Annotated in this window: 81 protein-coding genes and 2 pseudogenes (2 of these 83 only partly in view); 37 read left to right on the forward strand and 46 right to left on the reverse strand. The window is 55.8% G+C overall.

The features are described from left to right. Nucleotides 1–970 carry the 5' portion of an FAD:protein FMN transferase gene (locus Mal52_RS08290; RefSeq protein WP_197534750.1) on the reverse strand. The gene continues 23 nt to the left of window position 1, outside the view, so 970 of the gene's 993 nt are visible here — the first part of the coding sequence; it begins with the start codon at nt 968–970; the stop codon falls past the left edge of the window. Nucleotides 971–1,119: 149 nt separating this feature from the next. Between Mal52_RS08290 and Mal52_RS08295 the strand changes: the two genes are divergently transcribed. Then, nucleotides 1,120–2,181: a formylglycine-generating enzyme family protein gene (locus tag Mal52_RS08295; RefSeq protein ID WP_145380579.1), complete on the forward strand. Its 1,062-nt coding sequence runs from the start codon at nt 1,120–1,122 to the stop codon at nt 2,179–2,181. A gap of 145 nt (nt 2,182–2,326) precedes the next feature. Beyond that, a complete protein-coding gene (locus Mal52_RS08300) occupies nt 2,327–3,682 on the forward strand; it encodes a Gfo/Idh/MocA family oxidoreductase (protein WP_145375403.1) in 1,356 nt (451 codons plus the stop codon). Nucleotides 3,683–3,742: 60 nt separating this feature from the next. Here Mal52_RS08300 and Mal52_RS08305 read toward each other — a convergent pair whose 3' ends face one another. From Mal52_RS08305 to Mal52_RS08315, 3 genes are all read right to left on the reverse strand, one after another. Further along, nucleotides 3,743–7,270, reverse strand: a complete 3,528-nt coding sequence (locus tag Mal52_RS08305) for a PVC-type heme-binding CxxCH protein (protein WP_145375404.1) — start codon at nt 7,268–7,270, stop codon at nt 3,743–3,745. 100 nt (nt 7,271–7,370) lie between these two features. Then, nucleotides 7,371–8,201: a type II and III secretion system protein family protein gene (locus Mal52_RS08310; RefSeq protein WP_197534751.1), complete on the reverse strand. Its 831-nt coding sequence runs from the start codon at nt 8,199–8,201 to the stop codon at nt 7,371–7,373. A 386-nt stretch (nt 8,202–8,587) separates the two neighbouring features. Beyond that, complete coding sequence (locus tag Mal52_RS08315) at nt 8,588–8,857, reverse strand: hypothetical protein (protein ID WP_145375406.1); 270 nt, start codon at nt 8,855–8,857, stop codon at nt 8,588–8,590. A 309-nt stretch (nt 8,858–9,166) separates the two neighbouring features. Between Mal52_RS08315 and Mal52_RS08320 the strand changes: the two genes are divergently transcribed. Then, complete coding sequence (locus Mal52_RS08320) at nt 9,167–10,630, forward strand: hypothetical protein (protein WP_145375407.1); 1,464 nt, start codon at nt 9,167–9,169, stop codon at nt 10,628–10,630. Nucleotides 10,631–10,746: 116 nt separating this feature from the next. Here Mal52_RS08320 and Mal52_RS08325 read toward each other — a convergent pair whose 3' ends face one another. Together Mal52_RS08325 and Mal52_RS08330 are read right to left on the reverse strand one after the other, a co-directional pair. Beyond that, entirely contained in the window at nt 10,747–11,172 is a 426-nt protein-coding gene (locus Mal52_RS08325; protein ID WP_145375408.1) for a hypothetical protein, read from the reverse strand. 133 nt (nt 11,173–11,305) lie between these two features. Then, nucleotides 11,306–12,088: a M90 family metallopeptidase gene (locus Mal52_RS08330; RefSeq protein ID WP_145375409.1), complete on the reverse strand. Its 783-nt coding sequence runs from the start codon at nt 12,086–12,088 to the stop codon at nt 11,306–11,308. 267 nt (nt 12,089–12,355) lie between these two features. On the opposite strand from Mal52_RS08330, the gene Mal52_RS08335 reads away from it, so the two are divergent. Beyond that, nucleotides 12,356–13,483 carry an LptF/LptG family permease gene (locus Mal52_RS08335; RefSeq protein ID WP_145375410.1) on the forward strand — a complete coding sequence of 376 codons (1,128 nt, stop codon included), beginning with the start codon at nt 12,356–12,358 and terminating at the stop codon, nt 13,481–13,483. A 270-nt stretch (nt 13,484–13,753) separates the two neighbouring features. Further along, on the forward strand, nt 13,754–14,410 hold the full coding sequence (locus tag Mal52_RS08340) for a GntR family transcriptional regulator (protein WP_145375411.1): 657 nt from the start codon (nt 13,754–13,756) through the stop codon (nt 14,408–14,410). A gap of 57 nt (nt 14,411–14,467) precedes the next feature. Here Mal52_RS08340 and Mal52_RS08345 read toward each other — a convergent pair whose 3' ends face one another. Beyond that, the gene (locus tag Mal52_RS08345; RefSeq protein ID WP_145375412.1) at nt 14,468–15,232 is read right to left on the reverse strand and encodes a hypothetical protein; all 765 of its coding nucleotides are present in this window, start codon (nt 15,230–15,232) and stop codon (nt 14,468–14,470) included. Between the two features lie 428 nt (nt 15,233–15,660). Here Mal52_RS08345 and Mal52_RS08350 point away from each other — a divergent pair, with 428 nt between their 5' ends. Further along, nucleotides 15,661–16,059 (forward strand): VanZ family protein, encoded by a 399-nt coding sequence (locus Mal52_RS08350; protein WP_145375413.1) that lies wholly within the window; start codon nt 15,661–15,663, stop codon nt 16,057–16,059. A gap of 25 nt (nt 16,060–16,084) precedes the next feature. On the opposite strand, the gene Mal52_RS08355 is transcribed toward Mal52_RS08350, so the two are convergent. From Mal52_RS08355 to Mal52_RS08375, 5 genes are all read right to left on the reverse strand, one after another. Next, nucleotides 16,085–17,095 carry a sigma-54 interaction domain-containing protein gene (locus tag Mal52_RS08355; RefSeq protein WP_197533791.1) on the reverse strand — a complete coding sequence of 337 codons (1,011 nt, stop codon included), beginning with the start codon at nt 17,093–17,095 and terminating at the stop codon, nt 16,085–16,087. A gap of 485 nt (nt 17,096–17,580) precedes the next feature. After that, nucleotides 17,581–19,866, reverse strand: coding sequence for a HEAT repeat domain-containing protein (locus Mal52_RS08360; RefSeq protein WP_145375415.1), 2,286 nt, complete (start codon nt 19,864–19,866; stop codon nt 17,581–17,583). Between the two features lie 507 nt (nt 19,867–20,373). Then, the gene (lysA, locus tag Mal52_RS08365) at nt 20,374–21,651 is read right to left on the reverse strand and encodes a diaminopimelate decarboxylase (RefSeq protein ID WP_145375416.1); all 1,278 of its coding nucleotides are present in this window, start codon (nt 21,649–21,651) and stop codon (nt 20,374–20,376) included. An 81-nt stretch (nt 21,652–21,732) separates the two neighbouring features. Continuing rightward, complete coding sequence (locus Mal52_RS08370; protein WP_145375417.1) at nt 21,733–22,758, reverse strand: aspartate-semialdehyde dehydrogenase; 1,026 nt, start codon at nt 22,756–22,758, stop codon at nt 21,733–21,735. A gap of 221 nt (nt 22,759–22,979) precedes the next feature. Then, entirely contained in the window at nt 22,980–23,984 is a 1,005-nt protein-coding gene (locus tag Mal52_RS08375; protein ID WP_197534752.1) for an FRG domain-containing protein, read from the reverse strand. A 244-nt stretch (nt 23,985–24,228) separates the two neighbouring features. On the opposite strand from Mal52_RS08375, the gene purD reads away from it, so the two are divergent. The 4 genes from purD (at nt 24,229) to Mal52_RS08395 (ending at nt 30,005) form a co-directional block, all read left to right on the forward strand. Further along, nucleotides 24,229–25,500 (forward strand): phosphoribosylamine--glycine ligase, encoded by a 1,272-nt coding sequence (gene purD, locus Mal52_RS08380; RefSeq protein WP_145375419.1) that lies wholly within the window; start codon nt 24,229–24,231, stop codon nt 25,498–25,500. Between the two features lie 51 nt (nt 25,501–25,551). Continuing rightward, nucleotides 25,552–26,118: a DUF456 domain-containing protein gene (locus Mal52_RS08385; protein ID WP_145375420.1), complete on the forward strand. Its 567-nt coding sequence runs from the start codon at nt 25,552–25,554 to the stop codon at nt 26,116–26,118. Nucleotides 26,119–26,438: 320 nt separating this feature from the next. Continuing rightward, nucleotides 26,439–27,848 (forward strand): parallel beta-helix domain-containing protein, encoded by a 1,410-nt coding sequence (locus Mal52_RS08390; protein WP_145375421.1) that lies wholly within the window; start codon nt 26,439–26,441, stop codon nt 27,846–27,848. After that, entirely contained in the window at nt 27,849–30,005 is a 2,157-nt protein-coding gene (locus Mal52_RS08395; RefSeq protein WP_145375422.1) for an SO2930 family diheme c-type cytochrome, read from the forward strand. It begins immediately after the preceding gene. A gap of 263 nt (nt 30,006–30,268) precedes the next feature. Here the strand turns inward: Mal52_RS08395 and Mal52_RS08400 are convergent, their stop codons facing one another. From Mal52_RS08400 to Mal52_RS08415, 4 genes are all read right to left on the reverse strand, one after another. Next, nucleotides 30,269–31,714: an Ig-like domain-containing protein gene (locus tag Mal52_RS08400; protein WP_145375423.1), complete on the reverse strand. Its 1,446-nt coding sequence runs from the start codon at nt 31,712–31,714 to the stop codon at nt 30,269–30,271. A 224-nt stretch (nt 31,715–31,938) separates the two neighbouring features. Continuing rightward, a complete protein-coding gene (locus Mal52_RS08405) occupies nt 31,939–33,399 on the reverse strand; it encodes a hypothetical protein (RefSeq protein ID WP_145375424.1) in 1,461 nt (486 codons plus the stop codon). Nucleotides 33,400–33,627: 228 nt separating this feature from the next. Continuing rightward, on the reverse strand, nt 33,628–34,575 hold the full coding sequence (locus Mal52_RS08410; RefSeq protein WP_197534660.1) for an IS110 family RNA-guided transposase: 948 nt from the start codon (nt 34,573–34,575) through the stop codon (nt 33,628–33,630). 493 nt (nt 34,576–35,068) lie between these two features. Further along, the gene (locus tag Mal52_RS08415; RefSeq protein WP_145375425.1) at nt 35,069–36,364 is read right to left on the reverse strand and encodes a twin-arginine translocation signal domain-containing protein; all 1,296 of its coding nucleotides are present in this window, start codon (nt 36,362–36,364) and stop codon (nt 35,069–35,071) included. A 993-nt stretch (nt 36,365–37,357) separates the two neighbouring features. Between Mal52_RS08415 and Mal52_RS30185 the strand changes: the two are divergent. Next, nucleotides 37,358–37,621 (forward strand): annotated as a pseudogene (locus tag Mal52_RS30185) (helix-turn-helix domain-containing protein); the annotation flags it as partial. Next, a pseudogene (locus Mal52_RS08420) lies at nt 37,504–38,379 on the forward strand (IS630 family transposase); the annotation flags it as partial. The pseudogenes Mal52_RS30185 and Mal52_RS08420, both read left to right, overlap by 118 nt. A 96-nt stretch (nt 38,380–38,475) precedes the next feature. Here the strand turns inward: Mal52_RS08420 and Mal52_RS08425 are convergent. Both Mal52_RS08425 and Mal52_RS08430 read right to left on the reverse strand, forming a co-directional pair. After that, the gene (locus tag Mal52_RS08425) at nt 38,476–39,918 is read right to left on the reverse strand and encodes a DUF1501 domain-containing protein (RefSeq protein WP_145375426.1); all 1,443 of its coding nucleotides are present in this window, start codon (nt 39,916–39,918) and stop codon (nt 38,476–38,478) included. A 287-nt stretch (nt 39,919–40,205) separates the two neighbouring features. Beyond that, nucleotides 40,206–41,687, reverse strand: a complete 1,482-nt coding sequence (locus Mal52_RS08430; RefSeq protein ID WP_145375427.1) for an HTTM domain-containing protein — start codon at nt 41,685–41,687, stop codon at nt 40,206–40,208. A 330-nt stretch (nt 41,688–42,017) separates the two neighbouring features. On the opposite strand from Mal52_RS08430, the gene Mal52_RS08435 reads away from it, so the two are divergent. Further along, entirely contained in the window at nt 42,018–43,370 is a 1,353-nt protein-coding gene (locus Mal52_RS08435; protein ID WP_145375428.1) for a DUF1501 domain-containing protein, read from the forward strand. Between the two features lie 96 nt (nt 43,371–43,466). Here the strand turns inward: Mal52_RS08435 and Mal52_RS08440 are convergent, their stop codons facing one another. Both Mal52_RS08440 and Mal52_RS08445 read right to left on the reverse strand, forming a co-directional pair. Beyond that, a complete protein-coding gene (locus Mal52_RS08440) occupies nt 43,467–44,759 on the reverse strand; it encodes a DUF1501 domain-containing protein (RefSeq protein WP_145375429.1) in 1,293 nt (430 codons plus the stop codon). A gap of 99 nt (nt 44,760–44,858) precedes the next feature. Then, nucleotides 44,859–46,715: a DUF1549 domain-containing protein gene (locus tag Mal52_RS08445; protein ID WP_145375430.1), complete on the reverse strand. Its 1,857-nt coding sequence runs from the start codon at nt 46,713–46,715 to the stop codon at nt 44,859–44,861. Nucleotides 46,716–47,310: 595 nt separating this feature from the next. Here Mal52_RS08445 and rpsU point away from each other — a divergent pair. Next, entirely contained in the window at nt 47,311–47,502 is a 192-nt protein-coding gene (gene rpsU / locus Mal52_RS08450) for a 30S ribosomal protein S21 (RefSeq protein ID WP_145375431.1), read from the forward strand. Nucleotides 47,503–47,832: 330 nt separating this feature from the next. Here the strand turns inward: rpsU and Mal52_RS08455 are convergent, their stop codons facing one another. After that, entirely contained in the window at nt 47,833–48,177 is a 345-nt protein-coding gene (locus Mal52_RS08455; RefSeq protein WP_145375432.1) for a hypothetical protein, read from the reverse strand. A gap of 304 nt (nt 48,178–48,481) precedes the next feature. Here Mal52_RS08455 and Mal52_RS08460 point away from each other — a divergent pair, with 304 nt between their 5' ends. The 3 genes from Mal52_RS08460 to Mal52_RS08470 all read left to right on the forward strand — a co-directional run bounded on the left by Mal52_RS08460 (nt 48,482) and on the right by Mal52_RS08470 (nt 52,418). Further along, nucleotides 48,482–49,402: a sugar phosphate isomerase/epimerase family protein gene (locus Mal52_RS08460; protein WP_145375433.1), complete on the forward strand. Its 921-nt coding sequence runs from the start codon at nt 48,482–48,484 to the stop codon at nt 49,400–49,402. Between the two features lie 324 nt (nt 49,403–49,726). Next, a complete protein-coding gene (locus Mal52_RS08465; RefSeq protein WP_145375434.1) occupies nt 49,727–51,052 on the forward strand; it encodes an SH3 domain-containing protein in 1,326 nt (441 codons plus the stop codon). 148 nt (nt 51,053–51,200) lie between these two features. Then, nucleotides 51,201–52,418, forward strand: a complete 1,218-nt coding sequence (locus Mal52_RS08470) for an IS4 family transposase (RefSeq protein WP_197534562.1) — start codon at nt 51,201–51,203, stop codon at nt 52,416–52,418. A gap of 211 nt (nt 52,419–52,629) precedes the next feature. Here the strand turns inward: Mal52_RS08470 and Mal52_RS08475 are convergent, their stop codons facing one another. The 6 genes from Mal52_RS08475 to Mal52_RS08500 all read right to left on the reverse strand — a co-directional run bounded on the left by Mal52_RS08475 (nt 52,630) and on the right by Mal52_RS08500 (nt 63,206). Continuing rightward, on the reverse strand, nt 52,630–53,997 hold the full coding sequence (locus tag Mal52_RS08475) for an MFS transporter (protein ID WP_145375436.1): 1,368 nt from the start codon (nt 53,995–53,997) through the stop codon (nt 52,630–52,632). A 133-nt stretch (nt 53,998–54,130) separates the two neighbouring features. Beyond that, complete coding sequence (locus Mal52_RS08480) at nt 54,131–55,405, reverse strand: nucleoside permease (RefSeq protein WP_145375437.1); 1,275 nt, start codon at nt 55,403–55,405, stop codon at nt 54,131–54,133. A 234-nt stretch (nt 55,406–55,639) separates the two neighbouring features. Further along, on the reverse strand, nt 55,640–57,757 hold the full coding sequence (locus Mal52_RS08485; RefSeq protein WP_145375438.1) for an alginate lyase family protein: 2,118 nt from the start codon (nt 57,755–57,757) through the stop codon (nt 55,640–55,642). 29 nt (nt 57,758–57,786) lie between these two features. Then, complete coding sequence (locus Mal52_RS08490; RefSeq protein WP_145375439.1) at nt 57,787–59,913, reverse strand: heparinase II/III family protein; 2,127 nt, start codon at nt 59,911–59,913, stop codon at nt 57,787–57,789. 53 nt (nt 59,914–59,966) lie between these two features. After that, nucleotides 59,967–62,066 carry an alginate lyase family protein gene (locus Mal52_RS08495; protein WP_145375440.1) on the reverse strand — a complete coding sequence of 700 codons (2,100 nt, stop codon included), beginning with the start codon at nt 62,064–62,066 and terminating at the stop codon, nt 59,967–59,969. Nucleotides 62,067–62,129: 63 nt separating this feature from the next. Next, on the reverse strand, nt 62,130–63,206 hold the full coding sequence (locus Mal52_RS08500; RefSeq protein ID WP_197534753.1) for a class I SAM-dependent methyltransferase: 1,077 nt from the start codon (nt 63,204–63,206) through the stop codon (nt 62,130–62,132). Between the two features lie 422 nt (nt 63,207–63,628). Between Mal52_RS08500 and wecB the strand changes: the two genes are divergently transcribed. From wecB to Mal52_RS08530, 6 genes are all read left to right on the forward strand, one after another. Further along, a complete protein-coding gene (gene wecB, locus Mal52_RS08505) occupies nt 63,629–64,783 on the forward strand; it encodes a non-hydrolyzing UDP-N-acetylglucosamine 2-epimerase (protein WP_145375442.1) in 1,155 nt (384 codons plus the stop codon). Between the two features lie 150 nt (nt 64,784–64,933). Next, nucleotides 64,934–66,145 (forward strand): UDP-N-acetyl-D-mannosamine dehydrogenase, encoded by a 1,212-nt coding sequence (gene wecC, locus Mal52_RS08510; RefSeq protein ID WP_145380580.1) that lies wholly within the window; start codon nt 64,934–64,936, stop codon nt 66,143–66,145. Between the two features lie 120 nt (nt 66,146–66,265). Further along, a complete protein-coding gene (locus Mal52_RS08515; protein ID WP_145375443.1) occupies nt 66,266–67,102 on the forward strand; it encodes an ABC transporter permease in 837 nt (278 codons plus the stop codon). Nucleotides 67,103–67,128: 26 nt separating this feature from the next. Further along, nucleotides 67,129–67,941 (forward strand): ABC transporter ATP-binding protein, encoded by an 813-nt coding sequence (locus Mal52_RS08520; RefSeq protein WP_145375444.1) that lies wholly within the window; start codon nt 67,129–67,131, stop codon nt 67,939–67,941. 85 nt (nt 67,942–68,026) lie between these two features. After that, on the forward strand, nt 68,027–69,823 hold the full coding sequence (locus tag Mal52_RS08525; protein ID WP_197534755.1) for a glycosyltransferase family 4 protein: 1,797 nt from the start codon (nt 68,027–68,029) through the stop codon (nt 69,821–69,823). 726 nt (nt 69,824–70,549) lie between these two features. Continuing rightward, nucleotides 70,550–71,953 carry a hypothetical protein gene (locus Mal52_RS08530; RefSeq protein WP_145375446.1) on the forward strand — a complete coding sequence of 468 codons (1,404 nt, stop codon included), beginning with the start codon at nt 70,550–70,552 and terminating at the stop codon, nt 71,951–71,953. A gap of 170 nt (nt 71,954–72,123) precedes the next feature. Here Mal52_RS08530 and Mal52_RS08535 read toward each other — a convergent pair whose 3' ends face one another. After that, complete coding sequence (locus tag Mal52_RS08535) at nt 72,124–72,732, reverse strand: MarC family protein (protein WP_145375447.1); 609 nt, start codon at nt 72,730–72,732, stop codon at nt 72,124–72,126. 323 nt (nt 72,733–73,055) lie between these two features. Here Mal52_RS08535 and Mal52_RS08540 point away from each other — a divergent pair, with 323 nt between their 5' ends. Both Mal52_RS08540 and Mal52_RS08545 read left to right on the forward strand, forming a co-directional pair. Then, nucleotides 73,056–73,370 carry a Dabb family protein gene (locus Mal52_RS08540; protein WP_197534756.1) on the forward strand — a complete coding sequence of 105 codons (315 nt, stop codon included), beginning with the start codon at nt 73,056–73,058 and terminating at the stop codon, nt 73,368–73,370. A 61-nt stretch (nt 73,371–73,431) separates the two neighbouring features. Beyond that, nucleotides 73,432–74,643: an FG-GAP repeat domain-containing protein gene (locus Mal52_RS08545; RefSeq protein ID WP_145375449.1), complete on the forward strand. Its 1,212-nt coding sequence runs from the start codon at nt 73,432–73,434 to the stop codon at nt 74,641–74,643. A 10-nt stretch (nt 74,644–74,653) separates the two neighbouring features. Here Mal52_RS08545 and Mal52_RS08550 read toward each other — a convergent pair whose 3' ends face one another. From Mal52_RS08550 to Mal52_RS08565, 4 genes are all read right to left on the reverse strand, one after another. Continuing rightward, nucleotides 74,654–78,214, reverse strand: coding sequence for a PVC-type heme-binding CxxCH protein (locus tag Mal52_RS08550; RefSeq protein ID WP_145375450.1), 3,561 nt, complete (start codon nt 78,212–78,214; stop codon nt 74,654–74,656). A gap of 1,279 nt (nt 78,215–79,493) precedes the next feature. Next, nucleotides 79,494–80,204 (reverse strand): hypothetical protein, encoded by a 711-nt coding sequence (locus Mal52_RS08555; RefSeq protein WP_145375451.1) that lies wholly within the window; start codon nt 80,202–80,204, stop codon nt 79,494–79,496. Between the two features lie 214 nt (nt 80,205–80,418). Further along, a complete protein-coding gene (locus Mal52_RS08560) occupies nt 80,419–81,087 on the reverse strand; it encodes a hypothetical protein (RefSeq protein ID WP_145375452.1) in 669 nt (222 codons plus the stop codon). 430 nt (nt 81,088–81,517) lie between these two features. Continuing rightward, nucleotides 81,518–84,361 carry a serine/threonine protein kinase gene (locus Mal52_RS08565; protein WP_145375453.1) on the reverse strand — a complete coding sequence of 948 codons (2,844 nt, stop codon included), beginning with the start codon at nt 84,359–84,361 and terminating at the stop codon, nt 81,518–81,520. Between the two features lie 256 nt (nt 84,362–84,617). On the opposite strand from Mal52_RS08565, the gene Mal52_RS08570 reads away from it, so the two are divergent. The 3 genes from Mal52_RS08570 to Mal52_RS08580 all read left to right on the forward strand — a co-directional run bounded on the left by Mal52_RS08570 (nt 84,618) and on the right by Mal52_RS08580 (nt 86,405). Continuing rightward, nucleotides 84,618–85,142 (forward strand): glutaredoxin family protein, encoded by a 525-nt coding sequence (locus tag Mal52_RS08570; protein WP_145375454.1) that lies wholly within the window; start codon nt 84,618–84,620, stop codon nt 85,140–85,142. Nucleotides 85,143–85,180: 38 nt separating this feature from the next. Further along, nucleotides 85,181–85,858 (forward strand): TIGR04282 family arsenosugar biosynthesis glycosyltransferase, encoded by a 678-nt coding sequence (locus tag Mal52_RS08575; RefSeq protein ID WP_145375455.1) that lies wholly within the window; start codon nt 85,181–85,183, stop codon nt 85,856–85,858. An 82-nt stretch (nt 85,859–85,940) separates the two neighbouring features. After that, on the forward strand, nt 85,941–86,405 hold the full coding sequence (locus Mal52_RS08580) for a response regulator (protein WP_145375456.1): 465 nt from the start codon (nt 85,941–85,943) through the stop codon (nt 86,403–86,405). Nucleotides 86,406–86,641: 236 nt separating this feature from the next. Here Mal52_RS08580 and Mal52_RS08585 read toward each other — a convergent pair whose 3' ends face one another. Continuing rightward, nucleotides 86,642–87,859 carry an IS4 family transposase gene (locus tag Mal52_RS08585; protein WP_197534386.1) on the reverse strand — a complete coding sequence of 406 codons (1,218 nt, stop codon included), beginning with the start codon at nt 87,857–87,859 and terminating at the stop codon, nt 86,642–86,644. A gap of 306 nt (nt 87,860–88,165) precedes the next feature. On the opposite strand from Mal52_RS08585, the gene Mal52_RS08590 reads away from it, so the two are divergent. From Mal52_RS08590 to Mal52_RS08625, 8 genes are all read left to right on the forward strand, one after another. Beyond that, nucleotides 88,166–89,428: a class I SAM-dependent rRNA methyltransferase gene (locus Mal52_RS08590; protein WP_145375457.1), complete on the forward strand. Its 1,263-nt coding sequence runs from the start codon at nt 88,166–88,168 to the stop codon at nt 89,426–89,428. Nucleotides 89,429–89,948: 520 nt separating this feature from the next. Next, nucleotides 89,949–91,274, forward strand: coding sequence for a DUF1501 domain-containing protein (locus Mal52_RS08595; protein ID WP_145375458.1), 1,326 nt, complete (start codon nt 89,949–89,951; stop codon nt 91,272–91,274). A gap of 428 nt (nt 91,275–91,702) precedes the next feature. Next, the gene (locus Mal52_RS08600; protein ID WP_145375459.1) at nt 91,703–92,551 is read left to right on the forward strand and encodes a DUF6159 family protein; all 849 of its coding nucleotides are present in this window, start codon (nt 91,703–91,705) and stop codon (nt 92,549–92,551) included. Nucleotides 92,552–92,999: 448 nt separating this feature from the next. Continuing rightward, entirely contained in the window at nt 93,000–93,911 is a 912-nt protein-coding gene (locus Mal52_RS08605; protein WP_197534757.1) for an acyltransferase family protein, read from the forward strand. Between the two features lie 218 nt (nt 93,912–94,129). Then, nucleotides 94,130–95,212 carry a substrate-binding domain-containing protein gene (locus Mal52_RS08610; protein WP_145375461.1) on the forward strand — a complete coding sequence of 361 codons (1,083 nt, stop codon included), beginning with the start codon at nt 94,130–94,132 and terminating at the stop codon, nt 95,210–95,212. A 54-nt stretch (nt 95,213–95,266) separates the two neighbouring features. Then, nucleotides 95,267–96,502, forward strand: a complete 1,236-nt coding sequence (locus Mal52_RS08615) for an ABC transporter permease (protein WP_145375462.1) — start codon at nt 95,267–95,269, stop codon at nt 96,500–96,502. A gap of 192 nt (nt 96,503–96,694) precedes the next feature. Further along, on the forward strand, nt 96,695–98,224 hold the full coding sequence (locus Mal52_RS08620) for a sugar ABC transporter ATP-binding protein (protein WP_231962563.1): 1,530 nt from the start codon (nt 96,695–96,697) through the stop codon (nt 98,222–98,224). Nucleotides 98,225–98,289: 65 nt separating this feature from the next. Beyond that, the gene (locus tag Mal52_RS08625; RefSeq protein ID WP_145375463.1) at nt 98,290–98,637 is read left to right on the forward strand and encodes a hypothetical protein; all 348 of its coding nucleotides are present in this window, start codon (nt 98,290–98,292) and stop codon (nt 98,635–98,637) included. A 30-nt stretch (nt 98,638–98,667) separates the two neighbouring features. Here Mal52_RS08625 and Mal52_RS08630 read toward each other — a convergent pair whose 3' ends face one another. The 3 genes from Mal52_RS08630 to Mal52_RS08640 form a co-directional block, all read right to left on the reverse strand. Further along, nucleotides 98,668–99,216: a Uma2 family endonuclease gene (locus Mal52_RS08630; protein ID WP_145375464.1), complete on the reverse strand. Its 549-nt coding sequence runs from the start codon at nt 99,214–99,216 to the stop codon at nt 98,668–98,670. A gap of 76 nt (nt 99,217–99,292) precedes the next feature. Then, entirely contained in the window at nt 99,293–100,714 is a 1,422-nt protein-coding gene (locus tag Mal52_RS08635) for a sulfatase family protein (RefSeq protein ID WP_145375465.1), read from the reverse strand. 102 nt (nt 100,715–100,816) lie between these two features. Continuing rightward, nucleotides 100,817–101,560, reverse strand: coding sequence for a sugar phosphate isomerase/epimerase family protein (locus Mal52_RS08640; RefSeq protein WP_145375466.1), 744 nt, complete (start codon nt 101,558–101,560; stop codon nt 100,817–100,819). 396 nt (nt 101,561–101,956) lie between these two features. On the opposite strand from Mal52_RS08640, the gene Mal52_RS08645 reads away from it, so the two are divergent. Next, entirely contained in the window at nt 101,957–102,394 is a 438-nt protein-coding gene (locus Mal52_RS08645; protein ID WP_145375467.1) for a hypothetical protein, read from the forward strand. Nucleotides 102,395–102,617: 223 nt separating this feature from the next. On the opposite strand, the gene Mal52_RS08650 is transcribed toward Mal52_RS08645, so the two are convergent. From Mal52_RS08650 to rfbD, 10 genes are all read right to left on the reverse strand, one after another. Next, nucleotides 102,618–104,186, reverse strand: coding sequence for a hypothetical protein (locus Mal52_RS08650; RefSeq protein WP_145375468.1), 1,569 nt, complete (start codon nt 104,184–104,186; stop codon nt 102,618–102,620). A gap of 46 nt (nt 104,187–104,232) precedes the next feature. Next, nucleotides 104,233–105,495: a rhomboid family intramembrane serine protease gene (locus tag Mal52_RS08655; RefSeq protein WP_145375469.1), complete on the reverse strand. Its 1,263-nt coding sequence runs from the start codon at nt 105,493–105,495 to the stop codon at nt 104,233–104,235. A gap of 241 nt (nt 105,496–105,736) precedes the next feature. Next, nucleotides 105,737–106,591 carry a DUF58 domain-containing protein gene (locus Mal52_RS08660; protein WP_197534758.1) on the reverse strand — a complete coding sequence of 285 codons (855 nt, stop codon included), beginning with the start codon at nt 106,589–106,591 and terminating at the stop codon, nt 105,737–105,739. A 40-nt stretch (nt 106,592–106,631) separates the two neighbouring features. Further along, the gene (locus Mal52_RS08665) at nt 106,632–108,254 is read right to left on the reverse strand and encodes an ABC transporter permease (RefSeq protein ID WP_145375471.1); all 1,623 of its coding nucleotides are present in this window, start codon (nt 108,252–108,254) and stop codon (nt 106,632–106,634) included. A gap of 63 nt (nt 108,255–108,317) precedes the next feature. Further along, a complete protein-coding gene (locus tag Mal52_RS08670) occupies nt 108,318–109,322 on the reverse strand; it encodes an ABC transporter ATP-binding protein (RefSeq protein ID WP_145375472.1) in 1,005 nt (334 codons plus the stop codon). A 54-nt stretch (nt 109,323–109,376) separates the two neighbouring features. Beyond that, on the reverse strand, nt 109,377–111,440 hold the full coding sequence (locus Mal52_RS08675) for a hypothetical protein (protein ID WP_145375473.1): 2,064 nt from the start codon (nt 111,438–111,440) through the stop codon (nt 109,377–109,379). A 265-nt stretch (nt 111,441–111,705) separates the two neighbouring features. Continuing rightward, nucleotides 111,706–112,788, reverse strand: a complete 1,083-nt coding sequence (locus Mal52_RS08680) for an AAA family ATPase (RefSeq protein WP_145380582.1) — start codon at nt 112,786–112,788, stop codon at nt 111,706–111,708. 70 nt (nt 112,789–112,858) lie between these two features. Beyond that, nucleotides 112,859–114,265: a hypothetical protein gene (locus Mal52_RS08685; RefSeq protein WP_145375474.1), complete on the reverse strand. Its 1,407-nt coding sequence runs from the start codon at nt 114,263–114,265 to the stop codon at nt 112,859–112,861. A gap of 197 nt (nt 114,266–114,462) precedes the next feature. After that, on the reverse strand, nt 114,463–114,903 hold the full coding sequence (locus tag Mal52_RS08690; protein ID WP_145375475.1) for a hypothetical protein: 441 nt from the start codon (nt 114,901–114,903) through the stop codon (nt 114,463–114,465). A gap of 82 nt (nt 114,904–114,985) precedes the next feature. Beyond that, on the reverse strand, nt 114,986–115,343 hold the 3' portion of the coding sequence (gene rfbD, locus Mal52_RS08695; RefSeq protein ID WP_145375476.1) for a dTDP-4-dehydrorhamnose reductase. The gene runs 491 nt beyond the window's last position; only the last 358 of its 849 coding nucleotides appear in the window; the start codon falls outside the window, past its right edge; its stop codon occupies nt 114,986–114,988.

A 115,343-nucleotide genomic window follows, 5' to 3' on the forward strand; every position in this document is an offset into this window, starting at 1 on the left:
TCGAGGCATGCACGACCGGTTGGCCTTCTTCGAGCGTCACAACCAGCGCCGATGTCCCGCACGTTTTTTCAATCAATGCCAACCCTCGCTCGACACCCAATACGCTCACCGCTGAGGCCAAGGCATCGGAGGTGATCCCATCGGCGGCGATCACCGTCACGCTGCTCCGCTCGGTGAGGCCGTAACCGGTATTGCGGTCGATGATGTGCGAGTAACGTTGGCCGTCGATCTCTACAAATTGCCATGCATCACCCGACGTCGCGATCCCTGCGTTTTTGAGCGTCACATAGCGGCTGGGCGGACCATCTCGTTTTTGCAGCGGAGCCATGCCGATCCGCCAGCCGTCTTTGTCCGGCGGTGGATCCCCAACGACGATATCGCCACCGGCGTCGATCAGCGCGCGGGACACGCCATGCTTCTTCAGTTCAAGGAGCGCTTGATCGGCGGCATAACCCTTAGCGATTCCCCCCAGGTCAAGCCGCATATTCGGTTTAATCAGCCGCACTTTCGAACTCTGGGCATCAAGGACAATGGATTCGTAACCGACCGCCGCGCGAGCCTCAGTAAGTGCTTCCGCTGTGGGGAGTTGCTTTTTGCGGCGCGCTTTGCGCCACAGTTTGACCAGCGGTCCCACGGTTACGTCGAAAGCGCCGTCGGTTTCGCGAGAAACGCGTAACGAATGTTCCAGTACGACCTTGAGGTCCTTAGAAACCGGAATGTCGCGGTCACTTCCAGCTTGTGCGCAAAGTTGCATTAACTCGCTGTCAGGGTCGTAATCGCTTAGAATGCGGTCCAGTTGCTTCATCCGCGCAAAAGCGGCTTGGGCGGCATGTTTTGCGGTATCATCGTCGGTCGCATATAATGAAATCTTGACCGGGATGCCCATACGGATACGTTGAAATTCGTACCGATGCCAAGTTTCCGGTGCGGTGGGATTGGCTGACAACAGAACTGCACACAACAACGTCACCAAAATCTCACCTCGAGTCTGTCCGTTTTACGAAATTAGCCATCACTGTTGGAATCCGAATGAACCTACCTACCACACTATGCCGACTTGCCGGTCCACGGCAAGTCCACTGCTGCTCTCGCAATGTGAGCACGATTCGTCGCTGCCTGATGAATGGACAATTCCCCTCGGTTTGCTCCTTGCTGATCGCTGCTGTTTTGGCCTTCAACGTTTTGACTGTCGCGGACGCCGCTGACAAAGAACCGGCCGCTGCGGATGCCAAAACCGAAAAGGAAATGAAACCCTACAAACAAACGATCACCGGGACCGACGTCTCCTTCGAAATGCTGCCGATTCCCGGCGGAACCTTCACCATGGGCAGCCCCGAGGATGAAGCCGATCGGTATACAGACGAGGCTCCACAGCGAGAAGTGAAAATCGAACCGTTTTGGATGGGCAAATGCGAAGTCACCTGGGACGAATACGACATTTGGTCCTTCAGCCTGGATCAAAAAATCCGCAAGCTGCGTGGTGTCGAGCCGACGGAACAGGACAAAAAAGCGGATGCGGTGACGCGTCCCACGCCCCCTTATACCGACATGACGTTCAGCATGGGGCACGATGGTTTCCCCGCGATCTGCATGACGCAATTGGCGGCGAAGACCTACTGCAAATGGCTCAGCCAAAAAACCGGTCATTATTACCGACTGCCGACCGAAGCGGAGTGGGAATACGCCTGCCGCGCCGGGACGACCACAGCGTTTTCTTTTGGCGACGATCCTGGAAAAATCGGCGAGTACGCTTGGTATGCCGATAACAGTGACGACCAGTATCAAAAAGTCGGCAAGAAAAAACCAAATCCGTGGGGCCTGCACGATATGCACGGCAACGTCAACGAATGGGTGCTCGATCAATACCAGGAAACCTATCCGGCTCCCGACAAATCGGTTCAAGGACCGTTGCCTAGTCCCCTGGTTGTCGCGACCGAATTGTACCCCCGCGTGGTTCGCGGTGGTTCCTGGGAAGATGATCCGGCCGACCTCCGCTCTGCGACACGGCGCGGTTCTGAAGAAGAATGGAAGTATCAGGATCCACAAATCCCGCAAAGCGTCTGGTATCACACTGATGCGCTATTTGTCGGATTTCGCATCGTGCGACCGCTCCGCGTCCCCAGTGAGAAAGAACGTGCGGAATTAAAACTCGATGCAAAAAAGGTCGTCAACCAGCGTTGATGTTGCGGCTTGTCGGTGATTACCGGATACTATAAGGAAAATGCTTAGGCTGTTTTAGCGGATGATTCACCCCACAGTTCACCGCTCGCCGACGTAAAAACAACTGTCCATCCCTATTTCTTTGATGCCAAATGGAAGGCCGATTATGTCCGAAAAGTCTAACGAATCCTCAACCAGGCGTGATTTTCTGAAGGCTTCGTCGGTCGTTGCCGCCGGCGCAGGCGTATTGGGTAACCTCAGCTTCTCATCGCAGGCATTTGCCGCGGGCGACGACACCATTCGCGTGGGACTGATCGGTGCCGGCGGACGAGGACGCGGTGCCGCCACACAGGCGCTTTCCACCGAAGGCAACATCAAATTGGTGGCAATTGCCGATGCTTTCTCCGACCGACTGGAAGATGGTCTGGCGTACATCAATGGGCAAATGCAAAAGAACAAAACTCCCGAACGTGTGGATGTCGCTGAAGAGAACAAGTTCGTCGGTTTCGATGCCTACCAGAAGGTACTGGACAGTGACGTCGATGTGGTAATCTTGGCGACCCCGCCGGGATTTCGTCCGATTCATTTCGAAGCGGCCGTCAATGCCGACAAGCATGTCTTCATGGAAAAACCGGTCGCCACCGACGCACCGGGCGTTCGCAAAGTCTTGGCAGCCGCCCAAGCCGCTAAGCAAAAGAACTTGGCCGTCGGTGTGGGATTGCAACGGCATCACCAAAAGCCGTATCTGGAATTGGTCGATCGCGTGCACAACGGCGCGATCGGAGACATCGTGGCCATGCGAGTCTACTGGAATGGCGGCGGCGTCTGGGATCCGCGCCGGACGCGCGAAGAATGCTCCGGTGAAATGGAGTACCAAATGCGAAACTGGTACTACTACACCTGGCTGTGCGGCGACCACATCGTCGAACAGCACATCCACAACCTCGACGTCGGTAACTGGCTGATGAAAGCCAATCCCGCCACAGGAGAAGGTTATCCCGTCTCCGCGTCCGGCATGGGCGGACGGCAAGTTCGGACCGACAAAAAATACGGAGAAATCTTCGACCATCACGCGGTCGAATATGTGTACGACAACGGCACGCGGATGTACAGCCAATGCCGGCACATGCCAGGTTGTCCCGGAAACGTCACCGAGCACGCGCACGGGACCAAAGGGGTTGTGCACCTGGGTGGCCGCGACTACTCCATTGAAGGTGAAAACAACACCAAATTCAAAGGCAAGTACCGCGATCCTTACCAAGTCGAACACGACCAATTGTTCGCCGCCATCCGCTCCGGCACGCCTTACAGCGAAGCTGAACGAGGCGCCTATTCGACGTTGACGGCCATCATCGGCCGCTTGGCGACTTATTCCGGGAAAGAGATCAAATGGAACCAAGCCCTCAATTCTGAGATCAGCTTGATGCCCGAGACTTATGCCTGGGATGCCGCCCCGCCAACGTTGCCCAACGAGCATGGCGAATACCAGATCGCGCATCCCGGTTTATCGAAAGTCGTCTAACCCGCTGCTGCAATCGAATGATCCCTCCCCCCGGCATCCCAAGATGCCGGGGGGATTTTTTTACGGCAACTCAAAGGTCACATTGCCTCGCGCTTCGGCGGACAATGTCAAACCGGCCGTTCCCCCAAGTTGATCGAGCTTGAGCAGCAGCAGGTTCTTCCCCTGTTTCAACTGCACGTCGACTTGGTCTTCACCCGGTTTCAGGCCGCGCGGTTCGGGGAACTCGTGGATCTTCTTTCCGTCTAACCAGACCTGAATTCCGTCGTTGGAACCAATATTCAACCGCGCTGGCTGCGCGACCGCCGAATTCAGCACGACGGCGAAATAGTAGATGATGTTATCGTGCCGAACTTTGGCCCGCTCCGACAGCCGTGTCAGGTCAACCGCCGGCGCGCCGCCATTGTAGGCGCGGGTATTCGCATCGATCCACTGCACTTGCTTGCCGCCCAGCCCTTTGTATTTGGCGGCACTATCAAACCGCCCCGGCTCTTTTTCGGGACCGTAAGCCGTGGTGCGGTGCTCCGGTTTATCATTCGCAAATGGACCCACGGCCCGAAATTGCTTCGCATAAACCTCCGCATCCCGTAGGCTGACCAAATACGCCAACAGATCGGCTGCATCTTGAGCGGTGACATTCTTCAATACCAACTCCGGCATCAGGGACGTTTTTTGTTCCACGTCTTCTTCGATGTCGTCGTTGTTGATCCGCAACAAGTTCCCTTCGATGGTTTTGAGCACCACCGCATCGTCCGACCGCTGTTGCACAAACCCGGCGAACACCTTACCCCGTTTTGTTTCCACGACGTGCGGAACATATTCCGGTGCGATGCCCGCGCTGGGGTTCATGATGGTTTCCAACAACGCCTTGCGTTCATATTTGCGGCCAATCAGACTCAAGTCGGGACCAATGTCGGCTCCCTGGTTGCGAACGCGATGACAACGGTTGCACGAGGCCGCGCCACTTCGCAAAAACACGCTCTTGCCCCGCTCTGCATCACCGGACAGCTTCAAAATATCGTCAGGTGTAAAGGATTGCCCCAACGTCTTGGGCCGCTGCGACTCCGGGACAAATTTTTCATACAGCAACCGCACATTCACATCCGCATGCTGCACAGCCCCGTCGATAGTCCGCTGCGCAAGTTCTGGCGACAGCCGTTGCTTTTCCACCAACGGCAGCAACATCACCGCTCCGCTCGAAGATTGCAGCAGCAAGTCGACCGCCTCAGTCTTCAACCCATCAGCCACCGACGCATCGGACAAGAAATCATCCAGTGAATCGGTCACCTGCAGCGCCACCAAGGCCCGCAAGGCGGCGTTTTGGATTTGTGCGTCATCCGATTTCAAATACTTCACAATCGCCGGCGCGGCAGCATCCAGCATCAGATTGGCCGCCACGGACATCGCTTTAATTTGAACCTGTTTGTCGGACGAATCAATCAGAGATACCACGTCGCCGCTGAAACCTTTCAGACCCGCTGCGGCAATCACCATCAGCGCGTCGTTTTGCAACTGGGGATCACCCAGCGACGCCCGTAACCCGTCGGTGACTTCCGGCGACTTTTTAATTTCAACCCACGGCCCGGAGAGCTTTCGCATCAAGGCTTCCAGCGCCAACCGTTTAACATCCGGCGAAGCCCCCTCTGCCGTGAGCACGCTAGCCACCGACTTGCCGGCCGCAGGTGTCGTCACGGTTTCCAGCGCCGACAACAAGGCCGCACGCGCCGCGGGAGTCACATCGGTCGTTTCCAATTTCGCCGCCAAATACTCCGTCGCATCCTCAGGACGCAAGATCCGCACCAGATTCACCAACCGCGGATCCACCCCCGCACCGGGCAGGTCGACGACGCGGCGAAACATCTCCTCTTCACGCCCCTTCGAAGCAATATGCAACGTCTCCAACAAATAACGATCGCCGCCGACATAACGATTAAAGAGATCGACCAGCGTATCAGTCGCGCGCTGCGACTTCAGATTTGGCAGCGACAATGCGATTTCTCGGATCACTTCCGGATTGTCGTCGTCAGCTGCATCCAGAATTTCATTTTCATATTCAGCCCCATGTCGACGCAAAATTCGCACCGCCAACGCGCGAAACTTAGGGTCGTTGGACATTAGTTTTTCCATGACGAAAAACCGCCCCTTGCCGCCGATGCGGTCCGAGACCCACAGCGCACGAGCCGCAAGCCGCGCATCTTTCCCGCCGACCAACTCTGCCAATTTCGGCACCGCCGCTTCGCCACTCTCCAGCAGCCGTTGCCGCGCCAGAAACGTCGTCGCATGATTCGGACTGCCCAATGCGACAATCGCATCCGCATCGTTGTCATACGGCCCCGGTTTTTCGTGGCGGACCAGTTTCTTGCCCTTCGGGGTGATGCGATAAATCCGGCCGCGGTTCGGGTCGTTATACGCATGTCCCCCCACGCCGCCGTCATACCAATCGGAAACAAACAACGCCCCGTCGGGAGCAACGCAAACATCATCGGGACGGAAATAATTGTCCGTGCTGGTGATCACATTTTCCGCGGTGACACCATAACCAATGCCCGATTTTTTCTCGGGTTTGTAGCTGCGGACCTCACGCGGTCCGGCGTCGCAATGAAAAATCGCGCCGTCATATTGCGGCCCGAATGCCGCGCCTTCGTAAAACGTCATCCCGCACGGCGAACCGAAACCAGTGATCAACGCATACGGCACAAAGCCCGGTTTATCTGCCCGCCAGTGATGAATCGGATCAAAGCTGCCGTCAGGGTTACGAATATTCTCCGGTCGGCCAAACCAACCGTAATTGCCCCCTTCCAGAATCCAACAAATCCGCGTGCTCTTTAGCCCGTCGTTGTCGTTGTCGCTGCACCACACATTGCCGTACGAATCGACCGCCAATTCAAACGGATTGCGAAAATTGACGGCAAAATCTTCCAACTGCGTGCCGTCTCCTTCACAACGAATCATCGCCCCCCATTGAAACTTAATCTGCTTCCCATCCGGCCCCGTCACGTCAAACCCGGTGTCGCCTTGCGTCATATACAGCTTGTGATCCGGTCCAAACACCAAACTGTGCACACCATGATCGTGATTCTGTCCGCCAAAACCGGTGAGAAACAGCTTGCGCGGCCCATCCGGCTTGAGGTCGCCGTCGGCATCTTCGTAGACATAAATGTTCGGTGATTCGGGCACATAAATCTTGTCCCCCGCAACACAAACCCCCATGGCGCAATTCAGATCGGCCGTGAAAACGGTCATCTTATCCGCACGGCCGTCGCCGTCGGTGTCTTCCAGGACCTTGATCGTGTCGATCGGGGGATTCTTTTGAGCGCGGCGATAGTTCACCCCTTCGGTCACCCACACGCGTCCCTGTGTATCGACGTCGATCGTGATCGGGTTGGAGATCATCGGTTCCGTGGCAAACAACGTCGCCTCGAATCCATCCGCCACCGTAAACGACTTTACGGTTTCCTCAGCTGGCTGTTGTGCCACGACTGGAAGAGTGGCCAAGCCTAAGGCGATGCCAACTGCCGCTGCAACGGTCAGCGCGCAACGCGTGGCGTTTTTACGAAAAGAACAGACAGCGTGTGTCCTGGACGAGCACATCTCGGAAGCTCCTTGTTGAATCTCTTATGACGATAACAAGGTTCCGATTCTCGGCGAAAAAATGCCGAATTGCAACACGCCGACGAAATGGGCCGTTCCGCTAATCAATTGCAACCGGTGTCACTATAAACAGCGTGACGGTGTTCTCCGGAGGTGCACTCTCGAGTTCCCCGTTCACCCAGCGAACCGCGGTCTTCACGTCAGGAAGCAGTGAATCCTCTTCTCCGCTTCCCGAACTCGCAATCAGGCTGACCACAAGAGTTTCTCCGAGGTTCATTTCAGCCTGTGTATTGACTGTACGCATCCACAGACGAGGGATCGACAAACCATTGACTTTCACCGAGTGCTTGAAGTCGAGGTGGCTAATCTCCGGGCAAAATTTAAGCTGGATTCTTCCCGTGTCGAGTAAACGCGGCATGACCTCGCAGCGAACGCCGAACGAACTCCACTCGACCGAGGTCCTATTGCCCTCTTGAGGAATCATGATAGGAAACTTGCCGCCGCTCAGTGCCGTTGCTGGTTTTCCGGGGGCAGTGACAATTTCTGGCTCCGCGTGTATTAAAGTGATCTGGCCCGAGTCTTTTAGTCGCTGGATGACTTCCTCGGCATTCTTGTAAACAACATTCGTGGATAACGAGACAGCTGCAGCGGTGCGATTCTGCGGGCTGGCTGAAGAACCCACCGGTTCCGCGGCCGCTTCAAATTCTGCGAATGCTTTGTTAGAGAGTTCAAGAATACTGCAGCGGCAAAGGATTTGATCAGGTTTTCCCGTCAGCCGTCGTAATTGTTTCGATCGATGCTGCAGCTCTGAAATCTGTCGCGCTAATTCGGCACGCTCCTGGATGACGCGTCGATTGATTTGCTCTGCTGCCTCTCGCAATCTCGCAGCTTCTTCGGCCATGCCCGCTGTTTCCAATTGTTCCGTCGCCACGCGGAGGTGATCCAAGGCCGACAGTGTACCGATATTTTCTTCGGCCGACTGCGGGATCCTCTGTGGCGACTGGGACCCTTGCGGTTCGTCACCGACAACTGTCGTCGCCAGGCACAGCGACAACGCGAAAAAGACAGCATAGCGAACAGACATCCTCGGACTCCTTTAGCTCGGATGGGGACGAGCGTATTATCGGAATCCGTTGAATCTGGTCAAGAAGACTTAAAACAACGCCGCCACAAAGATCGTTCCACGCATGGCGTTTTCGTGAAAACAGCTGATGGCGTGTGTCCCGAACGAGCGCATCTTGAAAGCACCTTGTTGATTACTCTCAGGTGATAACAAGGTTCTGATTCTCGGTAATAAAATGCCGAATTGGCTCGCGCCTAGCGGAGGTGTGGGTTGGCTTTCAAGAATCCGGGGTGCTTCTTCAGGAATTCTTTCCGGTGGGGGTTGTTCTTAAACCCTTCGATCGATTTCTGGCGCATCTCTTCCTGATACATACGATCGGATCGGTACTTACCCAAGACAGCTCGCCTAGCTGCATGCTTCGCCTGGTACCCAAGCATCTCATCTTGCTGAGTGACCAGGGAAATCACTAAGAATCCAGCAATCACAAACCCTGCTACCAAACGAGGATTGATGGATTGTTGCATAAGATCACCATGCAGACCCGAAGAGGAATCAAGAACGGTCCAATGGGACCGCAACCGCCCAGGCTGTAAGTCAACGAAGCGCCTTAGACTGCCACAGCTAACGCTGCGCGAGGCGGAGCGGCAGGAACAGACTGGAATAGATACAGTGCTCTAATTGAACTCTAGCACACATTCTGGGGTGGTGCGTTGTTTACCGCGGTCATGATTCCGTGGTACCCGGAGCGAATTAAGCGTATATTATGATCTGCCAAGACGGTTACAAATTAGCATGCGGTAACGTTGGTTTTGCCCTAGCGCCGGGATTTTCTTATGGACCGTGGACGACGTGAGCCCCGCAGATCACTTCCGCTCTGGCCTTTCATAGTCGCTGCTGTTCTTGCGATTGTGGCAGTGGTCATCGTGCATGTCGTGCTCGTGCGACGGCAGGATGGCGTCGATTTTTTCGATCATTACGTGGCTGAGACCGAGTTGCCCGACGGATCGATTCTGACGCTCCGCGCGGTGACATTTGGCGATCACCATGAATTGCCACTGAATCAGCCGAAGACGGGCCTTATGGGGTTTGGCAGAGGGGGCAGGGGTGTGCCGGAGTTCTTGGAACGCGAGACCCCACCCAGTTCCGTGGTACTCTGGTTTTCGCGGCGTGACGGACAATCTGGCAAGACGATGGACTTTCGCTGGTGGAAGAGGTGTTCTGTCGTGGATGCCCACGGATGGAACATCAAGGATCGTGATGCTACTCAAGAGTGCTACTCCTTAGATGCAAATGGGGGTTTCTCCGGAAGTACCCAATGGGGTGGGGACCGTCGTCTGATGGACACTTTCAGAACTGGGGAATATGACATCGGCATTGTGAGCACCAGGTTGCCGAGTTTTCGACCCAGTGGAAAGACCTTCGCCTTGAAGGTCCACAACGTGGACGGGAAAGTTGTCGCGGAGTTTGACGTTCCTTGGCCGGGAGCGGCGACGTTGCCTGTTTGGGAGCCCGAAACATTACCGGCCACAAAGTCGGTCGGCAACCTAAAAGTCACGCTCAAGGCTTTAACTGTGGAGGAAGACCGTTCCCAAACCTCGGATCGTTACGGGCTTCACGCGCGGGCTGATTTTGAATTTAGCGGCATGACCGCAGGCGCGGAGTGGCATTTGGATGACGTGCGTCTCGAAGATGCGCTTGGAAACGCCAGCGATGATTACGACTGTATCCTTTCTCCGTTGGATTCGGCCTGGAAAGTAGTCGCGTTGATATCACGCAACGAGGATGCGCCGTTGCTTGCGAGCGAAACTTGGCACGTCGGCAAAATCCAACTGCCTGCGGACGGTACGAAGAGTGATTTAAAATTATCCGATTCGATTGGGGGCGTTCCGATCTTTGTCAAATCAATTGGCGGTCCCGGAGAGGTTACCTATGTCGAATCGGTGTCAGGAACGGGAGACGAAATTGGCGGTTTTGCATTCGCTGGACCTAGTGAAATCGAAAATTTCAGTGTCCGTATGAAGTACAACGGCAGCACTTGTCGACGGACAGTCAAAAGCAAGGTGCCGCACTTGTTCCTCGACAATTTACACCTCAAGCCGTTTCAAAGTTTGCGCATACAAGCCGTTGACGATGCGGGGAAAATGGTTGATGGAAGAGTCTGTGTGTGCAACGACGAGGCTTTCTGGGTTTTCTCCCCTCCACCGGGAAGCAAGTCCATCGATCTGAAAGTCATCGTTACGCAACAGCGCGAAGTCGAGTTTATCGCTGCGCCGCAGTTGGTGACAGAAGAAGAATAGGGGAGCCTGGCGGTCAGTGGCAGCCGGCGCCGGGTGCCACTGCCGGCTTGTCCAGCAGTACTTCGGGGGGCTAGGCTGTTGGAAGGGCCAGCTGATGTTGAATCGCACTGAACACGTCACTCTTCTTCAACAGGCGGAATGTTTAAGATTTTTAATTGGCTCTCTAGAGCATGATCGATGATTTCGATCGCTTTTTGAGGATCATCGGTCGATTCCCATCTTCCGTATCGAACGTCCCGTCCTTTCTCTCGATGCACGCCCCATTGATCACCCGGATTTTGCGGAAAGCTAATACTAAATTCTCCTGTCAAATGAAAACAACAATAAACGCCGAGTCCACTGCGATTAGCCTCAAATCCGTACTTTGAAGTCGGTTCCTCCCGACCTAAAAACAACATCAGATTTAATAGCGACCAACTCGCAACAACGATGTCCGCATATCGTTTTCCTGCCAGGCTGTCGACAACTTGTTTTGCCGGGCGCAACCTTGGGTCATTTGCCAAATCAGGATCATTTGCGCAATCTTTTAACCAACAAACCATCTCACACTCCCAACTTTCCGCCCCCTAAAGCTGCCGCTTTGCCGCAGCAGTGGGAACGTAGGTTGACCTTCAAGTGATCAAAAAACGTTCCTTAACTCACACCACTTCCCCTCAACATGTTTGCAGTGGTGTTTCATTTTCCAGACCTCCCCGCCGGATCCTGACGGTAATAATCACTCAACAACCCATACAACTCCGGTTGCCGCTTCCGCATCGCCTTCGAGCGTTCGAAGAAACACTCTGTTGCTACGGCAAAAAATTCCTGGGCATTTGTCGCAGCGTATGGATCCAATAACGTCGGTCGACCGTGGCGTAGGTCGTGGTGTAATTCTGCTTGGGCTTGTCGGGTGATCTGCTGCCACCGCTGTTGTTGGGCTTTGCCGGCCAGTGGCGGCATGCCGTCGACGACGCCGTCTAGCATATCCAACTGATGCGCGAATTCATGAAACACCACGTTGCGTCCATCCCGGGAATTTTGTCCCCCTTCCAGAGCATTACTCCACGACAAAATCACCGGACCCCGCAACCACGCTTCTCCATGCCGCGCCGAGGGGCCTTCGCGGACCACGCCGTCGGGGCCGACGGAACGATCGGGGACCACGTAATCGCCGGGGTAGACCAAAATTGTCCGCACCCGGTCGAACATCCCCTCGGGCAACTCCAGCGCCAACAAACAGGCATTGGCGGCGATGGTGACTTGGATCTCGTCGGACATCTTCAAGCCGTTGCAGCCTTCCCAATCCTTCTCGGCAATGAACACCCGCAAGTCGTCGCGCAATTTCGCTTGTTGCTGCGGCATGAGTTTTGAGAAAAACGCGGCATTGCGGTGCAGGAGTTCTTCCCACACATCCGGAAACGGTTCCGCACACAATTTGCGGCGACGCCGATTACGCCACCAAGATCCAATGAGCAACATAGTTTTAAGATAAGGCCTGTTTTGAGAGAGGGGGGGGGAACCGTTTCACGCTATGCCATCTTACGTCCTAGTTCGATCCGGGCAAGGCGTGAGGCGTGAGGCGCGCTCTCCTTCCTCAGGCCTGAAGCCTGTCGCCTCAAGCCTTCTCCCCCCCCCCCCTTGATATTGACGTTCCGTCGGTATTTGTAGTAACCAATGCACCACAACGGCGTTATTAGCTGCCTCGTTTCCGCGATGGGTTCTCACCGCACCACGACTTGAACATCCATGTCCACATTTGATCGCTACATTTTACGCCGTTTTTGGCATGTGTTCGTCGTCAGTTTCATCGCGATGATGGGGCTGTACATCGTGATCGATGCGTTCAACAACATCGATAACTTCTTCAACGAAGGGGATTCAGGAACGCTGGGCGTGATGGGGACCATGGCTCGGTTTTATCTCTTTCGTTCCAGTATGTTTTTCGACACCATTGGCGGAATCGTTTCGGTGACGGCTGTCACCGTGGTTCTGTCTTTGATCTTACGACATGGCGAATTGAATCCCGTGCTGTCGGCGGGGATTCCCACCTATCGTCTGCTATTCCCCTTGTTGTGGGGCATGGTGATGGTGTCGGCGATCATGGTGATCAATAAAGAACTGATCATTCCCCGCATCGCCGATGAGTTGCAGATCGAAGCTGGGAAATCGGGTGACGAAGACGAACCGGTGGAACCGGTGTGGGACTTTGCCACGATGGTCCAAATCTCGGGGGATCGGCTTTACCCGGCACGCAATGCAATGACGAAGCCGGACTTTGTGTTGCCGACACCGGAATTCGTCGATAACCCGACCGCTCTGTCCGGCTCAGAAGCGATCTTCGTGCCCGCTGATGAAAACCACTCACGCTCCGGTTGGCTGATTAAAGAGGCTGAACCGTCGTTTGACGAATTGAAATTGACACTGAAGAAGGCTGGCCGCGCGACCATCACACGCGGATCCGCAGCCGATGAAATCTTTATCGCCACGGAGATTGATTTTGACCGTCTGTATCGCCCGGATAAAACCGTTGATTTCATCTCCACACCGGAGCTGATTCGCAGAATCAAAAGTCCGGCCTACGATGTGCTCTCGGTCCGTGAAAATAGCCTGTATCTGCATCAACGTTTTACGCAGCCGATCCTCAACATCTTATTGTTGTTCCTAATCTTGCCACTCATTGTTCGCCGCGAAGCCCGTGGGCTGGTTGTGAGCATGTGCCTGTCGGGATTGATGCAAGGCGTCGTTTTTGGAACCGCCCAGGCCTGTTTGTGGTTGGCCGGCATCGAAGTCATTGGACCGGATCTGGCTGCCTGGGGTCCGGTCATCGTCACCGGCGGTCTCGCCACTTGGTGCTGGCCAATGCTCCGTACCTAGAGGCGGGTTGTTTATCCGCTGTAGCGCGAGATTTGATTTTCCCAGCGGATTCAACCTCTGCTGTAATGGGGGGCGGGACTGCTTTGCCGCTACTTGTTTGAGGCGTTGACATCGCCTGGCAGCTCAGTTGACCACCTTCTGGCATTCCAGTAGCATTTCAGGCAGCGATTTTTCTGCCTGCACTTCAAAAGGTTTTAATGTCCCGCTCTGCTGCCTCACTGGTTCGGTCTTTCCACTGCCGCCACGCGCCGACTCTCTGAATCAACGAATATGACATCCGACAACCCATCCGGTCGCGCCCCATCCCTTAAAAACGTCGCCTACGGCCAACTGAAACAGTTGATCTTAGAGGGAGGAGTTGAGCCCGGCACGGTCTTGTCGGTCCGGCAGTTGGCCGATCAGCTGAAGATGAGCAAGACGCCCGTTCAAGCCGCTTTGGAACGGATGGAAGCAGAGGATCTGGTCACGTTCGCTCCGCAGCAAGGCGTGCTTGTCCGCCATGTGTCGATTGAGGACATCGCCAACCATTTTGAAATCCGCACGGCGCTGGAATCGTTCATTGTGGAACGTCTAGCCGGTGGTCTCACGGACGAGCAAACCCTGCGTTTGAAGGCCAATTTAACTGCGCAGCATGAACTGGCTCAATCGGGAGACGTGCTGGGTTGCGTCAAAAACGACACGGATTTTCATTTGCTGCTGTGTGAATTCCATGGGAATCAAGAATTCGCCAAAGTGATGCACCGACTCCGCGACCGCGTCTTTCAGGTGGTCTTTCGCATCGTCAAGCAGTTTCCCAACCGCATTACGGAAACGTATGAGGAACACCACGAGATTGCGACAGCCATCTTCGATGGCAATGGCGAACTTGCCGCTCAGCAGTTGGTTGTCCATTTGCAAAATGGATTGAAGCAGTTTATCCCGGCCTGATCATTCAGCCACAGGCAACTGTCGCTGTTGCAAGATCACAAAGCGTCCGCGGGAAGCTTACGGCTTCTTGGGGGCGGCATCGTCCGACGGGCGGTAGATCCATTCCGGATGGCCGTCTGGTTTGATCTCACCTTCGTCTTGGTCCAGTTCATCGCCGGGGCGGGTATATTCTTGAATGATCGTGCGGCGGTCGATGCGGTCGTCGCCTACTTTGATGTAGCCGTTGGAAAACCCAGACATAAAAATCCTAAAGAAGTCAGTCTTGGGGTCCACACCCCGCCAGATGGCAACGCCATAGGTCGATTGTTCCAGTTTGGCATCCGCGTCGGTCAATTCCGGGATCGCACCAACGATCTCAACGGAATTCTTATACCTGTTGCTGCCGGTCCGCCCCTCGCGGCGATTGATGGCGGCTTGTGCTACGGGAATAATTTCGTCGAAGTAGACGTGCTGTACACCGTTGTCTTTGGTGACCAATTCGAATTCCGGAACGAACTTGGGACGTTTTCCGTCAGGACCAACCGGCGGCAGACTCCCTTTGATTTGCCGATTGACCACGCGATACGGCAGGTACCAAATCAGTTCCCGCTGAGTCTTGCCGGTCTTTGGGTCCGGAATATCGACCCAAATCATCCGCACCGATTTGTAGTAGACTTCCATGGCCCAGATATCGGGTTGCCGCGATCGTTCTTCGCCGGTCACCGTGGGCCGCACTCTGGTTTCCACACCTGGCGGAGCAGCGGGGGCCGATTCCGCATGGGCGATCATCAAGATTGCTGCACAGGCTGCTGGCAGAACTCGACCTATAGCGATGCGTGACATCCACGTAGCTCCAAAGCAATTTTGTCTATCAACCCAATCATCGGCCGAGACCACAAAGTCCCGGGAAAACGCAACCGATTCGCGTGAAAAACTCAGTCTCCACCGAAACTCCACTATATCACCCCGGAAAAGCACAGGTCAAGACGCGCGTTTTGCAAAGTCTGTGCAAGAGGCTCCCTCACCGTGATCCTGGCCGATTGTCGGGAATAGAACGGCTGACCGGTCACCCACAGGGGACTTTCTGGTTTCGTGGCGACGGAATTGGTCCGCGGTACGATATCTCGCCCGCTGCGGATCATGCCCGCTGCAGTGGGTTCGTCTTGCGGTTTATGGTAACGACAACATTGGCGGTGATCAGTATTTTTGTATAGTCTCCACAATTCCACAGTCAGCAGTCAATTTCTATCCTCGCGAATTGTCTTGGATTTATGATTTTCCACCGTTACCGAACCTGGATCCGGATCGTATTGATCGTCTATTGGTCGGCACTGTTTCTTGGGACACATGTCCCGACCGTTCCCGCAGGGGTTGCAAAAGTTTCCGATAAACTGCTGCATTACCTTGCCTATGGCGGACTCGCTTTTTTGCTGGCGCTGGACCAAAACGCGCGCGGTTCGCTGACGTGGCGGCGTCGAGGCCAAATTTTTGCCGTCGTGGCCGTTTATGCGGCACTGGATGAGTTATTGCAAATCCCGGTGGGACGGACGGCAGATGTCCACGATTGGGTGGCCGACATTCTCGGGGCCCTCTGCGGACTGGGCGGGCATTTGTTGTTTTGCTGGGGAATTTGCCGTATTTTTGGAAAGGCGTCGACAGAAGACTGTTGAATCCTAGCATCGATGCGATCGCCGCTTATTCCAGCCCGTAGTCGGTGATTTTTTTGTGCAGGGTATTGCGATTGATCCCCAACCGCGTGGCGGCCTTGGTTTGTACTCCACGACACGAGTGCAGGACCTGTTTGATCAATTCCCGTTCGACGAGCGAAACAATCTGTTCGTGCATGTCGGTCGCTTCTTCGCTCGCGCGTTGCATGCCCAGTTCAACCAACTCGGTGCAGAGCATGCCGGGGTCTTTGACCGCTTGGCGATGCAATCGAGCCGGTGCCAAGCCGCGGACGTGCCGCGGGAACAATTCCGGCATCAGCTTGTCCCCTTCGCACAGCACAATCGCCCGCTCCATGTAGTTTTGCAGCTCGCGGACATTGCCGGGCCAGGCATACTCCATCAGGAGTTTTAATGCTTCAGGTGACATCGTCGGTGGAGTACGGCCGTCTGCTTCGGAATAGCGACCGATGAAATAGTCCGCCAACAACGGCACATCTTCTACCCGCTCACGCAGTGGAGGAAGATCGATCGGCAGCACGTTGAGACGATAATACAAGTCCTCGCGAAATCGGCCCGCTTCGATTTCATCGAGCAGATCCCGATTCGTGGCGGCGACAACGCGGCAATCGACACGAATCGTCCGCGAATCGCCTACGCGTTCAAATTCTTGTTCCTGCAAAACACGGAGCAATTTGACTTGCAGCTTGTAGCTGACGGAATTGACTTCATCGAGAAAAACGGTGCCGCCATGAGCTGCCTCGAAGCGGCCGGTACGATTTTCGTGTGCGCTGGTAAAGGCTCCTTTGACGTGGCCAAACAGTTCGCTTTCCAACAGGCTTTCGCTCAGCGCCCCGCAATTCACACGAACAAACGGGCCAGTCGCACGGCCGCTCAACTCGTGCAACGCCCGGGCAATCAGCTCCTTGCCGGTGCCGGTTTCACCGGTGAGCAATACGGTGGCCGAACTCGGTGCAACCTGACGGGTCATACGGTAGACCGCTTGCATGACATCGCTGGCGCCGACACAGCCCTCGAACATCGAAGGCTGGCCATCCGTTTGGGCCGAGGTTGACGGTGAAGCGACCATTTTTTAGTTGGCGACCTTCAAGGGGATGCCTGGCAAATTCGTGAGGGTGAACCGAATGGGTGCGGGCGTGCACTAATTATTAGCACGCTGCCGGTCCGAAGTGAAGGCGAATGCAGCCTTTGCCCGGTTTTTTCTCGAAAGTTGCTCTCCGGGTTCACTAAAACTTAACAGGTGCCTGTTTGTTGTGCATTCCTGCTGTCGGTTAGCTTGGTATGCGCGCATTTTGGGCGATTTAAGATGGGTGGGGATGGCTGTCTAGCGCGCAACCGTTCGCTAGAAAAATGAGCATCGCGCCAAATGAGTTGGACAGTTCCCTCAAATTCAGCGGAGAAGCCGTCGCCCAGCTGTCAGCTTTGGGGGGCTTCACTGCGCAATGGGAGCGCACCGGGTGGCAAGAGAATCGCTTCGCTAATGTCACTTACAGACGAGTGGGGCGATTAAGGTTGGATCAATTCCAAAGCGGGTTGCTCTTGGAATTCTTGCAACCGCTCACCCACGAGACGGGAATTGGGTCGCAGCGAACCGATCACAGCTCCGACAGCAGTATGCAGCGCCGGGTCACCGGGGGTTTCCCACATTTCGTGGATCTGAGCAATCTGTTCATTGCTGACAACGAGCCCGTGACGTTGAATGTGGAAGGCCAACTGAATGGCGGCTGTGGCTCGTAGGCGCGTCTCGACGCCCTCATCAAGCAATAGCTCGGCCATCTTCTGTTGGGCTTCCCGCGAGGCAATCGTGCCCAAAGCGAGCAAGCAGTTCTCGGTGAGCGGAACATTGTGGGCCGCCACCAAAAGCGAGGGGACCGCCGCTTGCAGGTCGTAAATCTTCGTCCGCTGCCCTTCGGCAATGTGGGCCAGCCAATACGAAGCCACTTCGGCTTGGATAGCCCGCTGTTCTTCGTTGAGCGGCGGAGCCGTCAAGTTTTTCAAAAACGGCGTCAATTGCGCCTGCAGCCCTTGGGTTGTTCCGGTGAGACCGAAGTAGGTGACCAGCGGGTTGTCCTCGACATAGCGGTGCATACGACCTGCGAATTCTTCCGGCCCATATAAAACGATCGGAATGGAGGCAGTCCGCGAATCCGCACGGAAGTTTGTCAGTGTCGAGCTCAGGGGCCATTTGACGGTCGAGGGGTGAATGAAGACGAGTTCGACATCCGCATTTTCGGAGGCGAAACGAAAACCTTCGCGACCCGTGGAACGTAGATGGGGAACGTAGCCCAATTCATTGAGAAATCCGGACATTTGCGAGGCCCGATCCGAATTGGGATCGATCACCAAGGCCACCGGCTTGCCCTGTCCGGTCAAGGCCCGTGACAAGATGCCGATCACGCGATCCACGCCTGGGAATTTGGCTTGTGGGTCGAGTTGCATCACCGTTCCCGCTGCGGCGAATTGCACGCGTGTGTCGGGGTAATTCAACGCAGCCAAGACGGGCGAACGACCGGCGTCGGCCGAACGGACCATTCGCAAGGTTCCAATTTGTCCCAGAACCCGCAAGGCGGCGACCGCGTTGGCAATTTGGCCCCCTTTGAGAGCTTCCGACAAGACGTCAGCGACGACATCTTCGCCGGCGACCAATGACAAGTCATGTGCTGTACCGGGACCGGTCGGCAGCGGCTTGTCCCAGCCGGCCAACATTCCATCGGCGGCGAGTGTCATACTCAAAAATAAGACTTGAATGTCCCGCCGTTCCGGGGATAAAGCCAGGGCTTGGCGGGCAAATTTGCTTCCCACGATGTTCGACGCGACACGGGGCGGAACTTTCACTAAGACGACCGATTCCGCTTCCCGTTTCCAGACCCACAGCGAGACGTTTCCGTCATCGTCGACCAGCCAGTCATATTTGTGCTGGTAATGCAAACGGGCCAAGCGATTCAATTCCGTGACGACGCTTTCCACAGGGGATTCCGCCAAACGACCGGCGTCCATCTTCACGATGCGGGCAATCGCGTCGCGTGCGGCAGCTTTCACACCAGCGGGGACCTTCGGGGAATTGGCGAAATACCACAGATGGTTCAACGTCTCGCGGCTACCGACATGGCCCAGGACCGAAATCAATCCAGCACGGATGTCGTCGTCCGGCATATCCAAAGCGGCGACCAAAGGGGCCTCGGCACGGTGCCCCAAGAGCACCAAGATATGCAGAATGTTGCGTTCCTCTTCGGGCGTCGGACTGTGCTGCAGCATGTTGAGCAGCGGCACGATGATGGCTTGTCCACCATTTTTCAATTCATGCTCTGCGAGCAGTCGCTGCTCATTCGTGCCGCCTAAGTCAGCGACCAATTGTTGGATGCGCACGGGATCACTGGTACGCTCCGCCATCAATCGGTTCACGTCCTCCAGCAAATCGCTGGAGACCGGTTGTAATTCCTTGATATTGGCCAGCTTCATGAATTCAGCCGGACCGTACTTCAATCGCAGATCCAACAGCGTCTGAGCATCGGGCTTCAGCTCCATCAATTGGTCCAGATACAGCCGCGCCAAGCGGGGGCGGGCCAGATCGACCATCAGCACGGCCGCTTCGAACAAGTCCGGAGCGGTCTCGGGCTGCAGCGGAAGTGGCGAGGTTTTGAGCAAATCTTCTCGCCGTTTCGCTTCGGCTGCTGCCGCTGCGTCCGCATCCACTGGAGATGCATCCTGAGCGATCAGGCTTCCCAGAAGAAGGCCGAACGAAAGCATCAGCAAGACGAGGGTGCCGACAAACCGGCGTGACACGTTGGCCATCAACTCAACTCCGACAATCTTCTGCGTGGACGGTCAAACTGCAAGGCGTGAACTCAATTCACGAAACACGGGAACCGACATTCGGCCACTCCGCGAAACGTTGCCTCATCCAACCGAAGAAATCATTTCGGTAACATCAGGGGGGCAGTGTGTGCTCTAATCCGACTGCCTACGCTCCCATGGGGAGAAGAGACGATCGGAAATCAATCATCATATTTTGAGATACCATTGCTATGGTAAAGTGTTTTACGAGTAGATAACAATCATTTTTTCCCTATTACAGGAAAATCGAACGACTTGGCCTGTTACTCAAGCCTCGAATTCGCACTTTGACTACTTGTTGCGTTTTCGCATCATCCCAAAAGTGATTGGGACACTGCATCCGGTTGTGTCGAAAGTGGCGACACGACCGCTGGCGACGAATGGTCTCGATTTAGCGGATATTTACAGCCATTTGGCCGTAAGTCCTCTGAAATCCAGTAATTGACTTCAATTCGACAGGGTTCGTTACGATTCAATCATTTCGTTCGCCACCAGGTCCTCATACGTCTCGCGACGACGAATTATGCGGTGTGTGCCGCCGCTGACCATCACCTCAGCCCCTCGGGGCCGGGAGTTGTAATTGCTGCTCATCGTGGTGCCATAAGCCCCGGCACTGAACGTGCAGATCAAGTCGCCGCGCGACGTTTCCGGCAGCCAACGGGCTTTGGCCAGGACGTCTCCTGACTCGCAAACAGGCCCCACTACGTCGACTGGCTCGCAGCCGGGGATTTCGCCTTCATAGTCGTCCGGAGCTTCCACAGCCGGCTTGACGGGCCAAATCCGGTGAAATGCGTCATACATCGCCGGGCGGACCAAATCGTTCATCGCCGCGTCTTGGATCACGAACAGCTTGCCCCCTTCACGTTTCGTAAACGTCACGCTGCTGATTAGCACACCAGCGTTGCCGCAGATGAACCGTCCCGGTTCCAGTGCCAAACGGCATCCCGCTTCGCGAATCGCTGGAACGATCACGTCGGCAAATGCCTTGGCGGGTGGGGCTTCGTTTTGCTTGTAGTTGATGCCAAACCCGCCGCCGAGGTTGATCCAATTCGTGTCATGGCCGGCCGCTCGAAATTCGTTGACGATTTCGACACCCTTTTTCACGGCCATGGCATAAGGCTCGGTGGTCAAAATCGGCGAACCCAGGTGCATATGGATCCCCACTAATGACAAACGCCCGTCGGCCAACACCTTAGCCGCTAGCTCGCTGGCCCGCTCGATGTCGATGCCGAACTTGTTCCCCTTCTTGCCGGTGGTTGTTTTGGCATGTGTCTTTGCGTCGATATTCGGATTCAAACGCAGTGCCACCGGAGCCACGACGCCCATGTCGCCTGCGACGGCAGCGATCGCGTCGAGTTCCGCTTCGCTTTCGACGTTGAACATCAAGATGTTCGATTCCAGGCCAAAACGAATCTCTGCATCGGTTTTGCCCACCCCGGCAAAGGCGACGCGCGTCGTATCGCCGCCCGCCTGTTGGACGCGATACAGTTCCCCGCCGGAAACAACGTCAAAACTGCTGCCTGCCTCGTTCATGAGCTTGAGGATGCTCAGATTAGAATTCGCCTTCACCGAATAGCAAATCACCGGTTCCGCGTCGGCAAATGCGATTTGGATTTCCCGCAGGTTCGACAGCAACGCATTCTGGGAATAGACCCACAGCGGCGTCCCAAACTCAGCCGCTAGATCAGCGATCCGCACCTCTTCACAAAACAGTTCGCCGTCGCGATATTCAAAATGGTCCATGATGTCCCGCTAGAAAAAAATGATGTCCCGCTCGCAAGATAGCGCAAACGGGTCTGGAAACCAGCTAAAAAACAGGCGACGTTATTTCGTGCCGGCTTTGGAAAACCGGTGGGCGGCGATCAATTCGGCGATCTGAATCGCATTCGTAGCGGCCCCTTTGCGGAGGTTGTCGCTCACGCACCAAAAGCTGAGCCCGTTCTCATGCGAAATATCGCGGCGGATACGTCCCACAAAGACTTCGTCCTGATCGGTGCAGTTCGAGGGGAGCGGATATTGTCCGGTGGCGAGATCGTCGTTCACAACGATTCCCGGGAATTTCGCGAACAACTCCCGCGCTTCGGTGGGGGAAATAGGCCGCTCAGTCTCGACCGTAATCGATTCGCTATGGCAATTGGCGACCGGAATCCGCACGCAGGTGGGATTGATTTGGATCGACTCGTCCCCCAGGATTTTGCGGGTTTCGTAGACCATTTTCAGCTCTTCGCTGGTATAACCATCCGACTTTTCGCTGCCAATCTGCGGAATGGCATTGAAGGCGATTGGGTGGGCGAAGGCCTGATAGGCGTAGTCGTCGCCTTCGAGGTGCGCCTTGGAACCGGCTACCAAATCGAGGCTTCCCTGTGTGCCGGCACCGCTGACCGCTTGATACGTGCTGACAATCACGCGGCGGATGGGGGAGGCATCGTGCAGGGCTTTGAGGGCGACCACCATTTGTGTTGTGGAGCAATTCGGGCTGGCAATAATCCCCGTCGCATCCAGTGCCGCTTGCGGATTGACTTCGGGAATCACCAGCGCCACAGCGGGATCCATCCGCCAATAACCCGACTCGTCAATTACAGTCGCGCCTGCTTTGACCGCCGAAGGCAGGTATTCGGCCGCGATGTCGTCCGGCGTGCTGGCGATCACGAGGTCGCAACCATCGAAACAATCATGCGTGAGTTCTTCGATCGTGTGCTGGCCGCCATTGAACGTCAACGTTTTCCCCGCGCTCCGCGCCGAGGCGAGGAACTTATAGCTTTTCGCGGGAAATTCACGTTCTTCCAACAGACGCAGCATAATCCGGCCTACAGCACCGGTCACACCGATTAAGGCCACCTTTTCAAACACGATTGAATACTCCTGAAAATTGTGCGGCAGTGGGAATCAGTGCCCACAGCCTCAAACTCAACGAAAGAAACGTCCTAACAATCCCGCTCGATGTGCGCACGACTTCCACGATTGCCACAGACGTCGCTGGGGAATTGCGTGCAAGTAAGCACAAACGTGCGGGATTCGATACTATATCGCGATTCGGGTGGTGGATTCAATCATCGGCGGCGCGGGAGACGCTATCGGGGTTTTTGGTCACGAAGCTCCTTGGCAACATTGTCTAGCGTTGGCATAAGCCGGGACTTCGAGATACGCTCCTTTCGTAGCAGATCTAGAAGCTGAGGTGCTTCGGAATAGGGCAAAGTTATTTTGAATAGATTGTCGAGTCCATCTACGTCCTGGATTTTGGGCCAGTTACCGGACCTAAGGAAGTGTTCGTCGGCCAGGGTATGGTGTACAAAAACCGCCTCTTGTGCATGCAGGAACGCATTTTGGCTACGTGGTGCTCGAAAAACCTGCGTTTTCGTTCTTAAGGCATCTCTGAAAGCCCATACAGCTAAACTTTTTTCGTCAGAATCATGATAGCTGTCGGATTTTTTGCTTACATTGGCCGGTATTGCAAAAAACGCTGCAATAAGGGGGTTTCTCGTCCAATCTAAAAGACGCGTTGGTAGCCCATGGTGTCGCGCGAGGGCGGCAGCAGCGTTGATCACAGGGGGCTCAGGCCACCAGTCTTGGGAAAGATTAGATAAGTATTCCTCTCCGCTGATGACTTTGTTGTGATCAGGGACAGCTATTCCAAGCTCATCTGCGCCTTCTACGAACCGGTATACTATTTCCAGCTCAGTCGCGCAATGAAGTAAGTGTTCTGTTGCCCTAACGCTGTTGTTAAGAAAAACCGAATGTGCAAGGGGATCTACTCCTAGTGATTGACGCGATTTACTGTAATTAACCTTCTCTCGCAACTCGTTCTTGACTATTTCAAATAACGAGTCTTGAGGCGTGTTTTCACGCCAAGCTAAGGGGAGCAGTTCCCAATTTTCATCTGACTGGCCGCGAAAGAGCCAAGAGTTAGAGTCTTCCCAGTTCTCATGTGATAACCGAAGTTGGTCCAAAAACTCTGATGCCGTCGAAATTCGGCGTTCTTTTTCAACGGCTACGCCGGTCGACATGCCGAGATTGGACTCTTGCGAAAGGCGTAGACCATTGCCATCGTGGTTCACATCATCTGTCATTTCAGTCATTTTTTGGTCTCGTTTCATGTGAGTCGGAGCAACTTAATATTTTCGCTCAAAGCAGTTCCAATGTCTATTGCTACAGGGATTCGCCTAAGAGTCTTCAGGAAAAGGGTGGCCAAATTTCAGAAAAAGGCGAACTACTGCGATTCTTTTTATTTGAATTCAGTCCTACCGCCTCGATTGCTATACTGCCGGTTACGACAACATTTTTGAGTTTCGAGTTCGCGTTATCAGCGGAAGATCATTTGCAATGAAAGTCTTAGTCGTCGGCCAAGGAGGACGGGAGCATGCCCTGGCATGGAAGTTGTCCCAGTCCCCTTCGGTCTCCAAAGTTTACTGTGCGCCGGGCAATGCCGGTACGGCCGCCGATGCGGTCAATATCGATATTTCCTCCGACGACATTCCGCGGTTGGTGCAATTCGCGCAAGCCGAGCAGATTGGTCTGACCGTTGTCGGCCCCGAAGCGCCGTTGACTGCGGGGATTGTCGATGCGTTTCGCGCAGCGGGATTGACGGTGTTTGGCCCCTCGAAAGCGGCCGCTCAGTTGGAGGGGAGTAAGTCGTTCTCAAAGGAGTTGATGAAACGCGCCACCGTGCCGACCGCCCAATTCGCCGTTTTCAATTCGGCTGACGAAGCGGAAAGTTACATCAATGACCGTGAGGAAACCCCGTTGGTCGTCAAAGCCGACGGACTGGCTGCCGGCAAAGGGGTGGTGGTCTGTGCGAAAAAAGAAGAGGCCATCGACGCACTCAACCGTATCATGCGGGAAACCGAATTCGGCGATGCCGGTCGCCGCGTCGTCATCGAAGAACGTCTCGACGGCTTGGAAGTGAGTATTCTGGCAATCGTCGACGGCAACACGATCATTCCGCTGGAAACCTCGCAAGACCACAAACCGGCCTACGACGACGATAAAGGTCCCAATACGGGCGGTATGGGCGCCTATAGCCCCACGCCGCTGGTTTCGCCGGAATTGATGGATCAAATCATCACGCAAATCCTCGTGCCCACCGTCGACACGATGAAGAAGTCGGGCTGCGCGTTCAGCGGCATTTTATACGCCGGTTTGATGATCACCAATCAAGGCCCCAAGGTGCTGGAGTACAACGTCCGCTTCGGCGACCCCGAAGCCCAACCGGTGCTGATGAGGCTAAAAACGGACTTGGCGGAAATCCTTTTAGCCGGAGCTCAGGGGCAGTTGAGCAAACTTCCCCCTCTGGAATGGGATGACCGTCCGGCCGTTTGTGTGGTGATGGCGTCCGAAGGGTACCCGGGCGATTACGAAAAGGGCCGAGTGATTCGCGGTCTGGACGCAGCCGCCGAGCTGGCCGACACCAAGGTTTTTCATGCCGGAACATCCTTGCAAGGCGAAGAGGTCGTCACCAATGGCGGCCGTGTGTTGGGCGTAACGGCTTTGGGCAACACCGTCGCCGACGCCAAGTTGAAGGCCTACCAAGCAGTCAAACGCATCCGCTGGGACGGCGCCTGGTGCCGGCATGACATCTCGGACAAAGCGCGGTGAAGCGAATCAAGATTTTCTCATGCTCGACGAAGGACATGAAGTGAGGTCCCTATGAGCTACTTCAGTCCGAGTCCCGAAGTCATTTACTACACCTGGGCGGTGTTGTTGATACTCGCCTCAATTGGTGCGTGGTTATTGACGCTCTTTACGATGCCCGGCAACTGGTTGATCGTGGCCTTGGCGGCTGCGTTTGCCTGGTTTTATCACTCGCCCGCTGCCCACGGGTTGTCGTGGTGGGTTGTCATTGGACTGGTCGCTTTGGCCGGGCTGGGGGAATTCGTCGAATTCGTAGCCGGTGCCGCCGGTGCTGCGAAAGAGGGGGGCAGCCGACGAGGGATGATTCTCGCCATCGCGGGTGCGGCGGTCGGCAGTATTGCCGGCGCCATTGTCGGCGTGCCGATTCCCATCGTGGGTTCGATTGTCGCCGCTCTGGGCGGAGGTGCTGCGGGCGCATTCTGCGGGGCCTATCTTGGGGAATCGTGGAAAGGTGAAAAAAACCATTCCGAAACGCTAGCTGTCAGCAAAGCGGCCCTGATTGGGCGGATTTTGGGAACAGTTGGGAAATTGATCGTGGGGGCAGCAATGGTTGCCGTTGTTTCGATCGATGCCTTGTTTTAGTCACCAGCTAAAACGGATGCTTGTGTCCGTATATGGCCGGAGTTTGCACGGATACCATTGGCGCAGCTGCAATTTCTTGTATCCTGATGTGTATCGAAAAATAAAAGTCTTTGCGTGCGGGTGCTGATGCATTGAGCCTGCAGATAAAACTTTCGACCCATTTGCCGGCGATATTCTCGCCAATCGAAGAAAGCTTCCCTGTTCGGGGTTTGTTTATTTCGCGAAATCTACCTACCAACCGGTAGGTAGAGGTGTTGCGTCCAACAGTCATTTCAACGGGACACACTCACTTCTCACCATTTTCTTCGGAGAGCCAAAAGATGAAACTCAGTCATTGGAGTGTTGCGCTATCGCTTTGCAGTTGCCTAGCTCTGATCGGGTGTGGACAACCACAGCCAACTGCTTCGAGCACGGGTGCGGCTGCCTCAGATAGCAGCGATTCGCAAGCGGACGAAACCAGCGTGGCCGCCGTTGACGATTCGACTGCTCCGGCCGCCAATGGCACCGAAGCATCGGAAGCAACCGATGAGGCAACGGAGTCCGAAGCGGAAGTGGTCGTGATCGAACCGGGGCCCGACGCGCAAAAGGCCGCTCAAGAAGCGTTGATCTACGCCGAAGAGGGAGACGTGATCGAATTCGCCGCAGGAGAATTCAATCTGACCAAGACGCTTTCACTGGATGACAAAAAGCACGTGACGATCCGCGGGCAGGGGATGGACAAGACGATCTTGAACTTTGCCGACCAACAAAAAGGAACCGGCGGCGAAGGGATTTTAATCAAAAACGCAGACGACTTTACGATTGAAGATATCACGCTGCAGGACACGCCGGGCGACGCGATCAAAGTCGATGGGGCTCACGGTCTCACCATGCGTCGCGTTAAGACATGGTGGTCCAATGGTCCGCACGCGGAAAACGGAGCCTATGGTCTGTATCCGGTGTTGAGCGAAAACATCTTGATCGAAGATTGCGTCGCCGAATGTGCCTCGGATGCGGGGATCTATGTGGGGCAGTCGAAGAACATCATCGTCCGTCGCTGCCGCGCGGAAAAAAATGTGGCCGGCATCGAAATCGAAAACTGCATCGGTGCCGATGTTTATGAAAACGTCGCCACCAACAATACGGGCGGGTTGTTGGTTTTTTCTCTGCCTGGTCTAAAACTGAAAAACGGCAGTAAATGCCGCGTCTACAACAACAAACTCTACGACAATAACCACGACAATTTCGCCGCTCCCGGCAACATGGTCGCTACGGTGCCTCCGGGAACCGGGTTGTCGGTGATGGCGAATGATCAAGTCGAAATTTTCGGCAATGAGATCAAGAACCACAAAAGCACCAACTGCTACATCATCAGTTTCTTCACCACGCAGCGGAAATTTGAAGACGCAGGGTATGACCCGTATCCCGAAGCAATTTCGGTTTACGACAACCAATTCGAAAAGGGTGGTTACGATCCACAGAAGGCGTGGGCTGACGTGGTTGCCTTTTTCCCGGATGGCAAGTTGCCGGACATTGTCTATGACGGGATGGTCGACGAGAAGAAAACCGTCGATGGAAAACTTCCCGAAGGAAAGCAGATCTTCATTGGTGATAACGGCGACTTTACATTCGCCAACATCGATTATCCCAAACTGATGTCGGGCCAACCGCCGGAACTGGATTTCAAACTGGAAGCGTACTCAACCGAGCTGCCCAAGTTGCCGCCGGTGACGATCCCAGGAGTCAAGTAAATGATGTCGTCTCGACCACATTCCGCCAGCGCAGCCGGGCGTTGGCGGTTATGGCTCGTAGGGGGATGTCTGATCGCATGGATTGGTGGATGCGGGTCTAACCAAACGCCTCCGCCGTCCGGCGCTCAGGTCCAAGAGCCTGCGCAGGTCGAGAAAGTCGCTGCGAAACCGGCGGCCGTGGTGGCCGAGGTCAAGAAGACGCCGAAGAAGAAAAAACGCAAACGCAGAGAACGGCCCAAACCTTATCTGTCCGAATATGGTCTGTTCGAAGGCCCCATGGCGGAAATGAAACCAGCTGCGGGGGTGATGCCCTACGATCTCAACTCGGCACTGTTCTCCGACTATGCTTGGAAGTCCCGCTTTATCAAACTGCCCGAGGGGGAGAAGATCGAATACCGCGAGGGAACCGCTTTTGAGTTCCCTGTGGGCACGGTCATCGCCAAGACGTTTTACTTCCCCATCGACTTTAACGATCCCACGCAAGGGCGGCGGTTGATCGAAACGCGGATTTTGTTGTTGCGCGAATCGGGGTGGATCGGCGTGCCCTATCTGTGGAACGACGAACAGACCGATGCGGTCTCTGAAGTTGCTGGCGAGACGGTGAATGTCTCTTGGAAACACTATGACGGCCAGGAGCGATCAAACCCCTACATCGTTCCCAACGCCAACGACTGCAAACGCTGCCACACGACAGGTGAATTGTTCGAGCCGATCGGGCCGCGTGCACGGTATTTGAACAAGGATTATGAGTATCCCGATGGCCCGGAAAACCAATTGGTGCATTGGACGCAGGCCGGCATTTTAACCGGCGCTCCGGACGACCCGGCGCAGGCACCCAAGTCGGCTGCCTGGAAGGATGAACAATCCGGAACGGTCGCCGAACGGGCGCGGGCCTGGCTGGAGATCAATTGCGCCCATTGCCACAGTTCAACCGGCCCAGCGCGGAACTCCGGACTGCACCTGCTGGCCAGCGTGACCGATCCTTACAAGTTGGGCGTCTACAAAACACCCGTTGCTGCCGGTCGCGGTTCGGGCGGACACAAATATGATATTGTCCCGGGCAATCCGGACGAATCGATCATGTTGTTTCGCTTGATGGCAACTCACCCCGGTATGGCGATGCCGGAATTCGGACGGTCGTTAGTCGAAGACGAATCGGTCGCGCTCATTCATCGCTGGATCGAGGAGATGCAAGTTCCCGAAGGATTCGATGTCAGCAACGGCATCGGCGAATTTGAAACGCTGACCGACGAACAACTCGCAACATTCGCGCAAGAAGTCGCGGAGCAGGGGGATGCGGCGCGGGGAGAAGAAGTCTTCCATCGCCAACGCGTGAATTGCTTCAAATGCCACACCATCGGCGGCGCGGGGGAACGTTTCGGCCCCGACTTATTGCAACCGCTGGGAGATAAGTCGCTCAACTATCTGATAGAAGCGCTGCTGCTGCCCAACAAGGCGATTCCCAAGGGCTTTGAAACAGTGAACGTGATCACGGACAGCGGAGACACGTATGCCGGTATTGTGTTGGAGGAAAACGATAGCGAACTGGTGCTCCGCGATTTGACGCGGCCAGAGATTCGCATTCCCCAAAGCTCGATTGCGCAGCGTAATGCCGGCGTCTCCTTGATGCCGGCCAATGCCGTCTCGACATTGCCACGACAGGATGTGGTCGATCTGCTCCGCTTTCTAATGGAGTTAGGGCAACCGGGCACATTCGAGGTCACGTCCGCCCCAGTGATCCGCAGTTGGCAGGTCCTCGATCCGCTCCCGAGCAACATCGCCCGCGTGGATGCCAATCGCTTTATCGCCGACTTACCCGAGCGGCGCGACCTCACATGGGAAGCCGCCTATAGCCGCACAAACGGCGCCTTGGCACTGGAATCGGCAATGGCCGTTCCGCAATCCAGCCTCAGAATCGTACGCTGCCAGTTCGACGTGACCAAAGCAGGCAACGTCGCCGTCAAGTTAAACGCGGCCGACGGCCTGCGGGTCTGGTTAGACGGCGTCGCTGTCGATCCAGCGCAACTAGATTCTATGAACGTCGAGCCGGGCACGCGGGAGCTCACGTTCATGATCGACCTGGATCAGCGCAACGACAAAACGCTACGCTGCGAAATCCACCCCGCCGCCAAAAGCCCCGCAGCGGTACAATTGTAGGGTGCGTCGCGACGCACCTTTCGGTGTGGGACGATTGATTATCCCTGCGGACCAATACGCAGCACGCGTATTGATAAAAGGAATTAGCCACAGAGGCCACAGAGGGTTTCTTAAAAATTCCTCTCTGGACGGCGAGCGTTCACGGCTTGTGCGACGTGCGGAACGCACAATGCGACCGCAAGCGGTCGGTTTGGGAATTAGGGGGGTCGCGCCGAAAATCGGTGTTGCATCCGTGTTCAATCTGTGGCTAACCGACTAAGTGCTCACGGGGCGCCGAGTTCGTTTTCGCCTTTGGGTTCCATGCGGATTGTGATTTCGGTCGTTTCGCCCGGTTTGAGTTCAAGCTTTGTGAAGTGACGGCCCTCTTCTGTGGTGTATTCAAAGTGCGCGTGGGTGGCGGTCAGGCCGATGCTGCGGCTGCCCGGAAGATTGCGTAGGACGGCGATGCCGTCGGAATCGGTTTTTGCCTGGAAGTCGTTGCGACTCCAGACTGATTCCCAATTCCAATCTTTGCCCTGTCGTAGTGTTCGTAACATGTCTGTCGAGCGATAGCCGTAGCTCAAATTCACGCCGCCGGTTCGCAATAAGCGACGAAGAATTACGATCGTGACCTTGGCATTGGCTAATCGATTGCCAGCGGGATCGACAATCATGACTTTGCATGTGGCCGATTTGGACATTTCGATTGTGGGGTGAATCGTCGGCTTGTTGAGGGAGAAGACTTGAGGCATCACCTGATTTTTGTCCGGGCGTTCTTTCTGTTTCCAGGGGACGATCGCGTCAATCTCGTCGGTCGTCGGCGATTTGGATAGCCAGCCGTCACACATGGCAACCAGTTGCACGATGTCACCGGGTGGGAGCGATACGAATTCGAATGATCCATCCGGTTTGATTTCCGTCTGATCAAACCAAAACCAAAGCTTCTGTCGATCGTGGGGGTTGGGTGGTTCTCCAGCCGTAATAAATGCACTGACCCTGCCGCCGATCACAGGTCGGGGGACGGCGGGGTCGAGTTTACCCTGCACCCGTGTCCCCACCTTGAGCGGCACATTGCGCAAAAATACGCGGCCACCGTCTTCGGCACGGTCCAAAGTGATCAACTCGCTGAACATCGCCGGCCTTTCGGGAGGCAGCGCCACCAGTCGCAACGAGACCTGTGCTGCATCGAATACGCGTGATAACAGGACCCCGCTTTTGGACATCCGCCATTCAGGATCGAGTGAAGCAGGGAGCCCGCTCTGGACGGCAAATAAGTGTTGCTTGATCGGCTCGTTGGTCTGGGCACCGATAGCTGTGACTGCAATGCGGTAGCCATCCTTGAGTCGGATTTCCGTAGGGTCATCTTGAATGGCGTGGGCTTGTGTATAGACCACATGATCCGGATCATCCACCATCCAAAAGACTTGGCCGATTTCCAATTGTTCCCTAGCGAACTTGGGAATTTGGATTGCTGCAATCCCATCGGCACCGGTTTTGACTTTGGGTTGCGTGCCAAAGCGTTCGGTTACCCATTCGTAGTATCCTTTGGGCTGGGCGAGCGCTCGAAAGCCCACGGGCATCACGATCGCTCCTGGGACCGGATTCCCCAACGCATCCACAACACGCACACGGCAGGTGACCCGTTCCAGTTTCTCGTTGACCGGTTTTTTGTCATCGTCGCAGACCGCAGTATGGGCAGTCATCAGCAGTAGTGAGACTGCACAAACCATAGAACACGTCTTCATCATGATGCGAAGTTTTCCAAATCGAGGAGGTTCGCGGCATTGATCCATTTTGCCCCGACTGTTGTCTTTTGGTCATCGGATAAAAAAGATCTCACGCAAAGTCGCAAAGTTCGCCAAGGAATAACAAAGCGGCGTCCCTCCGAAATCTTTGCGGTCTTCGCGGCTTTGCGTGAGTTTTTTTAATCCCCACCGACGTTTGGGCTACGTGCTTACGGGGCGCCGAGGATGTTTTCGCCTTTGGGTTCCATGCGGATCGTGATTTCAGTGGTTTCGCCCGGTTGCATGGCAACGTGGGTGGAGCGGCGGTTATTTTTGATGGGGTGGACAAATTTTGGGTGTTCGGCGAGGAGTCCGACATTGCTGTTGTTGGGTAGGTTGTCGATTTTGGCGATACCTTGTGCATTGGTCGTGGCTTGGAACGGGGACTTCCAATTTGTTAAGGGCGACACTCTTTCACCGCGTTCCAGTGCGCGGAGTAAGTCACTTAAGCGAAAGCCGAAGCCCAAAAGTGTGCCTCCGCCGCGCAGTAAGAGTTGATTCGGCCACATCAAAACTTCAGCGTCGGGCAGCGGTTTGCCTCCTGTGTCGAGCACGGTGATTTTACAGGCCACAGTGCGGTCCATCGCGATTATGGGTTGGATCGTCTCCTCATCCAGTGCGAAGACGTGCGGGAGGACGCGATTTCCCATATGGCGGTCGTATTTCCAGGGGACGACCGTTTGGATCTCTGCCTTGGTAGGCGTGCGGGAGACCCAGCCGTCGCACACGGCGATCAGTTGCACGATGTCGCCGCGAGGCAGCGATGCGAATTTAAAGGTTCCGTCTGGTTCGATGTCGACGTAGTCCGCCCACCACCACCATTCGAATTGCAGGTGCGGGTCCTCAACAATCGGGCCGGCGGAGATGTAGGCGATGACCTTGCCCGCCTTGATGGGACGAGGGATGGCATCATCAATTTTGCCTTGGACACGCACACCACGATGTAGCGGGATATTCCGTAAAAAAACGCGGCCGCCATTTTCAACGCGGTCGAGGGCGAGTAATTCGCTATAGAGAGCCGGTCCGTCGTGTGGCAAGGCGATCAGCCGTAGTAGGAAATTCTCAGCATCGAACGTCCGCGATAACAGCACGCCGCTTTTCGCTAGTTTCCATTCGGAGAAATCGAAATGCCGGTCGCCGTTCCTGTGGGCGAAAAGATGTTCTTTGATCGGCGCTTTTGTCTCCGCATCGATGGCAGTTGCGGCGATGCGGTAGCCGTCTTGCAGTTTAATCTTGGCAGGGGCGTCGTTGATATTGTGGTCGCCTCGATAGATGACGAAATCGCGATGATCGACTTGCCAAGTGACGAGGCCGACTTCAACCTTTTCCATCGCGAACTTCGGGACCCTAAAGGTCGCATTCCCATCGTCGTCGGTTTTGGCGCGGGGACGGGGACCCAAACGCGATTCTTTCCACCCCCAATGCGCCTGCGGCTCGCGACGCGGGCACAAAGCCCAGGGAGTGACAATCGCTCCGGACACCGGCTCGCCGTGGGAATCGACGACCAGCACCCGGCATGCAACGCGTTCGATGTCCGGCTGCTGCGGCGCTTGGGCATCATCACCAGCCGCGGATTGAGCCGCCGCGAGACACAGCAAGAGAGCAGGAACAATTGAGCGGAGAGCGACCATGCCAGCGAGCCTTTCACGAATGGGGGTGTTCGCTGGTATGATCCTAGAGACGGTCGGTTTTGTCTATGATTTCTTGTGGATTACACCCCAAATTAGGCTTCGATCGGTATTTGTCTGCCGGTCTTTGAAAACACATCGACGCACAAACGCAGACGGTTTTCGAGTTTCCTATGGTCTGGGCGTATTTGGATTAGCCACAGAGCGGCTGTGTTTGTTGTCAATTGTTTTTTAGGCATATTTGGGGTTCCACATCGAATTGTTTTTGACGAGCGTATTGAGGATGACGAGGAGTTTTCTCATGCAGGCGGTCATCATGATTTTGAACGGCTTGCCCTGGTCTGTAAGCCGTTTTGCAAAGTCTGCAATGATGGGATTGCAGCGTTTAGCATTGAAAGCGGCCATGTACAGGGCGTTGCGTACCGAGGCGCGTCCGCCGCGGATGGAGCGTTTGCCATGAAAGCGTCCGCTATCACGATTGAACGGTGCCAAGCCAGCCAAGGCGGAAATTTCCTTGCGGTTGAGCAGCCCCAGTTCCGGGAGTTCGGCCAAGAGCGAGCAGACTGTGACCGTGCCGACGCCCGGAACGGAAGCGAGGATGTTGCCTTTGTCTTTCCAATGGTCGTCGGATTCGAGCAGTTCGGCGATCTGCTTGTCGAGGGTTTTGATTTGTTTGTTGAGCAACGTAATCATCTGTTGCATGCTTTTTTGAACGATCTTCGCGACGGGAAATTCCTGCCGGTTTGTTTCGGCCGTTCTGAGGTCGATCAGTTGTCGTCGTCGAGTGACGAGTTGCTGCAATTCCTCTTGTTTTTCGTGGTTTTCGGCAATCGTTCTGGGGCGGACGTGCTGCCCAAAGCGGGCGATGACGCGAGCGTCGATGCGGTCGGTCTTGGCCAGGATGCCGAGACCTTTGGCGAAGTCGCGAACCTGACGGGGGTTGACGACGGCGACGAGATGTCCGGCGGCAGCCAGTTCGGCGACGAGCCGTTGCTGATATCCGCCGGTGGCTTCGAGGACGATCAAACAGGTTTCCGGTTGGGGCAGGAGTTGATGCAAATGCTCAAGGTCCTGCGTGTCATAGGTGAGGGAGTGTTGTGTTTCCTGCGGAAGGAGACACAGATCGAAAGAGTTTTTGGCGACGTCGATGCCGACAAAGGAAGTAATAGAGCTGTCCATGGAGCGGTCCCTGTCTTGCAAATGCGAGCTCGATGCGACGCGAGGTTGCGATCGGCTCTTGCGGCTGTTCGGGCTAAAATCCACAGGCCGACGACGACCTCGCTCTGTGACGGTCTCTGGGGACCTGGGCACGATCGATCTGCCGCCGGCCGCCGTGGAAAAGCCTGCTTCGCTACGCTGCGCAGCCTTTTCCACGGCAATGTCCATTACATCAATTGTTTCAGTTAAATCCAACATACAAGGCCACAGAGTTCACAGAGGGTTTCTTACAAAAACCTCAAAGGACTGCGAGCGGTCATCGCTTGTGCGCAATGCGGAGCGCACAATGCGACCGCAAGCGGTCGGTTTGGGAATTAGGGGAGTCGCGCCGAAAATCTGTGTTTCATCCGTGTTCAATCTGTGGCTAAGAAAATAACGGACACGCTGGGTTGAGGCTTCGTCTCGCTAAGTTCTCTGTGTCCTCTGAGACCTCTGTGGCTAATATTGAATGCCCTTAACTCACCCAGAACAACGTTTTGTCCGGCACCTGGTACTCGACCGCTAGGTGCGGCGTTTCCAGTTTCTTGCTGTCTTGCGCCAGCGATTGCATGCCCGCTTCGACGAGGCCGCCGGTCAGGAGTGTGCGTTCGACGGGGTAGGGGGGCTTGCCGGTGAGGAAGGTCTTTTCGGCGTTGGACATCAGGGCGGCGGAGTAGACCACGTTGGGGTTGGGGGGCAGATAGAACAGCGTTGAGAGCGGATCTTTTTGGCCCTTCAACTTGGCGGCGAAGGTGAAGTCGTTCACCAAGCCGTTCATGAGTAGCATCGTGCCTTTCAGGCCGTCGGCGTATTCGAAACGGTAGGCGATCGGCTTTTTGACCCATTCCCGGATCTGAGCAGTGGTGGGGTAGCGATGACTGTAGGTCTCGGGTTGGGCCAAGGTTTGCGTGCGGGTCAGGCAGGCTTTGAACAGTTGGGGGTCCCAACCGCCCGCATTCCAGGGGCCGGCGTCCATCGCTTCCCAGACATCGTCGCCGCGGAGAGCCTGCATGGAGACCACTCCCGTTTCGCCTCCCTTGCGTCGCTCGGCCATGCACTGCATGACTTCCAGTGCGTGAAAGTCGTAGCTGTCCGTGCCGCCGATGGCGACCGACATAATCTCCTCGACCTCAGCGCCGTAAGGCATATCGATGGAGGGCATCCGCCATGTGACCGGCAACGAAGAACCGGCGAGGAATGGGATCTTCTGTTCGCGCGAGATGTCGACCATCTCTTTGGCCCAGTCCCAATTCCACGACAGGTGCTTGTCGTTGAAAATGGGGACGACTTTTCCGTCTTCGGCAAAGACATCGGTGACCGCTTTGAAGAATTCGTAGCGGGGATATTTTGTTTGGCCAACGTCGCTTTTGTCGTATTTGCCATGTTCGCCGATGATCAGCACAGCATCGACATCGAGTTTGTCTTTGCCGTTGCGCAGCGCTTCGGCAATGGTGGGCGTGATTTTGAAACCGAACTCTTTAGCGCGGCCGCGGCTGAGGTCGTTGTCGGGGAATTGATCGACGTAAGCGGTCACGACATCAAACGGCGGGTGATGCCATTTGCCATTGATGGGATAACCGGTCAAAAACCGCTCCGCCATGTGCCAAGCATGGGAGTGAAACCGCCACTCAGTGGTAACGACGGCCAGCTTTTTCTTAGGCTTCGTCTCGTCCGCCTTAAGCGACCACGGCGAAAACGCCAAACCGGTTCCGGCGGCCAATGAACCAGCGAGAAAGCCACGGCGGGAGAGATTGTCATGGAGAGGATTCATGGGGTGGGGCTCCGGTTTTTTTGGGTGGGATGGCTTCTTAGCCACGGATTAACACGGATGAGACACGGATAAAAAAACAAGACATTACGTAATATTGAATCGTAGGTCATGTTGTGCATGACGATCCTTGAGCAAACGTTCGCCGTTCGCGATTTGTCATGCACAGCATGACCTACTGAGCACTGCTTCCGAAGTTCCAGCCATTTTTTCATTGGTCATTTGTCATAGGAATAGCTGAGATACCTGCCCTCTCCATCAAGGTTCACATACAAGATGCCCCACGACAGGAGCCTCGTGTATACCAAGACTTTTCCATTCTGTTGAACACTTCCTGGGGACCCAAGCATGCGGATCGTCTCTTCCTTCGTTGCATGGCGAGAGAGATTCTGGACAGCATAATATGCGTGTGGTGGTTGGTTAAAATTCCATATCCCAATCCCCAATATTGTCCCCAGCACAGCAATACCGATCAGAGTAGAACGTATGAATGTGCGTTTCCAACTCATGGGCGCCCTTAGGCATAGGGACGTTGCTATTCTCTCGTTCCCAAACTCCGTTTGGGAACGCACGACTGCGAAGCTCCGCTTCGCTCGTTCCTTGGCAAACTCAGTCGTTCAACACGATTTACCGACCGAAGCAGAGCTTCGGTTGAGAGGGTTCCCAAGCGGAGCTTGGGAACCAGTGAATGGTTGCTTTTGGCAGGTCAGTCATAGGTCATGCTGTGCATGACGATCCTTGTGCAAACGTTCGCCGTTCGCGATTTGTCATGCACAGCATGACCTACTGGTCCGTCTATTCTAAAATGTCCATTATCTGCTATAAGTGTCATTCGTTGACTTTGAATTTCATACTGAACTCTAGGAGGCAAGGATGCCAGCTTCGAATCGGAAACGGGAAGTTTGTTTAAGTGAGACCGAACGTCGCGAAATGGAGCGTTTAGTTCGTAGTGGATCTGTACCCGCTGCCCAATTGCGGCGTGCGCGGATCTTGTTGATGGCTGATGAAGATCGACGCGGAGAAGACCGGAATCCAGATTGGTATATCGCCCAGACGGTCGGCTTGTCCGAAAAACAAGTAGGACGTGTACGGCAGAAATTTGTCGAAGATGGTTTGCTGCCAACCTTGAAACGCAAGCAGCGGACCACACCGCCGGTGTCCCCGAAGCTGGACGGCGCCGCAGAAGCCAAATTGATCACGCTGTGTTGCAGCGATCCGCCGGAAGGACACCAGCGTTGGACTTTGAAATTGCTGGCAGACGAATTGGGGCGGTTGCAGGTTGTCACTTCCGTCTGCCCAGAGACCGTGCGCCGTTGTCTGAAAAAAATCGCCTCAAGCCCTGGCAAAGTAAACGCTTTTGTATCCCAGAACGGGACCGCCCGCGATTCGTGGCCCATCTGGAAAAAGTTCTTGACGTCTACTGCGAAACGTACAACGAAACGCATCCGTTGATTTGCATGGATGAAGCATCCAAGCAAATCGTCAGCGATGTCAATCCGGCTTTGCCGATGAGCCCCGGCTGCGTGCGACGGGAAGATCATCATTACCAGCGTCAAGGGGTGCGCGCCTTGTTTATGTTTTACAATCCTCTGGCCGGTTGGCGACGCGTCAGCAGCCGTGCGAGCCGGACACGCATCGACTGGGGCGAAGAAATCGCGCAGCTGTTGGAAGAGGATTATCCCCATGCCCAGCGCGTCACGCTGGTGTGCGACAATCTGAACACGCACGACATTGCAAGTCTGTACTGTGCCTTCGATGCAGAGCGAGCGCATCGCCTGGCGCGTCGTTTGCGAATCGTGCACACGCCGGTCAATGGCAGTTGGCTGAACATGGCCGAGATGGAGCTGAGCGTCTTGACGCGTCAATGCATCGGCCGTCGCTTCGACAGCGCAAAACAGATGACGGCAGAGATCGACGCTTGGCAGCGAAGACGCAACCGAATCGCCACACCAGCACGCTGGCGTTTCAAAACACGAGCAGCAAGAATTAAACTGCAACACCTTTACCCACATACCTGACATTTTAGGATAGACGGACCACTACTTTTACTTATCCGTGTTTTATCTGTGTTAATCCGTGGCTAATTAAAATCCGTGGCTAATAGAACCGTACAACTAAAACAATTCGGTCAGCGGATAACCGTTGGGGAGGGCGTCGTAAGGGCGGCCTTCGCGGTCGTGGAATTCAAGGTCGTCGATCCCCATGGCGTGGTAGACCGTCTTGGCGATGTGCGCGGGGGTGACGGGGCGGTCGGCGGGGAATTGGGCGAAGCGGTCGGTGGCGCCATAGACTTGCCCTCCCGACATGCCGCCGCCGGCGAAGACGTTGCTTAGGCAGTGTGTCCAGTGATCACGGCCGGCGCCGGCGACGCCGCCGGAACGACGGTCGCCAATTTTCGGCGTGCGGCCCATTTCGCTGCTGACCAGCAGTAGTGTTTCGTCCAAGAGTCCGCGATCGGACAGGTCTTCGATCAGTGCGGAAAAACCGCGATCAAATTCCGGCAGCAGGTTCTCTTTCAAGCAGTTGAAGTTGTTGCCGTGTGTGTCCCAACTGCCGGCGCTTTTGCATTTTTTGTTCAGCGCCGTGTCCCCTTTCCAGAAGACGGTAATGAACGGCACTTCGGCTTCGACCAGTCGCCGCGCCAACAGCAGGCTCATACCATTGATGGTTTCGCCATAGCGCTCTCGCAGGGCGGCTGGTTCCGCGGCGACGTTGAACGCCTCGGTGGTGCTGGAGGAGAGCAGTAGATTCACGGCTCGTTTTTGTTGGTTGGACCAAGTTTTGGGGGAGGCGTTTGTTTCAAAATCGCGGCGGGCCGCATCGACCGTGTTGAGCAATTCACGGCGGTTGGTCAGCCGCTCGGGAGAGACATCCCCATCCAGGACCAGCGAGGGGGCATGGAACTGAAGCGGATTTTCATGGCTGCCGTTGATGTAGAGCGGATCGAATTCAGGACCAATCCGCGCGGCGAATTGTCCCGGCCGGGTGTAGGGTGCCCGGCTTGGTTTGTGGGGCAAGGTGATCGCGCTGGGGAGTTGCGGGCGAGCCGGTTTTTTGGCGGCGACGACCGAACCCATAAACGGCCAATCGTCTGCTACCGGTGTGCGGTTGTTTCCCAATGTTACGAAGGTGATGTCCGGCGCATGTCCCGTGAGATTGTGGTAGTACCCGGCGTGGTGGTCGTTGGTGTTCACCGTGGCGCCGACTGATCGGACGATGTTCAGATGGTGCGCTTGTTGCGCGAGCAGCGGCAGGTGTTCGCTGAGTTCAATACCGGGAGCGGTGGTGGCGATCGGAGCGAAGGGGCCGCGATATTCGATCGGGGCTTTCGGTTTCAGATCCCACATGTCGATGTGCGAGGATCCGCCACAGAGGAAAAACAGGATCGTCGATTTGGCCAGTTTGCGGCCTTGCGGCACATTTGCCGCTGCTGCCGGGGCGGTCGTTCCCCAGGCCGTTCCCGCCAATCCCATGCCGGAGGCGACCAGGAATGAGCGTCTGGAGAGCGGCGTATTGATCCCTTTTGTTTGCAAAGCAGCAACGTGGGGTGAACTCATGGGCAGGTCCTTAATTCAACCGTAGCGGCGGGCTTGTGGAGGAGGGAGGGGCGGATTGCCAATCCTTAAAAAGTATCGGCGATTCGCTATTCGATTGTACAGTCAACCGGCAGGCTGCGGTAGTGCGTTTGTCAGCGCGGGCAGGGATTGTGCGCCTAATAGCCCGCCTGAAAAAGGGGCCATGGGCGACTTGTTCGACCGTTCAAAGAGTGTGACCGGAAAATCACTGCTGGGCAAGCCTGCAATCGCACCCGACTCTCGTACGTTTTTGGTTTTTCAATGGGCTGCTAACGGGCGGTTGGTGCCCGTTGTTGGGGAATCATCGCTTTAGGAAGTTTGATTCCGACCGCTTGGGGCCATTCCTTTGAGGGCACGTCCCATGGTTCCGCTCGTAACGGTTCTGTCAGTGGGGTGATCCAAGATTGGTGTTTCCAACTCCGCTCTACTGTCAGTAGATCCAAATCCGGGTCGAATATCAGTTGCGGTTTGCGACCGTTTAGCGAGAGGATCGATACCGCATGGATCTCGACCTTTTGAAGGCCCGCTTTGGTGGCGCCCTCGGCCAAGAACCGGGCGACTGCCGCGGTCTGTTCGGGTGACTTGGCGATGTCCAACAATTGTCGCTGTGTCAGCATCTTGCTCACAGGAATCTGGACGATTTTCCCTGTCACTCCGTCGGTGGCGTAAAAACGGATGAAGACATCCTTGTTGTGTAGCATCATCCGCCATGCAAAATTTTGCCCCTCTTCGGTCCACAGCGCATTTCCCGGATACACATAGTGACGCAAGGGAAAGATCAGTTGCCACACAACAAAAATCCCGACAATGCCCAGTGTAGCGCGTTGCAGCAGCGATGGCGTATGGCTGGCGGTGATTGCAGCTTTGGGGATTTTCAGCGAGGGGCGCCGCAACAGTTTCCGCGGCCAGTCGGGGGCGAAAAAGATGGTGGTTAGCAGAATCATCGTCCAGGGAAAGATGTCGATTTTGAACAGCACCGAATTCATCAGGTGGAAGATGACCACCGCGAGATACGCGAACAATCGCGTCCGCCGCCATAGCAGCAAAGGCACGATTGTCAGGTCCAAGACCAGGCCCCCATAGCTCAAAGCCCAGGCCACCCAAGGTTGGGCGAGATAGGGGCCGATGATCGGGATGTGCGTTTTTTGGGGAATCCAGATGCCCATCGGCATCGCCTGTAGCCAGTCGCCATTGAGTTTGGCAATCCCTCCATAGAAATAGGGCAGGGCGATGAGGAACATCAAACTCCAGCGGCACCAGTTGGGCAGGAACGGGCTGGCTTTGTCGGGAAACACTAAAGCATCGACCGAAAAAGAACGATGTGCCGGAATCAAGATGAACAGAAAGGCGAGCAGACTCATTAAGTAGTAATGATTCTGGTAGAGCGCTGCTTCGGCCAACAGTGTGTATGTAAAAGTGACAAAGAATAATATCGCACTCAGACGATAAAATGCTCCGAGGCCGACACCCAACGCGGCCAATCCCATCAGCAGATGAATCCGCCACATGCCGGTGCCACCCAGCGCCTGGACCCATTCAAAACCAAAAAAACTGAGGTGATACGGTCGATTGGTGAAGTAATAGTCGATCCAGCCGGAAGTGAGGACCAGTCCAATGTGCCACAACGCCATGCTGGCAAACGCGACTCGGAAGAAGACCACAGACGCGCTGTCGCACGGTTCCCACAACCGCTGCCGCCATGACGCGGATGGCTGTGAGGCTGTGGCATGTTGCTCATCCGCTTGCGTCATGGAATATTGCCTTTCTGATGTTCCGCCGTGATTCTGTGCCCCGCGAATTTGTCTTCAGGACCGCGGTCATCGTCGATAATTGTTTCAGCATATCACGTCTGTTGCCGGAATTCTTCTCTGCTCAGTTCTGAGTTGTTGCTCGACTGTCAGAATTGAGCCCTGAGACTTGTTCCCCGAGATTATCGGTTCCTCGCATATATCAATGGATTTCTATATGATAGACTGAGTGCCGCAGCTAAAGTATTCAAGCTGCAGTGCGTCGTTGCTTGCTGCTGTCTTTCGTTGTTTCGATTTTACAACTGCCATTCGCGTCATTGGAGACGAGCCGCGATGTTTCATCGTCGTGAACTTTTGCAAATTGGTTGTTCGTCATTCTTCGGACTCGGTCTGTCGCAAATTTTGCAACAGCGGTCCGTTGCAGCGACGGCGAAAGAGAGCCGCGTAAAATCTGTGGTGCTGGTGTTTTTGACCGGCGGCGGCAGTCACATCGATATGTTCGATCCCAAACCGGAATCTCCTGAAATCAAAGGAGAATTCGGGCCGATCGCCACCGCATTGCCGGGCATTAATTTTTCCGACAAGATGCCGGGACTTGCGGAGCGGGCGGGGAAATTGGCGATCGTGCGATCGATGGCGCATGGCGATAACCGCCATCTCTCCGGAACGCACAATATGCTGACCGGGGCCGTGCAACCATTCACCGGCAATTCAAATCAGGACAAATCACTGAAGCGGTCTGATTGGCCGTCCATTGGTTCGTCGGTTTCCTACTTGCGGCCGCGGGCGGATAAATTGCCGAGCCAAGTGACCTTGCCCAATCCGCTCATCGAAGGCGTGTTGGTCTGGCCGGGGCAGCATGCTGGATTTCTAGGTCCCAAGTACGATCCGTTCGTGCTCAAGGATGATCCCAATAGTGAAAAGTATAAGGTCAATGGCCTGTCATTGATCGACGGGTTGGATGTCGGACGGTTGAAGCACCGGCAACAGTTGCTGCAGACCATCGAAGGGACGCCGACAGGCGTGAGCACTTCGCCAGCAGGGCAAAAGTACGCCGGTGAACAGGAATTGGCGATGTCGATGCTGACCTCCTCGAAGCTGAAACAGGCGCTGGACATCAATCTCGAACCCGCGGAGACGCGCGATCGTTATGGGCGGCATCAGTACGGCCAAACGTTGCTATTGGCCCGACGGTTAGTTGAGTTGGAGATGCCGGTCATTCAGTGCAACATGGGGAGAGTGCAATCGTGGGATACCCACGTGAACCACTTCCCGCGGCTGAAGACTATGTTGCCGGCGCTCGATACGGGCGTGAGTGCTCTGTTGGACGATCTGAGCGAACGCGGGCTGTTGGATCAGACGTTGGTGATCTGCGTCGGTGAATTCGGACGGACACCGCGGATATCGCCGCTGGCGGGACAATCGGTGCCGGGTCGCCATCACTGGGCGATGGGCTACACAGCCGTGTTTGCCGGTGGCGGCGTGCGTGGCGGGCAGGTGATTGGGAAATCGGATGCGATTGGCGCGTATCCGATGACGACTCCGTATCACCCCAACGATATTGGCGCGACAATCTTCACATCGTTGGGCATCGATCCGCACATCATGGTCCCCGATCGCGAGAACCGGCCGCGATATCTGAACGAGGGCAAAGTGATGGACGTGTTGTACACCGGAGCCACGTGAGCGCGGTGACCCCCCGGCAGAGCCGGGGGCTGATGGGACGATTGTGGTGGGACACCGTCTTTTAGCCCCCGGCTCCGCCGGGGGGTGGTTTCAAGATCACGCAAACAGTTGTTCCACCGGTTTGCCGCCATCAACGATTTTCATCGGGCGGCCGAGTGGGCTCATGTTTTCCTTGTCGGACTCGACGTTGAGCGACCGGCAAACGGTTTGCAGCAAGTCGGGAACCGTGACCGGTGTCTCCTCGACGGTGGATCCATCGTCGGACGTTTTACCGATGACCTGTCCCCCTTTGATACCGCCGCCGGCGATGGCCGCGTTGAAGGCACGGGGGTAGTGATCGCGACCGGTGTTGGCATTGATCTTGGGGGTCCGGCCGAATTCGCCGGCCCACACTACGAGGGTCTTGTCCAACATGCCGCGTTGTTTGAGGTCGTGGATCAAGGTCGCGAAACCGGGATCGACGTCGCTCGCGTTTTTCTTGACTCGCTCGAAGTTATCTTTATGCGTGTCCCAGCCTCCGTGGCGAACTTCGACGAAGGTGACACCCGTTTCGACCAGTCGGCGTGCCAGCAGGCAGCCGCGTCCGAAGTTCGAATTGCCGTACGCTGCACGGATTTCGTTGGATTCGGACTCGAGATCGAAGACTTCGACGTCGGGGCTTAAGACCAGCTTCGACGCTTTGCCGTAGACCGTTCCGTGATCGGCGACGTTGGTCGCTCCGCCGCGACCGGCGAATTCGCCTTCCAGCCGTTTCATCAGCCCCAGTCGCTTGTTGTAGCGGGGGTGGGGAACGGTCGAGGTAACGTTTTGCGGCATCTCGCCTGCTGTATTCACTGCAAAGGGTTCGTAGTCGACGCCGAGGAACCCGGCTCCGGTATTATCGTTGCGGCCGCCGCCAACTGTGACGAATGACGGGAGAGCGGCGTCCAGATTGCCGATTTCTCGGGCGATGTTGGAGCCCAGTGCCGGATGTTTGACGCTGCCCGAGGGAACATAGCCGGTGTGCATTTGATAGGTCGCGCGGCGGTGATTGCCTTCTTTGTTGGTCATCGAGCGGATCAGCGCGATGTCTTGCATCATCGTGGCGGTTTTTTCCCAGCCGTTGGCAATTTGAATGCCCGGGACGGTCGTGTCGATCGCTTCGGTGGGGCCGCCGTTTTCTGCTTCCGGTTTGGGGTCGAATGTTTCCAGATGGCTGGGACCGCCGGCCATCCAGAGCAGGATCATCGACATCCCCTGTTTGCGAAGTTCCTCCGCTTGCAGGCTCATGACATCGCGGAAGTTCAAGGCGCCGGCTGCCACTGCTCCAGCGGAGAGCGTTTGCAGAAACCCACGACGTGAAAATCCGTGGCGGGAAACATTGACCGATTGGTGATGGAACAAGTTCATGTCAGTCCACGCTCATCGATTGAGTAGAATTGGTGATTTGAATACTGCGAATCAAAGAAGCCTTCGTTGCCGAAAGCTGGTTGAGAAGACCAAGCAAGATCAACGTTTGGTGCGGAACTCGGTCGAATTGATCAGGCTCCATAGAATGTCCTCAAACGCTGTGCCGCGTTCGCCGGTTTCGGCAATGTATTCGCGGCAAGTTGTCAATTCGGTTTCGGTCGGTTCGCGGGCCAGCACAAGCAGATATAGTTCGGCCAGCACGTCTACGTCGTCGGAATAGGTTTTCAGTAACTTGGCCAAGGGTGTATTGCCTTGAGCTTTCACACGGCTGTTCACGAGGGGTGAGTTCATCAGGAACAACGCTTGCGGGACAGTGCCGGTGAGGTCCGCCTGAGGTGTGGAAGGATCGTATCCGAATGTGAGGGCGAAGGCGGCGCGTGGTCCCGCCGGGCGACGATACCCGACAGGGCGGCGATTCGCATTCGCGGGGCCTTCGGCGAGGCCGAGCACGCGGGTCAGGGCACTGTAGAGTTGGTCGGAGCGCATCCGCATGGGAATGGCAGCGGCAAATTGCGGGTCTGCGCCGGAGGGATCGACCGGACGAATGCGGCGTTGATACGCCTCGCTGTTGGTGATGGTCCTTAGCAGCCAACGGACGTCATAGCCGCTGCCGACAAAACCATCGCTGAGTGCGTCGAGAACTTCGGGGTAAGCGATGTCGCGATCCGGCCCCATGTCGTCGACCGGCATCGTGAATCCGGCTCCGAGGAGTTCTCCCCAGATGCGATTGACGAAGGCGCGGGCGAACCAAGGGTTGTCGCGAATCGTAACGTAGCGGGCCAGTATGTTTCGCCGGGCTTCGTCATCCAAACCAACTTCCGGCTTTTGTCCGGCCACAAAAAAGGCAGGATCGATGCGTGTCCCTTTGGAGGTGGGGTCATCTAAGTCCGGCATGTAATACTCGGAATTGCGACGCCGGTTATTAGCTTGAGGGAGGGGTAAGTTTTTGATTTCTTCGGCGGACAAACCTTTGTCGCCATTTTTGTCACCGAGTTTCAGCATTCTCCCAAAAACGCGGCTGAGTAGTTTCCGCCGTTTGACTTCATCCCTTGTGAGGATCCCGTCGCGGTTTTTGTCCAACTGACGAATCAATTTGCCAGGGTTTTGTTGGAATTGGCCAAGTCCGCGGCCAGGTCCCGCTCCATCCGGGCGATTGTACGAAACCACCTCAAAGGTTCGCGGTTTGGAGTCCTTGATCACTCGTACGCGAACGCGGGGGAAGAAAGCGGCCAACTGGTGAAATTGTTCCCGCTTCCAGTCATCGGTGGGATGATCGTGGCAATTCGCACATTGAATTTGGATGCCCAGAAAAATCCGCGAGGCCTCGGCGGCGATTTCTTCGGCGTTGCCCTGGTGGGCAAACATCAACGCGGTCTGGCCTTCTTCGCGGACACTTCCGGTGGCTGTGATTAACTCGCTGGTAATTTTGTCCCACGAGACGCCGTTGCGCAGTTGCTCGGCCATCCATTTCTCGAAGGTACCAATCATCAATCGCGCCCGCTGGTCGGTGGCGCGGGAAAAAATGACATCCCGCCAGTACCGCGCCCAGTTGTTTGCGTATTCATCCGATTGCAGTAGTCGTTCAATCAACTCGGCCCGTTTTTCGGGATTGGGGTCGAGGCCGAACAGCGTAATGTCGTTGGGTGTGGGCAGGGTGCCGGTCAAATCGAAAGTCACGCGACGGAGGAAATCCTCGTCGGAAGCGGTCGGAGCGATCTGCGATTCAGTCGCGGTCAGATCCTGCTGGATGATCTGATCGATTTGTTGGGTGACATCGACCGCCTTGCGGGCTTTGAAATTTTTAGCCTGCAGGTCGACAGGAAGCGTGGACAATAACCCCGCTGCAAGTCCCAGTACAGCAACGCGTTGGACAAATGAGCGTGTGGAGAATTTCATAGATCGTTCCTCGACAGCCTTCGGGTAGATTGCGTATCTGTGGACTATAAGCAGTCGCAGCTGCTAGATGGACTGGGAATAGTTGCAGCTTCAGAATGGCCCCATTTCATTAAGCTGCAGAAGCAAGGTTATCACTCTATAAACCCTGTCTGTACCGAAAAGTTTCGTGAAGATCGAATAAAATCTTCCTGAGTGCTACAAAAAAGCAAAATCAGGCTGTTCCCCCAAAATTTTACGATTTTTGCTGGTCGCGTGAATCCGAATTCTCGGCAAAACGCGAATTTTTGAGGATTGAGCTGGCTGACTGTTTGCCGAATCGCGATGATTTGCTATGCTTTGTTGCTCAATTACGGCGAATTTGCGCCGAAAAATTGTGCCTCAATGAAGCGGAGACGGCCTGCGGGCGACGACTTCTTTTCATGTGGGGGCTATCCCATTGCGGTGACCGTGCTCGTTTGGTGACCGTAGTTTGGGACTGAGATGACACTATAACGTTCGATTCTCGCAGATGTTTCTGTTGGGCAGCTCTTCAAAGAGAAGCCATGTTAGAAACACGAGAATTGGGGATTCAGCCAAAATCGCCGAGGAGGAATTTGTGGTCAAACTGCGCGTGAGAGACAAAGAGTCGATTCAGGATGCGGTCCGCCGCTTTCGCAAGCTGGTGGAACATAGCGGCGTGAAAAAAGAGATGCGTCGCCGGGAATATTATGAAAAGCCGAGCGATGCGGCTCGCCGTGCCCGCCGCCGTGCGGAGCGTCGCGCGAAGATGAATCGCACAATGAGCTAGTTCCCCGTCCCCCCGCGCCGAACTCAAGGTTTGCGGGGGGCAAGTGCGGAAAAAATCACTCTGGGGCAGGAGTGATTGATGACAGCAGAGCGCGGCGCCGCTTTGTCTGCTGGTCTCGACATTGTCTGAGACAGGTCTGTAAGGCCGCCAAGTCGACCTTGGGCCACCGGTCTATCAGTGGTTTGGACACCGGTCTAACTGTGGAGCACCGGTCGTAGACGGGACAGCGCGGTCCCTCTCCAGCGAGCTAAAATTGATCGCTGGGCCAAATTAACCGGGCGGGCCAAATTCACCGGCTCGCTGGGCCAAAATGTACCGGCCGGCGGCGTGCTATTCTTCGGCTTCGGTCTCAGCTTTGACCGGTTCGGGAAGCGCTTCTTTGATCGGTTGCACGAAGTAGGTCCGCTTGGTTTTAGTGGCAAGTTGAGCTGCTTTTTCGTCGGCCGCCTTGCGTTGGTCGTAGGGGAAGCGAGCTTCTTCTTTGAGGCTGCTGCTGAACACGCCCCATACCAAGCGTTTGCGAATGACCGCTTTGACCTTGGTCCGTTTACTGGCTTTGCGTTTGGTCGCCTTCTTTTTCTTCTTCTTTTTCGCGGGCGCTTTTTCTTCGCTATCGCCCATGGCTTCGGCGGCTTCGGCCTCTTTCCGCAAATCCAAACGACTCTTCCGTGCCATGCGTCACGCTCTTTCTGCAATATTCGTCATCATACTGGGGTATTGCCCCGTCACCCCGGGTCGGCCATTTGTTCCGATCTGGAAGGCCATAACATAGCAACTTGCTTGCGACGAGGCCACACTCAGAGCGGTCTGGAGCCTCAGACAGGGGGAAAATCATTGTTTTTCGGGCAAGCCGCCTGGTTGCCCCACTCAGGACGCTACGCTGGCGGGGCAATGGCTGGTTGCTTATGATCGAGTTTCGAGCTTTCCAAGTGCTGCTTGCATTGATTTTCGCATCCTCCCCAGATTCCCGGAGTTGATCATGTCCGACTACCTCGATCGCCGCAATTTTCTGAGCCGTTCAGCCGCAACCCTGGCCGCATCGACCGCTGCGGGATCACTATTTGCTGCCGAGGGGGAATCGCAACCGGCGGCTAAGAAACGGCATCTTCTCAAAGCGGTCAAAATCGGCATGATTGGGGGAGACTTGTCGATGTTGCAAAAATTCCAACTGCTCAAGGAGTTGGGATACGACGGCATCGAGTTGAACAGCCCCAACAGTTACGATCGTGACGAGGTCATTGCCGCACGCGATCAGACGAAATTGCCGATTCACGGCGTCGTCGACTCGGTGCATTGGAAACAAACACTTTCCCATCCCGATCCGGAAGTGCGTCAGCACGGGCTGGAGGGACTGAAAACCGCACTGCGGGACAGCCATTTCTTCGGCGGCACCTCGGTGCTGCTGGTGCCGGCTGTGGTGAACAAAGAGGTCAGTTACGCCGACGCTTATAAGCGGTCCCAGGCGGAGATTCGCAAAGCGCTGCCGCTGGCTGAAGAATTGGGCATCAAGATTCTGTTCGAGAATGTCTGGAATGGATTTTTGCTGAGCCCGTTGGAGACGGCCCGCTACATTGATGAATTCGACAGTAACATGGTCGGTTCCTACTTCGATGTGGGCAATGTCGTCAATTTTGGTTGGCCTGAACAGTGGATTCGCATTCTGGGGAACCGGATTGTGAAATTGGACATCAAAGAGTACAGCCGCAAGCTCCGCGACAAATCAGGACCGGGCGCCGGTTTTCGAGTGAAACTCGGCGAGGGCGACTGCGATTGGCCGGCCGTGATGGCGGCGCTGGATGATATCGGTTTTGAGGGTTGGGGAACGGCCGAAGTCCGCGGCGGAGACCGCGAGCGGTTGCAGGACATTGCTCAGCGGATGGATAACATTTACGGGATGTGAGGTCTGCGTTCGCTGTGCAGCTTCGATGCTGCTCCCCCTGCGGGTCTCTCTCAAGCGCCCGAGGGGTGATGCGGTTTATGTGTTTCTTGCGCCCAAAGTTTAGCTAAAAATCGTGGAATTCGATTTAAGACAAAGATTTTCTATCTTAATCTTGAGTCGTTTGCCGATTTTCATTAGCAATCGCTTTTAATGTCTCTCCGACTGCCGGCGCGTTGAATTTCTTCATCGTGCATCTCACAACTGCCGGCGACCGTACTGCTGCTACCCATCCCCGCCGATTTCACCTGTCGGCCGAGTTACCGTAATTCAAGGAGTTTCAGCAAAATGCGGCTGACACTCGCTGCCATCATCATTGCCACTTTGTTTCCGGCCATGCTCTGCGCGCAAGAACAGCGTACGCCTTACGAGGCGGAGATCCATGCGGACGACGTGTTTGTCCGCAGTGGAAATAGCCGCAGCCATTACCCAACCGGCAAACTGGGGCAGGGAGATCGGGTCACCGTCCATCGCCGCGAACTGGGTGGCTGGCTGATGATTTCGCCTCCGAAGGGAAGTTTTGACTGGGTGGCCGCCGACACTGTTCAAATTGTGCAGCAACCTCGAGCCAATCAGCCGGCGCGGGGGGTGATTCGTGCTGAAAGAACCGTCGCACGCATCGGCAGCGGGCTGGAGCCGGAGCGTCGCGACAATTGGCATGTGATGTTAACGCGCGGTAAGCGTGTCACGATCCTGGGTGAGAAAGTCTTCGACACACCCGAAGGGCCGCAACGGTGGTACAAAATTGAACCCCCCGCTGATGATCATCGTTGGATTCTGGGGCAGTTTGTCCAGTCCGTCGAACAAGGAGCGGGCCGTACTGATCCCTTCGAAGCCAATAACGGCGATTTGTCGCCGCCTGACATCGAGAAACAACGCAAACGTAAACGTGCGCAGCGGATGCTCGCCGAACAGCAAAAAGGGGCTGGCTACGACGATACGGCCCCGGCGGATCGAGGCGGACTGAAGGAACGCAAGATGGTGCGGATCGACAGTGGCCCGAAAAAAACGACCGATGTGGCCGATGCGGGAGGTGCGCGGACCGGTCCAACTTTAGCAGAGCTGGAAGACGACCGTATGCGGATGAAGCGGTTGGATGGCGTGTTTAACAACATTGTCCGCAGCAAGACCAGTCAGTGGGACTTCCGCAGATTGGAACAAGACTACCAAAACCTGCAGCGTTCCGCGGCCGACAATGCGGTCCGCCGTCAGGTGGATTTGCGGTTGCGCAAGGTGGCGCAATATAAAAAGATCAAAGCGGAGCATGACGAGTTTGTCCGCTTGACCCGCGAGTCGGATGAACGCGAGGCGCGGATTTTATCGATGCGGTCGCAACCTGCGGCGAGACCCGTCAAGCAGGAACAGCAGCGACGTTTTTCCGGTGCAGGAATTGTACAACGCTCCATCGGCGCCCCACGCGGCGCCCCGGTGCACGCCTTGGTCGCGCCGGATGGGCGCGTGTTGGCGTATCTGCAAGGGGCCAAGGGCGTGAATCTGGATCGCTATTTGGGCCGTGCGGTGGGCATCAACGGTCCGCGGACGCATCAACCGAAGTGGAACACCGATCACATTTTGGTCGAGAAACTCACGCCGGTGAATCTGAAACAACCCTAAGCTGCGTCTCGCTTCGTCCTCTGAATAGCTCGTTGCAAACCATCTCACGGAAAACACTGCTGGACAAGCCCAATCCTGTTCGGCACGGAATTTGCGCCATGGGCTTTGGTAGTCTTTCATAACTGCCAATTTGACGGAGAGGCGCCCTGTGGCCAGGAAGAAAGCGAAGCGGGTTTCCGATGCGGATTTGACCGGACTGAAATATCTGAAACGAATCTCTTCGCTGCTCAAACGCTTGCGGCCCGTCGGCTGCGAACGGGACAAAGCGGGCAATCGCGACTTGTTTTTTGATCAGTATTGCGGGTTGATACTGCTGTACATGTTCAACCCGATCGTCACTTCGCTGCGCGGCATGCAACAAACCAGCCAACTCAAAAAAGTGCAGCGCTTGCTGGGCTGCCAACGGGCTTCGCTGGGTTCGTTGTCCGAAGCGGCACGTGTGTTTGACCCGGAATTGCTGCGGGAAATCGCCGGTGAACTGCTCCAGCGCGCTCCGCAACGCGCCGACTGCGACCCGCGGCTGAAAGACTTCGCGCAGACCTTGACCGCCGTCGACGGCAGCCTGCTGAAGAAGCTGCCGCAAATCACGCAGGCCTGTTTTGCCACCCGCAACGATCGCGGTTTTAAGCTGCACGCGCACTTTGAAATCCTCAAAGGCGTGCCTGTCAAATCGGCAGTCACCGACGCCAGCGGCCAAGGACCGGCCAATGAAAAAAACGTGTTGCGCAGCCAATTGGAACCGGATCGCTGCTACGTGATCGATCGCGGTTACGAACAATTTTCGCTGTTCAACGCGATCGTCGATGTCGGCAGCAGCTACGTTTGCCGCATCCGCAACGACCGCGCGTTTACGGCTGACGAGGTTCGCGAACTGGACGAGGAGGCGCGGGCGGCGGGCGTGTTGGAAGACGCCATCGGCCAACTCGGTTCGCCCAAATCGCGACGGATTGAGCATCCGCAGCATCGCGTGCGGCGGGTGGTGATTCGCGCCGAAACGCATCCCAAGCGAGGCGGACGCAAGCGGGCCGCTGCCACGCACGACGTCGTGCTGGTGACGAACTTGCTGGACGTGCCGGCGGAAATCATCGCGTTGATTTATCGCAGTCGCTGGATGATCGAATTGTACTTTCGGTTTTTGAAACATGTGCTGGGCTGCCGCAAGTTATTAAGCGACTGTGACAACGGAATCGAAATTCAAACGTACTGTGCGATCATCGCTTGCCTGCTGATCAGCCTAGTGACCGGCCGCAAGCCGACGCTGCGGACGTATGAAATGCTTTGTTATTACTTCCAAGGTTTGGCGGATGAAGAAGAACTACTGGCCCACATAAACCGTTTGCCGCCGCACGCCACGACAAGCGTCTAACCCCACTCGCTCCGCGACTCCCCGCAGATGACGAGCCGCTCAACGCTGCGCTGAGACAACTCCCCACCCCACCAACCGCAGCCCTTGCAGCCACGCCCTCCCCCAAAAAACAAGCAAACACACCGCCACCTTGCCATCACGCCCAACAATAGCAACAATCGAGCCGAACAGGATTGGGACAAGCCAGCAGTGGCACCCGGCTTGGGGGATCTCATGGTGAGGCAGCTGTCTCTGGTGATTCCGGCTCCGGATTTTGTGTCTCGGGATCGGAACTGGGCGGAGGGGCAACGGCGATTGTTTTAGGGCCCTCGAAGCGCTTCCAGAAGACGACGAGCAGGATCAGGCAACTGGCGGCTGCTATGGCGAAGAGTAGGGGGTAGTTGCCGTCGAATCCGTCGTCGAGTTTTCCCGCCAGGAGCAGCCCTAAGGGCATGCCGATTCCCAACGTCACAAAGGCCAGGAAGTTTTGCGCACTGGCTCGCAAGTCGTGGCGGCATTGGGAATCGATGTAGAGTTGCGCGACGATGATCATGAAGACATGGCAAATTCCGTGCAGCGCCAGTCCGACCAGGATCAACGAATAGGCTCCGCCTGAGATGGAAAACAGGCCGTAGCGTAGAAACCAAGCTCCGATGCCGACGGAGAAGGTGATCTTCATGCCCAGGCGTTTGAGAAATAATCCCAGCAAGAGCAGCGCGGGGAATTCGGAGATTTGCCCGATGAGCATTACCGCCGGGACCCATCCGTCCTCGATATCGCCGGTGGTCAAAAAGACGGGGACGACGAGGTTGTACATCGGAATCAGCAGCGCCATTAAAAAGCTGATGCCCATGAATAATCGGAAGTCGCGTGAACGGAACATCTTGAGCATTTCCAACGGCGCAATGCCGTCGCGCTTCGTTCGCTCAGGCGGGGTGTGTGGCAAGAAGATGCAAAAGCTGCTCAGGGCAAATGAGAGCATGGCGGCGATGGAAAAACAATCGGAGGGTTGCGGTGCGGGAAGCCAGTCGCAGGCGGCGGCGATCGCGCTGCGCGGTGCATCGATTTTTGGGAATTGCGACAACCAACTGCCGAATTCATCCTGCATCAGCCACAGCGATAGGAATAATCCGGTCGACATCCAGCCGACAGTGCCCCACACACGGACTTTACCAAATTGCGCGTCCGGGTCGGTCAGGTGGCGAAATGTCAACGAACTGGCCAAGGCCCAGGTGGGGATATAGGCCACGGAATAAATGCCGCTCATCACGAGTAACGTGACGAAATTGTCCCCGGTCTGTTTATACGTTTCGGCGGCATGTGGGAATCCGACGAGCGTCAGTCCGCCGATGAAATGGCTGACGGCGAGGTATTTTTCACTGGCCAGCCAACGGTCGGCGACCTGCCCGACCAGAAACGGGGCGACCCACAACCCCACAGCCGCCACGGCAAACAGCGAGGCCGTTTGGCTAGTTGAGAGTTGGATCGTCTGTTTCCAGTAGATGGGCAGATAGGTGAGCAACGTGCCGGAGATGCCCCACTCCAGCGCCCACAGCACGGAAAGCCGCCAGCGCAAGTGAAACCCCAACCGGCCGACCATGCGGTGTGACTCCGTGTGAAAGATGAATTGGGGCAGGAATTTTCTGCCCCCCGATGGTTTTCATGTGAACCGGCACTGGCGGACTAGCCGCCAGCGGCATCCGTTACCGGTTGCTAACCGACACTGAAGTCTATCACGGATTGGGTTCCAAGGCGGCGGCCCGGGCGACATCGGCTTCCATAACGTCCGGTTGGCCACTCCGAGGGGGATCGCGAAACATGACCGCAAACAGAACCATGATGACCCCGGCTGCGATGGCGGGACCGGTCCACAATTGTTGCCAATTCACAACAGCTGCTTCCCCTTCGCCGGTGGTGAAAAAGACTTCGACAGCACCGGCGACTTGTGCGCCGATCAGCATTCCCAGCCCCAATGTGAACAGAACGAGCATACCTTGTGCCTGGCTGCGGATCGCCTTGGGGGCGACGTTGTCGGTATAGATTTGTCCGGTGACGAAAAAGAAGTCGTAGCAAATCCCGTGTAGGACGATTCCGCCGATGAGCATCCAGACGACGCCATCATTGGCACCCAGTGCAAACAGTCCATAGCGAACCACCCAAGCCAGCATGCCGACCAGCAACATTTTTTTAACGCCCAGCTTCGAGAAGAAGAGCGGCATGATGAGCATGAAGATCACTTCCGACAATTGGCCAAACGACATTTTGAAAGCGGGATTCGCCAGTCCAGCGGTCGTAATGAATTTTGTCGCGAGCTGATAATAAAACGCGAGTGGAATGCAGATGAGAAACGAACTGATCATGAAGATCAGGTAGGAAGGTTGTTTCAACAGCACCAACGCGTCGACACCGAGCAACTCACGTACGGTGATTTTTTGACCCGCGGCCGGCGGCGGGGTGTGCGGCAAAAAGAAACTGTAGATGCCCATAGTAAACGATGCGCCGGCGGCAATCTGAAACGGCATGATGCCTGTGTCCCAGCCACCTCCACTGATGACAAATCCAGCGGCGATCCAGCCGAAGGTGCCGAACACGCGAATCAAGGGGAATTGTTTTTCCGAGTTGGTCATGTTTTGCATGGCGACGGAATTAGTCAGCGCCAGTGTGGGGAAATAGCAAAGCATATAACCAAACAAGGCGAGGTTGATCATCAATGGTGTTGCGGGGTTGGCTTCGTTCATGAGCGAGACGGCCAGCATCATGAATCCGCCGCCGGCGAGATGCATCACGCCCAGCACGCGCTCCGAGGCAAAAAAGCGGTCGGCGATCATGCCCACGAAGAAGGGGGAAATGATGCCGGCGATGGGACCGACGCTGTAGGTCCAGGCGATTTCTCCACCGGCAAAACCGATCTTACCCAAATACAAATAGGCGGTGACGTACCAGGAACCCCAAATAAAGAATTGCAGGAACATCATTGCCGAAAGACGTGCACCGACCAGGGCGTGCATGTGGATATCCTCGTATGTAGATCTAGTAGAGTCCGGGTATGGCGTCTCGCTCGGCCCGATACCTTTGCCGAAGTGCGCATCTTGCCACATAGATTCGCAGGACATAGAGCGCATTGCGGGACCGATGTTCAGATCATGTCGATCCTACGGCCATCAAGCAAGCATGAATCGCAATTCGTCGCGAAAAAAATCGCGTGAATCTTGCTAGGTGGGGAGCGTGAGCGGAGTCGCGATTCAGCGGACTTTACCGGCTGGTTCACTAGCCAGGACGGCGGGAACGCGCATGAGACCTACGGGTTGGCCGTTACGGCCACCGCGATAGTCAAAGCCACGGTCCTGACCATTGAGTTGCCAGCGGACTTGGAATTCGTCTGTTTCGGCATTGTAGGCGGTCTGTCCCGCGACAATGTCCGCCTGGGGGCCGGTCAAGCTGAACAGCGTGACGTAGAGTACCTGTTTGCCGTGGGTTCGCAGTTCGACCGCAATATTGGGAGTCATTTCATTTGCAGCCAAACTGGTCCAACCTTGCAGTCGCGGCGTGGTTTGTCCTTTGATGAGCTGCATCTCCAAGCCATCGCCGGGGGCCAGCGGAAGGACATTGAGCGCGGTCTCGGATTCGGGTAGCGCGGCGGAAATGCCTCGTCCGGAAATCGGGTGGAAGTTTAAGTCCGGGTCGAAGTGAAAGCATTGTGCGAAATCGTGTGACTGTGGCGAGGTGAGGCGATCGATGACCGCCAGCCATTGACCGGGGCGAAGCACCAAGATGCGGCGCTGGTATGTGTCGAAGTCCTGGGTGCGGTCGACGGCCGCTTCGACAAAATAGGCCCCATCGAACTCGCCGCCGGCCACGATGGCCGATCCAAACGCGTCTTTGCGTTCGCGACTGTAGTCGCGTCCGTCGATTTCGACCGTGTTATGCGCTCGGGTGCTTTCGACGTATCGGCGATGCGGGTGATCATATTTGTAGGAAAACCGCCCGCTATCGATCAACAACGTCCGTCCCAACTCCGACCACTCAAAGGTCAAATCGTCGGCGTGTTTGTGTGTTCCCGAATGAAACGCGGCGGAGAAATGCAGATAGGAGGCTTCCCGCCAGGGGCGATGGTCCCAGGCATCGCGAAACATGGCGTAGCCCGACTTGGGAAAGATGCGATAGTTTTCCGCCGGCGGAACGCCCTGGGTTCCCTGGCTGATGAGGTATTGCAGTTGAGGGTCATCGGGATACAGGATGCGGTCGACGGTCGGTGTGCGGTCACTGTCGCCGGCGCGGCATAGATCGCCGTTGGGGTGTGACATCCAGACAATGTTTTTTCTGGCGCGGTGGAATAGGTCCAGCAGATTCTGATCCTCGATCAAATCTTGCTCTTCCAACAAGCCGAGCGTATTGACCAAGGCGAGATGATAAAACGGCGAATGTTCGCGGTGGATGCCTTCTTCGGTGAAATGCTCGTGAAGCATTTTTTGAAGTCCGGCATTGGCGAACCGATGGAACTCACCAGCGCCATTGAGTTGTGGAACCGCTTTGGCCATGGCGAGTAAACCGACCAATTGATAAAACCCGTGATTGGTCGTCCAGGTGATTTGCTCGGGGTCAATTAATTTCAGCCCATGCAGCCGCGCAGCAATGAATAATTCCAGCAGACGGTTGTCGTCGAGCAGGTTTTTGCGAAGGTTGGCGTCGATGAGTTTGCCCAAAAAAGCGGCGCGGCGTCCGATGGCCATATCGTACCAAGCGAGCGGATTTTCGGATTCGTTGAGGACGTGCTGTTCGATCCAGTCGAGGGCGATTCGATTGGCCATGACCAGGTAGTGGTCGCGGCCGGTTTGGTCGTAGGCCAGTAGCAACGGCTCAAGAGGATGCCAAGAGTTCAACCACATCCGCCAACTCGTGTCGTGATGCGGATCAGCGGCCCAATCCATGGGCGTTGCCAGTGAGTACGGCGCCCGTCGCCCGATTTTCCAACCTTCGCGGATCGTGCGGTCGGCGACTCTCACGATTTTCTGGGGGGACATCCGTGACAAGCCATGCGGCAACACCGGCCGTTCCGGGTGCTGGGCCTGGATTTGGCGGATTTCAGTGAGCGCTGCACTCCAGTCGTGTTGAGCAACCGCGTCGCCTACGGGCGGGCGTTGTGGCTGCGCGGTCTCTAGTAATTTGCGCAGCGCGTCGGTCTGTATTGTGGGGGATGTCGCGGTGATGTCGCGGGGGAGGCGTTTGGCAAACTCGGCGAATCTTTGCGCAGCGTTGGCTTTGTCATTGGTCTGCCGGGACAGAAAAATGATGACGAATACGCCAACGATCATCACCGTCACAGCGGCTACGGTTCGATAACGACGGATGCATCCTTGCATGTTGGTCGATCCTGATTGCGTCACATACGTTAGCGTGTGGTTGCGCCTGGTTTTTCGGCGGTCATGGCTGGGGGGCTGAGGAGTTTGAGCGAAATACCTGATTCGCCTTCGTGCAAATCAAAACCCTGGAACGCTCCGTTTGCCTGCCAGCGGACTTGGAGGTTGTGCGGATCTTGATCATCGGGGAGCTGAACAGGCTGTAGATTCGCCTGCGGCCCGGTCAGCGCGAGTACGGTGATATACCGCACGTCGTTGCCGCTTGTGCGGAGCTCCAGGGCGTAGTTGGGGGTCATACGGTTGGCGGCCAGACTGGTCCAGCCTTGCATCCGCGGTTCGGTTTGGCCGCGGATCAGCGTGGCAGTCACCGCATCGCTGGGGGAAAGTGAAAGCACGTTGAGCACGGTCTTGCTGTTTGGCAAACGCGCGGCAACGCCTCCGGGGGAGGTGTGATGAAACATCAGTTCCGGGCCGAAGTGAAAACATTGCGCGAAATCGTGTGACTCTGGCGACGTGAGATGGTCGATGACGACCAACCAACGACCGGGGTGAAACACGAGGGTGCGTTTGTGGTGAGTTTTAAAGAATCGCGTGCGATTGACTTCGGCGGTGACGAAGTAGGCCCCATCGCTTTCGCCGCCTGCGACGATCGCTGAGCCAAAGGCATCGTTTGTATAACGGCTGAAATTCCGGCCGTCGATTTCCACCGTATTGTGGGCCCGCGTGCTTTCAACGTATTGACGATTTGGATGATCGTATTTGTAGGAATAGCGACCACTGTCAATCAGTAGGCTGCGGCCCTGTTCGGACCATTCGAAGGTAAAATCATCGGCATGTTTGTGCGTCCGAGAATGAAAGGCGGCAGAGAAAAATAGATAGGGGGCTTCGCGCCAGGGCCGGTGCTCCCAAGACCCGCGGAAGACGGCGTATCCCGACTCCTTGAAGATCTGGTGATTGGTTGGCGGTTGGGTTCCTGATTTCCCTTTACTGAGGACGTATTGCAACTGGGGATCGTCTGCATACATGATGCGCGCGGCAGCTTGGGTTTGGTCGCCGTCCCCGGCGCGAATCAAGTCGCCATGGGGATGGCACATCCAAACTATGTTGCGTCTGGCGAGTTGGAATAATTTTAATGTCTCGTCATCGTCGATCAGCCCGCGTTCGATGAGCAAGCCGAGCGTATTGATTAAGGCGACGTGATAAAACGGCGAGTGTTCGAGGTGTATGCCTTCATCGCTGAAATGCTGGCTGATCAGTTTGCACAGCCCTTGTTTGGCAAACGGCTTGAATTCTTGCACGCCACTTAATTCGGGCGTCGACATGCCCAGCGAGAGGAGTCCGACCAGTTGATAAATTCCGTGATTGGAATGCCAGGCGATTTTGTCCTCGCCGTGCAATTCGGTAGCGTGTCGGCGGGCGGCTGTGAACAGTAGCAATAAACGTTCGTTGCTCAACACATCGGTGCGGAGGTTGGCATCGATCAGTTTTCCTAATAACAACGCACGGCGGCCGATGGCCATGTCGTACCAAGTGAAAGCATTGCTGTTCTCTGCGACGATGTGTTGGTCGATCCAATCCAGAGCGATGCCGTTGGCGAATTTCAGATAGCGCTTGTCGCCCGATTCGTCATAGGCGGCTAAAATCGGTTCGAGAACGCGCCAGGCGTTGAGCCACATCCGCCAGCCCCGGTCGTTGTGCGGGTTTGCGGCCCAGTCGATGGGTATGGCGACGGGGTAGGGCTCACGTTTGCCGAATCGCCATCCGCCTTGAATCACGCCGTCGGCGACGGTGATGATTTTTTCCGGGTCTCTCGGAGCCAGTCCGTGTGGAAAAACGGGTCGCTCCGGCGCCTGTTGGTGTAATTCCCGAATCCGCGCAACGGCTGCATCCAGTCCGTCACGCTCGGCGATTTCAACAATCTCTTGCAGGGGAGGCTGTGTCGTATCGAGTACTTGGGACAATTGTTTGGCGAGAACCTGATTGGGTGTTTCCGTTTTGTCCGCGGATTTTGATGCGGCAGTATCGCGTCCCTGGGTGGTCGCCGGAACCTCACCGCTGGTCTGGTTGTGGACAAAGAAAACAACAGCGCCAACCAAAACGGCCAGTCTTGCTATTGCGAGGCTGTTGAGTGTGTTGTGTTGAGTGATGCGCTTGGACATGACCGTCAGTTCTTTACGAGGGACTACTGGTGGCGGCGTTTTGCGTGCGGCGTTCAACGTACAATGGCGCCAGGCGCCCGGTTGGCTAGGGGAGGGCGGCTGAGCAGCGTCAGTTTTCCACCCGACTTCAAACGGCGAAAATCAAAGCCCGCTTCGCCATCGGGCAATTGCCAGCGGACGTGGATCGTGTCGGTTTTTTCGTGCAGCTGTGTGTTTCCCGGACGGAGATTGGCGCGGGGATCGCCCAGCCAGAGCAGCGTGATAAAAGTTGCGTTGCGTCCGCGAGTCGTGAAGCCGGCGGCGTGATTCGGGATTAGTTCGCCGTAGTCCAAACTCGTCCAGCCCTGCAGACGTGGTTGGTGCTGACCGCGTATAAGGGTTTGCCGGAGCGTGGATTGACCGTACAGGGGGATAACTTGGAGTGACTTGTCTTGGACCGTTAATGGGGCAGTAAAACCAGTGGAGGCTTCGCTGACCTTTAGCTCGGGAGCGAAGTGGAACCATTGCGTGAACTGATGGGAATCGGGCGAGCGAAGTTGATCGATCACTGCCAACCACTGCCCCGGTTGAAAAACGAGTATGCGGCGATGCTTGGTCTTGAAGAAACGTTTGCGGTCGACCTCGGCCTCGACAAAGTAGGCGCCGTCGGCGGTTCCGCCCGCGGTGATCGCCGAACCGAACGCATCGAGCCGATAACGGCTGAAGTCCTGGCCATCGATTTCCACAGTGTTGTGCGCGCGGGTGCTCATGACATATTGCCGCTGCGGGGATTTTTTGTCGTAGCGAAATTTCCCGCTATCGATGAGCAGTTCCTGCCCTAAGTCAGCCCACTCAAACGTGAAGTCGTCCGCTTGTTTGTGGGTCCGACTATGAAAACCGGCAGCAAAGAACAGATAGGAACCGTCCGTGTGTGGCGTTTGTTGCCAGTCGCTGCGAAAGGTGGCGTAACCTGATTTTTGATAAATCTGAAACGCTGTCTCGGGAGGCACGCCCCGTTGGCCGTGGCTGAGCACGAACTCGAGTTGCGGCGAGAGCGGGAAGAGGATCCGCTCGGCGGCTTGATTGGTATCGCCGTCACCGACGCGTGAAAGGTTTCCGTTGGGGTGCACGTAACTGATGATGTTGGCGCTGGCGGACGTAAATAGCTTTTGCAGCTGGGCATCGGCCATCAATCCGGTCTCCAGCAGATGCCAAAGGAAGTTTACGAGTTCAACGTGGTAGACCGGCGAATGTTCTTTGTGGATGCCTTCGGCGGTGAAATGTTTGTTGAAGAGTTTTTTGAGGCTTGTTTGTGCAAATGTGTGGCCGGCTGTCGCTCCGGACAATTCAGGAACAGCGCGAGTCAATGCGAGCAAGCCGGCGAGTTGCGCTAAGCCGTGGTTGCTGTGCCAGGCAATTTGCGATGCATCGGAGAGGTATTGCACATGGATGCGGGCGGCAACGAGCAGTTGGATTAGGTCAGCGTCTGTTATTTGAACGGCTGGATCGCCTAAGGCTGCATCGAGGATTTTTGCCAATTGCGCCGCACGGCGACCGGCGGCCATGTCGTACCAGGCAAAATTATGTTGTTTCGCATCGGTAATATGTTGTCGAGCCCAGTCGACGGCGATGCGTACAGGAAAGGCGAGGTAAGCGGGATCGTTTTTGCGTTCGTACAACAACAGGTGCGGATCGAGAAAATGCCAGGCATTCAGCTGGAACCGCCATCCGCGATCATGAAACGGGTCGGCTTGCCAGTGAATGGGAAAGGACAGCGCGTACGGTGGATACTCTTTGAATGAGAAACCGTGTGCCACGCAAGCGGTTGCCAGGGTGTCGAGATGTTCAGTCGAATCGTTGAGCGTCTCTTGCGGGAAGACTTGAAGAAAACGTTGCCGCGGTCGTTGGCGATGCCGTGCGCGGAGTTGGTCCAATGCGGCGGCGACGCGATTCAAATCCGTTGCGCGAAAGATTGGTGCCAAATCTTTATTTTGAGTGTCGAGGACGTGATGCAACAGCCGTGCATTAGCGCGGTCGGCGGGGCCGGCTTTTACGATCCGGCGGTAGGACGCGAGTTCGTCGGCGACAATGGCGGGCGGATTCTCAGCGGCGACCGCTTCTTGAACGAAGTGCCCAGGTGTTGCCGGCAGCGGCACAATGATCCATGCCGCCATCAGCAGCAGGAGAGCGCAATCGCGGCTGGACCTGCTCGAGATGTTAGAAATGGCAATCAACGTCTATTGTGATTTCGGAGGATATTTGGCGGAGAGTTTGCTGCCGCGAAGTGTGTGAGCGACGTGGCGGAGCAAGCGATAGGTCTTACCAACGGCACGATAGAAGGGGGAGTTCAGTAGGTCGAGGACCTCTTGAGCGGTCGTTTCGTCCATGGGACGGGACATCGGAAGTCGCTCCGCTGTCGCGCGCAAGAAGGCATCGTTGTGTTTGATTTCTTTGGTCGAGGTCGGCGCGTCAGATTTTGTGGGTGTGTGTTTATTCAAAATGACGTCGAAAAATTCCGTGGTCAGATCAAACTTGGGATAGCGCGACAACAGGTCGTTGAAGCGATCATAGAGAGTCTGGTCCAGGGGCCGCTGCGTGAGGTGCTCCCAAATGACGGTGAAACCTAACATCTCGAAGTAGTGCAGATATTGCGCGTAGGTGAGTGTATTGACCCAAGCGGGGCCTAATGGCTCTTGTCCCAACTGTTCGTAGAATTCGTAGAAGACCGAATCATCGAACAACAGGTGCGACCAAGGGAAAAAGACTTCGCGGTAGCGGTGCGAGGCGGTCGCGCCGCGGTGCAGGTTGGCCCGTAGATAGAATTTCCCACCGTCGACGAGCAGGTCACGGCAGGTTTGCAGGAGTGTATACGGGTGCTGGACGTGCTCCCAGACGACCAGCGAGACGATTCGGTCGAATGACTCGGGAGCTAAGTCGTGTCCTTCAGAGATGTCGGCATTGATGTACCGCAGGTTTTCACAGTCGAGATCTTTCCACGCACTTCGCACCTCAATGTCGACCCCGACGACGTCGCATTCATATTCCGTTGCGAGCACGTGCGAAAGGTACCCGTGGCCGCAGCCGACTTCTAAAACGCGTTGTCCCCGCATGCCGATCCGTTTATCGAGCTTTTCCGCCCAACGCCGGGCGCCATCTAATCGCGAAGAATCGGCCTTGGGCCGCGGCGCGGGGATGATTGGTTTGTCCTTGTATTCTTCATTGAGCTGTTGAAACAGTTCGAGGTTGAACTGTCGGATGCCCGGCTGGGGATTGAAGTTCCGCCCGATCGTTTGTTGCTCGGCCACAGCTGTCATTCTGAGATTCCCTTTAGGTTCGCAGAGCCGCCGAGAGGCAGCACTGGGTGGTATGCGGCACGGTGACAAGGCATTTCGTGCGGTCCGGCCAATGGAAAAACCGAATCCGCAGTGCGGAGTCGCCATTCGCCGGCAAAATGAGCAAAAAACGGCGGCGGAGTATGCCAGCGACCCCGTTTTGAGTCAATCCCGCTTAGGTTGGCGCGGTGGTTTTATGCGGGGACTCGTTATTTCAAATCTGGCCTTGCCTTGATTCAACAACCCGTATAAATTCCCCGCCGCTTTATCTTGGATTGACGACCGGTTCAACGCATGGATGGGTTGAGATTAACTGCCGGTCGCCGGGATCGAAGCGTCCACATCGCAAAAAAACTAATTTCGCGTGCTCATGCACGAGGTCCTTAAGGGGAAGGGATGCCTCTTTGAACCGTCTTCGCCCACTGCTTATCGTCGGGACGCGCCCCGAAGCCATCAAGATGAGTCCCGTCATTAAGGAGTGTCGGGATCGCCCCCGCGAAATCGATGCGATCGTCTGTTCCACCGGACAGCATCGTGAAATGCTCCAACAGGTGGCAGACTACTTTGAAATCAAAATTGATCTCGACCTGGGATTGATGCGGCCCAATCAAACGTTGGCCGGATTAACAGCGCGGTGTCTGACCGGGCTGGAAGATGCGATCAACAAATACAATCCCGACTGCGTGGTCGCTCAGGGCGATACCACAACGGTGATGGCGGCCTCCTTAGCGGCGTTTTATCACCGGATTCCCTTTGTGCATGTTGAAGCTGGTCTACGGACGGGCGATCTTCAAGCGCCGTGGCCGGAAGAGATGAACCGCCGCGTGGCGGGGATTGTCGCCGATTTGCATTGTGCCCCCACGCAGCGTGCCGCCGATGCTCTGTTGAGCGAAGGGACGCGGCCTGACATTGTGCAGGTGAGTGGAAACACAGTCATCGACGCTTTGTTGTGGACCGTCGCTCGCGAGCGCAACAACGCCGAGCAATGGGAAGAGAAATACGCATTTTTACAAGACCGGCGAATGGTGCTGATCACCGGTCATCGTCGCGAAAACTTTGGCGGCGGATTTGAAAACATTTGCCAAGCGATCTCGACCTTGGCGGCTGATTTCCCTGAGACGGATTTCGTTTATCCGGTGCACTTAAACCCCAACGTCCAGGCTCCCGTTAAGAGCGTACTGGGCGCGCTGAGCAATGTGCATCTGGTGGCACCGGCGCCGTATCCCGAGTTTGTGTGGTTGATGGATCGTTCGTCCGTCATCTTGACCGACTCCGGCGGCGTGCAGGAGGAAGCTCCTTCGCTGAAGAAACCGGTGTTGGTGATGCGGGATACGACCGAACGTCCCGAAGCTGTCGAAAGCGGCGCTGTGGAACTGGTGGGAACATCGATCGAAGCGATTACGCAGGGTGTCTCCACACTGCTGTCCGATGCTGCGGAGTATTCCAAACGGCAGATCGATGACAACCCGTATGGCGATGGGCGGGCGGCGCGGCGGATTGTGGACGGCATGCTGGCCATGTCGTGGCAATCGACACAAACACTGCGACGGGCAGGTTAATAAAAGGTACGATCGACCATTGACGACAACTCGTGTCAAAAACTTTATACACCTCCGACTGAATGAGGGAATTTCGTGACTTCTGAATTGCAATCGCACAAAGATACGGACGCCGTTTCTGAGTCGCGCTCCGGCGGACAAGGACAGGGCTTGTTTCCCACCGCATCAGTGTGCGTGGTTGGGTTAGGATACATTGGATTACCGACAGCCAGCATTTTGGCCAGCAAGGGGTATCAAGTCGCCGGTGTGGATGTTCGCGAAGAGGTCGTGGAGACGATCAATCGTGGCGAAATTCATATCGAGGAACCGGATCTGGACGTGCTTGTCAAAGCGGTGGTAGCCAACAATCGGCTCAAGGCGATTCGCGAGCCGCAACCGGCAGATGTGTTTATCATTTGCGTACCCACACCATTCACCGGCGATCATAAACCGGATCTGTCGTATGTCGAAAAGGCATCCAAAGCGATTCGGCCGCATGTGCGTCCGGGCAATCTGATCATTCTAGAGTCGACGAGTCCTCCACGGACGACTGAAGATGTCGTTGCCAAGCATGCGGTACCCGATGGCATGGTGGTCGGCAAAGATGTGTTCGTCGCGCATTGTCCGGAACGTGTTTTGCCGGGGCGGATTTTGATTGAAGCGGTGGAAAACGACCGTGTTATTGGCGGCATGACACCTGCTTGCACGCAAAAAACGAAGAGTTTTTATCAGTCATTCGTCACCGGCGAAGTCATGGCGACGACAGCGGTGTCGGCCGAATTGACCAAATTGGTGGAAAACTCGTTCCGCGATGTGAATATCGCGTTTGCCAATGAGTTGTCGATTTTGTGCGATCATTTTGATGTCGATACGTGGGAAATCATCGAGATGGCAAACCGCCATCCGCGGGTGAATATTCTCAGCCCGGGGCCGGGTGTGGGTGGCCACTGCATCAGCGTCGACCCTTGGTTTTTAGTCGATGCCGCTCCGGAATTGACGAATTTGATCCGCACGGCTCGCGAAGTCAACGAGAGCAAACCGCAGCATGTGATTAACAAGGTTCTGGAATTGTCCGCGCGATTTACCAATCCGGTGATCGGTTGTCTGGGGCTGACTTACAAGTCGGATGTCGACGATCTGCGGGAAAGCCCGTCGCTGGATATCACACGCGCGTTGATGAACAGTGACGCGGGCGAGGTTCTGGCCTGCGATCCGCTGATTACTGAGGATCAGTTTTCGGAATTCCCGTTACACAGCTTGGATGAAGTGCTGAAACGGTCGACGTTGATCGTGCTGCTGACGGACCATCAACAGTTTCGCGAGATTTCGCCGGCGGTACTGCACGAAAAGGTTGTCGTCGATACGCGCGGAATTTGGCGATAATCGCTGCCTGCGAGGCGGACGGTTCGCCGTTGACTCGGTTTTGCAAGTTGAACTATAAGCCGTCGCCCATCGAGTTGGATTGGCGACGGAAGCACGGATTTTCAGGGGAAACGGCAGGGCATGGCGCAATCTATCATTGCATTTGATCCGCACTCAGGCACCTCGGTGCGGGCGTTGCCCAACAATTGCTTTCAATTGGCGCGGTTTTTAGCCAAGGTGCGGCTCACGCTGTGGGTCCGCGACCGTTGGCTGGGGCTGTGGTGGTGGCTGCTGCAACCGATGGCGATGGGCGCGACGTATGTGTTCATGGTCCGGTATGCTTTTCCGGGCGGTGCTCGGCCCTTTCATGCCTTGTTTATCATGTGCGCGCTGTTGCCGTGGACCTGCTTTATTGCTGCCACCAATCAAGCCGGTGCGTCATTTGTCGGCAATAAGAATTTGCTGAAATCCTTCCGCTTTAATTACCTAGCGCTGCCGTTGGCAGAGGTGATGGCGGCCACGTTTCGGTTTGCCTGTTCGTTTATCGTGTTGGGCATATTGATGCTCTATTACCAGGTGGCGCCAACGTTGCATCTGTTGTGGATTCCGTTGTTACTGGCAGTGCAGTTCATCTTTATGTTGGGCGTGAGCAATCTCTTGGCGGTGAGCCAGGTGTTTATTCAAGACACGCCGAACGCTTGGCAGGTGGTGAGCCGGATCTGGTTTTATGCGAGCCCGTCGTTATACGGATTGGATCGGATTTCGGAACGCATTCCTGCCGATTATCGTTACATCTACAACATCTATATTTTGAATCCGTTTGCCACGTTATTCACCGCCTATCGAGACGTTGTCATTTATGGTCGCCAGCCGGACTTGTGGATGCTGGGGTATGTCACACTGCTAGGAAGCGTGGTTTTGGCAGTGGCGATGTTATTGGTCAGGCGGTTGCATGGCGTGCTGCCGATGCATGTTTGAGTGCGATTTAAGGATTTTTCGCTTCCATGATTCACCTTAAGGATGTGGGCGTTCGCTGCGGGCGGACGGCTCACCGTGATCGAAATTTTAATCGTCTGCTCAAGCGGACTGCGGGACGGTTGCGCAATGTGTTTGCCAAACAACCGGTCGAAATCGCGTCGTCGATGACGTCGGAATTTTGGTCGCTGCGGGATGTCTCTTTCGATATCGGCCAAGGGGAGTCCGTGGGCATCGTCGGCACCAACGGCGCCGGTAAGTCGACTTTGTTGCGGGTCGTGGGTGGGATCTATCGTCCGACGACCGGGCAAGTGACTGTCAATGGAAAAATCACACCGCTGTTGGCGCTGCAACATGGATTCAATTCTGAACTGACCGGCATGGAAAACCTGCGAATGGCAGGTATCTTGTTGGGACTAGAACCAGAACAGTTGGAAGAGTTGATTCCGAGCATCATCGAATTTACGGAACTCGGAAACTTCATCGACAAACCGGTGCGGACTTATTCCTCCGGCATGCTGGCCCGGTTGGGGTTTGCCGTCTCAACGGCCGTTGTCCCCGACGTCCTCATTTTGGACGAAGTGATGGGTGTGGGGGATGGAGCGTTCCGCGAGCGTTGCAAAGAACGTTTGGTGACATTGATTGATGAAGCCAGAATCTTATTACTCTGTTCGCACAATATGAATTATCTAAAAGAACGCTGCGAGCGGGTGATCTGGATGAACCGCGGACAGGTCGAGCTGGATGGTCCCGTGGATACCGTCTTGGAGCGTTATCAAGAATTTCTGTCCCTAAAGGGCAACCGGGCCGCAGCCACGACGAAACTCAAACAAGCTGGATAAAACAATCGCCAAAAGCGCGTCGTAGCGAGGATGACTGCTAGTTATGGGAACGAATGGAAGTCAGATGGGCGGGGAGACAATCACAGTGAACGGACCACGCGCGGCAACCGATGCAAACAACGGGACGTTAAAGCGACCGCTGCGGGTGATGCATGTCTTGTCGGTCAGTATTCCACACATCAATGGCTATGCGTTGCGTAGCAAATTTATTGTGGAGACTCAGGCCGAATCCGGACACGTGGAACCGTGTGTGGTGAGCTCTCCCTTTTATCCAGGACTGAAAGGGACGGCGCAGGATTCCGAGATTGAGGGGATCCCCTATTATCGAGTGGCCAGTCCGCAGGACAAAGGTCTATTCAGCCATCCGCGGCTGCTGCCGTTTGTGCTTTTGCATTGGTCAAAAAACGTCGTGAATTGGGCAATCCCGATGTTGCGTCGTCAACGCAAAGCCGGTTTACGAGTCACGAGGCATGTCACACGCTTCGTTCAGCGCGTGTCCAAACGTTGTTTACGATACATGGTGCGTGTGGCTCGTTGTGCGCGGCGCGTTGTGGCGACTACGGCTAAACTTGTTGAAACAGCGACCGAACCGTTCGTTGGGAAACGCATTCTCCCGGCCGTACATTTGGTGTTGCGCGTTGGTATGGTGGCCACGTGGCTGGTGTCGCGGCCGTTTGTCTCGACAGCGCAGTTTGTGGGGCGTGAAGCTTACAAACTCATCCGCTCTTCGGGGCGTTTTTTGAAATCGCTTGTACGTCCAAACCCAGAGTCGGCGGAGGCGGAGGGCGTGCCGTTGCGAACGCGGTTGATTCGAAAATTGCAGGACAAGGAAAAGTCGTTGTTGCTGGCGATGTTCGAACGGGAATTAGTCCGACTTTGCAAGCAGGTCCAACCGGACGTGATTCATGTGCACAGCCCGTATTTTTGCGGAGTCCCAGCGGTGAAAGCAGGGAAACGCGTCGATATTCCTGTGGTGTATGAAGTCCGCGGGATTTGGGAAGAAAGCGGCGTTGCACAAGGCAATTTCGAACGCGACAGCGACATCTATCGCATGTGGCGTCGCGAAGAGACATGGGCCATGAAAAACGCCGATGCCGTGACCTGTATCTGCGATGAGCTGCGTAAAGACATCGTCAGCCGCGGTGTGGATCCACACCGCGTGTTTGTGGCGTCCAATGCGGTCGACTCGACGTTGTTTACGCCGGCGTCACATTCTGCGGCCACCGTCCGGGAGATTCCCGAATCGGTGCTTGAAGTGAAACAGCAGTTGAGCAAAGTCACAATGGGCTACATCGGTAGTATTCGCCCATTGGAAGGGGTCGACGGGCTTGTGCGGGGAGCCGCCGAGGTCATCCATCGCGGACATGACGTCACTTTGCTTGTCGTTGGTGGTGGCAAGGGGATCAATGAACTCCAAGAATTGGCCGAGGAATTGGGCATCGGCGACCGGGCGGTCTTCACCGGCCAAGTGTCGCACGATGAAGTTCAGTTTTATTACGAATTGATCGACATCTTTGTCATTAGCCGCCCCGCGAGTCGGGTTGCGAAACTTGTGACACCGCTCAAGCCGCTTGAGGCGATGGCGATGGAAAAACCGTTGATCGTTTCGGACCTGCCCGCGCTGCGGGAATTGGTCAACGAGGGCGAGACCGGTTTGATTTATCGCGCTGAAGATTCCGGCGATTTGGCCGATCAGTGCGGCCGCTTGATTTCTGATGCAGCTCTGCGCGAGCGTTTAGCAAAAACCGCCCGAAATTGGGTTGTAAACGAGCGCAGTTGGAGTCAAACGATCATTCCGCAACTGCATGCCTATGCCCATGTCGTTCCCGGATTTTCCGTTCCCCAACCGGTAGAGCAAGACGCGCCAGCTAAGGCTGCTTGAGCGGCCGTTGGTGGGAATTGCACAGACGTTCAGAGACGTTGAGAACCCTCCGTCTCTCAATGGGCCAGCGCCTTTCGAGCTACTTAACAAACCGTCACAGATAGCGCGATTCGTGGCGAATGTTAGAAGCCGTATCTTCGGACCGGTTTGACTACACCGGACAATGCGCTAACCGCGCGGCCAAACGTTACTGAGTGTGCGCTAGGCTATAAAGGCCCATCATCTCAAAATCCGAATTGAATATTGCGGTTTCGGGTAATCCCGAAATCAAGAGAGATCGTTCGGATCGTCGCGAGCTGTGAAAACAGCAGCACGCAGTCGATCAGTCTCAGTCAACAATATCAAGTTGGTCCTTTCTTCAAGTTGGGCTAAGTAGATGCTTTGCAGGCTATCGGTCGATCCGGTAAAATGCAGCATGGTAGTCCAAACAAGGATTGGTGAAGGAAGGACACCCCAGGCCAAGGTGCCCCACGTCGTGCGCCATTTGCCGGGTCAAAAAGCTCGCATGAGAACCCGCAATTCCAGTGGGTGATCTGCTTGTGTTTTCGATCGGTTTATGGACGCACCCTCATTAGCGAGGGGAGACAGCACGGTGCCGCTGCTGGACGCGCAGGGAAGTCAGCGCGACCGGTATCACTGTGGAATGTAGAAGCATTCCGCCACAGACGCGTAACGCATTGTGCTTTCACCGACGAACCAATCCTTAGAAGCATTTAGGCTGTATTCATGATGTTGCACCTTGGAAAGCGGTTTGCCGTTGCCGCGTTAATGTGCGTCATTTCCGCAGACGCCCTACGAGCGGAAGAAAAAACCACTGATACCAAACCCGAAGCGAAGGTCGCCAAAACCGCTGTCGTCGTTGATCCTCTGAATGTTCAGATTGACAAAGCGATCGAAACGACCAGTAAGCGGCAACTGACCGCTGGTGTGCATACACCGTGGCAGATCATGCACGGTGTCTTGGCGTTGCGGCACGATTTTCACTTAAAGAAAAGCCGCGACAGCAAGACGACCGAGACCATCAAAGCGATTGACTGGATGGGCAGCGGCGCATTGCACGACGGGTTGACGCTGTTTGAACGAACACAATTTGGCGGCCGCGCACGACCGTTCACAAAGCCGTATGCTTTTGAAGGACACGCCAATCAATTCTTCGGCATTTTTGTGATGTCCGACTTGCCGAATGACTTTGCATTCAAGGCGGGCCCCAATGAAGTCTCGATCGATGACATGATCGAAAACGCAAAAATGGAAGTGAAGGTCGGTCCGGAAATCACGTGGACCTTGTGGGCGCTGAGCCATTACCTCGACACAAACGCCCAGTGGCGGAATCGTTACGGCGAAGCTTGGAGCATCGAGCGGATGGTCCAGATTCAAACGCGGGAGTCGGTGATTTCGGCCCCCTGTGGCGGCACCCACGGCCTGTTCGCGTTGGCTTATGCCCGCAACAAGCATTTGGCGACCGGCGGCAAAATTCGCGGCGTGTGGATGGAAGCGGATCAAAAGATCCAACGCTTTATCGAAGAAGGCCGCGTGCTGCAAAACCGTGATGGTTCGTTTTCGACCGAGTACTTCCGAGGACGCGGATTCAGTAACGAATTCAACGACCGAATCGCCCACTCGGGTCACATGTTGGAATGGCTGATGATGGCCCTGCCGCAAAGCCGTTTGAAAGAGCCGTGGGTCCGCAACGGACTGAGCCGGTTGGCAAACGATCTGGTCGAGAATCGCAAGACGGCCGCTGAATGCGGCCCGCTGTACCATGCGTTGCATTCGCTGATCTTGTATCGCTTGCGGACACGTTCGCAGGAATACGGACCGGACAAGCCGACGTTGTTGGTCAAAATGGAAAAGAAAACCGACGAGTCGCAGAAGCCGGCTGACGAGGAAAAAACAGCGGCCAAACCGACCGAGGAGAAAGCCGCTGACAAAAAATCGGCAGAGGCGAAGTCGGACAAGCCGGCAGCTCCCGCGACAGAAGTGTCTGAATCGAAAGTGACCCCGGTGGCCGCGGAAGCGCCGAAGGAATCGACTCCGGCAGTGGTCATCGAGGCGCCCGTCACCGACGAGGTTGAGGAAGAATCCACCAGCGAAGCCAAATCGGAAGAACAACCGGCGAAAGCTAACTGACAGTAGCCACGAAAAACGCATTGAGAGCGCCGTTGTCGGATCGTCCGCCAACGGCGTTTTGTTTTTTCTACAAGTAATTTCAAAACCCTCTGACGCGTCACGTAATCTCTTGTATTATAGATTCCTGAACAGGCGCAACCGGGTTTTGAAACTGGTTCAAGGCAATGTCGCTACTGGGCAGCGAGGGCCAGCGTGATTCCCTCGATCAGTGATTCGGTGGCCAGTGCGGCGAGAATCATGCCCATCACGCGCACCAGGATCGCGGCTCCGTTGTTGCCGATGGCGCGATGAATGCGTTCCGCAGCCAAGAGCATTGCGCCGGTGATCGCCAGAACGAGCAGCATCGTCACGGCAGTTGCCGCCTGTTCGACGATTTCGAATTGGTCGTTGTCCGTGGCCAACGTCACCGCCATGATCGCGCCGGGACTAGCGATTGAAGGAATGGCCAGTGGGAAGACGGCGACATCGTGCGGCTCATCTTCTTCGGTTTTCTTGGGAGCAGCGCTGCCAAAGATCATCTGCAGCCCGAAGAGGAACAGGATCGCGCTGCCAGCGATTTGGAATGAGGGAAGGCTGATGCCCATGGCGTCCAGCAGCAACTGTCCCACGATGATCGTAGCCAGCAGAATGATGGCTGAATAGGCGATGCAGCGCAAGGCAATACTCTTGCGTTGCTGGGCGGAGTATGCGGCTGTGACTCCTAGAAACAGGGAGAGGGTGCCGATCGGGTCGATTGTGGCCCACAGCATCATAAAATCGCGGATCAACTTTTCGCTCATGGGGACGATTCCCGCTTTCCGTGCTATTTGCTTTTCCTGGATTGGTTTCTAATTGACCGGATCGACATTCCGTTTCTTAATAGGAAACGTCGTGCACGACCGCAAGCGGTCGGTTTGGGGGGGCCCCACATATGTGCGGTGAATCGGTGCATTCGCAGTGTGCTCACTCTGAGCCATGAAAACGCGTGCAGTTGACGGTGAGGCTGTGGTGGGTGGGGTGATGGTCGATGGCAAGGCGTGTAGAGTTGCAACGGCCGGGGCATTTCATCCACAATGCACCTTGGCTGCCGTATGGATTCACTTCACGTGCAACGAGGATGTCGATGTCTGCGGTTCAACATATGGTTCTGGTTCAATTCAAACCGGACGTGTCAGACGAATTGATTTCGGGAATTTATCGCCAACTCGCCGAATTGCAAACCCTGATTCCGGGAATCACCGGTTTTAGTGGCGGACCGTATGCGAGCCCGGAAGGACTCAATGGCGATTATACGCACGGTTTTCTGGTGACCTTCGAAAGTCCGGCAGCGCGTGACATTTATTTGCCGCACCCGGAACACGAACGGGTCAAAGCGGCGATTTTGCCGCACGTGGTGGCTGTGGTGGCGTTTGATTATGAAGTTCGTGACTGGAGTTGATGCAGGGCATCGTCGCGACACAGGTTTTCAGAATCTACAAACTAACAAACGAGAAACAATCATGATGCGCATACGTTCTGGATTAACCGTTATTGCAATTGTGGGAGCCCTGTGCAGTGCGGTCACAGGCGAGGAGATCCGTTGGAAGCGGATTCAACTCGACGATGTGTTTCGTTCCGAAGGCGTCGCTGCCGGTGATATTAACAAAGACGGCCTGATGGACGTGGCGGCGGGGGACGTCTGGTACGAAGCTCCCGACTGGACGGTGCGTCCGTTTCGCAAAGTGGGCGAGTACAATTTTGACGGCCACTACAGCGAGAGTTTTTCCAACGAAGTGATCGACGTTAACGGCGACGGTTGGCTGGATATTGTGATCGTTGGTTTTCCCGGCAAGCCGTTCAATTGGTACGAAAACCCAAAAGGCGATTATGACGGCCATTGGAAAGCGCATGAAATTTGGCACAGCGGATGCAATGAGTCGCCGCAATTTCGTGACCTGTATGGCAACGGCAAGCCCGTGTTGTTGGTTGGTTCGCAGCCGGAAAGCCAGTTGGGGTTTTTGCCGTTGCCTGCGTCGGATAAAGCGACGGAGAAGTGGGACTTTCATGCGGTCGGTCGACCGGGCGATCCTGGCAAGAATGGTTCGCACAGGTTTTATCACGGTCTGGGCGTGGGAGACGTGAATAACGACGGTCGCAACGACGTGATGATTCCACACGGTTGGTGGGAAGCCCCGGAAAACCGGGAACAACTTCCGTGGGAATTTCACGAGTGGTCACTCTCAGTGGATGGCAAAGGCGATTCGCTGCCGGCGGCCAATATGTACGCCTATGATTTTGATCTCGACGGCGACAATGACATCGTGATGAGTTCGCCGCACGCACATGGCATTTGGTGGTTTGAAAACGTGGGCGGCAACGACGACCCGCAGTATAAGTACCACCTGATCGACGACTCGTATTCACAAACGCACGCGCTGGAGTTGGCGGATGTGAATGACGACGGACATCTGGACCTGATCACCGGCAAACGTTTCTATGCCCATAACGGACACGATCCGGGAGGCAAGGATCCGGTCGTGATGTATTGGTATGAAGTCCAACGCAAACCCAACACGCCGCCCAAATTTATTCCGCACGAAATCAAAGCGGGCCGCGACACCGGGATCGGGACGCAGTTCACCGTCAAGGATTTTAACGGCGACGGCACGCTGGATCTTATTTTGGGGAATAAAAAAGGGGTCAACGTGTTGTTGCAGGAACGCGGGAAATAACCCGTCGGCATTACTGCTTGGGTTCGACCTGCGCGGTTTGTTGTAATAAGAATGCCAACAGGTCGTTGAAGTCCTGTTCGGAAAACGCTTTTGTCAGGCCTTCGGGCATCAAAGAAGTGCGGGAGGTGAAGCGGTCATCGACCTCTTTTTGGGGGACGGTGAATTCTTCACCTTTGTTGTCGATGAGCACATAGACCGCACCTTCTTCGCGGCGGAGCAACCCGCTGACGACTTTACCGCTCTCGAGGGCCAACGTAGTCGTTTGGAAAGCCACGTCGACATTGCGGTTGGGGTCGAGCATATCTTCGATCACACGGTCGGAACCTCGATTGCCGATGCCGTCGAGTTGCGGTCCGACAACCTTGCCGAGTGTGCCGATGCGGTGGCAGATCGAGCAGTTCTTTTCGAAGACCTGCCGGCCGCGAGTGGCGTCGCCCGCTTGCGCGGCGAACGATTTTTTGCGGTGTTGAATATCCTTCTCCAGTTCCGCAGCGGCGGGGGGCAGGTCGGCGGTCAATTCGTCGATTTGCGCCGTCAGATCGGCGGATTTCAAGGCGGCTAGGCTTTGTCGCACGCTTTGGTTTTGTAGCAATTGCGGTGGCGCGTGACCTGCTTTGATCATGGTCAGTAGCGCTTCAGCTCCGGCGGCGTCGACGGCCAGCGCTTCGGCCATGGCTTCTTGAGGGCGACGGGCCAAAACGCGAATGGTTTCGGCCAATACTCTATTGATGGCAGCCGGGTCGCGACTCACGACGGTTTGGCAGATTTCGTTGCGTAGCGATTGCGGCATCGCCGGGTTGTTGATCGCCGAAACCAAGGCAGATACGCGGGTGTCGGGCGCGAGGGCAACGAGTGCGCGGGACATGTTCGCGCGGGCAGAGAAACCGGCGTCTTGGGATGCGACAATCGCCGCCAGACGCGGCTGCAGGTCTTGTAGTTGAAATTGCTCAATCAAACTCGCCGCCGCTGTTTGCCGGTCGGAGATGAGCGCTGGATCCAGGTGCGGTAATTTGACGACCGGTGGCTGAAAACGTCCCGCCGCTAACCAGGCATAGCCTCCGCCATTGAGACCGTCGACGATTTCGAGGTACCCGCGCTGACCAGCATGTTTGGAGAGATCCCATTCCTCGCGGCGGGCTACATCGTGACGGGGCGGGAGGGCTTCGGCGATCAGTGAATCATCGTCGGCGCTGCGCAGCCGAACAAAATTCTCGCGCTGGGCCGGTTTGTCCGGTACTCCCAGGTGACCACACAGGTAGAAACTGAGCTTTTCAGGAATCGCAAAGGTCGGGGAGCGGAGCACGCCGGTTGGTTGTTCGCCCCCGGCTTTGCTATCGATGAACTGGCCATCGCGTTTTCCATCCTCGGAGGGCAGGGTCCGTACGCCAAAGGCATCGGGGCTGCTGGCGAACTTGGCCAGTGGAGAAAATGTCCAGGTCGGTCCAGCGGCGAGGGTGGAATCCAACAGTTCGGTTGCAAGCTGTTCGCTCCAGGCTCGGATTTTGGGACTGACAGCGACGCCGCGTTGCTTGAGACCGGCATTGAGTGAGGTTAATAATCGCAACTGTAGGTCGACGTTGTCGGCGAATTTCTCGCGGGCCAAACCAGCAATCTTGTCGATATCCTCGGGCGGGATATAGCGTGCGGCATGTTCGAGATACTTAGCGACATCGCCTTGCGGTGACGGATTTTCAGAGATGTACCGCAGCAGGAACGAACCGGCTTGCGGCGAGGGGATTGACAGGCAGAGCGGGGCAATGCTGTGTGGCTCGTCGCCGGTCAGTTTTTGGGGCAAACCGACAAGGCTATCGGGGTCCCGCAATTGATTCCGCAGCGCCATCCGCAGAACATGTCGCAGATGATTGTCGGCTGCGGGAATGCTCGGCAGCACATCCAGCAGTGGGCGGATGTTGTCGGGATTGGGGTGTTGTCCCAATGCATCGGCGGCGGCGCGTTGGACAAACGGGTCCTGGTCGCGCAGCCCCGCAAGGGCCAGCGCGTGGTCGGCCTCGGACCACTCGGCGATTTCACTGAGGACTTTCATTGCATGCACGCGGACTTCGCGTTGCGAGTCGTTGGCGGCGCTTTCAAGTTCCTTCTGCTGCAGTGATCCGCGTCGGTGCAAGATCCACAAGGCGCGGCTGCGTAACATGGGATTCTTGGAAGTGCGGAATCGCTTGCGGACTGATGGAACGACCTGTGGAGAATCGTCGTCAGCCAGCGTGTTCATCGCCAGTGTGCGGCGTTTGAGATTGTCTTCACCCAGGGCGGTAATAAGTTCGTTGATGTTTGTCGTGAGTGGTTTCGTGGGTTTGGTCTTGGGGGCATCGTCGCCGGTGTAGGTGATTCGCCAAATGCGTCCACTTTCACGATCGCGCCCGGGGTGGTCCAGCGGGACTTCGTAGTGGCCGATGATGCGGTTGTAAAAGTCGGCGACGTAGAGCGCGCCATCCATGCCGAGTTGGACATCCACCGGGCGGAACCACGGGTCGGTGGTGGTGAGGAAATCAGGTTCTTCGTGGGCGAGGATCGTGGAGCCATGATAAACCAGCGAGTCACGATTCACGCGGCTGGTCATCACGTTGCCGGTGAAAATGTTGTTTTGAAATTCCGGCGGAAAGTGGGGCGCATCGTAGATGGCGATACCTGCAATCGCTGTGGAGCCGTGGCCGTGCTCCATCATCGGCGGCACGAAGCCCAGTCCGTCATCCGGCTTGCCGAAACTGGGGTAATAGGCGCCGCGGAGCATTTGATAAATCGGCTTGCTGTGGCAGTCGGCGGTGAACAGGTTGCCGAGTTCATCAATGACCATGCCAAACGGATTGACCTGTCCCCAGGTGTAGTGTTCGATGCGTGAACCGTCCAACCGCATGCGGTAAGTGTTGCCGGAGTTCATGGTGATCGTATGTCCGTCCGCACCACTGACGGTTGTTTCGTTGTTAAAACCGTGACAGGCATACAGCCAGCCGTCGTAGCCGCGGCGAAAAGAATTGTTCAGTCCGTGGGTGTCGCGATCGTAGGACATGGGACCAAACAACTTTTCGCGTTTGTCGGCGCGGCCGTCGCCATCGGTGTCGCGGAGCCGCCAGATGTAGGGGATGCTGAACACAATGGCGCCGTCTTTGTAGGGATAAACGCCGATCGGCACGTTGAGGTTGTCGGCAAAGGTAGTGATTTTGTCCGCGCGGCCGTCGCCATTGGTGTCCTCCAGGATCTTCACACTATCCCGGGCCTTGCGATCTTCCGGAGCAGGGTAGGGGTACTCGATCGTATTGGTGACCCACAATCGACCGCGGGCGTCAAAGGCCATGTTGAGCGGCTTGGCGATGTCCGGCTCGGCGGCAAAGAGTTGGATTTCAAAACCGGGCGGGAGGGTAAACGTTGCTTGTTCGTCAGCGGGGGATAATTTCGGCGTTGGGCGAATGTTGGAGCGAAACGGGTCTTGCGCGTCGACAGACGAATGCAAAACTGCGCCGCTGATTACGAATGCGGTGAGGAGCATCAAGCATTGTTTCGGCCGACGGACATGCTGCGAGCGGCACGCATTGGGGGGAGTCGCGAGTGGAGACATCTTGCGTATTATTTCCTGAAGAAAAGAGGAACGTCGAATTCTTTTCGGGAGGGAGGGTTTTGATAAGGAGAGTATTCGGGGCTCGATATCGTTTAGTAGAACGCAAACGATTGTGATGTTGCAAGTGGGCCGCTGAACTGCTGACTTTGCCGAGTCGATTTGCGTCTGATTGGAATGACGTATTTTCTCGCTGGTGAGGAAGGCAACCATTCGCTATGGTGTTGAATAGCACCGCACTTCTTCCGTCGTCGCACGACACTGCCAACCAACGATGAATCGAGGCAGCCCGGGTTGAGAATCGTCTGTCTGCCCCCAGACGAACTCCCTGGGCTGCCGTCGGCACAGCCGCTTTGTGCGAGCTGCCGCTCGAGTTGTTGGGTACGCTCCCGTTGGTCGCTTTCCGTCATTGCGAAAGGGTTACAGGGACGCGCTAAGCTACTGATGAGGTATGCGGTGGCTTCACAGGTCTCTGTGATTCAACATAGCGAATCGTCAGCCAAATACTCGGTACTGTGGTCCACAAACCGATTACCAGCAGTGACGGCCACTCTAACGCGACCGCATCCGCGAAAAGCGTAAACGTGCTGGCCATGGCATTGCTCCACATGCCGAAGCGTAAACAGGCCAATGGTTCGTAAAAAAACCTAAAAAAATACCGATCAAAAAACCCGTTGTTTGCCGGTTCGCTACCAGAGAGCAATTTGTTTAGAAACGTCACAGTCCAAAAAAGCCACGGTCCTGATCCGATACTAAACAACAGCACAGCAAACCCAAAACTTGTCTCCATTTCAGCGGGCGCGTTAAATGCTCCGCCGGGAACACGATGGAAGACAAACGGATATGCGGCACCTATCACAGCACTGAGGGCGAGGCTAAAAACTAGAAATGCTTGACTGGGCCAAGTGGGGGAGGGCCGGACGGCGGATGGTGCATCGTCACGTTGCACGGAGCACTGAAAATCAGGATCGATCGTCCCGTCGCGGCTGGTGCCGCAACACCAGCAGATCTCCCACTCTGATTCAATCGATTCAGCGCATTGCGGGCAGCTCCACATCGAGTGCTTTCGGGAGAAGAACCAAAGAATGACCTTGGGCGTGGACGTTTCGCACCGTGACCTGCCATGGTAACGGATCTCAGGGACGATGGGATCACCATTTCACGACACTTTTCCCGTGAAATTGAACGGTAAGCGTTCAGCTGCAGACGCCGCATCAGTCGCTCAGTTCGCACAAGGCGCGGTAGCCCAGTTTGTGGATCAGGAGGTTTTTCAGGTCGCGTGTTACGTTTGCACTGAGTATCCAAAAATACCGGCAATGCTACCTTGATTCGTCAGTCCCACTGCTAGACGAGGTAAGACGCAGCCATTAATTTCTGTTCCGTCCGGATAGGATTTCGTATCGAGATCCTGCAGAGCTTCCAGGTCGCCAATACGAACAAAACTGGCACCACTCAGGTGTGGTGAATCCTTGAAGTAAGACATCATGCTCCGCCAAGGTGCCAGATAGGATTCAAGTTCCTCTCCTACGTAGCCGTCAGCGTCAGCCATCACTTCCGACCACCACACGCCTTGCTCAACTAATGGTTCGACGGTAATTGTCACCGGCGGAAATAAAGTACCGCGAAACTTCTCTCGAATGAATTCTTCGGTGATCAAGCTCGGTACAGAATCGCCTCTATTCGCAGTGATGTAGAATTCGTTGAAGGGATCGCTGGACTCGGAACCCATGCCCACGTCGGCACCCGAAATCGCCGCGTTGGCTTCGGCGGCGATACGCTGACACAACTCCCATTCGGCGGGATCGACGTCATGTACGACAGGATCATCTCGATCAGCTATGACGCCACTGCCGTAAACGACAGTCGTTCGTGAAATGATGTTATTGGGCCATTTGGCGCCAGGTTTGCCAACGTCATAATTCTCAATGCACTCCCCAATTACCGCTAACCGCTGCGGATCTTGGTCAAAGTGTGTGATCGGTTCGCTATCCACCTGAACACTCCCTATGATTCTAGGTGCGCACGCTTCGCGCTGCGAAAGGAATTGAATGATTCGGGCAATGCCGAACGTGAGCACGGCTAACGTTTATGCGCTGGAAACGGTAACGAAGGTCATCTGCGAGCGCAGTTTAAACCCCTGAACTTTGGGAATCAACAAAAATGTTCGATTGGGTTGTTGAATTGCGTCGCTGGCAGTGCACAGCAGGTTAGTCGCGCAGTTCGCGCGAGGCGCGGTAGCCGTGTTCGATGGCGAACCAGTTGGCGTAGCGTTCGCGGGCTTCGAAATTGGTGTTGCGGTGGTCGTTGTGGTGGCCCAGTTCGTGGATCAGGATGTTGTTGAGATAAAAATCCTTGATCGCTGCTTCGGTCCAGGAGAGTCGCCACAGGTTGCCGTCGGGCGACCAGACGCCGCCGTGCATTTCGGTTTCGATCCGCTGTTGCGGAGTGGGAGGGCGGACGTAGGCTTCTTCCAACGTCTCATCGATGGGGTACAGATAGATTGCCACGCCCCATTGCATGCCGTAACAGGGAAAGAGGCTGCGTTTGCGTGTCATGCGGCTGAACTGCACGACTTCCAGTCCTTCGGTGAATTTCGCCGGCAACAATTCCAAGCGGGCGGCGACTTCTTCGGGGGTGACCGGATGCACGTATCCTTTGCCGGCGGGGTGCACGATATAGCGGGTCGACTCGCGACCGGTTGGTTCATGCCAGATTTCGGGGGCATTGAAGGCTTCAGCTCCGCGGCCGCACCGATTTCCCCGCATTTGCACACCGATGGTGATTTTGGCATCGGGTTTATGGACCTTACGCCGTGCCGCACGAATGCTTTGATTGACGCGACGCGAATTTTGCTGATTGCGTTTTGTGTTTCGCATGGACGATTTCACCACCAAGTGGCTGCCGGCGTATTCCTCCGCCGACCCACCATTTTGAGTTATGAGGGATCAACCTTTTACCTAATTCCATGCTAAAGGAGTTGAGGGGGAAACGACAGGTGTACAGCATAAGTGGTTTTCTCGTAGGTATTTGCGCATGCAAATCGCGTCCGACATTTCCAGGGCGGACTTGAAACCGGTCAAAGTGGGGGACTTGCGATGTGGGCTAATGTGAACTCGGGATTCGAGTTGCGCAGCGCCAGACATGGGAAATTGCGTTTTCAGGCAATTTTCCGTGCCGGATTTGTTCACTGCGAATTTTTAAAGTGTTTCGCAGTAACGTTTTGCGGAGAATGCCCTGTGAAGGGATACCGGTCGAAGGGGCTGTACTGGCAGGCCGCCGTTCATGTGCCGGGGAGCGTGGGGGCGTTTAGCGGTCAGCTCCGGTGAATCCAATCGCCTTTAGTTCGCCGTCACCAACAGGGACAAGGAAATCGTCCAAGGAGGAATCCGTGGATTTGAAATCAAAGACCGCCGAAGTGCCCCCTTGGCGAAAAATGTCAGCATCCTTGTCCTGGTCCTTGCGCGGCTGGTCCGACCAGTTTAAACCGTTCGTGGCACGTTTGTTCAAAAAATTGGTGAATTCGTAGTTTTGGTGGATGCGTACGGCTGCCTCTTCGCACTCGATGAATGCGTTTCTCTCAATCGCAAATCCGGGAAAGGCGATTTGTTTCAAATCTTTGAATTGCACTCCGATACGGCATCGATGGAACGAATTGTTCGTGATCCGCAAACTGCTTTCGCTCAACGTGGGGTCACTGAGGTCGATGCCAATTTCGGTTTGATCAAAAATGCACTGCTCGACTTCGATGTCATGCACCGCAGCAGCAAGTTCCAGTCCTACGCGCATGGGCCCCAGAAACCGGCAGCCGTAGAGGGTCATATTCGAGGGGGCGTCCTCTTGGGCTTTAGTGCGGGTGAGTTGTACGGCAATGCTGTCGGAAGACTTTGACTGAAATGTCAGGTCGGACAGGACAATTTCTTCATTGTGAAAGGCGCGCGGAGCATCTCCTAGAATCCCGATCTTCGTGTAGCCGCTGATTGACGAGCGTCTGATTTCGCAGCGGGGTAATACCCCCGCCATTTTGATAGCAACTTCAGAGCCGTTGGCATCGATATTGAAGCCTTCAAAGTGCAAAAAATTGACGTCCGTTTCTTTGGCGTTTCCGCCGATGACCGTGATAACTGGATCGGAACCGGTGGGGGCCAGAGTTGCCGTTCCGTCTTTGACCACGAAGTGCATACTGTGTGGATATTTTGGGGCCCCATTGCTGGAATTGTTGATGACGATCCGCTCTTCGAAGACCTGGTCGGCCGTGACGGAAAAAAGGAAACGCGCGTCACGGTGCTGGCCTAGCGGCGTTTTTGCGGCGAACGCCAGAGCAGCGGAGAAGGTCTGGAAATCTCCTTGGGGGCCAATTGTCTTGCGGACAAAATTAGGACCGGCCGGAGGCTCAGGGACTAGTTGTTCGGGCCGCTTGCCAGTGTCTTTGTCGCCGGATGGTTTGTCCGTTGTTGCCGGTCCAAAGCCGAACATGATAATTGCCACGCCGATTAGCAATGTCGAGACACTGATCGCAATGGCCAATTTGGGGCGGCGACGCATCAACGAAATTGAGCTATTGCGCAGTTGCGAAATGGTGGAAACGCTTTGAGACGTCTTGGAATCGCCCAGGACAGAAGACGTGGGGACCGCGGGGTCGGATTTGATGACATTGGTTGTCGAAGAAACCGGTGCGGCCGTCTCGCGGCTGAAGTCAAACGCATCGCTTGCCGTTTCTTCATCGTCGGCCACCGTTGCGGCAGATTCTGTTGCGGCAGATTCGTGAGGCGACTTGGCTTTGGTTGATCGCTGTGCTGAGATGGTCTCTGCTGTTTTGGGATCTTGGAAATTCGCAATGGGAATTTCCACAGTGACTGTGGAAGCTTCCGCTTCACTATCGGATAGCGACAGGTCACTGTCCGAATTGGACATGGCGGCCAAAAAGTCTGCCATCGCAGTGTCGTGAGTGCTTTGTGGCTGTGGGGCCTGTGGCTCCGCGGGAGAGGACGAATCGACCCTGCTGGGGGTATTTGTAGTGGGAGGCTTTTGGACGCGACGGCGAGAGGCGGACTTGGTGGACTTTGAAACGGCACTGTCCAGAGCAGCGGACTTCATCGTTTTCCAAGTGTCCCCACCATTTTTATTGAGCCAGCGTTTGCAGACGGTTGCGACATCCCGCACGGTTTGGAACCGATCCTCGGGTTTCTTTTGCATCATTTTTTCCACGATCGCCACGAGATGCGGTGGAGTTTCGGGGCGTTCCGCTTTGAGTGATGCAGGCTCTTTCATTTGGTGGAACATCAGCCGCTGGGCCAATGTCCCATCCGGAAACGGCGGATGTCCGAGGAGCAGAAAGTACATCGTGCAGCCCAGGCTATAGATGTCGGCGCGCGTGTCGACTTTGTGGCTGTCGAGTGCTTGTTCGGGGGAAAGGTAATCAGCGGTCCCCAAGACCTTCTCATCATATTGGAGGGTCAGTGGGTTCTCTTCCTCAGCGTGAAAAAAACGGGCCAAGCCGAGGTCCAGCATTTTGATCACGCCCCGCTCATCGACAAGCAGGTTTGCTGGTTTGATGTCGCGATGTATCAATCCGGCATCGTGGGCGTGTTCGAGACCAGCGGCGATTTGTCGTACGAATTCGACCGTCTGCACAAAATCGAGTGGGCCTTTTTGGGTGACCAACTCCTGCAAGCTTTGGCCGGCGACATATTCCATGACCAAGAAGTGCACGTTGCCTTCTTGGTTGACGTCATAAGCGCGGACGATGTTGGGGTGATCCAAAGCGGCAACCGCTTGGGATTCGCGGTGGAAGCGTTCCAGATACGAGGCATCATCCACTCGGCTTTGGGGGAGTACTTTAATCGCGACCTGCCGCCGCATCAGCGTGTGCTCAGCCAAATAGACCGAACTCATGCCGCCAGTGCCCAGCAGGGTTAACAAACGGTACTTGCCGAGAAAGAAACCGCGGTGTTTGCCTTGCAGCAGTTTTTCCGCTTGCCAGCGCGTGATCAATTCCTCTTTGACCGCTTGAATGGCAATCAGCCGGGGGCGAGTTACGTCGATGTCATTGGATTTCCATCGCGCTACGGCGGCGTCCAACTGATCGCCTTCGACCAGTCCGCTTTGCTTGAGCATTCCGATCAAGGCTTCGGCGGTAAGTATCGTGGCCATATCAAATCGTGAGGAAGTTTGTGGGCCCTGGATTGGCGCACGACTCGAACGCTACGTCCCGGCTGCCAAGCCAGCACGTTCAAGTTTAGTGGACGCCCGCATATACATCCAAAGTACCAATCCACAGACGTTGATGCTAGAGAGAACTGCACTTTTGCGGGGGAACTGCCTATACTTCGAGCGGGAAAGTGACGCTGTGGAACGGATTGTGCGGCGTGAAATAAAGTAGGGCTTGGATTCAAATGAAGTAGGAATCATGACGGATATCAAACAAAAGACCACAGCTCCAGCCGGTGAACATTCCAGGAGAGTGGTCGGCACCGTCGGGCTGTATTTGGGGGTGGCCTTGTTGGGGCTGTTATTGATTCACGCCACGTATGGGATTTCCTGGTCGATGCCCCGTTCTTGGTATCGTGATCAACCGTTGTGGGGTGCCCTGTCGTTTACATTGATCGGCATCGGTTGGTGGCTGTTGCGACAGCGCCCGGCGTCGGAAACTGTCTGGACGCCCTCCAAACCGGGACTACGTTTCAACAACGTGACGTTGTATACCCGCGTCGGCTGTCATCTCTGCGATGATTCGCTGGAGTTGTTAGAAGGCTATCGATCCTATTTGCCGCCCATCGAAGAAGTTGACATCGACGCCGACCCGCAACTGCAGGGACAATTTGATACGTGTGTTCCGGTTGTGGAAATCGACGGTAAAGTGCGGTTTCGCGGCAAAGTGGACGAGGTGTTGCTGCGGCGGCTGATCGAGGGAACTCCTCCGCACGTGATGTAGTCGTATAGAAATGCCATCCCGTAGAAGATATCAGTGCGATGAATAAATTGGGGATTTTTGTCAAGCAGCCCACCGCGGGTCGCGTGAAAACGCGGTTGGCGCGCGACATCGGCGACGAAAATGCCGCGGCACTTTACGAAGCATTTCTCCAGTCGGTCACACTGCGGTTTGCCGCGACGGGCGATCAACGGTCGCTCTGCTATGCACCGGCCGAAGCGACGCCGTATTTTGAGCAGTTGGCGGGTGCGGACTATCAATTGTGGCAGCAACCGGAGGGGGATCTGGGGGCGCGGCTGCATGGGTTCTTTGCGGAGCATCTGGTCGCTGCGGAAGATCGCGTCATTGTGATCGGTTCGGATAGCCCCACCTTGCCGGAGGAGTACATTGAGCGCGGCTTTGAGCTGTTGAACGAGGCCGATTGCGTGGTTGGCCCGGCGGCGGACGGGGGGTATTATTTGATTGGCATGCGGGGACGTCTGTTGCCTATTTTTGCTGGAATCGCCTGGAGCGGCGCGACGGTTTTGGGCCAGACTGTATCGCGGATTGTCGACGCCGGGGCGACGCTGGCGATGTTGCCGGTGTGGTACGATGTGGACACTGCGGAGGATTTGCGGCTCTTACGGGGGCATGTGCGGGCATTGCGTCATGCGCAAAGTCCGTTAAACTTGGACGCGGTCGCCCAGATTTTGGACAAATTGACGGACGACCCTTATTGACGGACAACGAAGCGTTTATCCGCGATTTTTTCAGTGGTAATACAGTATCCCCGGGCGACTCCAATTCCGGGGGGAGAGCAGCATGGCATTTGAAGTCAGCGACGAATCGTCACGGGTGCTGATCGCCGACGATAATATCCCCAACTGCGAATTGCTCGACGCCTATTTGGCGGACGAGGGGTACGAGATCGATATGGCACATGACGGTCAAGCAGCGCTCGACCGTGTGGCCGCGCAGCAGCCGGATTTGATTTTGTTAGACATCATGATGCCCAAAATGAGCGGCTACGAGGTCTGTCAACGTCTCAAAGAAAGTCCGTCGACCTGCGACATTCCGATCATCATGGTGACTGCGCTCAACGAGATGGGCGATATTGAAAAAGCGGTCAATGCGGGAGCCGATGATTTTCTCACCAAACCGGTGAATCAATTGGAATTACGAACTCGGGTGCGATCATTACTCCGCGTGCGGCATTTGACCAATGAGCGGGACCGTTTGCTGGCCTACTTGTCAGAAGTCGAGTCGGTCCGCGACAAGGCCCCCTGATCGCCGGGACCGCGATTGCATTAATGGTGTCTTATGCCGGGTGCCACTGGCGGCTTGTCCCAATCCTGTTCGGCTCGATTGTTGCTATTGTTGGGCGTGATGGCAAGGTGGCGGTGTGTTTGCTTGTTTTTTGGGGGAGGGCGTGGCTGCAAGGGCTGCGGTTGGTGGGGTGGGGAGTTGTCTCAGCGCAGCGTTGAGCGGCTCGTCATCTGCGGGGAGTCGCGGAGCGAGTGGGGTTAGACGCTTGTCGTGGCGTGCGGCGGCAAACGGTTTATGTGGGCCAGTAGTTCTTCTTCATCCGCCAAACCTTGGAAGTAATAACAAAGCATTTCATACGTCCGCAGCGTCGGCTTGCGGCCGGTCACTAGGCTGATCAGCAGGCAAGCGATGATCGCACAGTACGTTTGAATTTCGATTCCGTTGTCACAGTCGCTTAATAACTTGCGGCAGCCCAGCACATGTTTCAAAAACCGAAAGTACAATTCGATCATCCAGCGGCAGCGATAAATCAACGCAAGGATTTCCGCCGGCACGTCCAGCAAGTTCGTCACCAGTACGACGTCGTGCGTGGCGGCGGCCCGTTTGCGTCCGCCTCGTTTGGGATGCGTTTCGGCGCGAATCACAACCCGTCGCACGCGATGCTGCGGATGCTCAATCCGTCGCGACTTGGGCGAGCCGAGTTGGCCGATGGCGTCTTCCAACACTCCCGCCACCCGCGCCTCGTCGTCCAGTTCGCGAACCTCGTCAGCCGTAAACGTGCGGTCGTTGCGGATGCGGCAAACGTAGCTGCTGCCGACATCGACGATCGCGTTGAACAGCGAAAATTGTTCGTAACCGCGATCGATCACGTAACAACGGTCCGGTTCCAATTGGCTGCGCAACACGTTTTTTTCATTGGCCGGTCCTTGGCCGCTGGCGTCGGTGACTGCCGATTTGACAGGCACGCCTTTGAGGATTTCAAAGTGCGCGTGCAGCTTAAAACCGCGATCGTTGCGGGTGGCAAAACAGGCCTGCGTGATTTGCGGCAGCTTCTTCAGCAGGCTGCCGTCGACGGCGGTCAAGGTCTGCGCGAAGTCTTTCAGCCGCGGGTCGCAGTCGGCGCGTTGCGGAGCGCGCTGGAGCAGTTCACCGGCGATTTCCCGCAGCAATTCCGGGTCAAACACACGTGCCGCTTCGGACAACGAACCCAGCGAAGCCCGTTGGCAGCCCAGCAAGCGCTGCACTTTTTTGAGTTGGCTGGTTTGTTGCATGCCGCGCAGCGAAGTGACGATCGGGTTGAACATGTACAGCAGTATCAACCCGCAATACTGATCAAAAAACAAGTCGCGATTGCCCGCTTTGTCCCGTTCGCAGCCGACGGGCCGCAAGCGTTTGAGCAGCGAAGAGATTCGTTTCAGATATTTCAGTCCGGTCAAATCCGCATCGGAAACCCGCTTCGCTTTCTTCCTGGCCACAGGGCGCCTCTCCGTCAAATTGGCAGTTATGAAAGACTACCAAAGCCCATGGCGCAAATTCCGTGCCGAACAGGATTGGGCTTGTCCGCCAGTGCGTGTGTGCGTCGTTGGCCTCTGAGTTGATTCTAAAGAAGACCGTCTCCAAACCGCCACTGGCGGACGAGCCGCCAGTGGCACCCACGGAGGGGGCACTGATTTTAGCAAACGCCGGTTGAAATTGGCTGCTCGATTTCTATTGCGTTTTTTCTCTGCACCCTCGGCTTTGTCGAGGGGATTTTTTTGTACTTAACCTAATATTGTGAATTCATGTCGGAAAACCCCAGCGAAGTTGAAACCGAAACCACGATCGCAGCGGATGCGGATTCTGCGCTCGCTGCCTTGCCTGTGGTGGTGATAAAAAAACGTCGCGCGTTGCCATTTTTTTCGCGGCATCCGTGGGTTTTCACTGGAGCAATTGCGCGTGTTGAAGGTGATCCGGCTGCCGGTGCTGAAGTGCAAGTTGTCACCGATCGCGGCGAATTTATCGCACGGGGATTGTTCAATCCGCACAGCAACATCCGCGTGCGGTTGTATAGCTGGCGGGCGGATTGTGCGGTGGATGAGACATTTCTCTCCGAGCGACTCGACGCGGCGCTTGCTTTGCGGCGCGATGTTCTTGATCGAAATCAACCCGAATCAGCGTGCCGGTTGGTGGCGAGCGAAGCGGATGGACTGTCGGGCTTAACGGTCGATCGCTACGGCAAATGGCTGGTGTTGCAATTAACCAGTTTCGCACTGGCGGAGCGTCGAGATGTGATTGTACGTTTGCTCAAAGAAAAGCTCTCGCCTGCGGGGATTTTGTTGCGGACAGAGAAGGGAATCCGCGACGCTGAAGGCTTGCAGCTCTCCGACGGACTGTTGGAAGGTGAAGCGCCGCCGTCGCCGATGTTCATTGAAGAATTTGGCGTGCAGTATGGATTAGATTTACTGCAGGGACAAAAGACGGGGTTTTACCTCGACCAGCGCGACAATCGCGCAGCGTTCGCAAAATATACGGCCGGGCGCAGCGTGTTGGATTTGTTTTGCTATACGGGCGGATTTGGACTGAGCGCGATGGTCAATGGCGGCGCCCGCGGGGTGTTGGGGGCGGATGCTTCGGAAGCGGCGTTGAAAATTGCCCAGGCGAATGCCGAACTCAACGGCGTTGCCGATCGGATGGCGTTTGAAAAAGGGGATGCGTTTCGCGTGTTAGATCGACTGCGCGAAGAAGGCCAACAGTTCGGTGCCGTTGTTTTAGATCCGCCGAAGATGGCGCGGCATCGCAGCGCGGTGCCGTCGGCGCTGAAGGGTTATGCGCAATTGAATCGCGCAGCCATGGAGTTGCTGTCCCCCAATGGCATCCTAGTGACGTGCAGTTGCTCGGGACTAGTGAGCCGTGCGGACTTTGAAGCGGCATTGGCCAAGGCGGCGATTGATGCCGGGCGGAATCTGCAAATCCTAGAAACCCGCGGCCCAGCGGCCGATCATCCGGCATCGGTGTTTTGTCCGGAGAATCATTATCTGGATTGTTATATTTGCCGTGTGGAGTAGGCAGGTGCTCGGTCAAACCAAATAAGTCGGGTGCCATTGGCTAGGCCAGTGTTTCGTATTACTAACGATCAGAATCTTTGCGACACTCGCAAATCTTCAGCTTACCGCTAAAAAGATAAACCACGAAAGTAACGAAATACACGAAAGCAATGCAGAGGAAACGACAAAGACTTGCGGCGCTGAAGTAGAACTCAAGGCAAAAGTTGGATGAAAAACGTAAGTTCTTTTTCGTGTTTTTCGTTGCTTTCGTGGTTCAGATTTTCTTTTTGTTTTTTCTGTCTTTGCGTCAATAATCCGAGCTAGGCGTATCGCACACTTTGATCATTGCACTTTCAAAGCCAGTAGCACCCGCTTCTAAAAAATACACCGTGGCAAAACACTTGGCACGCGGTGTTTTTGTCGCAGCAATTGCCAGGTTGAGCGGTCGGTTGGTGTTGTGAGGCGATTGGGGGAAACGTTATGATAGTTCACGCGTATCGACGTATGTGAATGTTTCCATGCTGCAGGTTCGGGAGCGGTGATGCTCGGGTTTTATACGGGGAACGATCAAACCTGCGGCGGGGTTTCCCGGCGGGAGGCGCTTCGCATTGGCGGGATCTCCGGGCTGGGCCTGAGCCTGCCGAATTGGCTGCGGCAGCAAGCGCTGAGCGATGAGGCGTCGCGACCGAAGGATGTGAATTGCATTTTCCTGTGGCTGTTGGGTGGTCCGAGCCAGATTGAGACCTACGACCTCAAGCCGCATGCACCGGTCGAAATTCGTGGCGAGTTTCAGCCGATTCAGACGGCAACGCCGGGACTGCTGGTCAATGAGTTGATGCCCAAGTTGGCACAATCGTCGCAGTTGTATTCGGTCATTCGCTCGATGACTTCCACCGTGACGGGGCATCCGTTGGGGCATTATTATCTGAACTCTGGCCGCCAAAAATTGCCGGGGTTCACTCCCGCTGGTTTCGGCGCTGCTGTGATGCAGCAACAGCAGTCGGCAGCGGATGTTCCCGGATTTGTCCAGTTGGGAAAAACCTATCGTCCCGATGTGGGCAAGGGGGGCTACCTGGGCCGCAAGTTCGATCCCATCGAAATTCGCCAAGACCCCAATCGTGGCCCGATCGATTTGAGCAACTTCGCCCGGCCCGATGCGGTCGACATCGATCGCTTCGACGGGCGACAGCGGTTGTTGACGGCGCTGGATGCCTATCAAGAACAAGTTGAGTCGCAAGCGGCGTTTGGCGTGACCGATTCGTTTTATGAAAAGGCGTTTTCGATACTCGCCTCACCCAAGACAAAACAGGCGTTTGATCTGTCGCAAGAACCGGACAAAGTCCGCGATGCCTACGGCCGCAATCGCGTGGGGCAACGGATGTTGCTCGCGCGTCGGTTGATCGAAGCCGGGTCGCGGTTTGTGCGCGTGCAGGGGTATGCGTTCCGCGGCTACGACACGCACTTCAACCACTGGGACACGATGCGCAAGGAGTTGCCGGTCTACGACAGTGCCTATTCGGCATTGCTGGAAGATTTGCAGGATCGCGGCATGTTGGAAAACACGCTGGTGGTCACGGTCGGCGAATTCGGCCGCACGCCGGTGATCAACAAGGTACGCGGCGGCCGCGATCATTGGTCCAACTGTTTTAGTTTGACCCTCAGCGGCGGGGGAATCAAACCGGGGCAGTTGATCGGCGAAAGTGATCGCACCGGGGCCTATCCCAAGTCACGACGGCTGACCGTGCCCGATTTCGCGCGTACAATCTATCACGCACTGGGGCTGAATCCACACGACGAATTTCACACCAACGACGGCCGGCCAATCGTGGCGCTGCCGCAAGGGGAAGTGGTGCGGGAATTGGTGTAGCGGGGGCGGGGCTGATTGGTGCGGATTGAAAATTGTGCGGTAGATTTGCCGCATCGATTTTCTTAGGAAAAGAAAGGCCTCGCGCAGAGACGCCAAGACGCAGAGAGGTGTTTTGAAGGCATCAGTTGTTGTGATTATTTGAATTGGTGACTCGCGGCTTGGTTGGAAATGGGAACTATTGATTTTTTAATGCAGGGTTTAGCAGTTTCCTTTTTTCTTCTTGGCGGCTTCGCGTCTTTGCGCGAGTCTTTTTTCAGCGAGTCATCTCTCGTACGGCATCGAAAGGTGCGTCGCGACGCATCCTACGCGGTGCACTCAGTGAATTGTTGTGGACCAGCGGGCAATAGTGTGGCATACTTCCGACAGGTCGATGTCTTTTTTCCGGCATTTCCTTCAATTCTACACCCGCTCATCACAAGGAACCGCTCATGTTTGCACGTATTGCCAATGGTTGGGAGCTTGCCAAGGCCAGCCTGAATGTGTTGAGGTTGGATAAGGAATTGATGCTGTTTCCCCTGATTAGCGGGTTTTGCTGTTTGCTGGTGCTGGCCAGTTTTGCGGTGCCGTTGTGGAATACCGAATACTTTCAAGTCGTGATGGATGACCAACAGGCGCCGCAAAATCCGCTGGCCTATGTCATCATGTTCGCGTTTTATTTCGTGAACTATTTTGTGATCATTTTTTTCAACTCCGCACTCGTTGCCTGTGCGGTGCTGCGGTTTCAGGGGCAGAATCCGACGTTGTCCGACGGGCTGGGGGCGGCTTCGCGCCGGTTGCCGCAGATCTTGGGCTGGGCGTTGGTGGCCGCTTCGGTGGGGATGATCCTCAAGGTGATCGAATCGAAATCGGAACGCGTCGGGCAAATCGTGACCGGCTTGATTGGGATGGCGTGGTCGATCACGACGTTTTTTGTGGTCCCGGTGTTGGTGGTGGAAAAGGCCGATCCAATGACGGCGTTTAAACGGTCCGCGTCGATCATTCGTAAAACATGGGGCGAGGCGCTCTCGGCGAATTTTGGGATTGGCATCATCACGTTTCTGTGTTGTCTGCCTTGCTTTGCCGTCATTGCGCTGGGGGCCTATCTGATCAGCTCTGCCGGCGCCGTGGTGGGCGGAGTCGTGATTGGGATCGGGGTGTTGTCCTTGCTGTTGGTTTCGTTGATTTCGACGACGCTGGATTCGATAGTCTTGGCGGCGCTGTATCTGTATGCCGCCGACGGCACCGTGCCGCAATACTTTGACGCCGGCATGCTTTCCGGTTCGTTTGCCCGCAAATAACGGGTAACGGATTCTGCTCGGGTTCTGTCAAGTCTCACAGCGAGTTGGTGGGCGGGAATAACACTGGCTGTGTGGCAGTTGCCTTAAGTGTGGCTGTTTTGACTGGTTGGATAGGGTATGGCATTGCAAGCAGTGCAATCCTCGCCTTCGCATGCCAGAACGCAAAACAAGCAGAAAAAAACTCAATGGCTCCATGAGTTTCCAGTGGGTGGTGGGGAGAAGTACACTGTTGTAATGGCAGGTGACTCACTAGCGGCTTGATCGTTCCGCGCCACAATGCAGAGGCACCGATTCCGCTAAAAACGCTCGAGAACCGTCTCTATCTGTGGCGACTACGATTTTGGCTAAGGCGTTTGCAAAAGATTTCTCTGGCTGACATTTAAAAATAGACATTCCACTAGAAGGACTCGCCTGCATGTCATCAGCGCGCGTTCCTGGATCGCGCATAATGAAAACGGCATATCGTCCGAATGTAGATGTTGCTCGATTGCTTGCATCGGTGGCGATCGTGGTTTTTCATACTCCACAGGCGCCGATGAAGACGCTGACAATTAGTGGGCTTGCGTATTTCATCCTTTTGCTTTCGTTTTTTCCAGGTGAAAATCGTGCCAAGCCTCTGGACTTAAAAAAGAGGGCAACGCGATTGCTCGTTCCCTGGCTTGTGTGGTGCCTATTCTATGGAGTGGTGCGGCTTGCCAGCGGACCACCGATTCATTTTCAGCTCAATTCGTTACTGATTGGCCCCACAATTCATCTTTGGTTCCTCCCCTTTGCGTTATTGGGATCCGTCATTTGCAGTTGCTATCTACGAGCGACAGCTCGACTGAGCGTTGGGGCGCAGTTTGCGTTACTGATCCCATGCGTACTGCTTTCTCAGGCGATGCTGTTCATTCCCGGCGGAAACTTTGTTGCTCCATTCGGGCAATGGCTTTACTCGTTTCCGCTCATTTTTTTGGGGTTAGGGATTGGGCTTGCTGAATCAATGACGGCGCGTGCCCATGGAATCGCAGTGGCGGTGGTTGTGCTGCTTTGTCTTTTCAGCTGGATTGTTGTTGGAGAAGTTTCACATTTCATCGGCGGCATTGCGGTCCTGTTGGCGTTACCTTGGAAGCAGAAGGATTTACCGCGACTGCGGTGGCTTGCCGGGTTGAGTATGGGCATCTATTTGCTACACCCATTTTTCTTCCTTGTGGTTTACAAATTCTATCCTGGGGCTGCCTGGTATGTGTTCTCGATAATTGGATTTTTGGGAGCCTTGGTCACATCCGCAGTGCTATCGTATTGGCCGCTGAGCAATTTTCTTTGCTTTGGCGTGCCGATACGTAGAATTCAGGACCGTGATGTGGTCACGAGTTCATAAGAAACTTCCTGCAACGGCTTAAGCGTAGGCATTGGTTGGATATTCCCTGCACTGATTTGCACTTCGTGGTCAGTAAAATGAATCAGTGCTCCTGGTGGAGACTGCCATGTCGTTGACGCAACTGTAGGTGCGGCGTATTCTGGGGTGTTTGATATATCTCGGCCGCTCGAATACCTGGGTGGCGTTGCGAAGTTTTACTTGATTGAGGCCTTGTTCCTATGCGTGTTCGTTCGACGATTGGCGAGTGTTTGTTGCTCGGTTTGGCGGTTTTCTTGACGGGATGTGGAACTGCTGAAGTTCCCGAACCGGTGGCCAAACGGATTATCATATTGACGAACGGCAACTCCCCCTACTGGGATGCGGCTGCTACGGGCGCGCGTGATGCGGCAGCGGAGTTGAAGGTCGAAGAGGCGGGTCTGACCGTCATGGTCGACCGCAACGACTACGAAGTGGAAGGGCAGATCAACAAACTCAAACAGTACGCAAATTCGACCGACGTGGCTGCTGTGGGAATTTCCGTGACCGACGCAGAAAACGCAGCGATCGCAGATGAATTGCGCCACTTGCGCGAAAGCGGCATTCAGGTGGTCACAATCGATTCCGATGTCGATCGCGAAACCGCCCGCGATGCTCGCTTTGCTTATTTGGGAACCGACAATGTGCAGGGAGGCCGCGAATTGGGAGTGGCCGCCCAGGGCCTTTTGCCCAATGGTGGTGAGTATGCGACGTTCGTGGGCCTAAAGGGGGCCGCGAATGCGATCGAGCGTATCGACGGAGTTGCGGACGGCCTTGGCACTTCGATGATCTCGAAGGAAAACATGGGAGATGGCGGCAGCGCGGATACGGCTAGAAAGAACGTGCGTGATGCGCTGGACCGCAATCCGAATTTGAATCTGTTGGTCGGCATCTGGTCCTACAACACGCCGGCGATTGTCGATATCGTGAAGGAACTGGGGATCCGCGACAAAGTCAAAATCGTGGGCTTTGATGCGGAGCCACCGGCGATTGAAGCCATGGCCGATGGCATGGTGGATGTGATGGTCGTGCAAAATCCATATCAGATGGGCTATCAAGGGGTTAAATTACTCAAGGCGATGGTCGAAGAGGATCAGGCAACGATCGACGAAATTGTGCCTGGCCACGGGGGCCGAGATGGCGATTTATGTCGCACCGGGTTAAAGGTTGTTGTGCCGGATGGGACGACGTCGCTGAAGCGCGAGATGTTCGACCCCAACACAGAATTCCTTACGCTGAGTGAATTTCGCGCCTGGTTGCGTGAGCATGGGTTGAGTGGTTCATGAACCAACGGCGTGTTGTCACTCCTCCCGTCCAACCTCTCACACAGAAGCGTTTTCATGTCCCGCAATGATTCGAATTCCAGCAATTTCGCGCGCTGGCTGCAGCGGTATGGGAATGAGCTGGGGTTGCTGTTCGCCATATTGGTGGTCGTTGGGATCACTGCCGGCATGGACGATTCCTACAGGCAAAAGCCCAGCCAGAATGCGGCGGAGATCTTGCGGCAAGCGTCGCTGCTGGGGATCTTTGCATTAGGCGCTGCTACGGTGATCATCGCGGGAGGGATTGATCTTTCCAGCGGATCGGTGATCGCCTTCAGTGGGGCGATCTGCACCTCGATTATGATTGCCCTGGCACCGGTCGACGATGCCGGCAATCTGCAGACGCGAGACTTGGGCGCGGGGATTTTATGCGCAGCCGTTGTGGGAACACTGCTGGTGGCGGTGTTGATCGGCAGTTTCCATGCGTGGTTGATTACGGTGATCGGGCTGCCGCCGTTCATCGCGACATTGGCTTCGCTCGTCGGTCTGCGGTCGTTGGCGCGGGTCTTGGTGCAGGACGTAACCGCCGCTGTTACAACGCAAGGCCGCAATACGCAAATCTATGTCAACGACGCGTCCTTCCGCAGTTGGGGGAGCCGCTGGTGGATTCCGCTGGTGATCTTTCTGGTACTGAGCGGATTGATGTGGATTTTGATGAGCAAAACGGTCATCGGTCGGCATTTGTATGCGCTGGGCGGGAATGAAGAGGCGGCCAAGTTGAGCGGGATCCGTACCGATCGCTTGAAGTGGCTGGCGTATTGCGTGGGAACAGTGACCGCCGCGATCGCGGGGATTTTGTACAGCAGCTACGTCGGCATGTCGAACCCGGCGACGCAGGGAATGGGCTATGAGTTGAACGCGATTGCCGCAGCCGTGGTGGGAGGTTGTTCGTTGTCCGGTGGCATCGGCACGATCCCCGGCGTCATGCTCGGCGCTCTGTTTTTGCGGGTGGTGATCGACTCCGTGGCGAAGACCGTGAAGACGAATCCCGATGAGTTTCAGGGTTTGATTGTCGGTGCATTGGTGGTGTTGGCGGTAGCGTTCAACGAATTGCGCGACGCGGGCGCTTTAAAGAAACAATTTTTCCCCGGCGGATTGGGCGTGGTGAATATTTTCATCCTCTCGCTGCTGGGTGGCGTGATCACAGCGGTGATGTCGAGTGACCATAAGCTTGTGATCGGCGGCAGCACGGCGGTGGTGATCTTGGGGGTGTTGGCATTCAAAAAGTTTTTGGAGATGCGGTCGCGGAATTAAATGGTGGCTGCATATTAGGAATACGGCTGCCCGGGAGGGCGAAGCTCCTGCTGAGCCGCATCGTTACGAAGGACTTTGTTTGGGGAATCGTCGGAGAAAATTTTATGTTCCGGTGGCGCGCGGCTCGGGCAGAGCCTCGCCCTCCCGGGACGTTGTTTTACCAATTCATCCGTGTTTTATCCGTGTTCATCCGTGGCTAAAAAAAATCCTAACAACGACGTGCCGGTGATTGAGATCGATTGCGTGACGCAGCGGTTTCCTGGTGTTGTGGCGTTGGATGGTGTGTCGTTGGCGATTTCTGCGGGGGAGACGCATGCGATTGTGGGCGAGAACGGCGCCGGCAAATCGACGTTGATGAAGATCCTGGCGGGGATCAATTGCAATTATCAAGGAGAATTGCGGATCGCCGGGTGTGCGGTGCGGTTTGCCTCAACGCGGGATGCCGAAGCGGCTGGGGTGAGTATTATTCATCAGGAATTGAATCTGGTGGATGAATTGTCGGTAGCGGCGAATATCTTTTTGGGGCGCGAGTTACTGGCGGGGTGGGGATTTCTGGATGACCGCGCCATGCACGACAAGGCGGGGGAGTTGTTGCGGACGTTGGGATGTGAAATTCCACCCGACACGCCGGTGGCGCGGTTACGGGTGGGGGATCAGCAGTTGGTCGAAATCGCCAAGGCGCTGCTGTTGGAAAACCGGATTCTGATCATGGACGAACCGACGTCGGCGCTGACCGGTGTTGAGACGGAGCGGTTGTTTCGCGTGATCGCCGATTTGAAACAACAAGGCGTGACAATCCTGTACATCTCGCACAAGATGGAAGAAGTGTTTCAATTGGCGGACCGCATTACGGTGCTCCGTGATGGGCAGTGGATTGCGACCGTTGCTCCGGCGGAGACCAATGTGACCGCTGTGACCCATCTGATGGTGGGACGCGAAATCGATGCCGAGGCATTTGCCGCTGGCCGCGCGATTGGTGAAGAAGTCCTGCGCGTGGAGAATCTGCGTTTAGCGGTGGCAGGTTCAGTGAAACGTTGGCGGTTAGCTGATATCAGTTTTAAGTTGCATGCCGGTGAGATCCTGGGGATTGCCGGGTTGTTGGGCGCTGGGCGGACGGAGTTGTTGGAAGTGTTGTTCGGTATGGCGGAAGGGGAGACGGACGGCGAGATTTCTCTGTGCGGACGGAACGTGAACTTTTCGCATCCCCGCGAAGCACTGCAGGCGGGCATGGCGTTGGTGGCGGAGGATCGCAAACGGTTGGGGCTGTTTGAGAATGTGGACGTGGGAGCGAATATCACGTTGTCGAGCATGGAGAAATTAACCGCCGGTGGGTTCGTTTCCAGCCGCGCGGAACAGCATGCCGCGGAGGAGTCGATTGCGCAGTTGGGAATTCGGACTTCCGGTCCCGGGGCGGCGATTACGGAATTGAGTGGGGGGAATCAACAAAAATGCATCATCGCGCGGTGGTTGCGGACGCAGCCTAAGGTGTTGTTGTTGGATGACCCGACGCGAGGAATTGATGTGGGGGCCAAGGCGGAGATTTACCGGTTGGCGGATGAACTTTGCCGACAAGGGATGGGGATCATAGTAACATCGAGCGAATTGCCGGAATTATTAACGCTGTGCGACCGGATCATGGTGCTCAGCGACGGGCGTCTGACCGGTACGTTTTCCCGCGACGAGGCCACCGAGCAGAATTTGATGGAAGCGGCTACGCGGTAGCGGGCTTGAGTATTCTCGCTGAGGTGCATTGCCGCTGAGGTGAGTCATTCGACATAATAGACAACATGAACGACTCGACGACATACATTGGCCGGACACAAGTTGGCATCCTCGCAGCGATTTGCTTGGCAATCGCCGGGGCGGTGTGGATCTATTCGCCGGAACGCGAAGCGTTGCTCGCAGCGTTTTTCCGGGTGGGGATCCTGATGACCGCTTTGTGGTTCGCGGTGCCGGCCAAGGGGGCTCAACTGGTGTGGGAAAAAATTCTCCCAATCGTCGCCGGTGGCTTGGTATTGATCGTGCTTGCCAAGCGGGTGATCATTGTGGCTTTACCGTTGGCGATCGCGGTGGGTGCGGCGGCTTATATGCTGCGTCCACGGACTAAAGAAAAACCGGGCGAACGCCGGCGGTAGGTTTCCGGTTGATTGCGGGACTTCGATTGGTTATTCGAAGAATCCCGCCAAGGGTAAACAAAATCCCGGGAGGACAGTGCCGCCGTCGAGCGATTCCTCGTGGAGGACAGCCAGCGGTGCTGTTTGGGGACAGTAGACGGTTACGCATTGCTGAGCGGGATCGACGTCCCAAATCAATTGTCCACCCGCTGCAAGCCAGCGGTTTGCTTTTTCTTGTACGGCGGCGTCGCGATCTTGTGGGGAACGGACTTCGACCACCAAGTCGGGCGCACTGGGCCAATAGGCCTGTTCTGGTTCCGTGTCAGGCAGGTTTTTGACAGCAATAAAAGCGATGTCGGGGGCGAGGACCGTGTCGGGATTTTGTTGGATCAGAAATCCAGTTTCCGCGCCAAAGCAGCGTCCTAGCCGATTCTGTTCCACGTAAGCACCGATCAGCATCGACAGTCGAAACACCAACTCCCCATGTCTCCATCCGGCGGGCGACATCATGTGCAGTTCTCCCGAGATCAATTCATAGCGCGTTGAATCGTCGCAGATACGGATTAACTCATCAGCTGTGACTGGTGTGGTTGTGGCCATTTTACCACCTTCTGTTTTGCGTGCGGGGGAAGTTCCTGCACTTGCATTGTACCAGATTGCCGACGCGTGTTGACGGTCAAATCCGAGCGGGCTTGCGGGTGCCGCTGCCTTTTTGTTTGGTGGCCGAATCGCCTAGTTCGTTGCGGGCGGCGTCGGCGAGTTTCTTCAGGCGGGCGACGACTTCGGGGTGTTGGTCTTTCACGTCGGTGGTTTCGCCAATGTCATTTGCCAGATCGTATAGCGCCATTTCCGTTTTGCCGACGGTATAACCGTTCGGTTGTCCGTCTTGGCCGGGGGTGCCGGTCAGGCTGCGGAATTCATGGGGGAAATGCAATTTCCATTGCCCGCTGCGGATTGCCTGCAGGTGTTTGCCCCAATAGTAATAATAGGCTTCGTGCGGCGTTTTGGCGTTCTTCTCGCCCGACATCAGGGGCCAAATGTCTTTGCCGTCGATCGGGTGCTCGGGGAGTTCTGTCTTCGTCAAACCGGCCAGCGTGGGCAGAATGTCGATTGTGGCGGCTACTTCATCGCAGACGGTCCCGGCGGGGATTTTTCCCGGCCAGCGCATGATGCACGGTTCGCGGACGCCCCCCTCCCAGGTGGTGCCTTTGCCTTCGCGAAGCGGTCCAGCGGAGCCGCCGTGATTTCCGTACGAAAGCCACGGTCCGTTGTCCGAGGTGAAGATGACCAATGTATTGTCATCCAGGCCGTTTTTGTTGATCGCTTCTAGAATTTGCCCCACCGACCAATCGATCTCAGAAATCACGTCGCCATACCGGCCTTGCGCTGTTTTGTCTTTGTATTTGTCCGATACAAACAACGGCACATGCGGCATTGAGTGGGGTACGTACAGAAAGAAGGGCCGGTCTTTGTTTTGATCGATGAATTGAACAGCGTGTTGGGTATACGCCGTTGTCAGTTGCGTTTGGTCTGGGTTCTGCTCAATCGTTTTTGTACCGGCGATTAACGGCAACGGTGGATAGTGAGCGCCAGCCGTTGGATGGTTGGGCCACATGTCATTGGAGTAGGGGAGTCCATAGTAATCGTCGAAGCCGTGATTGGGCGGCAGGAATTGTTCGTGGTGGCCGAGATGCCATTTGCCGTAGATGGCTGTGGCATAGCCGCGTTGTTTGAGCAATTCGGGGATCAGCAGTTCATCATCGTGGATGCCGTGCTTGGTGCGGTGGCTGGGGGCGCCGAGCATGCCGATGCGATTGGGATAGCACCCGGTGAGCAGTGCGGCCCGCGATGCTCCGCAGACCGCTTGGGCGACATAAAAGTTCGTGAACCGCATGCCCTCAGCTGCCATGCGATCCAAGTGCGGCGTTTCAAATCCCTCAGCGCCGAAGCAACCAACATCGGCATAGCCTTGGTCGTCGGTGAAGATGATGACCACATTCGGCGGTCGCTGAGCCTCTTCAGCGCGGGCGCATACGGCCGTTGTGAACAAAACGGTGAGGGCACAGAAACCGCTCAGCAATGCGGGATGTCGAAGCATGGCAAAACCTTTGGGGCGCGGGAATGGGTGTCGTTGTGTATACGATTCCCATTATGAGCAATTTCCCGCGCACCGCAAAGCAATCGACTGCCGCGATCGAAATTACAGCAGACTTTCCAACAGCAAACGCATCTTCCGCATTTCAACGGCGCGGTCGATGTCGCCCAATCGCTCGGGAAGAATTTCCACCGACAGGGCCAGGTTGTAATTGTTGCGTTGGAGTTGGCTGATGATGCGGCTGTAGTCGATCTCACCCAAGCCAATGCGGACTTGCAGATTGTCCGGGAGTGTGTCGCGCAGATGCGTGTGGAACACGTATGGAAAGACTTGGTCGTACGACTGATTGGGCACCGGGCCGCAGATGTAATAGCTCGGATCGAGCGTGATTCCGACACCCGGCGTGGCTTGGCACAATTCGACGGCCGTGTGCGGATCTTCGGTCAATTGGCCGGTTTTGGTTTTGATGGAAACATGCACGCCATCGGCGCTGGCAATGCGGTGATGCGCGCGGAGGCGATCGATTTCGGCGTTGAAGGGTGTTCCCAACGGCGAAGCGGGGATCGTGATTTGTGTTAATCGGAAAAGCTGCGCCACTCGAACCAGGGCTTGGAAGTCCTCAAGTGAGACTTCGTTCTCGAGGTTGATGGCGATCGGCGTCATGCGTGTGACGTCGCGGAAACGCGCGCAAAACGACTCGGGATCTGCAATCACATGGGAAGGCTTGAGATGATCCTGCGTTTCATCCAGCCAGATTTCCACCTTGTCGTATTGCAGCTCGGCGAGCTGTTCGCAGGCATCTTCAAACGGTCGGTCCGAAAAACAGCGGGTAGACGCGGCAACAAACACTCCTGACACTCCCTTGAAATCCGGCCTCAATCTCGTAATCCATTTCACTGTAAGACGTTGCGAATTGCCATGCGGAAGGGCCGGAACGCATTGGCTTCGCTGGATGTGAATTTAGCGGAACCAGGGGAATTCTGCAAGGTCGATGGGTTCGTGTTGTCACAATGATCGGTCAATAGGCAACGATCGGTACTGTTGTGACATATGTGCTGCCGATAAAGCTTGCACACCGGATGGCCGGCTACCCGTTTCGACCCAGAACAGGCCGTCTGCGAGACCCACAGGCCGGTTAAAAAACCCGGTTGTGTGCATGTTGAAACTCAACGTGCGTTTCGACACTGCGCATGCGAGGGTTTTGATAACCAGTCAAAAACATGAAATCACGGAGGGCTTCTTAGAATGCGAAATCACGCATTATCGACAATGTTTGCAGCGCTTTCACTGTTTGTCTGTGTTGGCTGCGCGACGACGGAATCCGGTAGTGTATTCCGCGGCCAAGAGCCGTGTGGAGAATGCCAATCCTGTCAAAATGGCGGCTACGGCGGAAGCTACGGTGGAGGTTATGTCGGCGGTGGATGTCCCGGCGGATGCCAGGACGGAAGCTGTTACGGCGGCATGTGCGGAGACGATTGCTACGGCGATTGCCGGGGTGGTTGCATGGGCGGACGGATGCGCGGTTTGTGCCGATTCCCGGACAAATGGGCCGGCTCGAACGTCCATCACTACAACTCCAGCATGGTTCCGCAATGCAATGTCGGAACAGGGATGCCGATGATGGTTCAATATCCCTACTACGCGACCAAAGGTCCTGACTGCTTCTTCTATTGCGGCGACTGATTTGCCGATTTAATCAACTCGCGAGGAACCATTCAAGGATGAATGTCTGTGAAACAATGGGTTTCGCGGATAACGGCGGCAATGATTGCCCTGTTCCTCGCGTGGCACCGGAATGACGGAAACGTCGACGGTCACAAAGAAGCCAGACGATACGTTAGCCACCGCTGTCCCATTGGGGGCGGCGGTGGCTTTTTGTTTTCGTGTTCGGTTCGTCTATTCGTGGTTACGTGGGATTGCGAATGAAGATGGTGGCGATTTCATCTTCAAAGACCAGTGCCCAGTGGTCGCTGGTGCGAAGTCGCGTGATCAATGCGCTGCGGTATCTTTTGTCGATGACAACTGTCTGAACGTCGTATTGTTCTAGCCGTTGTTCCCAGTCCGCTGGTGCGCTGATCAAGGTCATGTAGTCAACCCAGACTTGCCGGGGAACTAAATGCGCGTGCGAGGCGACGAAGATGGGCCAGCGCTGCGCATGTTGGCGGCCGACCCAGGAAAGATAATCGCCCCATTCGTACGTGTTAAACATCTGCCCCGCCGGTTGCCGCTCTAACAAAAACTCAGCAGCTGCGACGGGCGTTTGCGACGAGACCGCTGCGCTGAAATCGACCGGTCGTCCGGACCAAATCAGGCGACCGAGCGGGCTGAACGTCCCTGCTATCACGATCGCCACTACGACGAAAGTTGCCCTTGCCCAGTATTGCCGAACTGTTCTGAGAGGTCGGGGGCGCGGGCTGCGCACATAGCGGTTCCAGAGTGCGCCGCCATGCAGGACAAAGACGTAGGCGGCAATCGGGGCGAACCAGACGATCATCCGTGACGTCCATACCGTGGCGACTCCCAGTCCGCCGAGCAATAGGATTTCCGCAGCTGTTGTGCGGCGGGGCGAGAAATACATCATCGGAATCAAGACGATCACAGCGACTGCGAAAATTTGTCCTTGTTGGGACGTGACGGATAGCAACTTCCATTCGGTCAGGTCACTAAGATTCGGGTTGCGCGCGAAGGTCAACACGTGGATGTAAAGTTGTGGGCCGTAGGGATTCACGAAGACCGCCAATCCACCGCACAACGTGAGTACCAACAATTGTCGCGTCTTGGTGTCGTGCGCGATGGCGGTCAGTCGTTTGCTGCGACGAACAACGTCAATGGCTCGTCCTAGCGTGAAACAGGACAGCAATCCCAGGCCCATGATGAAAGACCCGTGTAAGTTGGTCCACAACAGCATCAAGCCCGTAACAATCGCATACATTGACTCGCCGTAGTGGCGCCGTGACAGGCAGGCGAGTAACGCTAAAAAACAAACAGCGCCGGCCAGTTGTGGGCGGATGACGGGCAACTGTTGCCACTCCAGTGCGAGCCAAACAGCTGCCGCCGCCAAACTGATTATCAGGCCGCGACCATGTCGCCGACTGATCCATAGCAGCAATGCACAACAGGCGGTGATACAAGCGGCGTACAGGCATTGCAGTCCGGCTAGGCCGGCAAATTCGAAGACCTGATAGGCGATCACTTGGGAGAGCCAAGCAGAATCGACAAAGGGGACGTTCGCTGCCAGCGGCATGATCGGTTCGGTCGCGGGAATCGTTTTTTCGGTGCAGAGGATCTCACCATATTGCAGATGCCCCCACAGATCGGTATGCCACAGCGGGACGTGCGACAGCAGCACAAATATCACGCTCAGCGCCACGGTGAATAGGACTGTGCCACCCCAGATACTTTGCCAGCGGGCGGTTGACCGCAGCGGTGTCGCCGATCGGGGAGCGGGGTCGGTTTCGCTGGGCGATCGGTTCATAGGAGAGGTTGTGCGAAACGTGCGCAGGTTGCTGTCTTTGACACGGCTAAGTAGCGGTTCCCACCGCAGCGCTATCGGGATCGTCGGGATTGGGAGGCGCCAACGGTTCGTTTTGGGGATTGGGTTCGATTGGGGCAGGCACGGGGAGTGTTACCGGCTTGCCGATCTCGTATTTCTGCTGAGGATCAGTGGGAAGGGTGAAGCGAAAGCGCTGTGAGCCGGGAGCTTGGGCCAATAGCCGTTCAGCCCAGGCGGGGGCCTCGTCTTCAAACACATCGTCTAAGATTTTACGGGCCAGTTTCCGGGTTTCCGGTGTCTGGAAGAGCTGGCCCATAAAGGCGGCTTTGCGAATTGCGGCTGTGCTTGAGGGATTGTTATGGACGCCTTGCAGGATCGCAGTCCAAGCATCGTGCTGATTTCCGCTTCTAAAGTATTGCGTAGACAATTCCACCCAAGCGGGATCGAGTTGGGGGTTGATGGCGACCGCTTGGCGGAGGTGCATGATGCGGTCTTGCCGCGAAAGTAAATTGCTGGTCCCCAGATGCCAATGATAGCCGGCATTCCAAACGGGGTGGACCACGGCATACAGTCCGATGGGAATGAGTAAATGCGCGGCCAAAAAACCGGCGCGGGCTGGGACCCGCCAAGGGGTTTGCGCATAGGCGACGCGGGCGGCCAGATACCCGTATGCCAAACCGGAAAAGTGCGCTAAATTGGCGACCGGCAGAATATCGAAGTAAGTGGCCGGGATGCAGGCGACTAACCAAATCAACATGATGCGGACCACTTGGTCGGGCAACATTTCCAAGATGTATCTGTCGTGGTGACGTAGGACCAACAGATAACCGAACAGCGCACAGATCGCCCCGGACATTCCCACCGCTGCCGATCCGACGAGGAATTCCGGCAGCATAGAAACGACCAACGACGTGGTGAACAGCAAGGCCATGCGCAGGCTGCCGATGCGATATTCCACGAGTTGTCCCAAATACCACAGGCCGAGGCAGTTGAGTACCAGATGGATCAGTCCGCTGGTCATGCTGCCGCCATGGTGTAATCCGGCAATGATGACGCGCCACCACTCGCCGTCCCAAAGTTTGATCAGCCCGATTTCGACATCAGGTGTGCCGTTTTGGCCTCCCGGCATCACAAATTTCAGCGGAACGCCTAGTTGTTCTTGCGCGACACGGTAATTGTCGTCTTCGAACAATACGAGATAAAAAATCCATGCCAGCAGTCCCGAGCAAATGAAGATGATGCTCGCTGTGACTGGGGCTGCTCGAAAAATTTGTCGGACGGTGGTCCACATATAACGCGCCAAAAATAAGAGTTGCTCAAGCCGCTATCGCGCGAATCACGTTGCGCGAGCTGCTGGAGCGCATCATATGCCGTATGGAGAATTCAGGGAAGAGGGACAGCTGAAACTTAAGCGATGCAGCAGGAAGTCAGCGCCGCGGGAGGGCGAAGCTCCTGCTGAGCCGGGCGGCTTCAGCCGCCTGGATTGAGTTGCCACGGGCTCGCATCGCTTTCCCAAATTGAAGACCTATCGCTTAGGCGATGCGGAGGACTTCGGCAGCGCACAGGTCCTCGCGGCAGAGCGTTTGCAGCCCCTTATCGGCAATCAGTGGGACAAACGTCGCCTGGACGCGGCGACAATTTCGGGCCAATTCGGCCTGGAGTTGCTGCAACCGTTTTTGATAACCGGCGATTGTTTTGCGATCCAGAATGAGATCGGTTTCGGCCGCCGATTCGATGTCGACCAAACGGCGGCCTCCACTGGTGGTCGGGTTGGCTTCCCAGGCGTTCAATAGTTGCAGGACCCACAACGCGCTGGCGCCGGTGGCCAAGCGGCGGATGAGCGCCGCGGGGTCGTGGGGAAACAGAAAATCGCTGATCACGATGCGGACCGACTGGCGGGGAAGGGGGACTTGATTACTTTCTAGTAAATCGACCATCGTCGCGCGGGAATCAAACGGCAACCGCTGGATAATATCCAGTCCCTCAAGTCCGGTGCGTGTGGCGACTTGATCGGTGAGGGTGACCACCCCCGCGCGGCCTCCCAGTCGCCCGCAGAGTAGGGCGAACATCGCTGCCAATTGTTTGGCAACCAGCGGCTTAGCAGTTCCACCCGTGCGCATCGAGGCGCTGCCATCAATGAGGATTTGTGTTTGCGGGCTGATTTCTTCGCGGTACAGGCGGACCATCAAGGTGTCGCTGCGGGCATAAGCGGACCAATCGACATGGCGGATATCGTCGCCGGGGATGTATTCGCGAAATTCCTGAAACTCCAACGAACTTCCCGTACCGCGACCCAACAACTCGCCCGACCGCCCGGCGACGGGAGTGCGGGGCAGTCCGAGTTGGAAGGTGTCGACGACACGTTGGACGTCCGGATCATTTCTCACGAAATCGTAATCCTTGTCGATGATTGATAGCGACCGTTAGTTAACTGCTGGTCGACGGTTCCGGGGTGGCTGCTGTGTCCAACATTCCCGCGGTGGCTGTTGGGGCGTTGGCCAATTGAGATTGTGGGAACAGGGCCGTTTCGTCCGCAGTGGGTTCGCGAAGGAAGACGACTTCGGTGAAGCCGCGCCACATGGTGTGCACGTTGAGCAGCAGTGCGACTCCCCCCATGACCAGCAGGGCTGTCATAACTTCGTCAGCCCAGGCGAGATTGTTGTCTAGGGTCTCCAACGTATTGATGGGGTCAGACAAATAAAACAGGGGATTCGCGACGCTGCGAGAATTGCGGAAGATGTTGGCAATGTTCGGCGCCAGCCAACTGAGTGCAAACATCACGATGGCAAACGCTCGTGTCTGAGCGGGGCGAAATAAGGGTGTCGCTTTGCGTAACCAGCGCCCCAACGCGGCGGACATTCCGGCGTAAAAGACGATGTAGCAACTCAGCCCGACGGTGAATTTTGATATGTGGACCCATTTGGGGTCGTGGATGAGTTGTCCGACGGCAAATGCCAGTCCCACGAGCGCCGCCAGATGCAAAACCGCCATCAGCATCCCGCGTCCGCCTCCAGGGAGAAACGGCACGGCGAGAAATCGTAGGAGAAAACTTTTGGGGAGTTGGCTGCGTATTCGTCGTGAAAGCCCATCGGTCTCGGTGGCGGCAAACAGACAAACAGCCCCCCAAAAGACCCCCAAGAAACTGAGGACCACATAGACAGGTTCGATCATGAGGGTCGCACCGGGGGGGGTACCACTGAAGATGGCTTGATACAAGCCGACTCCCAGCCAGCCGAGCGTCAGCCAGTAGAGAGCGGAGCTGCTAAGACGGATCCCAGTACTGCGATTGTCTGATTCGAAAGTCAGTTGCGCGCGGGCGATCTGCAGGCAGAGTACGAAAGTCCCGATGTAATAGCTGGCGATGACCAAACCGCTCCAATAAATTTCTGGTTCGCTGAAATCGATGATTTCTTCGGCAACAAAATATGTCCCTAATGAAATCCCCGCGCCCATCACCCAGACGAGTTGTCCCAACAGGACCAGGGAGAGCACGACTTGTGCTTGCCGTTGACGAGCGAACGTGCTGAAGGTGAGCGACAGGAGCGACAACATCATCGAGGCGAACATCGCCAAGATCAGCACGAATATCAATGTGGGAAAATCCACGCCACGAAGCAGATAGCTGAAGGCGACAAACGGGCTGATGGCGGAGAAATAAATAAACGTTTGCACCTGCGCGCTGAGCCATTTACCCCACACAATTTGTTGCGGGGACAACGTGGTGATGTTGAGCAGTTCGTAGGTGTTGAGGTCCCGTTCGGCCAGCAGACTGCGAAAGGCGCCGAAAGGGACGACGAGCATCACCGTGAACGCTAACAGTCCGAAATAGAAGGGGAAGACGTTTTTGCCATACGGGCTGTCGTCGTTGCCGCCGACGAGCGCCATGAGCACGAACGCCGATATCAACCAGCCACCAAACAGCATGATTGCGAAGGTGGCCAGAAACTGTTTGCTTTTGAGCGCTTGGCGCGTCTCCTTGACGAGGATCGGGTTGAGACGATCACTCACCTGTTCGGCCCAGCGGCTTATTGTATCAGGTTGAGAGGCCATGGTGGTTACGAATTTCCTTGGCCCACGGCTCAGCCGCGGGCATCTGGTGTGTGACAAACGAAATTACTGTGTGATGCCTTTGGTGACGGCCATGAAGACGTCTTCGAGCGAATGGGCGCGGCCTTGGAACGAGACGACCTCAATGCCGCCTGCGATCATCGCTTTGAGAAGATTCGCCTGTTGCTGTTCATTGCCGGTGAATTCAAAGCGGGCGTTTTTATCGGCAATGCGGACCGCACCGACGTGCGGTTGTTCCAGCAACCAGCGCTGCAACTTATTGACCTCGCCGACGACGCTGACTTCTAATTCCACCGATTCATCCGGGCCGGTCCGACGATGTCCTTGCATGATGGCGTCACGGGAACCGCTGGCGAGAATTTGTCCGGCTTCGACGATTGCCGCGGAGTGGCAGATTTCAGAAAGTTCGGTGAGGATGTGGGAACTGATCAACACCGTTTTGTTCAATTCGGTCGCCAGTAGGAGAATCAGTTCTCGCAGTTCGACGCGAGCGCGGGGATCCAACCCGGCTGCCGGTTCGTCCAGGACCAGCACCTGCGGATCGTGGATCAATGTGCGGCCTAAACCGAGACGTTGTGACATACCTTTACTGAGCGTATCGATGGGTTTTTCGGCGAGTTTGCGTAATTCGGTGAAGACCAGTACCCGTTCGATGGCATCCCTGCGGGCGGCGCCGCGGAACCCATAGGCGCGGGCGAAAAAGTCGAGGTACTCCAGCACGTTGACGTTTTGGTATTTGCCGAAACTGTCAGGCATGAATCCCAGAATGCGGCGGACTTCATCCGGTTTGTCGACAACCGAGTAGCCTCCCACAAAGGCGTCGCCGGCGGTGGGGACGTCCAGCGTGGCCAGAATACGCATGGTGGTCGTTTTGCCCGCACCGTTGGGGCCGATGAAGCCCATCACCTCACCCGCATGCACCTGAAAGGAGACATCATTGACCGCCTTCAGGTTTCCAAAAAACCGATGCAGATGATGTATTTCAATCGTCGGCGTTCCCGTGGACGGTGGCGGTTCTAATGTTGCGGTTTGAGTGGATGGTTCGTTCATAAAAATATTGAGCAGAGCGAATCTTGCGGTGGAAAGAGCGGAAGCGGCGCGATGTTAATACTGTCCCCAGATGACATGGAAATCCCCTTTGGGATCGGTGTTTTCCACACCCAATTCGACACCAGGGTTTTCGCTGAGGATTGCAATATAACTGCGGTGCAAATCGGTTAGTGTCGTCGTGTTTCTGGGTTTGAGCAACCGCGAGAGCGTTCGCTCCAAATTGCCGTCGGTGTAATTCAAATTCAAGCTGTATTCGTTCGACGGGTATCCCGAATATGTCGTGATGGAAGTGCTGGAGGTCACAGGTGCGGCTCCGCTTGGTTGGATTTCAAGGGGATGCGTCGTGTACTGTCTTTTGAGCACAGAGACGACCTCAGCGGCTTTGGTGCGTTTGAGCGAATTTGAGTCTCCCGCGGGGAGTTCCGAACCTAGAAAGGTATTTCCTTCGTCATCAATGACGACCAAAGTTTCGATGTTCCATGCCAAGCCGTTGGCAACGTTGATCGTGGCGGAGTCGCTGCTGGGGGTGATTTCCAGACGGCCCCGTTCGGTGCGGCAGACCGTGGATAAAAACTGCATCGGCGTGCGAGAACGGATCCAGCCGGAAGAAAAGTGTTGGCCGTTTGTCCAATCGACCGACCCTTGCGGCGAATCCTGACCCGCTGACCAAATCGGAAACACAGCGGTGTCGGCATCGAACCGCAATCCATCCGAGGGGGCGACACCGGCGTACAGCGCGGTGCGTCCCAAGGCGACCGCTGTCTTGGTGCGTTGGTCCAGGAGGGTCACACTCCGCGTGCGCGAGGTGACGCCAAATCCGTCGGATACAGCGGCATAAGCGAACAACGCACAACTGGTCAAAAAGGCGATACTGGGAATCGTCACCACCAACAAATACAATTGTTGCCGCCGCTTGAGGAAAAAGTAATTCAACGGGCCGATCACAATCGTGAATGCCGAAATCAACACGATGAAGGCGATTTTGGGGACACCACCCACACCGGGAATTGCAAAATCTGCGAAGGATGAATCGGCTTGTCGCGTCGAGATTCCTTGCCGCGTGGTCCATCTCCACGAATCGGGAGTGAGCGAATTCATCATCCACGCCCAATCTTGCGGCGTGCCGGGAAAAGGGTTGTCGGGCATGGCGATAACGTAGCCCAGCACCTGTGGGTGAAAGGCAAATGTATTGGGGGAATTTTCCCAGTCATAATCGCCGGAGACTTCAGTGGGAGTCGTTTCAATTTCGCTCACCCCGATCCCCTGCAGCTCTTCTTCGGTGATGATTTTGATCGGTTTGCGGGCATTGATCGGGGCGTGCCGCCATGTCTCAGCGTCGGTGAGTTCTAATAACCCGCGCAGTTCCGGTACATCGGCAGCTGCCGCTCCGGTTTCGTAGACGAGCAACTTTCCACCGGTGCGGACCCAATTGTTGATGGCGGACCGTGCGCCGTCGGGGATCTTTTTCAGCGTCTCCAACGAGAGCGCCATGATGTCTAGGCCCGAGTAATCGACCGCCGATTGGGGAAGCATGATCGGATCGATGACTTGATAGTCTTCCGACGAGCTAGAGCCATACGGGCTCGTCATCCCTTTGGCCGCTGAGAGAGAGTTGGCCGCGGACGAAAACGGTTCGCAGTCGACTTTCTTTGTCGAAACCACCAACAGAGCGGGGCAATTCACCGAATCCGAGCCGTTCTCGGCAAGGCTAATCGAATCGCTGAGGTTTTTAATCACGCGACCGTTGCGGCGTACGGTGAGCTGTCCACCGGCGTAGGAACCGTATCCCGATTCGCTGACCATAGGGACAGCCATTGTAAATTGCCGGGTTTCGTTTTGACCGATCGTAATGCGTTGTTGCACGCGCGGTAGTTTGGCGTAACCGTCCGATTCAAATCGAAAGAGGAGTTCTTGCGGTTTGCCGGTGTTACGCAGGCGAATTCTTATGGGAGCGTAGCCACCGTATCGGCCCCCCGCCCAGCGCGAATCGACCGTCAACGTCAGGTCCTTGGTGGTCCGCGTGAAATCAGAGCCGGAGGCGAACAGTTGGGGTGTGCCGGTTGCCGTCAGCAGCAGGATTGCTGCATAAAAGCTGGTTCGAGCGCTCCTGGAGTTCATGCCGTCTCCTTGATCGTACCCAGTAACCCGGTCAGGCATTGCCGCCCGAGAGGTTGCCAATTTGCTTGCTCACACTGTTGGCCCTGGGGGGAGCGTGCAGGTTTTTGATTACAATGTCTCAACTGAGCTCATTCCTCAATGTAATTCGAAGATTGATGCTTAGAACCAGTTTCAAAACCGGGTTGCGCTTGTTCTCGAAACTTTCAAACCAGTGTCAGTGGGAGGCGTCAGAGGGTTTTGAAACGATTTATAGAAAATTCACCCTCTACGAGGCTGGGGATAAGTCTTCGGGCAAATCCCGGCCGACTTCGGGAACGGCGTCGAGCAGGCTTTGGATCATTTTTGCGGGGGTCCAACCTTCTAACCGGGCGGCATAATCCAAAATTAACCGATGCCCCAGGACGCTGACGGCCACTTTTTTTACTTCGTCGAAACCGACGTTCGGTTTACCCGCTAATAGTGCCGCAGCGCGCGATGTGCCGGCCAATGCGATCGCAGCCCGCGGCGAAGCACCGAATTTGACAAATTTGCGAACCGTTTCGGGAGCATCCGCACGGTCGGGATGCGTGGCGGTGACCAGCCGGGCGATGTATCCGGAAACAGCGCGGGGCAGATGGATGGCGTCGACCTTGTCAAACAGCGTCTCCAATTCCATGGCGGAGACAACCGGCGAAAGTTCCGGCGGTTGTCCGTGGCTGCGTGTGGTGATGATCTCCTGTAACGTCTCGCTGGAGACGTTATTCACACTGAGTTTGAACGTGAATCGGTCGAGCTGCGCTTCGGGGAGCGGATAGGTCCCCTCCAATTCAATGGGGTTTTGTGTCGCCAAAACAAAAAACGGCAAGGGGAGCGGATGCGTTTCTCCCAGGACAGTGACGCGGCGTTCCTGCATCGCTTCCAGCAGAGCGGATTGGGTTTTGGGGCTGGCGCGATTGATTTCGTCCGCCAATACTAAGTTGGCGAAAATCGGTCCTTTGTGAAACACCAGGCTCCGGGATCCTTGTTGGTTCTCTTCCAGAATCGGCGAACCGACAATATCACTCGGCAGCAAGTCGGGTGTGAATTGCAAGCGGCGGAAATCCAAACCGAGCAATTTGGACAACGACTTGATCAATTCGGTCTTGCCAAGTCCCGGCAACCCTTCGAGCAACATATGTCCACGGGCCATCAGCGCGATGACGACCAACTCCAACAATTCCTCCTGGCCGAGAATCGCCCGTTTCAAACCTGAGAGCAGTCGTTGTAAAGTGGCTCGCGCCTCCTCAAGCTCGTGCGGCGGCACCAAGCGTTCGCTGTCACGATCTCCGTCGACAGTAGCGTCGGCGGTTCCCACGTTTTCACGGTCCATCACGGGCGTCTCCTCTAGGTGATCATTCGCAGTCTTGTGTGTGTGTGAAATGACGGGGAAGCATTATTCGTCAAGGTTTGGAGGTATCGAAATACTTGCGGACCGCAGCGCGGTGTTTGGGGCTGAGGCGGCGTTGCACGGTGGTGGACCCAGCGGACGCCGCACTGTCGTGCGCGGCACTGCGGGGAGCAGCGGCAGCCGGATCGACATCCGGCGCGGAGGCCTTAATACTGTCGATTTCATCCTTCGCCTGTTCGCGGAATCCTTGCGGCAGGACACTCTCTTTAAATTTGACCCCTTGTTGATCCGATTCATCACCCCAAGACATCGCCGCATCGCCGCGTCCGCGATTGACACCACCGCTGCCGGGGCGGCCGTTATTGGAATTGGCGCTGCCTTGTTGTCCCGGACCTTGGCACATCCCACCTTGGCATTGCCCCCCTTCGCACTGCCCGTTTGGGCATTGGCCATTTTGGCAAGCTTTGCAATTTTTACGGATCTCTTTCAGTTTATCTTGCTCTTGTTCTAGAAACTTTCGCAGTTGTTCGAGTTGTTGTTGCCGCGCGGCGCCGCCTTTAGCCAGTTTCAGCTTTCCGTTCTTCATCAGTTTTTGCAGGTCATCTTGCATCCCTTGGGGGGCATTGGCGAGGTTGCCATTTTTGCTCAATTTGCTGAGGGCGTCGGCCAATTGTTTTTCCAACAGCAGCTTGCGCTCCAGCGTTAATTTCTCGCCGCTCAATTCGGCCCGCCGTAATTCTTCGGCCGCTTCCGTCGCTTTGGACATGTTGATTTCGGCACTTGTCATCCGCGTTTGCATTCGTTCACGGAGCGCATCCAGCGTTTCCCATTTCTCACTGGTCAAAGGTGACTGTTCGGTCTCTTCGACGAGTCGCTGGATTTCTTCTTTGAGTTTTTCCTCTTCGGCTTCTTCCAACACGGTGGTCGCTTCGAGTTCAGCCAGCAATTCCTCCAACTGTTCGGTGGCATTGCGGGCCGCTGTGTTTTTCAGCACCGGTGCGGTCGAGGCCTCTCTCAAAGGCACAAAACAGGCCGCCACGGCGAACATCAACGGCAACGCCAAATAACTGGCAAAGCGCGTGGGGCGGTATTTGGGCAGTGCCTGACGGTACTGCAGGTCCAACTTTGGCAAGCGGTCTCGCCAAAACGGATCCGGCCGTTCGGTCAGGGTCATCAATAATCCCCCGGTCCCTAGGGCCTCATCCAACAGTGCGACCGAATCGTCGCGACTGCACCAACTGCGGCGGGCATACCACCAGGCGGCGACAGCCGTGGGGACTGCACAAAGGGCGATCCATAAGACGTGCGGCCACAATTGGGGGATCAACAGTTTGACCACCAGCACAATAGTGCCGAAGCTGAAAAGAAAGACAGCGCCAAACTCAGCCGCGCGTCGGAGGAATTCTCCGATGCGCACGCGTTTGAGGAATTGATCGATCCATTTATCCGCGGAACCCATGAGCGCTCCTTGGTCTTTCGGGTGTGAACGAATTCATTGGCACTTCCCGGTCTAAGGCCGAGAGGCCGACGCCGGTTATTGTATCCGTGTCGGCGGTCGTGCGACACCCCTTTTAGGGGCAACAACGCGGTTGGTGCCGTTTTTCGTCGTGTTGGCCGTAGTCGCTTTTCCTCACGCCTCTCGCCTCAAGCCTCCCGTCAGGAGATCGCAACGGCTTTTCCCGTGGCGTGGCTTTCGGACAGCGCTTGTCGCCAGCGGGTTGACTCGGGGGTTTCTTTAGACGGCTCTGCGGGCGTCCATTCGGCTGATTCCAGGTTCGCGATACCGTGATTGCCGACGAGCGTTAATTGGATGCTGGATGACTCAACCGTGCCGCTCTCAAGAGTAGCGAACAACGTGGTACCCGACGCGCACGTGACCAAGACTGTCGCCTGTCGTTGAAGGTCACCACGCACCATCAAGCGTGCCGGCGGACTGTCGAACAATTCCCGCGCCATGCCCATGGCGGTGATACAACCGGATTGGAGGTCCGCATCAGTGCGGGATGATTTGAGGTACACACGCAACGCGACCGGCGATCCAATCTGGCCATTGGCCACCGCTTGCTGGAGCTTGGGTTGTAATTCTAGTAACGTCACCTATGCCTCCCACTGACCTGACAATTTCCGAATACGAGCATACCCGGATCCTTCGTCGCTAGCAAAGCGGCGGGCTGTCGAACTAACGCCGCGACAAAAAATTCGCCAACGCCTCTTGCCAAGGGGGCATTTCCAGGCCGGTTGCATCGGTGAGTTTTTGGCAGGACAACACACTGTAGGGGGGGCGGGCAGCGGGGGCGCCGAATTCGGCGGTTGTTATGGGGCTCAGCTCGACCTGTGTTCCCGATTGACGGAAAATCTCTGCGGCAAACTCGAACCAGGTCATGCTGCCTGAATTGGTGGCGTGATACAAACCGTATTGATCGGTTTCGATCAAGGCCGCAATAGCGCGGGCGACGTCGACCGTCCAACTGGGGGTGCAGCGTTGGTCGTTCACGACGCTTAACTGATCGCGTTCGCTGCCGAGACGTAACATGGTC

Origin of the sequence: Symmachiella dynata (assembly GCF_007747995.1) — a bacterium.
Lineage (GTDB): Bacteria > Planctomycetota > Planctomycetia > Planctomycetales > Planctomycetaceae > Symmachiella > Symmachiella dynata.

Coding starts and splice junctions, on each gene's coding strand:
- Mal52_RS08295 (WP_145380579.1), top strand. CDS start 1,120: ATGAATGGACAATTCCCCTCGGTTTGCTCCTTGCTGATCGCTGCTGTT.
- Mal52_RS08300 (WP_145375403.1), top strand. CDS start 2,327: ATGTCCGAAAAGTCTAACGAATCCTCAACCAGGCGTGATTTTCTGAAG.
- Mal52_RS08305 (WP_145375404.1), bottom strand. CDS start 7,270: ATGTGCTCGTCCAGGACACACGCTGTCTGTTCTTTTCGTAAAAACGCC.
- Mal52_RS08315 (WP_145375406.1), bottom strand. CDS start 8,857: ATGCAACAATCCATCAATCCTCGTTTGGTAGCAGGGTTTGTGATTGCT.
- Mal52_RS08320 (WP_145375407.1), top strand. CDS start 9,167: ATGGACCGTGGACGACGTGAGCCCCGCAGATCACTTCCGCTCTGGCCT.
- Mal52_RS08325 (WP_145375408.1), bottom strand. CDS start 11,172: ATGGTTTGTTGGTTAAAAGATTGCGCAAATGATCCTGATTTGGCAAAT.
- Mal52_RS08330 (WP_145375409.1), bottom strand. CDS start 12,088: ATGTTGCTCATTGGATCTTGGTGGCGTAATCGGCGTCGCCGCAAATTG.
- Mal52_RS08335 (WP_145375410.1), top strand. CDS start 12,356: ATGTCCACATTTGATCGCTACATTTTACGCCGTTTTTGGCATGTGTTC.
- Mal52_RS08340 (WP_145375411.1), top strand. CDS start 13,754: ATGACATCCGACAACCCATCCGGTCGCGCCCCATCCCTTAAAAACGTC.
- Mal52_RS08345 (WP_145375412.1), bottom strand. CDS start 15,232: ATGTCACGCATCGCTATAGGTCGAGTTCTGCCAGCAGCCTGTGCAGCA.
- Mal52_RS08350 (WP_145375413.1), top strand. CDS start 15,661: ATGATTTTCCACCGTTACCGAACCTGGATCCGGATCGTATTGATCGTC.
- Mal52_RS08355 (WP_197533791.1), bottom strand. CDS start 17,095: ATGTTCGAGGGCTGTGTCGGCGCCAGCGATGTCATGCAAGCGGTCTAC.
- Mal52_RS08360 (WP_145375415.1), bottom strand. CDS start 19,866: ATGGCCAACGTGTCACGCCGGTTTGTCGGCACCCTCGTCTTGCTGATG.
- lysA (WP_145375416.1), bottom strand. CDS start 21,651: ATGGACCATTTTGAATATCGCGACGGCGAACTGTTTTGTGAAGAGGTG.
- Mal52_RS08375 (WP_197534752.1), bottom strand. CDS start 23,984: ATGACTGAAATGACAGATGATGTGAACCACGATGGCAATGGTCTACGC.
- purD (WP_145375419.1), top strand. CDS start 24,229: ATGAAAGTCTTAGTCGTCGGCCAAGGAGGACGGGAGCATGCCCTGGCA.
- Mal52_RS08385 (WP_145375420.1), top strand. CDS start 25,552: ATGAGCTACTTCAGTCCGAGTCCCGAAGTCATTTACTACACCTGGGCG.
- Mal52_RS08390 (WP_145375421.1), top strand. CDS start 26,439: ATGAAACTCAGTCATTGGAGTGTTGCGCTATCGCTTTGCAGTTGCCTA.
- Mal52_RS08395 (WP_145375422.1), top strand. CDS start 27,849: ATGATGTCGTCTCGACCACATTCCGCCAGCGCAGCCGGGCGTTGGCGG.
- Mal52_RS08400 (WP_145375423.1), bottom strand. CDS start 31,714: ATGGTTTGTGCAGTCTCACTACTGCTGATGACTGCCCATACTGCGGTC.
- Mal52_RS08405 (WP_145375424.1), bottom strand. CDS start 33,399: ATGGTCGCTCTCCGCTCAATTGTTCCTGCTCTCTTGCTGTGTCTCGCG.
- Mal52_RS08410 (WP_197534660.1), bottom strand. CDS start 34,575: ATGGACAGCTCTATTACTTCCTTTGTCGGCATCGACGTCGCCAAAAAC.
- Mal52_RS08415 (WP_145375425.1), bottom strand. CDS start 36,364: ATGAATCCTCTCCATGACAATCTCTCCCGCCGTGGCTTTCTCGCTGGT.
- Mal52_RS08425 (WP_145375426.1), bottom strand. CDS start 39,918: ATGAGTTCACCCCACGTTGCTGCTTTGCAAACAAAAGGGATCAATACG.
- Mal52_RS08430 (WP_145375427.1), bottom strand. CDS start 41,687: ATGACGCAAGCGGATGAGCAACATGCCACAGCCTCACAGCCATCCGCG.
- Mal52_RS08435 (WP_145375428.1), top strand. CDS start 42,018: ATGTTTCATCGTCGTGAACTTTTGCAAATTGGTTGTTCGTCATTCTTC.
- Mal52_RS08440 (WP_145375429.1), bottom strand. CDS start 44,759: ATGAACTTGTTCCATCACCAATCGGTCAATGTTTCCCGCCACGGATTT.
- Mal52_RS08445 (WP_145375430.1), bottom strand. CDS start 46,715: ATGAAATTCTCCACACGCTCATTTGTCCAACGCGTTGCTGTACTGGGA.
- Mal52_RS08455 (WP_145375432.1), bottom strand. CDS start 48,177: ATGGCACGGAAGAGTCGTTTGGATTTGCGGAAAGAGGCCGAAGCCGCC.
- Mal52_RS08460 (WP_145375433.1), top strand. CDS start 48,482: ATGTCCGACTACCTCGATCGCCGCAATTTTCTGAGCCGTTCAGCCGCA.
- Mal52_RS08465 (WP_145375434.1), top strand. CDS start 49,727: ATGCGGCTGACACTCGCTGCCATCATCATTGCCACTTTGTTTCCGGCC.
- Mal52_RS08475 (WP_145375436.1), bottom strand. CDS start 53,997: ATGGTCGGCCGGTTGGGGTTTCACTTGCGCTGGCGGCTTTCCGTGCTG.
- Mal52_RS08480 (WP_145375437.1), bottom strand. CDS start 55,405: ATGCACGCCCTGGTCGGTGCACGTCTTTCGGCAATGATGTTCCTGCAA.
- Mal52_RS08485 (WP_145375438.1), bottom strand. CDS start 57,757: ATGCAAGGATGCATCCGTCGTTATCGAACCGTAGCCGCTGTGACGGTG.
- Mal52_RS08490 (WP_145375439.1), bottom strand. CDS start 59,913: ATGTCCAAGCGCATCACTCAACACAACACACTCAACAGCCTCGCAATA.
- Mal52_RS08495 (WP_145375440.1), bottom strand. CDS start 62,066: ATGGCGGCATGGATCATTGTGCCGCTGCCGGCAACACCTGGGCACTTC.
- Mal52_RS08500 (WP_197534753.1), bottom strand. CDS start 63,206: ATGACAGCTGTGGCCGAGCAACAAACGATCGGGCGGAACTTCAATCCC.
- Mal52_RS08515 (WP_145375443.1), top strand. CDS start 66,266: ATGGCGCAATCTATCATTGCATTTGATCCGCACTCAGGCACCTCGGTG.
- Mal52_RS08520 (WP_145375444.1), top strand. CDS start 67,129: ATGATTCACCTTAAGGATGTGGGCGTTCGCTGCGGGCGGACGGCTCAC.
- Mal52_RS08530 (WP_145375446.1), top strand. CDS start 70,550: ATGATGTTGCACCTTGGAAAGCGGTTTGCCGTTGCCGCGTTAATGTGC.
- Mal52_RS08535 (WP_145375447.1), bottom strand. CDS start 72,732: ATGAGCGAAAAGTTGATCCGCGATTTTATGATGCTGTGGGCCACAATC.
- Mal52_RS08540 (WP_197534756.1), top strand. CDS start 73,056: ATGTCTGCGGTTCAACATATGGTTCTGGTTCAATTCAAACCGGACGTG.
- Mal52_RS08545 (WP_145375449.1), top strand. CDS start 73,432: ATGATGCGCATACGTTCTGGATTAACCGTTATTGCAATTGTGGGAGCC.
- Mal52_RS08550 (WP_145375450.1), bottom strand. CDS start 78,214: ATGTCTCCACTCGCGACTCCCCCCAATGCGTGCCGCTCGCAGCATGTC.
- Mal52_RS08560 (WP_145375452.1), bottom strand. CDS start 81,087: ATGCGAAACACAAAACGCAATCAGCAAAATTCGCGTCGCGTCAATCAA.
- Mal52_RS08565 (WP_145375453.1), bottom strand. CDS start 84,361: ATGGCCACGATACTTACCGCCGAAGCCTTGATCGGAATGCTCAAGCAA.
- Mal52_RS08570 (WP_145375454.1), top strand. CDS start 84,618: ATGACGGATATCAAACAAAAGACCACAGCTCCAGCCGGTGAACATTCC.
- Mal52_RS08575 (WP_145375455.1), top strand. CDS start 85,181: ATGAATAAATTGGGGATTTTTGTCAAGCAGCCCACCGCGGGTCGCGTG.
- Mal52_RS08580 (WP_145375456.1), top strand. CDS start 85,941: ATGGCATTTGAAGTCAGCGACGAATCGTCACGGGTGCTGATCGCCGAC.
- Mal52_RS08590 (WP_145375457.1), top strand. CDS start 88,166: ATGTCGGAAAACCCCAGCGAAGTTGAAACCGAAACCACGATCGCAGCG.
- Mal52_RS08595 (WP_145375458.1), top strand. CDS start 89,949: ATGCTCGGGTTTTATACGGGGAACGATCAAACCTGCGGCGGGGTTTCC.
- Mal52_RS08600 (WP_145375459.1), top strand. CDS start 91,703: ATGTTTGCACGTATTGCCAATGGTTGGGAGCTTGCCAAGGCCAGCCTG.
- Mal52_RS08605 (WP_197534757.1), top strand. CDS start 93,000: ATGAAAACGGCATATCGTCCGAATGTAGATGTTGCTCGATTGCTTGCA.
- Mal52_RS08610 (WP_145375461.1), top strand. CDS start 94,130: ATGCGTGTTCGTTCGACGATTGGCGAGTGTTTGTTGCTCGGTTTGGCG.
- Mal52_RS08615 (WP_145375462.1), top strand. CDS start 95,267: ATGTCCCGCAATGATTCGAATTCCAGCAATTTCGCGCGCTGGCTGCAG.
- Mal52_RS08625 (WP_145375463.1), top strand. CDS start 98,290: ATGAACGACTCGACGACATACATTGGCCGGACACAAGTTGGCATCCTC.
- Mal52_RS08630 (WP_145375464.1), bottom strand. CDS start 99,216: ATGGCCACAACCACACCAGTCACAGCTGATGAGTTAATCCGTATCTGC.
- Mal52_RS08635 (WP_145375465.1), bottom strand. CDS start 100,714: ATGCTTCGACATCCCGCATTGCTGAGCGGTTTCTGTGCCCTCACCGTT.
- Mal52_RS08645 (WP_145375467.1), top strand. CDS start 101,957: ATGCGAAATCACGCATTATCGACAATGTTTGCAGCGCTTTCACTGTTT.
- Mal52_RS08650 (WP_145375468.1), bottom strand. CDS start 104,186: ATGAACCGATCGCCCAGCGAAACCGACCCCGCTCCCCGATCGGCGACA.
- Mal52_RS08655 (WP_145375469.1), bottom strand. CDS start 105,495: ATGTGGACCACCGTCCGACAAATTTTTCGAGCAGCCCCAGTCACAGCG.
- Mal52_RS08665 (WP_145375471.1), bottom strand. CDS start 108,254: ATGGCCTCTCAACCTGATACAATAAGCCGCTGGGCCGAACAGGTGAGT.
- Mal52_RS08670 (WP_145375472.1), bottom strand. CDS start 109,322: ATGAACGAACCATCCACTCAAACCGCAACATTAGAACCGCCACCGTCC.
- Mal52_RS08675 (WP_145375473.1), bottom strand. CDS start 111,440: ATGAACTCCAGGAGCGCTCGAACCAGCTTTTATGCAGCAATCCTGCTG.
- Mal52_RS08680 (WP_145380582.1), bottom strand. CDS start 112,788: ATGGACCGTGAAAACGTGGGAACCGCCGACGCTACTGTCGACGGAGAT.
- Mal52_RS08685 (WP_145375474.1), bottom strand. CDS start 114,265: ATGGGTTCCGCGGATAAATGGATCGATCAATTCCTCAAACGCGTGCGC.